The organism is Kitasatospora sp. NPDC101235 (genome assembly GCF_044767505.1).
In the GTDB taxonomy this organism is placed as follows: Bacteria; Actinomycetota; Actinomycetes; order Streptomycetales; family Streptomycetaceae; genus Kitasatospora.
In genome coordinates, this window is record NZ_JBIWNZ010000024.1 from 57,672 (window position 1) to 142,403 (window position 84,732).

The following is an 84,732-nucleotide window of genomic DNA, read 5'->3' on the forward strand; positions in this document are numbered from 1 at the left end:
CCCACAAGGCGGCCATCACCAAGGCCAAGGCCGCCGCCGACAAGGACGAGAAAGCCGCGAAAACCTCCCGCGGACGCGGGAAGAAACCCGCGGCAGGGGAAGCGAGCGACACCGCTGACACCGACGCTGACACCGAGGACGAACAGGCCGCGAGCGCCGTGTTCGCCACCCTCGCCGAACACGCCAAGGACGCGATCCCGCCTGCTGACGTCCGCACGATCCTCGCCACCCGCAATGCGAGCATCGCCGCGTTCGGCCGCATGCTCGCCAACGAACCCGGATCCGAAGTCCGCGGCGCCTCCCACACCGCCCACGCTCTCACCACCCACCAGGTCGAGCCCGAACTGGACTTCTACGACGCCATCGACGACGTCCAACACACCCACGGCGCAGCCCACCTGGGCGAACAGCACTACAGCAGCGGCGTCTACTACGCCTACAACTCCCTGAACATCCCCCTGCTGCTGACCAACCTCGACCAGGACTGGGACGACGTCGTCCAGGAGATCGTCCGCGCCTACCTGCGCGCCGCCGCCCTGGAACCGCAGCCGGCCAAGGCCACCAGCACCGCCCCCTTCACCCTCCCGCACCTGCTCTACATCGCGGTGCGCACCGACCGCCCCGTCAGCCTCGTCGGCGCCTTCGAGACCCCCGTGCCCGCGACCGAGGACGGCTACCTGCCCGAGTCGATCCACCGGCTCGACGCCCACGCCGCCGCCGTCCACGAGTTCCTCGGCACCTCCGGACTCGCTGCCCACGCCCACGCCGGACTGACCGACGCGAAACTCCCCGCACTCGGCGAACGCATCCACCCCGTCGACGACCTCGTCGACTGGACCCTCACCCAGATCGGCAAGGCCCTGGCATGAACGGCGGCCTGATCCTCCACCTGTCCGGCCCCCTGCAAGCCTGGGGCGGACCCCAGGGCCACGGCTCCTACCCCACCGGCACCCACCCCACCCGATCCGCCCTCATCGGCCTGCTCGCCGCAACCCTCGGACGCCCCCCGGACAGCGACAACCACGACCTCGCCCGGCTCCACTTCACCATCCGCGTCGACCGCCCCGGCCACCGCGAAAGCGACTTCCACACCATCGGCGGCGGCTACCCGCCCCAGCACACACCCCCCGACGCCACCGGCCGCCACCGCACCAAACCCGGCGAAGGCACCCTCGTCACCACCCGCTGGTACATCGCCGACGCCGCCTTCACCATCGCCGTCACCGGCCCCACCCGAACCCTGCACACCCTCGCCGACGCCCTCGACCACCCCCACTACCCGCCCTACCTCGGCCGCCGCAGCTGCGTCCCCGACACCCCCCTCACCGCCTGGACCACCCCCGGCAACCCCGTCACCGAACTACACCACTTCCCCCTGCACCGCCCCCACCGCCCCACCGGACCCGTCGAGTTCATCTCCGACACCCCACCCCGAAACGGCCGACCACCCGACGCGACACTGCGCAACAACCCCGGCCCCGGCCGCACCTTCGACGACTACGACCTGTGGCACCACCACGAACACCTCCCACCCGACACCCCCGCCGCCACCGGCACCGCCTACCTCAAAGCCCTCACCCACTACCAGGAGAACCGGCCATGACCACCACCACCGCCACCAGGACCGCCCCGCCCACCCACCGCGCAACGCGCCGCCAGGCCGGCCCCTACCTCACCCGCCTCACCCTCGGCACCCGCAACAGAGCCGCCTACCTCGACCTCTACGACCGCACCCACCTCCACCACCGCCTCCAGACCCTCACCCCCGACCCCCACACCACCCAGACCCGCCTCCTCTACCGCCTCGAAGCCCACCCCGACGCCCCCCTCCTGCTCGTCCAGACCCCCCAACCCCCCGACCCCGCCCGGCTCCCCGCCGGCTACGCCGCCTCCATCGAAACCCGCCCGCTCGGCGAACTCCTCGACTGGATCGCACCCGGCCGCGCCCTGCGCTACCGCATCGACGCCAACCCCAGCCACCACGAGAACCCGCCCGACCACCCCGCCGGCGCGCCCCGCCCGCACAACTACACCCCCCGCCACGCCTCCAACGCCGAGGAAGCCCTCGCCTGGTGGCACCGCCAGGCCGAACGCGCCGGCCTCACCCTCACCACCACCCTCGACACCCGCCAGGACGCCGTCTTCGCCAGCCGCAAAGGAGCCGCCGACCTACGCCTTCCGACCGTCCGATTCGAGGGCACCGCCACCGTCACCGACCCCGACGCCCTGCGCACCGCCATCACCCGCGGCATCGGCCAGGGCAAGGCCTTCGGCCTCGGCCTGCTCTCCATCGCCCCCCACCGCTGACCACCACCATGCGACCGCCAACCCGCCCCTGGGCCAAGAACGAAGGCCTCACCGCCCCCTACGGCGTCACCCTCCACGGACTGGACACCGCCGCCATGGCCGGCGCCCTGTGGAGCCAGTACCTCTCCCGCCACCAGCGCCGCCTCATCGCCCGCGGCTGGCACCTCACCCAGGACCAGACCCGGCTCCTGATCATGTTCCTCGCCGTCCTCCACGACATCGGCAAGATCCAACCCGCCTGGCAGGCCGCCGTCCCCGCCGCCGACCACCTCACCGGCCACCCCGGCTACACCCCTACACCAGCCGGCATCCCCCGCCTGCGGCACGAGCGCGCCACCCTCTACGTCTTGCCCGAACTCCTGCACCGCCTGCGCGGCCTGCCCCTGGACGGCAGCCCCAACGACCTCGTCGCCCACCAGCTCGCGCAGATCGCCGCCACCCACCACGGCACCTTCCCACCCGCGCTGACCCACCTGCGCGACGAACTCGCCCACCCCGCCGCCGCCCTGCCCGCTCTCGGCACCGACGGCTGGGACCGCGAACGCGAACACCTCCTCCGCACCGCCGACACCCTGCTCGACCAGCCCGCCCTACCCGCACGCCCCGCACCGGCGACCACCGCGATCCTCACCGCCGGCCTCATCTCCCTCGCCGACTGGCTCGCCTCCCAGCACACCTGGATCACCAAGCGCCAAACCGACTGGGCGACCGGCGCCGTCACCAGCACAGCCGCCCACCTACGCCGAGCCCTTCGCCTGGCCCCCGCCGCCCTGCGCGAGGCCCAACTGCGAACCCCGACCGTCATTTTGCCGACGACCATGCACGCGATGTTCCCCCACCTGGACGGGCACCGGCTCTACCCGCTGCAGCAGAGCATCGAGCGGGAGCTGCCCACCCTGGTCGACCGGCTCGGCCCGGGCCTGCTGCTGATCACCGCGCCCACCGGCGACGCCAAGACCGAATGCGGTCTGTTCGCCGTGTGCCTGCTCGGCGCCGCCGCCCACTGCATCGGCACCGCTCTGTTCCTGCCGAACCGCGCCACCTGCGAACCGATGTGGGAACGCCTCCGCGCGCACACCCTCGCCACCACCCGAGGCCCGGCCCCCACCGGCCTGGTCCACCACCTCGCCTGGCTCGACACCCACTTCAACCCCCTGCGCCGCACGCTCGCCAGCGACGCCGCCATCGTCGACGAGTGGCTGCGCGGACGCTACCGGCCCATGCTCGGCTACGCCTTCGCCGCGACCTGGGACCAGCTCACCACCGCCGTCCTGCCGGCCCGTTACAACACGGTGCGCTGGCTCGGCATCACCCGCAAAACCGTCGTCATCGACGAAGCCCACGCCTACGGCCCCTACGAACACCAGCTCACCAAGGAAGCCCTCCACTGGCTCGGTGCGTTCGGCGTCCCTGTCGTCCTGCTCTCCGCCACCCTCACCGGCGACACCGCCGCCGACCTCGTCCACGCCTACCGCAGCGGCGCCGGCCACACCGACACCCCCGCCCTCGCGCACCGCTATCCCGGCTGGACCTACACCGACCTGGCCACCGGCACCATCACCCCCAGCCCCACCATCCCGTCCGACCGGGCCCACACCCTCACCATCACCGTCACCCCCGCCACCCACACCCACGACCCCGCAGACCCCGACGGCCGTGCCCGTGCCCTCCTCGAAGCCCTCCGCCCGCTCCACGACGCCCGCCGCGGCGTCGCGCTGATCGTCTGCGACACCATCGACGACGCCCAGGCCACCCACGACCTTCTCGACGCCACGTGGGGGAGCAGCCCCGACACCCCCCGGCTCCTCCTTCTCCAGTCCGCCATACCGCACCACCGCCGCACCGCCGCTACCCGCAAGCTCCAGCGCTGGACCGGCAAGGGCCGTCCCAGGCCCGACCGGCCGCTCGTCACCGTGGCCACCCAACTCGTCGAGCAGAGCCTCGACATCGACACCGACCTCGTCATCACCGACCTCGCCCCCCTCGCGCTGATCATCCAGCGCGCCGGCCGCCAGTTCCGACACCCGCGCACCGACCGGCCCCCATGGGCCACCGGCCCGCACATCACCGTCCTCGTCCCACCCGGCGCCCTCCCGAAAGCCTGGCTCCAGGTCTACGACGAATCCCTCCTCCAGCACACCCGCACCGCACTCGGACCCGCCGGAGACCACCACCTCGCCATCCCGGAAGACCTCCCGGCCTTCCTCGACCCCGTCTACGAGCCGGACTTCACCAACCCCGCCGGCATCACCCGCCAAGGCCGAGAAGCCGCCGAACACGCACAGGGCACGCAAGCCGCGGTACCCCGCCCTGCCCGGATCACCGACCTGCACCTGCTGTCCGAAGGCGAAGACCCACACCCCGAAACCCGCCTCGGCGCCGACACCCTGCGCATCCTGCCCGTCTACACCACAGACGGCCGGACATGGCTCAACCGCCGAACCACCCAACCCCTGCCCGACCTGATCGACCCCGCAGCGATGCACCGCCTCATGCACCTCACCATTCCCGTCCGCGCAGCCCTCCTCGACACAGCCGACCCCGACACCGACCCACCACCCACCTGGAAGAACATCGCTGCCCTGCGCCACCTCCGGCTCCTGCCCCAACGGATGGACAACGCGACCCCCCAGCCGTACCGAGGCCGCCACCGCAATCTCATCGTCCACCCCACCCTCGGACTGGTTAGCCGGACAGACAGGCAAGGCCTCGATCCTTGACAAAGAAACAGCAAAGCCGCCGAAACCTTGCAGATCATCAAAAGTGCTCTTCCGGCGTACGGAGTTCGGCCATTCTGGGTCATGAGCAGGGAGTACGTGGTCTGGTGCTCTCCCGGCGTACGGAGCTCGGCCGATGTACAGGTCGGTCGCCGGGGTGGTCGGTCGGTGCTCTCCCGGCGGGCGGAGATCGGCCGTTCTTGGGGATGTCCAGCCCAGTCGTCAACGGCTGTTCTCCCGGCGGGCGCGGAGATCGGCCGGCCGTCTGGCCCTACCGGGTCGGGGTGATGGCGTTCTCTCAGCGCACGGAGATCAGCCGTTGTACGCCGCGTTGCCCTCGTCGCCGTGCTTGTGCTCTCCCGGTGGGCGGAGATTGGCCGCGGGTCCAGCTGAAGTGGACCACCCGGAGCAAGTGCTCTCGGCGTACGGAGCTCGGCCGGCGGAGGGCGAGGCCCAGACCATCCGCAACGAGTGCTCTCCCGGCGGGCGGAGATCGGCCGGTCCGCGACCCGGAGACCGGCCAGATTGTCGAGTGCTCTTCCGGCGTACGGAGATCGGCCGTAGGCGTACCCGTCCCCGGCACTGAGGCGGTGGCATTCTCCCAGTGGGCGGAGATCGGCCGGCCATGATGCAGCATCGTGCTGCCCAAATCCAGTGCTCTCTCCCGGCGGGCGGAGATCGGCCGTGCTCGACGTGCCACCCGGTGCCGCGGCCGGCGTGCTCTCCCAGCGGGCGGAGATCGGCCGATGATCCTCCCGGTCTCCGTCCTGGTGGTCATGTGCTCTCCCGGCGGGCGGAGCTCGGCCGGCTACCCGGCACATCGGGCGGACACAGGTCGTCTGCTCTCTCGGGCGTACGGAGTTCGGCCGACCACCATCATGGAGGTGGCCAGGCTGGCATAGCGCCCTCCTGGCGTACGGAGATCGGCCGAACCGGTCACCCTCGACCTGGGTTCCGCGCAGGTGCTCTCTCGGCGTACGGAGCTCGGCCATATGTCCAACTGCGGGGCGATCAGCAGATCGGGCGCTCTCCTGGCGTACGGAGCTCAGCCGTTCAACAACGGCCAGCCGTTCGCCGAACGGCTGTGATCTCTCGGCGTACGGAGATGGGCCGCCCGACCCGTGCGTGATCGTGGACCGGACGAGGTGCTCTCCCGGCGGGCGGAGATCGGCCGACAGAGGGCGTCGACTCCACGCTCGCGGACCTGTGCTCTCCCGGCGTACGGAGCTCGGCCGGTGACGGGGGATGGAGGCGAGGCCGAAGCGCTCTCCCGGTGTCCGGAGATCCGCCGTGCAGCAGCGCCGCGTTGAACGAGACGCTGGGGTGCTCTCCCGACGCATGGAGATCGGCCCTAGGCGGCGAGGAGGCCGCCGCGGTTGGGGAGGTGCTCTCCTGATGGGCGGAGATCGGCCGTGGGCGCCCAGACTGAGGCGGTTCCAGCCACGGTGCTCTCTCGGCAGACAGAGATCGACCGTACCGCGCGTGCGACGCCACCACCCCGATCGCGTGCTCTCCCAGCAGGCGGAGATCGGTCGCCCTCGTGCACCCAGCAGCCGCTCTGGCGGATGCGCGCTCCTGACGGGCGGAGCTGGGCCGTGGATGGCGCTGCTGTCGCTCGCCGCGGCACGGTTCTCTCCCGGTGTACGGAGATCGGCCGCAGGCCATTCTCAAGCAGGAGGACAGCAGCCTGTGCTCTCCCGGTGGCGGAGATCGGCCGATGGCGCTCGCCCAACAGCTCGCCAGTACCGTGTCTTCTTCCGGCAAGGGGAGATCGGCCGGCCACGGTTCAGCCGCCTGCCGTCGCAGAGGCGTGCTCTCCTGACACGCGGAGAACAGCTGGCGGGCCGAAGGGGCATGTTGTCGTCCCAGCCAGGTGTGCAGGAGTCGGCCATCGGCCAGGTGATGGTGAGGACGGACGGGAGTGCCCGAACACACTCCCGTCCGCGTGGGGTTCAGCCGCCCAGCGAGATGTCGAACTGGTTGAGCCAGTGGACGTCGCCCTTGCCCGCGGTGGCGACGACGCCGGCGGTGAGCCAGATGAACGTGGGGAGGAAGTCGTCGCCGAGCTGGTCGGCGGCTTCGTTGACGGTGGCGCCGGACGCGCTGGGGTGACCGATGATGCCGGCGATGTGCATGACCTTGCGGCCGTTGGCGGTGCCGAGCGATTCACGGACCCAGTCGACGGCCGCGGTGGCGTCGTTCGGGCTGAGTCCGGCTTCGCGGGCGCCCGAGAGCCAGCCCGCGAGGGCGCCGAAGAGGAGGGAGGCCATGAGGCCGGCGGCCTCCTCGCCTTCCGTCGCCGCCGCCCGGTCGATGCCGAGTACGACGCGCATGGCGATCCGCGGATCATGCCGGTCGATGATGGCGCTGATGACGTTCCGCAGGCTTTCCAGGGGAGCATCGGGCTCCGGATGTTCGGGCTGCGAGCGGTGACCGCGCTGGTGCGCCTTCACGGCGTCGGAGAACGCCTGGACCTCGGCGGCGCTGAACAGGTGCCGGGTGTCCTCGGTCACCACATACCCGAGGTCGCGCCAGGCGTGGACGAAGGCCGGATCGATCCCGGCCTGTTCGGCGAGCACCGCCATCTCGCCGAGCATCCCGGTGATGCGCTCCTCGGGCATCGGGCGGGGCTCGTCGGCGTCCGGGTCGAAGAACAGCGGGTCGTCGGGACCGGGCTCACGCCCGAACTTCTCCCGGAAGCGCTCCAACTGACGCTGAACGGCGTCCTGGAGGCCTTGTCCGGTCTGGCTGTCGGGATGCCAAGAGACTTCGTCGCCCTCGTCGGTGCGGCGGCGCTGAACGAAACGCGGGTCCAGGTGCCGCTCGGCGACGGTCCGGGCGTGTGCCTCGTTGAAACCTTCTTGCCGCCGCACCTCAGCGGCCCTGGCGCGGGCCGCGTCCCGCTGGCGCCGCGACTTCTTGTTCGACATGGCAGCTTCCTCTTCCCCGGACTCGGCTGCACGGAGCCTAGCGGCACAACGGGCAACTCCGTGCAGCCGAGCAGGGAGACCTCCGTGTGCGTTGACACGGAGGTCTCCCTGAACAGCCGGGGTGGGTTGGTGTCAGCTGGACAGGGCGAGTTGGCGGATCTGCTCGATCTCGACCTTGGGGCCGGGCAGGCCGCGGCTGGCGTTGATGTAGGCGGTGAGTTGGGCTCCGGCGCGCTGGACGGAACGGAGGTCGGGGTGTAGGTAGCGCTGGGTGGTGGTGAGTTGGCCGTGGCCGGCGATGCGCATGAGGACGTGGGGCGGGACGCCTGCGTCGGCGAACCACGTCAGGGCGGTGTGGCGGAGGTCGTGTCGGCGTAGGTACTCAAGGCCGAGTTGGAGGACGACGTCGTCCCAGTGGGTGGCGTCGCGCAGGATCGCGGTGGTGACCCGGCCGCCGAGCGGGCCGGTGAACAACCGGGCGTCAGGGCGGTTTCCGACGCGGGAGATGCGCCAGCCGATGTTCGGGCGGAGCTCGGGGATGATGGGGACGTCCCGGGCCCGCTTGCCCTTGGTGCCCTTGTCGAGGAGGCCACCGGGGCCCGGGGTGGTCTGCCGACAGACCCTCCAGATCCAGTTGTCGGTGTCGATGTCCCCTGCGCGGACACCGGAGACCTCGCCGATACGGGCGCCGGTGCCGCCGGCGAAGCGGACGATGTCGCCCCAGCCCTCGTACTTGCCGAAGGAGGCCTCGACCAGGGCTTCGGCGAGGCGGTCGAGCATGTCCCAGTCACGCAGGGCCAGGCCGCGCGGTTCGAACTCCTCGTCCTCGGCCTTCTTGATCAGCCTCTGCCAGCCGTGCAGGCGCGCGGGGTTGATCTCGATGATGCCGTCGCGGATCGCCTGCTCCATGACCCGCACCCACACCGCGATGGTGTTCTTGAGGGTGGAGACGCCCGCGCCGTCGGCGATCCAGGAGTTGAGGGCGCGGTCGGCGATGCCGGCCGAGATGCTGGCGATCTGCAGGTGGCCGACGGTGGGCTTCACCCTCAGGCGCCAGCCGGCCAGGTAGGGGTCGTGGGTCTTGAGTTCGAGGCCGCGCATGGCGAGGTCCATGACGGAGTCGCCGTAGTCACCGAGTTCGGTGGTGGCCAGTGCGACGCTGACGCCGCGGTTGTTCGCCTTGATGATGCGGTCGAGCCACTCCTGGGCCTCCGGCCCGGTGGAGAAGCCGCTGGAGCGCGAGGGGCGTCTGGTCGGGTCGACCGGGTCGGTCCAGCGCACGCGCGCACGGTAGGGCGAGAGGCGGTCCGGCCGGTGCTCGATGTCGGTGTAGAGCTTGACGCCGACCGGTGCGTCGATCCGCTCGGGCGCGTTCATCACGCTGCCACCCCCGGTATGACGCGGCGTTCGGTCAGGTAGTCGGCCAGGTCCTGGTGCCGGTAGGAGATCCGGGCGCCGATGCGTACGTAGGCGGGGCCCTGTGATGGCTGCTGGGTGCGCCAGCGGCGAAGTGTCGCCGGGCTGACCTTGAGGATCTTCGCGGCCTCCGCCTGGGTGTAGAGGAGGCTGGGTGAGCCTGCGTCCGTGCAGATACATACCGGTGCGGCGGAAGGAGTGCGCGGGGACCGGACCGAGTTCCTGGCGGTGCGGTTGGGCAGGGTTGGGGCGTGCGGCATTATGGTGTCGGCCTACTCCGGTCGAAGGCTGGGGAGGTCGGGTCTCCGAGGCGGGCGGAAGCTGGCAGGCGGATGCCGTCTCGGAGGCCGTGATGGCCGGGGCGGGCCCGGCGGGGAGTTGTCGGTCAGGTGCCCTCGCGGTCGATGTGGGAGAGCTCGGCGGGCAGCGGGGGCGGGAAGAAGTCCTGATCGCGCAGCGCCCGGCGAGCGGTGAGAAGATCACTCCGGTCCGTCTGCGCGACCTGCTCCAGTTGGGCGGCAGAAGTGTTGGCACGCTCGTACTCGTCCGGCGGTGCCAGCTGGGCGTCCCGGCGGCGTTCGGCGGCCATCCGGGTGGACAGCAGCGCGGTGCGGACGAGCCGGTCGTGGCGACGGAAGGCGTCAAGGACGGCCTGGGGCGAGCCGGCTTCCGGGGGTTCCGGGAGGGCCGTGCGGTCTTCGCCGGTGAACCAGGCGACCAACTGCCACGGAGTGGACTCCGTGTGTGGCGTCGGATGGGCCGTCGGCCCCTGGCCGAGCGGCAGGATCAGGCTGACGGGTGGCATCTCCAACGCGCGCGCCAAGATGAGGAGTTCTGCTGGAGTCGGCCCGTTTCGGGCGCCTTGCTCCAGCTTGGCGATCACTTGCCGGGTCATCGGATAGCCGAGGTCGGCGCATCGGGCCCCCAAGGCCTCGGCGGACAGCCCAAGCTGTGCTCGCCGGCGTTTGATCTCGCGAGCGATGGCCGCGTCCACGGCGGCCGACCATGTTTTCTGATCCATATAGGAACAATACCTCATTGACCTCGATCTGGATCAGATCATATGGCATGGTGTTCTCTAAAAGGGAACACTTTCTTGTCTGAGTGGGAGCGTCCTATGTCGCGCAACGTTGTCCAGGCCCGACCCGGCATGACCATCGCCCAACTGCTCGAACTGCCGACTGTGGTCGACCTTGATACCGCCAACCGCGCACTCGGTCTCGGTCGCACCCGTGGGTACGAACTGGCGCGGCAGGGCGACTATCCCGTGCCGCTTCGGCGCGACGGTCGCTCGTACCGGGTGCCCAGCGCGCTGCTTGCGTTGGAGCTTGGCGTCATTGTTCCCGGCGGCGGAAGGCGGTCGGCTGCTGCGTAAGGGCATTCGGCCAAGAACCCATCGAGCGCCTGGCGGCAGCCGCCCAGCTCGGTGAGGGCGAAGCCGGCGTGGCCGGAGAATGGCCTATCACCAGCTGCCGGACGCCACAGTGCCGGGTTCAGGCCCCACTGTGGTGAACTCCAGCAAGGGGTCGATGACCGCCTCGCGCCACCGCTGGCGATGGCCGTCGGCGAGCAGGCGGAAGTACACGGTCTCGCGCCGTTCGTCGCGGGTGGTGCCGAAGTGACCGCCGATGTTGTGGGCGAGCAGGTAGTGCGCGAGGACCAGGCTGCCGGCAGAGCCGGTCACCTGCAGTGGGGCAGGCAGATCCACGGGCGGATAGGGTGCAGCGCCGCGTAGCGCGTCGGCTCCGTGCTCGCGAAGCCAGGCGGCGGTTCCCAGGTGAGTGCCGGGCCAGACCCACAGATTGCCGCGGTCGCGCTCCCGCTGGTCGGTTAGCAGCAGGCCGACGAGAAGGGTAAACGTCCCTGGGCGGCCGTCATCCTCGGTGGGGGTGAGACCGTCGATGTGCGGGCCCCCGGGGTGGTGGGGGTGGGGAGGCAAGGTGAACGCCAGCTGAGCGACCTCGGGTGCCGGAAGGCCGAGCCCTACGCGTAGGAACGGCTGGACAGCATTGGTGATCCCGCTGATCTCGTAGAGGTCGCGCAGTTCGGTGTCTTGGGCCAGTGGCGGCCACAGGAAGTAGGGGCCGGTGCGGTCAGATGCGGGCGGGGTGAGGGCGATGTGCCTGCTGAGCAGTGAGCGCCAGCGCCGGATCAGCCCAGCGGACAGGACATCGGGCAGCACGCAGTAACCGTCGCGGCGAAATGCACTAATGGTGACGGGAGTTGGTGTCTCCATCACATCATGGAAGCGATCGACGGGCGATCGGCGCAACGCAATTCCCGATCGGTGATCACGGGATCCGGGCCGCAGTAGCGGAGCCGGCCACGCGGTAGCCTGCGTGAACGCACGCCTGATGCCCTGTTCGAGGAGCCGACGCTCTTGGCGCGTTGCTTCAGGCAGGACAGTATGAGGCTGGGGCCGGCTGGAGAGGAACAGGACCGACGTGCAACCGAACGCGTTGTTCGGGCAACTGGCCGCCGATGACGGCTTCGGCCAGTGCCGGGAGTGGGCGGAGTGCCTGACGGCCTGGGCGGAGCAGCGGATCGGTGGTCTCCAGGGCCGCGAGGAGACCGTGCTGCTGCTCGCGGAGGCCTTGCATCGCTTCCCGCGAACGCCGCTCGGGTTCGGCGCGCCGTTGGTGACGGCGTCACTGGAGGAGGTGGCGGCGTCCGTCGGAGACGGGAGTGTAGTGGCTCGGCAGGTAGGGCGCGTGCTTGCCTGCCACCGCGAGGCCGTGACCTCCGGGTCGTCGTCGGCGGTCGGCGCGCGTCGGCATGCGTTGGCGGAGATGCTGCGGGAACGCCCCGACCGCGGACTGGGGGCGGCGCTGGCGGGGAGCGCCGTGCTCGGCAACACGGCCGGGGCGCGGGCCAGGGCTGTGGTAGACGACCAGGGGCCTTCCGCGCCGCCGCGCGTCAGCCTGTCGCTGTACCGAGATCACGACGATCCGCCGTACACCCATGACGACAATGTCCTCAACACCGGTGTGTACGCGACCGGCCCTGGGGCCTGCGACTTCCTTCACGAAGGCACCGCACATGGCCTGCTCCTGGCCTCTCTGCCGGGGCTGGACGACGACGCGGTCGAGCTTGTCCTCGGGCGGCTCCTCCACGACAAGTTGATCGAGGACGTTGTCGGCATCGTCTCGCCGCGCCGGTGCGCGGTGCTGCTGGAACGTGGATCCCGCGGGCCCGACCGGTCCTGGTCACCGCTGCTGGTCGAACTGGACACCGAGGAGGACCATGCCGTCTGGGCGGGGATCGCCTTGCGGGAGTGGACAGTGTGGGCGGCGTTGCGCCGGTTCGACCTCACCGACCGCGATCCCGGCCAGGTGCGCGGGCGCCACAGGCCGGACGCGGTACTGCCGCACACCGGTGCCGTACAGGTGGTCGCGCCGGACGGCACGGGCAGCACGGCCAGGATTGCCTCCGCCAGGCTGATCGACTGGCAGGCTCCATGGTGGCGCCGCAATTCCTGGGACCTCGGGCCCGGGGAAGCGGGCGATCAGTAGTCGACTTCACCCGTCGATCCGGCGCGAAGCACCGTGATCAGGGCGCCGATGGCGAGTTCGGCATCCAGCAGAACCGGCGGGTTCTCCGGGATGGGGCCGGGTTCGAGGTCGTCGGCCGTCAGCCCGCGGGCCGGGCGCAGTGCGGCGCTGCAGCTGTTAAGCAGCTCGCCGAGCGGGCCGTTGACCATGGCTGCGTACTCGCCGAGGGCGTCGAGGCGGCGGTGGAGCGTGCGAAGCCGGTCGGCGCTGCTCGCCGCTTCCGTCTCCGTGTCGTCAGGGCGGAGCCTGGTGAGCAGGTCGTACGCGACGGCGCGCTCGTAGTCGTCGAACACCCACATCCGGCGATTGAGGGACCGCGAGGCCATGGTGAGCGGGGCGCGGACGGCGTCCTGGCGCGGTGTCGCCGCGCCGCTGTCGGGATCGGTGCAGGCTTCCTGATAGGTGAGCTCACCGGCTTCCAGGGCCTGCCGTACGATCTCGCGCAGCAGCGCCTGCGGGGACAGCAGCGGCAGGTGCGGGGTCCAGGAATGTCCACACGGGCAGGTCAGCTGCGCGGGCTCGCCCCAGCGCCCGACCACGGTGAGGTCGCCGTCGCCGCCGCAACTTGGGCAGTTCACGGCCGGGAAGCGCTCGGCCGTGTCCGGGGAAAACCGCGGGAGATCGAAGGATGTCCCTTGTGGCACGTGGTGGCGAATGACCACCTGCAGGTTCCCGGCGGCGTCATGCCCGAGCCGCCTGGTCAGGATTCTCCACGTCACCGGCTCACCCTAGCCGTACGGCCGCGTCGACGGCGTCGGCGCCGACCGGGGCGAGGTGCTCGGGCCTGGCGGGCGGCTGCGTGCGCGGAACCGGGTGCGCAAGGGCAGGACGATGCCCACTTCCGTGGGAACTGCCCCGGTGCCGGAGCACCGGTCGGTCAGTAGTCGACGTTGCCGGTGGCGCCGGCGGTGAGGACCACATGGACCGCGCCCAGGGCGCCGCGGGCGTCTTCCAGGACCGGCGACACACCGGACCACGTCACACCGGGCTCCAGGTCGTCCATGGTCATCACGCCGATCGGCCGCAACCGGCTCGCGGCCCGCGCCAGGAAGAGCCCCAGGCGCCCCCGCGTGGACCGGCTGCACGCGGCCAGCGCCCGGTAGTTGTCCACGACCCACGCGAGACGTTCCTCCTCCGTACGGCTCTGCCGGGACAGGGCGTCCAGGGCCTGGGGGCTCCAGTACTCCCGAAGGCCGGCCCGCGTCAGCAGGTCGGAGGCGATGCTGCTCTCGTCGTCGTCGAAGACCCACGTCCTGCGGTTGAGTTCACGCCCGGCCTCGTCGACCACGGGCCTGACGGCGTCCTGTAGCGGGTTCGGATGAGTGTCGGCCGCGTCGACCTTGATCAGGCGGTAGCGGATCGCGTCGATCGGCCCTCCGAGCGCCAGGCGGACCAGCTGCCGCAGCAGCTGCTCGGGCGGCAGCCCGGGCAGCAGGGGTGTCCAGGAGTGCCCACACAGGCAGGTCAGCTCGGCCGGGTCACCCCAGGCGCCGGAGACGGTCAGGCCGCGGTCCGCCATACACACGGGGCAGTGGACGTCCAGCGCGGTCGCGCCGTCGGGCAGCGCGCTGCTGGTCCAGAACACCTGGCCGCGCCTCCTGGCGACGGCGGTGTAGTCGCTGACGCGATGGCAGATCTCCAGCGCCACGGTGCCGGCGCCGTCGTGGCTGATGCGGCTCGTGGGGAACGTCCAGGTCACCTGCCCAGCCTAGGGCCGACGGAGTACGGCCGTCACGGAATTCGCCCGCGATCGGCGGCCGACGTCGCCTGACGGCCGACACGATGGCCAGGGCGCCGAGGGCGTGTTCAGCGTCCAGCACTGTGGTGCGCGTTCACGGGACCGGCAGGCGCGACACCGTCACCGCGTCGTTCGGGAGGCGGGACACCGTGCGGTACCGCAGGACGGCATCCGGGAGTCTCGGCCCACGCCGACGGCGAGCCCCGAGGGCAAGGCGAGCGCTAGCCTCCCCCTCATGACGCTCACCCAGGCCGAACGGATGCTGATCGGCTTCATACGGCAACGGGCCGAACTGAAACGGTCCTTCGACCGTATGGGCACCGTCGACTGGGCATACCGGTCGGTGTATGACGTCCTGCTCGCCCATGGCCAGTGGTGCACTCCGGCGGCACTTCCCTCCGGAGTCGGGCCTATGCCGGAACGGCACTGCTACGCCAACGCGCGGCGTACCGAACTGGCGTACCCGTCCCTGGTCTACGCGGAGGGCTGGGCGGTCTCCGTGCGCGCCGGTATCCCGTTCGCGCACGGCTGGTGCACGACCGCCGAGGGAGTGGTCGTAGACCCGACCTGGTCCTGGTCCGGCCCCGGAGGCAGCGCCTACGTTGGCGTCCAGTTCACCGACTCCGCGCTTCGCCCCGGTGTCGACGGCGGCGGAGTCCTGGAAGATCCCGCGACCGCCTACCCGCTGCTGCGCGACGGCTGGCCCCTGGAGCAGCCCCTGCCGTAAGTGGCCGCCCCCGGCCGGCTGGCGGACCGGGGGACGCGGGTGACGCGCTCGCCGATGCGCCGGTGAGGACCAGGCGGAAGACGGGCACGCGGTCGCCCTGCGAGCGCCTTGCCGCCGGCCTGCCGGGGCTACCCCTCCTCGCCGCGGCGCATCTGCCACAGCACCAGCTCAGGCAGCAAGCCGGGTGCGGGAGGCCACGTTGCGGTGGGCCTGCGGCCGGCGACGGCGCCCGCGTCGTACGCGGCACCGGGAACGCTCGCGGCGGACAGCAAGCCCGTGAACCATCCCATGAACGCGGCTTGCTGGACGAACGCGGCTTCGTCCGGCTGCGGAGGTGTCCCGCTCTCTGCCCGTTCCACCTCGTCGTAGTACTGGCTGGTGGCCTTCACCGCGTCGGTGAGGTTCAGGTGGTCGGCAAGGAGAAGGCTGGTCTTGGTGAGGTCCCGGACGCCGCAGTCCCGCTCGCCCGCGTCGTCGAGGAGGATCAGCTCACCACCGTCCTGACCGGCGGGCTGGTCGAGGTAGGCGAGGAACAGCCGGATCTGCGGGCCGTCCTCGTCCACCACACCGACCCCGGGGAGAGGCAGGCCGCGAAGCGCTCGCGCGGGCACCTGCTCGTCGGGCTCCTGGCAGTAGCCCGTGCCGCCGTGCACCAGGGCGTGTCGCCCGCCGCTGCGCCAGGCACCGATGGCCGCGATCCGCACCGCGTCCCAGAGCGCCTGTTCCGCGGGGACGCTCCACTGCTGGATGAGCCAGCGGGCGACCTCGCTGACGGGCATCCAGCACCACGGCTCCCAGAGCCCGTGGTCGCGCACCCGCAGCTCCTCCAGCTGCTCCAGGACCCCGGGGTATTGCTGGAAGATCTCCGTCTCCCGCCGGTTCCACCGCTCGGCGGCTTCGCGGTACAGCTGCGCGGTACGGCGAAGGGCCGGGGGAAGCTGGTGGTCGAGTTCGGCAGGGAACGGGCCATGGGAGGGCCCGGGCGGGGGTGTAGACGGGTCGATGCCGCCGATCTGTGCGCCGTGGGTGCCGAACAGCCGGGAGTGCCGGGCGGCGGCCCGGGCGAGGATTGCCTGCCGGGTGGCGTCGGCGGAGGCCGTGGTGGCTACGCGGACGCTGCGCTGCTTCGCCTTCTGCGCGGCCAGTGCGCGCCCGATGGCAGGCGACGGCCGCTGCTCGGAGATCTCGGTACCGCTGGCGGTGAGCGCGTACCAGGAGGCGACGACGGCCCGTAGCGGCCCGGCGGAGTACGTGAGGCCCTCCGGCAGGTCGGCCTGGATCAGACGGGAGTCCAGGACGGGAGGGAAGGGCAGGTGCAGATCGAAGTCCCGCATGAGGGGGACTTGTCGGTTGACGGTGCGAACGTCGGACCACCAGGTCAGGTGCACGCCTGGCCCGAATCCCTCCATGGCCGGGCCCCAGGAGGCGGCCACGATCGAGAACTCGCCGAGGTCGTGCAACGGCACCGTGGTGACGAGCAGGCCGGACGGCGCGGGCAGGACGTCCTCGGTGAACACCAGCGGCACCGTCCGGTCCGCGGCAAGCGTCCGGACGGCCTCGACCACGGGCGTGTCGAGGGCGAACGTCGTCCCGGCGGCGATGCGGCGCTCCTCGGCCGCGACGACCCGGTCGACCCGCTGCTGGCGAGGCAACGCCGTCCACGCGGCCGGGCACAGAAGCGGGTGGCCCTCGGACTCGATGTAGCTGTACAGCTCCCGGCTGTCCGGCGACCGCAGGAAGCGCAGATGGTCCGCTCGCAGGCCGGCGGCCAGATCGGGAAGCTGATGCTGGGACATGGTCGGACCGTAGTGTGTCAGCAGGCCCGTGGCCAAGCCGCCGGCCAGGGTCCCGCTCGCCGGACACGCACGCACCCGGGACGGCGGCCGGGCTCGTCAGCTCCACGGTGATGCCGGGGCCCTTCGCGGAGCTCGCGCACCGCGGTCACCCGGTGGGATTCTCTGCGCGCTCGATCCCGTCCCGCCGGGTAGCGCGATCGGTTGCCCGGAAGCGTGGCTGTGGCGCACGCGCAGCAGCCGTTCCTCCACGGTGGGCAGCACGACGCCGGCTGCCGTCCGCAGGCCGAAGCGCACTTCATCGGCGGGGGCGCCGCACCCCGCGCGCGGGAGGATCGCTACTGCTCCTCAGCGGGGGAGACTTGCGCCGGAGTGCGAAGGTCCAGTCCCGTGACGACGGGGCAGTGGTCGGAGGCGCCGAGCGACTGCTCGGTACGCACGATCCTGTGCGAGCGAAGAGCCGGAGAAAGGCGCCGGGTGACGCGCGTGTGGTCGATTCGGCGCTCTCCCCAGATGTCCGGGTTGCCGTTCTCGTCGGTCCAATGGCCGGCCGAGGGCTGCCACGGCGCGTCCAGGACGGCGGCAGCGTCCAGCAGGCCGCCGCGCCGAAGTACTTCGCCGGCGCGGCGGTCGGCGACGGGAGGGTCGTCGGGGTCTTCCCGCCACAGCACCTGGTACTCCAGCCACTCGTGGTCCTGCTCGGTGTACGGGTCGTCGTCGTAGTAGGTGCCGTCCGGGCGGCGGTCTGCGGAGATCGAGTTGGAGTCCGATCCGATCGCGCCCAGGATGCCGCTGCGGAACGCCGAGTGGACGCGCCGGGCTTCGTTGAACCGGAAGTCTCCTCGGAACGGGTCGCCGTGGTAGGAGGCGAACTTGACCGGCTCCGGGCCGCCGACGTCCAGCACGACGGTGGCCATCGAGTGCCAGAAGTCCACCCCGCCGTCGTAGCCTCGCCAGCCGCCCCGCACGGGTTCGATGCCCGGCCGCCACAGCACCGCCGTGTGGAAGTCGTGGGTGCTGGACGCCAGGGCGAGGGTGGGGGCGCTGTCGTCGTGGGGCCGGAGCGCCTGGCAGTTCAGGCCGGTGTCGTCCGCGAGTCGGCGCAGCACGGTTGCGGCGGCTTCGGGTGTCCGGCCGATGATCTCCTGAACGGCCAGGACGTCGGGGTCCATGTCGCGGATCACCTGGACGAGCAGGTCGTAGCGGTCCTGTTCTTGGCGGCTCTTTACCGATCCGAGGTTGAAGAGGTTGTACGTTGCGAAGTGCAGCATGTGGTCGGTCCTTCGTTGTTGGCCGGGCGCGTTCGGGCGGCGGTCGAGCCGGATGTTCGCGGGTCGGGGCCGGCGGGGTCAGTCGACGGTGCTGTCCACGGCGTCGAGCAGGGCCAGCAGCGGCTGCTCGTCGCCGACCGCTTTCGGTGCCTGCTCGGCCAGCAGACGGTGCAGGACGTGGGTGTGGAAGCGGATGGCGGAGGTGATGGCCGGTGGGCTGTAGGGCTGGGTTGCGGCGGCCAGCCGGTGGGCCCAGGAGTCCCAGGAGGTGCCGCCGTGGCGGTGGTGGTTGGTGCCGGTGTCGCGGTCACGCAGGATCATCGCTGCGACCCGGAGGTGCCGGGGTAGCTGGAGGGCCAGGTGGGAGCCGATCAGCACGTCGCCGCGGGCGGCCTTGACCGCCGCCAGGACGGCATCGAACCGGTAGGCGTTCACCAGCTCGGCCAGTACTTCCTGGGTCTCGCGCGGCGGAACCGCCGGGGCCGGCTCCCGCACGGTGGCCGAGCGAACGGTCAGATCGATGCGGCGTAGGTCGCGCAGGACCAGGCGGATCCCGACGCTGTGCTCATCGCTGTTGCGGCTGCTGGTGTAGATCGGGCCGAGCGAGCCGCCGGCCAGGCCGGCGAAGTCGTCGGCGAGCGCCTGCGGGTCGCTGCTGCTGGTCACGACGAGGTCGAGGTCGGACCAGCGGTCCAGCCCCTCGGCGCCCTCGGCCGCCGAGCCGTGTACCCGCAGGTCGCGAATGCGCGGCTCGGCGGCGGCCCACGCTCGAAGCAGCGGTAAGGCGTCATGCTGCCAGCCGACCGGCGGCAGCCCCTGCGCGGTGGGCGCCGTCACCGGGCCTCCGCGCGGAGCAGCCGGTCGGCCAGGAGGATCGCCGCCACGCTGCCGGCCTCGTGGATCGCGCTGGTGGCGACCAGGTCCACCGCGCCCGACAGCGGCTCCCAGTGCACGGTCATTCCGGCTTCGGTCCCGTCCCGGTGCAGCTGGCCGCGCTCCAGGGCGGTGCCGAGTAGCAGGTGGGTGGTGGCGCGGGTGGAGCTGGGCAGCGGAGTGATCGAACCGATCCTGCGTAGCCGGCCGGCGCGCCAGCCCGCTTCCTCTTCCAGCTCCCGCCGCGCAGCCGCCTCGATCTCCTCCCCGGTTTCCATCCCGCCACCGGGCAGGTGGACCACCCGGCGTTCCTGGAGATAGAAGTCGTCCTCGACCAGGGCGACTTCGCCCCGCGCGTTGAGTGCGACGATCCGCACCGCGTCCCGCACGTCGATGTAGTCGTAGATCCCCGGCCCGCCGTTGGGCTCGACGACCTGGTCACGGTGCAGCGTCAGACGCGGCCCTCGGTGCAGGACCTGGCTGCCGAGCGTCTGCCAGCCGGCGCTGGGCTCGGTACGGGCGGCCTCCTTCAGTGCCTCGTAGGCCCGGTGGAGCACCGGGAAGGTCACCTCGAACGCCTGCGCCAGGTCGGGGTGCAGCGGCCAGGCAAAGTCCGCTCCGCCGACCGCGTGCGTCGTTGGCCGCGTGGCTTGCCACTGCTCGAACTGCTTCGCCAGCGCGAGGGCGGGAGCCAATTGTTCGAGGGCACCGTTGATGGTGCGGGCCAGCAGCGCGGGCGGCCCGGCGGCGGCCACCGAGGTCAGCTGCCTGGTGAGCGTCAGCGTGTCGTGCGAGATCTGCCCCGGAGCCTCGGCGGTCGGCGTCCGGGGGGCGATCGGCGGGCGGGTCTCCATCTCCGCGCACGCTGACCACGCGGCCTGGCGAAGCGTGTCACTGGTCCAATTCATATGTTGCCCCTACTCGGTGGGGTGCGGAGTTCGGTGGGCCCGAGGCTAGCCGCCGCCCCACCGGCACAGGGGGGGGCAGCGACCGGCTTCGCGGTGGCGGTGCCGGACGGCCGGGCGAGGGGCGCCGCCTCGCCCGGCCGTCCGGCGGCGCGGGCCTCGCCGTGGTCATGGCTGTCCGAGGTGCAGCTCGTGGACGCGTTCGAAGGTGTAGCGGACCGGGTCGGTGTGCTGGTGTTCCCAGGCCAGCCAGACTGTCGAAACGGTGGCGCTGGTGCGGATGCCCGGCCGGATCGCCCGGCCCAGATCGGAGGCCAGGCGGTCGGAGCGGGCGGCCAGCTCGGGCGTGTCGGTGTCCTGGACGCCGTATCCGCAGCTCATGTGGCACCAGAAGTGCGTTTCTGCGGACGGGAGTTGCAGCCCCGCAGCGGTGAGGCCGGCGCGCACCTGGCGGTACAGCTCGGTCGGCTGCTGCTCGGGCCAGATCTCCACGATTCCCGCGGAGCCGGACGCGCGGGCCGGGCCGATCTCGATGGTGAACGGCTGCAGGTCGGCCAGCTCCCGCTGCACTGCGACAGCCGCTTCCTTGAGTACGTCGTCATCCACCCGCTGCCCGGCGGCGGTGTGCGGGTCGATCTTCTGGATCGTCATGTGCAGGTCGTCGGGGTTCACCGAGGAGATCACGTCCGGGTAGCGGGCGGTGATCTGCCGAAGGCGTTCGAAGTACCCGAGGACCTGGGGCTGGTCCTGTGGCAGCCACAGGACGTGCGGGCGCATCCAGCTCTCGTTGGGGCCGCCCTCGCGGCCCCAACGGCGCCCCGGTGTCATGAACCGCCTCACCGGTCGGCCTCTCCGCCGCTCGAAGCCGCCGTCTCCGTCAGGGCCGGCCCGTTGGGCTCCCGCAGCGGCCAGAAGACGAGGGCCTTGTCGTCCGAGACCTTGTAGCGGGGCCAGAGCTGCCCGGTGGGGTCTTCGTGCTCGGCGCGCGCGATGGCGTCGGCGACTGCCTGCGGCCCGTCCTGCCGGCACGCGCGGGCGAGTTCCCGCCACGAGTACAGCCCGTACTCCTCGACGCCGGCGGTGATGCCGTCGGTGGCGACCACGACCTCGGCCAGGTCGTCGGCCGGCCACGAGGCCGTGACCGCGTGGAGGCCCGCCTCGGGCACGGCCTCGGCGATCCAGTATCCGTCCTGGCGGTTGACCACGCCGCCCTGGAAGTCGCGCAGCTCCTGGAGGATCAGGCGGTGCCGGTCGCCGAAGCCGTGCCCGGCACGCTGGAGATCGCGGTACTCCCGTGCTTCGGGTCGGGCGTCGACCAGCCGGGCGAGGCGGTCGTCGCGCACCGCGTGCACCGTGCCGTCGCGGCCGATGGCGACGACGGGGCTGTCTCCCAGGACGGCCGCCTCGATCCGATCCGCCCTCCGCCGCACGACCGCTGCGGTGGACGCTGGCGAGGAACCCGCGACGAGGCCGTGGGCGTCGGCGACGCCCTGGATCGCGGAGGCGAGGATCTGGCGCAGGTCCGTATCCGCCTCGCGGGTGAGGAGTTCGGCGATGGCCGCGCCGAGGGTGTCGGCGTACCAGGCGCCTCGGGGCCGGTCGTCGGTGACGGTGGAGACGCCGTCCAGGACGATCAGGGCATCGGTCGTGGTGAACACCCGGTCCTCGCTGGGGCGGCCGTGGCCGGCGAGTTCGCCGATCCGGACGGTGGAGCCGCTCACCATGGCTGTGCGCGCGGTGCTGGCCGGTTCGGTCTGCACGGTGAACTCCGTTCTGGTCTGGGTAGGTTGGAGGGGGCTGGTTCTGCGGGGCGTGGTCAGGCAGTGGTGGGGGCATGGTTCGTCTGGTGGGGCAGGCGGTCGCCGAGGTCGTACTGGGCGGCCTGGAGGAGGTAGGACTCGCGGTAGCGGGTGGCGGGTTCCTGGGCCATCAGCTCGGTGTGGGTGCCCTGTTCGACGAGGGTTCCGTTGTCGAGGACGAAGATGTGGTCGGCCTTGGCGGTGGCGCCGAGGCGGTGGGTGATGAGGACGACGGTGACGCCGAGGGCGGTGAGCTGGCGGATCTGTTCGAACGTCTCGACTTCGGTTTCGGGGTCCATGGCGGAGGTCGGTTCGTCGACGACCACGAGGGCGGGAAGCCGGCCGTGGGCGTCGGGGGTGGTCAGGCGCAGGTAGGTTCGGCCGAGGGCGGCCTTCTGCCACTGGCCGCCCGACAGGCCCACTCCGCCTTCGAGCCCCTTGGCGATGAGGGTGTCCCAGCCGCGGGGCAGTTCCGCGATGATCGGGTTGAGGTCGGCGTATTCGGCGGCGGCCTCCAGCTGCTGCTGGCCGCAGGCGACTTCGGGACGGCCCAGGAGCAGGTTGGCGCGCAGGGTGAAGGACCAGCGCTGGAAGTTCTGGGCGAGCAGGGCGACGCTGCTGAAGAGCTGGTCGCGGTCGGCGGTCGCGGTGTCGATGCCGTCCCACCGGACGCGGCCCTGGTGGGGCTGGTAGACGCCGCACAAGATGTTGGCCAGGGTCGACTTGCCCGAACCGTTCGCACCCACCAGGGCGATGACCTTGCCCCGGGGGATGGTGAGGGTGACCTTGTCGAGGGCGGGAGTGTCGCGGCCGTCATAGGTGAAGGAGACGTCCTCGACGGTGATCGTCTCGGGGCGTTCGGGCAGCGGGGTGCCGCCGGTGGGAATCGCGCGGCGGTGGCCCTCACGGCGCAGCCGGTCGAGGTCGCGGACGAACAGCGACTCCTCGTACAGGCCGTTGATCTGGGAGACGAGGCCGCCGATGCTCGCCGAGCCGGTGCGGATGGCCACCACGGCGGTGCCGGCGGCGGCGAGCGGGATCGCACCGTTCATGACGAGCGAGCCCAGGAGGGTGAACGCGCCGACGGTGGCGGCGCCGGCCAGCGCCGCGGAGAGCAGGTCGGTGCGTGCCCGGGCCCCGGCGAGGCGGGCCTGTTCCTTCTCGGCCGCGCGGGCCATCTGCTCGTAGTGGTGGAGGATGAACGGCCCGGCGGCGTGCACCCGCAGCTCGGCCGCGGAGTACGGGCGGACCAGCATGTCCGCGAGCAGGGTGCTGGCCCGGTTGTGCTGGAGCCAGGCCCGGGTGGAGGCGTAGTGGCGGCGGGCGGTGCGCACCGCTCCCCAGCCCCGCGGGGCGGCGATCAGCAGCAGCATGGGCAGCAGGGCGGGGTGGAGGACGGACAGGACCCCGGCGGCGGAGGCGAGGCCGAAGACGGCGGTGAGGACGGAGGTGGCCTGGCCGATGATGTTCTGAAGGGACATGGCGCCCCAGCGGGCGCTGTCCACCTCGGCGAGGAAGGCCGGGTCCTCGATGGCCTCCAGTTCGGAGCGGCTGACGATGCCCAGGAAGTCGAGGGTGGCCTGGCGGAAGACCGCGGGCTTGAGTCGGTCGCCGGCCCACCCGGAGGCGGCGGACAGGCCGCAGGACAGGCCCGCGATCACCCCGACGGCCACGATCGCCGGCAGCGCCGTGCGCAGCACGGCGGCGACATCGCCGGGGGCGAGCAGCGCGGCCAGCGCGTGGTTGGTGGCGATCAGCGCCACGGCCGCGGCGAGGCCGCGCAGTACCTCGGCGCCGACCAGGGTCACCAGGGCGGCGCGGTCGGCGTGCCATGCCATCCGTCCGGCCAGGCGCAGGAAGTGCGGCATCTGCCGCGCCACCGCCCAGAACGTGACCTTGCCGCTGGCCAGCTCGTGCTTGGCCCAGCCGTAGTCGTAGCGCATCGGCCCGCCGAACAGCAGTTGCTCGCTGTTCGGGGCCGAGTCCGTGGGGGTCGTGGGTGCGCTGGTCACATACTCCCTTTCGTTGAGGCGGTGGGACGTGCTGCTCGGTGTCGGCGGGCCGGGAAGCACGTGGGATCGGCCGGTGCGGGTGCGGGCGGTCGGCGAGCGAAGGTTCCCGTGCCGGCCGGTGCCGGGTCACGTCCCGGCGAGGCGCCGCTGTCCGGAGCCGGGGCCGAATCCGTGGGTGGAGAACGCGGGTTCGCCGGCCAGGTACGCCTCCACCGCCGCCTTGGAGGTCGGGAACATCGGGCTGGGCAGGACGGCGGTGGTGGGGTGCCAGCGCACCTCCAGGTGCTTGTCCGGCTCGACGTTGACCAGCGTGCCCGTGAACTCGCTGGTGGCGAAGACGAACAGCAGGAACCCGCCGAGCCCGTCCCAGCCCTCCTTGGCCTGGATCGTGTGGACCAGGCGCAGATCGCACGGGCGGGCGATGAGGCCGACCTCCTCACGCAGTTCCCGGGCGGCGGCGTCAGGGATCTCCTCCCCGGGATCGACCTTCCCGCCGGGGACCGTCCATGCGGGGCCCGGGGTCCAACTGCGCCGGGCGTAGTGGACGGTGGCGATCCGGTCGGTGATCAGATCGTGGGCGATGACGCCGACCGACAGCCTGCTCGTCTCGTGCATCGGGACTCCGTAGTCGTCGAGGGAAAGGCGGGTGGAGCCGGGACTAATCGGCCCGGCCCGGGGAGGTGGGGAGCAAGGCCATGAAGCCGTCGACGGGCTTGAAACCGAGGCTTCGGTAGAGGGGGACGCCGGCTTCGGTGGCGCGCAGTTCGATGGAGCAGCCGTGCTGAGTGATCGCGGTGACCAGTGCGCTGGTGACTGCGCGGGCCAGGCCCTGGCGGCGGTGGGCGGGGTCGGTGACCACCGTGTGGATCCTGGCCCACCGGCCGGTCGGGTAGGCGGGGCCGCAGTAGCCGCGGTAGACGATGCCGATGGCGCAGGCGGCGAGGCCGCCGCCGGGTGCGTCGGCGACGTAGGCGAACAGGTCCGGGTCGGTGCCCAGTCGTCGGCGTACGTCGTCGCGGAAGGTCGCTCGCCACTGGTCGGTGACCGGTTCGCCGGTCAGGACCGCGACGCGCAGCCGCAGCAGCTCGTCGGCGTCGTGCGGCGTGGCGGCGCGGGCACGCGGATCGGGTGCGGGCACTCGGGTGCTCCTTGTCAGGGGGAGGCCGGCGGCGCGAACGCGGCGGCCGGGCGCTGGCCTCAGTCGTCCAGCGTGGGCAGACCCGTGAGACCGGTGTCGTGCATCATGCGGTCGACCGTGTCGTGGAGGGGGCTGTCGCTGCCGATGACGGTCTCGATGCCGCCGGGCAGGAGGTCGTGCTCGCGGTACCAGTCCCGCAGCTCCCGCTCGGTGACCCGCGTGAGGTACTCGGCATCGGTCTTCGAGGCATGCCGTGCGAGGGTCTCGTGGAACGGGACGTCGAGGTAGTAGCAGCGGGAGACACCGCGGTGGTCGCCCACCAGGCCCGTGAGCATTTCGCCGTAGTGGTCGGCGTACAGGATGCCTTCGATGATGACGTGGTAGCCGGCATCGAGCGCGTAGCGTGCCACGGTGTCGATCAGGCCGATGTTCGCGCCGCCGGGCCGGTCGCGTTCGCGCAGCACGGTCCGGCGGAGGTTGTCCTGCGCGACCAGGGCCAGGCCGCGACCGAACCGCTGCCGGATCCCGGCGGCCACCGACGACTTGCCGCTGGCGGAGTTTCCCCGGACGACAACGAGGCGGGTCTCCTTGCTTCCCGCCATCACGCGGCCGGCAGCAGGTGACGGGTGGCTCGGGGAGCTCATGTCGGCCGGCCGACCAAGTGGACTCTCACAACCAGCCTGTGAGCCATCGGATTTCTTCCTCTCGAAGCGGCGGGGAGCGGATATGAAGGGTCGCCCGGCCGGATCAGGGCGCGGCGAGGCCGCGATCGGGCATGTGATCGCTTGTCGTATGTGAGTGCGTCGGCAGATGTTCCACCGTAGGCGGCTGGGCGGGGCCGTGTCGGCGTGTCGCGTCGGATGACACACGATCCGGTGAACGACCTCAACTCGCAGGACTGATTGGGATGTTGTTGATCGCCTCGGACACTGCGCCGGGGCTGCGCCGAGCCCGGCGGGCCGCGGGGCCGGTGAGCGCTGGTCACTGGTGCAGCAGGGCGAGGAGCCGGTTGTGGAGGCGTTCCTCGTCGCGGGTGGCACCCAGGTTCCGGTACTGGTCCTGGCTGGCGGTGTACCAGTTGACGGCGGCTTTGGTCTGTCCGGCGCGTTCGGCGGCCTGCCCGAGGTACTCGATGGCGTGGGCCGACCAGTGGCGGTGGCCGAGGTGCGCGAACTCCTGCACGGCGATGCTGATGGTCCAGTTCGCGGGGTCGTGCTGACCGGCGAGGGACTGGGCTTCTCCCAGGAACACCCGCGCCCTGGCCACGTTCAGCGGGTCGGGCGGGGTGAGCGATTCGAGGTCGGTGAGGGCCTGCTGGAGCAGCGGGAGCGCGAGGTCCGTGTTGCCCTGACGGGCGGCGGCGGAGCCGAGGAGGATCTCGGCGAGGCCGGTGCCGCGCCGGTCGCCGAGGTCGGCGTAGAGCGTGATCGCACGGGTGAGTTCGGGTTCGGCGGCGGCGTACTGCTCGGCGTCGTAGAGGGTGGCGCCGATGCCGGCTGTGCACTGGGCGATGCGGCTGGTGTCCTGGTCCTCGGTGGCGAGGGTACGGCCCTCCTCGTAGAGCCGCAGCGCCTCTTCGTGGGCTCCGGTGCGCTTGTGCGAGATGGCCAGGGTGGTGGTCATCTCGTAGATGGCCAGGCGGTGGCCCCAGAGCCGGGCGAAGCCGAGCCCGAGCTTGTGGCAGGGGACGCTCAGGTCGGTGCGCCGCAGGCGGTGGAAGAGCGGCCACAGGTCGTGGACCAGGACCACGGCCGCCTGGTGCTCGCCGAGTTCGCGGGCGGCGGCGAGGGCGGGCATGACCGCGGGGGCGATGGCCTCCAGCCAGTCCTGCGCGGTGCGGTCGCCGGTGATCGGGACCGGCTCGGCGGGGTGGTGGCGGTGCTGGCGCGGCAGGACACGGTGGTGCGGGGTGAGGAGCTGGACGGTGTCCTGGGCGGTGGCGATCAGGTGGTCGAGGTAGCACTGCACGACGCGCCGGCGCGCGTCGGCCGGGTTGCGGATCATTTCCCGGACCTCGGGGCGGATGCGGTAGACGTCGCCGCGCGCGCTCTGCCGGCCGGTGTGCTCCAGCAGGTGGCGGGCCGCGAGTTCGTGCATCAGGTGAAGGGTCTGTCCGGCGGGGGTGGCGGTGGCGGCGGCCACGGCGAAGTGGTCGAGGTCGGGCGCGGGGATCAGCGTGGCGAGCCGGAGAAGGCGGGCTTCTGGCTCGGGCAGTGCGGCGAGGGCGACGGCGGTGGTCATCGGAACGCTCTCCAAGGTGGTGGTGGTGAGGGCGGGGTGTGAGACGAGAGGGCGCGAGGGGGTGAGGACGGCCTCGCCGGCGGCCAGGCCAAGGGCCAGAGGGTTGCCCTCGCAGGCGCGGACGAGGGCCTCGGCGGCCTCCGGCTCCGCGCGCACCCGGTCCTCGCCGACGATGCGAGCGAGCAGCCGGACGGCGTGGGCGGGCGTGAGCGGGGCCAGATGGTGGTGGTGCGCGCCGTGGGCGGCGAGCGCGGGCATCGGCGACCGGCTGGTGACGACGACCAGGCAGGCGGCGCTGGCGGGGACCAGCGGCAGGACCTGGTCGGCGCCAGCGGCGTCCTCCATCATCACGAACAGCCGCCGGGTGGCCGCGATGGAACGCCACAGTGCCTGCAAGTCGGCTTCCTGCCAGGGAAGATGCCCTCCGCCTTCCCCGAGAGCGCGCAGCAACGAGCGGGCGGTCTCGGCAGCCGGCGCCGGGCCGCCGACGCTTTCGGCGCGCAGATGGACGAGGAGCTGTCCGTCCGGGTACCGCTCGGCATGCCGGTGGCCCCAACGGGCGGCAAGAGTGCGCTTGCCGATCCCGCCGCCCCCGGTGATCACGATCACGGGAGCGGTGCCCTCCGGCAGGTCATCGAGCAGCCCGTCCAGGGTGGCCACATCGTGCTCGCGGTCGGTGAACACCCGGGGGACCGAGGCGAGTTGCCGCGGCACCGGCCGGGGCGGTGCGCCAGGGTGGAAATGGACGTCGCCGACCTGTCCGGCCTGGACGACGGCGCCTGTCCGGGCATCGGTGATGCGGTTGGACACGAACGGCACGGGGGCGGCCATCAGCAGCCCCTCTGCCGCACACCCGCGACCGTGAGCGTGCCCTGCTCCCGCTCGGGGGGCGCCCCGGCGGGAACGGCGCGCTGGGCCGGAAGACGGGCGCCGCCACCGCAGGCGGCCAGCCGCAGCGCGGTGTCGACCAGGGCGAGGTGGGAGAAGGCCTGGGGGAAGTTGCCGACCTGGCGCCCCAGCCGCGGGTCCCACTCCTCGGCGAGCAGGCCCAGGTCGTTGCGCAGCGCCAGCAGCCGGTCGAACAGCTCGCGGGCCTCCTGGAGGCGGCCGATCATGGCGAGGTCGTCGGCCAGCCAGAACGAGCAGGCCAGGAAGGCGCCCTCGTGGCCGGAGAGGCCGTCGACGTTGTTGCCGGACTCGTCGTGGGTCGGGTAGCGCAGCACGAAGCCGTCCTCGGTGGACAGTTCGCGCTGGATCGCCTCGATGGTGCCGATGACGCGCTTGTCGTCCGGGGGCAGGAAGCCGACCTGGGGGATCAGCAGCAGCGAGGCGTCCAGCTCCCGGCCGCCGTAGTACTGGGTGAAGGTGTTGCGCTCCGGGTCGTAGCCGCGTTCGCAGACGTCGGCGTGGATCCGGTTGCGCAGCTTTTCCCAGTGGGCGAGTTCGTCGGCGGTGGTGGTGGGCCGGCGGCGCAGGAGGGTGATGACGCGGTCGATCGCGGCCCAGGCCATGACCTTGGAGTGGACGAAGTGCCGGCGCGGGCCGCGGACTTCCCAGATGCCCTCGTCCGGCTCCTGCCAGTGGTCCTCGGTCCAGCGGGCGAGGGCGCGCAGCATCGCGTCGGCGTCGCGCGAGGGAAGAAGCCCGGCGTCCTCGGCGGCGAGGAGGGCGTCGGCGATCTCGCCGGCGACGTCGAGCTGGAGCTGGCCGGCAGCGCCGTTGCCGACCCGCACGGGCCGGGAGTTCTCGTAGCCGGGCAGGTGGCCCAACTCGCCTTCGGGCAGGTGGTGTTCGCCGTGGAGGCCGTAGAGGATCTGGAAGGTGGAGACGTCGGGGCCCAGGACGGCGAGCAGCCAGTCGCGCCAGGCTTCGGCTTCCTCGGTGTGGCCGAGGCGGGCGAGGGTGGTGATGGTCAGGGCGGAATCCCGCAGCCACACGTACCGGTAGTCCCAGTTGCGTTCGCCGCCGATCTGCTCGGGCAGGGAGGTGGTGGGGGCGGCGACGATCCCGCCGCCCGGGTGGCACAGGGAGTTGAGGACGAGGGCGGAGCGGACGACCGCCTCCCGGTAGGGGCCCTGGTACGCGCAGCGGGACGCCCACTCGTGCCAGGACACCTCGGTGCGAGTGCGCGCCGAGCGGGGGCTGCGCAGGTCAGGAACCGGGTGGGAGGAGGGGGACCAGGTGAGGGTGAAGGCGATGCGCTCGCCGGCGGTGACGGTGAAGTCGCAGCGCGCACCGGCGCGGGTGAGGACGTGGTGGGGGCCGTCGAGCCAGTAGGAGTCGGGGTGGACGGTGGCGCACAGGCGCGCGGTGGCGCCTCGCGAGGTGCGGGTGTACAGGGGGGCGTGGGCGCCGTAGCCGGGGCGGGCCCGGAACTTCGAGGTCATCGCCACGGTGCCGCTCAGGCCCTCGACGCTGCGGATGATCCGGGGCGTCCTGGTGCCCAGCGGCATGAAGTCGGTGACCCTCACGCTGCCGGTGGGGGTGTCCCATTCGTGTTCCAGCGACATGGTGTCGTCGCGGTAGCGGCGTCGGTCGGCCGCCGTGGGCTCGCCGTCGGTGGCGGGGCCGAGGCGCCAGAAGCCGTGCTCCTCTGTGCCGAGCAGGGCGGCGAAGACGGCCGGGGAGTCGAATCGGGGCAGGCACGCCCAGGTGATGGTGCCGTCGTTGCGGACGAGGGCGCCGGTGGCGGTGCTGCCGATCAGGCCGTGGTCCTCGATGAGGAACCGGGAACGGCGGGGCAGGGCGGCGGTGGGCATGGTGTTCCTGACGGGGTGGGTCGAAGGGGAGTTCAGGTCTGGGGGGCGGCCGGGGCGCTGAGATGGTCGAGCGCCGCCCGTACGGCGGCGCCGAGGTCGGCGGCGACGGCCAACCGCGGCATCGTGGCCTGGAGTTCGGCGTGGACGAACCGGTGCTCGCGCTGCGTGTGGTCGCAGCCGACGACCAGCGCGGTGCGTGAGAGGCGAAGGAGGCGCTGCCGGACGTCGCGTACCTGCTGCGCGCCGGTGGGGCACCACAGGAGGACGGCGCCGAAGCGCCGCAGGTTGTGCTCCTGCCAGCCGGACGGCGCTTGCGCGTGGGAGGCGGGCCGGGGGTTGAGGACGGTGCCGGTGAAGCCGGCCGCCTCCAGGAGGGCGATGGCCTCGCTCTGCCAGCCCGAACGGCCGGCTCCTGAAGGGTCCAGGTACAGCGTGGGGCTGCCGTCGGGGGTGTAGTGCTGTGGGTACTCGACCAGCCTCACTGGGCACCGCCGGAGACGGTGGCCGGGCCGGGGCTGTCGAGCAGGAGGACCATGATGACGGCCTGGGTGCGGGTCTTCGCCCCGATGGCGTTGGCGGCCCGGGTGATGATGCCGCCGATGGCGTCCGGGTTGATGCCGGTCATCCGCGCGACGGCGCGCACCTCGTGGGTGGCGAGCAGGGTGAGGACCGCGTGCTCCCGCGGAGGAATGCTCGGGAGCGTGTCGGGCAGTGCCGCGCGCAGTTCGGCGGTGTCGAGGAGGCCGGAGTTGATGAGGTCGACGATGGCGCGGGTGCGGTCGGTGAAGCCTCGGCGGCGCATCATCCGCGACATGACGTTGGCAGCGCCACTGGAGGAGCAGCCGAGCTGCTCGGCTACGCCGTCGTAGGTGTGCCCGAGGGCGAGCTGCACGGCGACGTTGCGCCCGAACTGGCTGAGCTTGTCGGTGCTCTTGGCGGCCGAACGCAGGGTTCCGGAGCCGCTGGTGAGGACGCGGCGTGCGCCGCTGACCTGGGCCTCGTACAGCGTCGGATCGGTGGCGATGATCAGGCATCTTTCGACCGGGAGCCCGAGGGCGCCGGCGGCCGCCCGGTAGGGGTTGGTTCCCTGATCACGGTGTTCTGCCGCGGACACGGAGGCGGACCACACGTTGGTGACGCGTTTGGCGGCGAGCATGGCGCTCACGTGGCGGCCGAGCCGCTCGGTGACCAGTGCACAGGGGACGTCCATGGAGCCCGCGCGCATCAGCAGCCGCAGCAGCGGGGCGGGAGTGGTGGCTGGCACAGGGGCGCCTGTGGCCAGGAGGAACGGGTCGGCGCCGGACAAGCGGTCGGCGGGCAGCTGGATGAGGGCGTTGGCGTCGACGATGACGCCCGCGCGGTTGATCAGGTGGCGGTCTAGATCGCGGGCCGCCAGTCCGTCGGCAGGTCGTAAGGTGCTCATCATGTCTGTCTGGGGTTGTCGGGGTGCGGCCCTGGCCCGAAACGGCCGCCATGGGGTGATGCGGTGAAGCGGGTGCTCAGCCAGCTGGCCGAGACGGGTCCTGCTGGGACGAGCCGGTCCGGCGCTTCGGCGTGGAACGAGTGGCGATCAGACGGTCGGTGACGGCCAGGGTGCCGAAGGCGGCGAGCGCGAAGATCGCCAGGTAGATCGGCTGGGTGAGCCGGGTTCGGTGCTGGACGAGGTAGAGGACGGCGGCGCCGACCTGGAGGCCGAGGAGGAAGCAGACGGCTCCGATCGCGGCCCGGCCGCCGGTGGGGCGGGAGTTCACGCGGCCTGGCCGCGGGGCGCGGCGCGGTGCAGCGGCTCGGCGGGCCACGTGGGGTCGATGTCGCTGAGCAGGACCAGGCCGGCGAGGACGGCGGCGATGCTCGCCTGGATCTGGGTGCGCACGCCCAGCCAGGCACGCAGGTCCTTGCCGTAGCCGCGCACGGTGGCGGCGGTGACGTCGAAGTCGGCCGCGATCTCCGGGGCGGTGCGCCCGCCGACCCAGCCCACCAGGACACGGTCGAGGCGCCGGGGCAGCCGGATGTCGGCGCAGAGGGCGGCGCAGGGCTGTGCGGTGGCGGTGATCAGGCGGTGCGCGGTGCCCCAGGCGACGAGCTGGGACGCGGTGCGGGTGCCGGTGGCCATCAGCAGGTTCTTGACGGCGGCGTCGACTTCGGCGGGCTTCCAGGGGAGTTCGGGGTCGGCCGCGATCGTGCGGACCGTGGATTCGACGGCGATGTGGCTGAGAAGACGGACCTGCTGCTCGGTCAGGGTGTGGGCGGGAAGAGCGATGGCCATGGTGGTGTCTCCGGTGGTCGGCGGGCGGTTCACGGGCAGTCGGGGCCCGGGGCACCGGTCTGGGCGAGGTGGTCCAGCAGCAGGGTTCCGAGCCGCTCGGCCTGGCCGGTTCCGACGACCAGGACGAGGTCGCCCTCGGCGGTCATCTCGAAGAGCCGCTGCTCGGGGCCGGATTCGCGCGGGCCGCAGCGGACGCGGTGAACCGCGTCCGGGCCGAGGACCCGGACGGCGGCCCGCTCGACGGCGTCCAGCGGGTCGGGCCCGTCGTATCCGGCCAGCGGCGTGCTGACCGGTAGGAGCAGTGCGTGGTCGGCGTCGCCGAGGGCGGCGCCGAGGCCGCCGGCATGGGCGCTGGTGCGGGCGATGCCGTCCGGTTCCAGGGCGACGATCACGTTCCCCTCGGTGAGCATCCGGGCGGCCGTCACGTCGTGGGCGACTTCGCGGGGGTGCCGGGCGCGGGAGTCCACCACGGTGATGCCGCACTGCGTGCCGAGCACGGTGAGCGAGCGTTCGACGCCCCGGAAGGCGGTGAGGCGCTCCGCCACGGTCCCCGGGCTCGCGCCGGCGACGAGGGCGGTGGCGATGGCGGCGCATGCTGCCAGGGCCTGGTGACGGCCTGCGACCGGGACGGTGAACTGGTACTGCACGCCCTGGTAGTGGAGGGCGAGGAGGTGTTCACCGCCAAGCCACCGGGGCGGGAGAACCCACACGTCGGCGCTCTCGTCGAGGCCGACGGTCACCACCACGGTGGGGCCGTTCGGGCCGGGCCGGTCGGTGAGTCTCTCGCGAAGGATCCTGGTGCTCTTGTCCCACAGCGGCAGGACCACGGTGCCGGAGCGGTGGGCGAGGCCGGTGAGCGAGTTCAGGGCGTCGACGGTGTCCTCGAAGTGCGGCACGTTTCCCGCGGCGGCGAGGATCAGCGTCACCTCCGGTCGAGGCCGCCGGTATGGGGACGCGGTGTTGGGGCGGTAGCTCCAGGACCCCTTGGGGGCGGGCTCGTGGGTGGCGGTGTCCGGGCAGAGGTCCACCACCAGGCGGCGGTCGCCGCTGTGCCCCGGCGGGCGGTTGAGGGTGGGGGCGTTGAGGATCCAGCCGGTGTGTCCGTCGTCCAGCGCGGCGGCGAGCACCGCCGCCGCCGTCGCGGTGCCGTGGCTACCACCGACGGCCACCAGCTGCTGGCCGAAGTCCGTAGTCAGCGAGGCGAGCGCGTGCGCCCGGGCGAGAACCGGCAGGTGCAGTTCCTGGGCGCGGTCGAGTTCGGGGTGCGGAGCGGCCAGCACCCCCGACCACACCACACAGGTCCGGTCCTCCTGGACGTTGCGGGCGTCGAAGCCGACCGCGACATTGACCCCGGCCTCGCGCAGCCGGGCGGCGGCGCTGTCCTGATCGGCGGGGCCGATGCTGCCGGTGACGTCCAGGCCGCGGGAGGCCAGCCACAATGCCAGACCCTCCATGCCGGGCGCGGTGACGTCGACCAGGTGCGCCTTGGCCAGCAGGTCGGGGGCGGGTTTCGTCCTACCCTTCGCGCGGGGTCGGACGGAAACGGCGTCCATGCTCTCCATGGAGTCCTCCAGCAGGGTGAGGGTGAGGGGGAGGGGTGGAACCGGGCCGGTCGCGGGTCCGGGGGTGTGGCGCCGCGACCGGCCCGGGGCTCATGCCTGGGTGAGACCGCGCTCCAGCTCCGCGTCGGTGACGCGGGCGGCGTGGTACTCCAGGTCCAGGTGGGCGACGCGGGCCAGGTGCGCGACCACCAGCTCGCCGAGCAGCTCACCGGCCGGCTCGCTGGCCTCGAAGACAGCAAGCGCCTCGGCCAGGGACTGCGGCACGGGCGACGCCTCACGGTTCAGGTAGGCGTCGCCGCGGGTGGCGGGCGGGGGTTTGAGGCCGGCCTCGACGCCGTGCCGGACACCGGCCAGGACGGCCGCCAGCGCGAGCATCGGGTTGGCGTCCGCACCGGGCAGCCGCACCTCCAGCCGCAGACTGGGGCCGTGCCCGACCACCCGCACCGCACACGACCTGTTGTCCCGGCCCCAGGCGAAGCGGGCCGGCGCGAAGGAGTGGTCGCCGAGTCGCTTGTAGCTGTTCACGTATGGTGCCCACAGCGGGCCGGTCTGCGGCAGCACCGTCAGCAGCCCGGCCACCGCCTGCTCGCCCAGCTCCGACAGTTCGGTCCCGTCCTGCGGGTCGGCGGCCAGGACCGGCCGACCGTCGACATCGTGCAGCGAGACGTGCAGGTGCAAGCCGCTGCCGACCCCAGTGGCCGGAGCCGCCATGAACGACGCCACCATGCCCTGCTCGTCCGCGACCGTCTTCGCGGCGTGCTTGAACAGCACGTGCCGCTCGCACACCTCGCGGACCGGGCCGTACGGGAAGGTCACCTCCAGCTGGCCACACGCGCCCTCGCCCTTGACCGCCTCCACCGGCAGACCGGCGGCGGCCAGGACCTGCCGGAGCCTGCGTCCGAACTCCCGCACCGCCGACGGCTGGTCGAGGGCATAGTCGCGGTTGTCCCAGGTGACGGGCCGAAGCCCGCGCCAGCCGGCCGCCGCCGCGTCCCGGGCGGTCCCCTCGTGGAGCACGAACTCCGTCTCGACCCCCACCATCGCCGTCAGGCCGACACCGGCCAGGCGCTCCTGCTGCTCGGCCAGCACGGTGACCGGGGCCAGCGGGTGCGACCACCCCTTGCTGACCGGATCGGCGAGCACCACCGCCGTGGACGGCAGCCACGGCAGCACGCGGGCACCCTTGGTGTCGGGCAGCAGCCCGACGTCGCCGAAGCCGGACTCCCACGAGAACGCCCCGGTGCGCGGGGCGGTCATCCCGAGGTCGGTGCCGATCACGTACCCGCACATCTCCGGAGCCAGGCGGCCCGACCGCAGCCGCTCCACCAGAGCGGCCGCGTCGTACTCCTTGCCCTTGAGACGGCCCTGCACATCGACAGCCGCAAGCAGCACCGTCTCGATCCCGAAGTCGGCCACCAGCCGGTGCAGCGGCCCGACCGGCGAAGCCGCCACCGGCGAGCTTCCGGTCCCGCGGTACCGGGCTGCCCGCATCGCCCCCTTCGGACGACCCGAGCGGCGGCTGGTCACACGACCTCCTCGGTCAGCTCCACCAGCTCGGCCGACCGCTGGACCGGCGGCGCGTACGAGCGCCCCGCCTTGAGCCACCACGCCCACGCCAGCACCATCACCGCCAGGAGCGCGACGGGAGCGTAGTTGAACGTGTCGACGGTCACCGGGTAGCTCTGCGGCAGGCACACCAGCACGCTCACCACCGCCACCCAGCCCACCGCGATCCACCCGATCAACGGCCCCCGGCTGCCCAGGTTCCACGGCCCGGGCCGGAACTTCCGGCCCCTGCGAAGCCGCAGGTAGATCGGCACCGCGTACGCTGGCGTCATCCCCACCACGTTGACGGCGGTCACCGCCCCGTACGCGGTCGTGCTGTACAGCGACGGCAGCGCCAGCACCGCGGCTGCCCCCACCGACAACCACACCCCGGCCACCGGCGTCCCGGTGCGCTCCGACACCCGGCTCCACAGGCCCGAGGCGGGGAGCGCGCCGTCCCGGGAGAAGGCGAAGACCATTCGCGCCGACGCGGCGGTCTCCGCGTTCCCGCAGAACAGCTGCGCCACGATCACCACGACCAGGAGCACCTTCCCCCCGGTTGTCCCGAGCGCGTCGATGAAGATCTGGGCGGGCGGCACACCGGTGGCGGTCGTGAGGACGGCGTCGTAGTCCTGGACGGCGAAGAGCATGCCGGCAAGGAGGACGGCGCCGGCGATCCAGCTCACCCAGATCGAACGGACGATCCCGCGCGGCGCGGACACCGCCGCCTTGGTGGTCTCCTCGGCCATGTGCGCGGAGGCGTCGTAGCCCGAGAAGGTGTACTGCGCCAGCAGCAGCCCGATCGCGCTCACGTAGATCGGGTTGCTCCAGCCGGTGTTGTTGACGAAGTGCCCGACGACCCAGCCAGCCTCCTGGTGGTGGCTGGGCACGATCGCGAGCGCGCCGACGATCAGCACGACGCCGCCGATGTGCCACCACACCGAGATCGAGTTGAGGAAGGCGACCCGGCGCACGTTCGGCAGGTTCAGCAGCGCGTGGAGCAGCAGGACGGCCGCGAAGATCCCGAACAGGCCGACGGGCGTGGGCTCGTAGCCGAACTGAAGGTTAAGGAAGGCTCCGATGAAGCTGGCGGCGCCGTAGTCGATGCCGCAGATGCCGCCGATCAGACCGAGCAGGTTGAGCCAGCCGACCAGCCAGCCCCACCGCGGGCCACCGAGCTGGTGCGCCATGAAGTACAGGCCCCCGCTCGTCGGGTAGGCCGAGGTCACCTCGGCGAGCGCCAGGCCGACGAAGAGGACCATCGCACCGACGCCGATCCAACCCCAGAACATCACCGCCGGACCGCCGGTGTTCAGGCCGAACGCGAACATCGTCATGCACCCGGACAGGATGCTGATGACGGAGAACGAGCTGGCGAAGTTGCCGAACTCGCCCATCCGCCTGCTCAGCTTGGGCTCGTAGCCGAGCTGACGCAGCCGATCCTCGTCGGACAGCTCAGCGGCGTGGACGGGGGACATCGAAGTCGACCTCCATGGGGAGAAGGTGGGCAGGGACGGGGTAGTCAGGCCAGGGCGGTCGCCCGGCCGGCGAAGGACTGCTGGCGCGCGGTCAGCAGCAGGTCCTCCGCCTTCCCCGGCGAGTCGGCGACCAGGCTCCACGGGGCCCTGGAAGCGAACTGTCCGAGCGCGGCGAAGACCTCAGCGGCGGCGTCCATCTGGGCCGACGCCCACAGCGCGTGGGCGAGGTAGCTGAGATCGGCGACCGGCCATGATCCGGGCGCCGACACGGACCAGCTCTCGTACGCGCGCTGAGCACGGGAGAAGTGCGGCTCCCGGAGCCACTGCCGGAGCACCACCGCGTTCCGCCTGGGCTCGTTGCGGTAGTGCTCGACCGACAAGTACAGCGGCAGGGCGGCGAGTGCCGAACCGGCCGGCACCCTCGGCACGACGACGTTCACGAAGTCCGCCGCCGCCGGCCGGGAGACCTGCTGCCAGTAGCGCACCATGCGGTGATGGGCCTCCCGGTTGCCCGGATCGCGCCTTTGCGCTTCGTCGAGCAGCCCCCACGGGCCGGGCGGCAGCATCGGGTCCGACGAGCGCTTCTGGTGCTCGGGCCGTGCCCTGGGCCGGTCCAACACGGCCAGGGCGAGGAGGCAGACCCACGGCACGGGGTCCGAGGGCACGGCGTCGGCGGCGGCCCAGCACGACTCGCGCGCTGCCTGTTCCAGGCGCCCGGCCTCCGGTGAACCGGCCTCGGCCGCGGTCAGGGCGTGCTCGACCGCGACCCGAGTCCGCAGGATGGCCAGCTCCGGGTTGACCGGGTCCTCACGTCCCCAGTCGGCGAGCACGGTCGACCTAGCGGCCACCAGCGCCAGCACCTGCGTCCGGGAGGTGCGACGCCCCCAGTCCTGCCCGGTCGCCGCCAGCAGCCGTTGCGTCGAAAGCCAGCGTCCGGCCCGCAGATCGTCCACTGCGGTCCGTAGCGCATCGTCGAACCCGGCGGGGTGGTACACCGGCCGAGCGGGCGGCACGGCGTTCATGGGACCGTCCTTCCAGACATGTCGTGAGCGGTGGACATGGCCGCCGTGGGCACCGACGCCGGGCCGCGCTCACTGCGGGCAGAGCGCGGTCGGCCTGGCGAGCTTTGGCCGTAGAACCCCGCTGGCGAGGTTCCTACTCGGTGGCGACGGGTTGCGTCTTCTGTTTCCCCTGCGTCAGATGGTGGCGGCGGTTCGCCGGACGACGCGACCCCACCGGGGGACGCGTGCGGGACGTCCTGGGACGCGGAGTGATCGAATTCCGCCATGGTCAACTGTTCGCGCAGTAAGGTGACCGAGAGTGTTCGACGGCGACCATTCGCGTAGTCACATTCGCGCTGAAATATGATCACGGGGCCGCCGGTGGAAAGCCAAGGCTCCTGCGGACGGGCGGGGCGGTATGGGGGTGCGGCGATGCGAGCGTTGTGGGTGCGCGCTCAGCTCGACCGAGGAGCAGCCCTGTTCCTGGAGCGCGTTGACCAGGGCCCGGGGGACGGCCTCCGCCAGACCTTGGCGGCGGTGGCGCGGGTCGGTGACGACGGTGTAGACCCGGCCCCACAGGCCGCCGGGGTAGGAGAGGCCGTCGTAGCCGCGGTAGACGACGCCGATTGCGCACGCTGCCAGTACGCCGTCGCCGCCGTCGGCTACGAACGCGATCAGCTGCGGGCCGGTGCCGAGCCGGGCCTGCATGTCGGCCAGGAAGGTGGTGCGCCAGGCGTCGGTGGCTGGCTGGCCGGTCAGGACGTCGACGCGAAGGCGCAGCAGTTCCTCGGCGTCCCCGGGGCGTGGCCGGGTGGATGGGGGTCGGTGGCATCGGGGGCCTCCCTCGCTCGGTGGGCAACAGGTCGGTTCGGGCGCGGCGGGCACCGGCACGCAGCGCGACTCGGTGGCGGTCACTCCAGCGGCAGATCCCAGCTCAGGTCCGGGCCGCCGATCACCCACTGCACACCGCCGGTGAGCTCCAGCCGGTACTCGGCCGGGCAGCCGGCCCCCGTCCAGCGGGCGTGGAGCTCCTCGGCCTCCCGCAACAGGTCGCGCGGCCCCCACTTGACGGCGCGCGAGCCGTTCCGGCCGACGGCGGCCCTTCCTGCCTACCGGTCGGGGTCGTCGTTCCACAGGAGGACGTGGGTGCGGAAGGACAGTCCGTAGCCGCGCTCCAGGGTGGCGTCGACGACCTTCTGGGCGGTGGCGACGTTCGTCTTGCTGTCGGAGCCCTCGGGCATGACCATCACCCGCTGGGGTGCCAGCGCCACGTCCGTGACCATCTGGTCCACCTCCGCCAGGTCCGGCTCCCAGTCCTCGGTGGCGACGAACTTGAACCAGGCCTTGCCGGTGTCCCGGAGGGCGGTGAGCACCTCCGGCTTGTACCGCGTGGCCAGCCGGTTGCCGCTGGTCCCGAGCTTGGGCGACACGTTGTACTGCGTGACGAGGGCGTCGAGCTCCGGGAGGGGAGCGATGGTGCCGGCCGTCTCGATGTGAACCTCATGCCCCCAAGCGCGCAGTTGCTCCAGCAGCGGGACGAGTTCGCGCTGCTGCATCATCGGCTCGCCGCCGGAGATGACGATGATCGTCGGGCGGTTCTCGATGTCCCACAGCGCCTTTAGCTCGTCGAGGACCTCGGTGGCGCTCATCGGCTTGAGGCCGTACGCGGGGTCGTCGCGGTCGTAGCGCTGGCCGCTGCGCGTCCGGGCGGCGGTCTCGTCCGTCACTGCCCAGGTGTAGGGGGTGTCGCACCAGAAGCACACCTGGTTGCAGCCGAAAAGGCGCACGAACAGGCAATGCCTCCCGGCGGCGCTTCCTTCCCCTTGGACGGTCGGCCCGAATATCTGGCTGATCTTCAACTTCGGGAACCGGCCACTCTGCCGGGAGAGGATTTGGAGCTGGTACACGGCGGCCAATGTCGACACGGAAGTGGATTCCTTCTGGGAGCGAGTGGGAGAGCAAGGCGGTTGCGGCACACCCTGGGGCCGGGCGGCGCCAGTGGCGGCTCTGCGTGCGGGAGTTCCCCGTCAGGTGGACCGGGCGGCGCGGCGGCCGTCCGGGGGTCACAGGTGGGCGGCTCCGGGCAGGCGGCCGAGGACGGGAAGGGCGGTGAACGCCTCGGCGTGGAGGGCGCCGCTGCGCCTGCCCCACAGGCGGGCGAGGTCTTCGGCCATGGGGCCGAAGTGGTCGTCGACGGGCTGGGACTTGTGGCAGCGCAGGGCCCTCATCTTGGTGTCGAAGGTGCCGGTGACGTCGACCATCACCGTGGGGACGAGCGGGCCGACGAGGGTGAGGGAGTTGTAGGTGTCGCAGCTGTAGAGGCGCCGGGGGCGGCCGGTCTCGATCTTGGCCTCGGGCAGGGCTTCGAGGACGGCCTCGGCGGCGTGCCGGTGGTCGGCGTGGGCATCGAGGACGGGGTGGGTGATGACGACGTGCGGCTTCAGCTCGACGAGCAGGGCCCGGATCGCGGCGGGGGTGAGCTCGGCGAGTTGGTGGAGCGTGGCGCCGAGGACGGCCGCTCCGGCCTTGGCCTCGGCGTCGCGGACGGGGTCGTGGAGGGGGACGGCGATGTGGACGGGCGCGTGCTGGGCGTGGAGGGCGAGGGTGCCGCCGGCCCACAGCTCGGCGTCGTCGGGGTGGGCGAACACGGCGAGCACGGACTGCGGCCCGGCCGGCTGGTCGTCAGGATTGCGCGGCACGGGAGGCTCCGGAGGGGTTGGGGGTGTGGGCCGGGACGAGCCGGCCGTCGCGGATGGTGAGGGTGCGCATGCCGGCCGCCAGCGCGGCGGTGATGCCGTCAGCGGCGTCGTCGACGGCCAGGCACTGGCTGGGGTCGGCGTCGAGGCGCCGGGCGGCTTCCAGGTAGGCGTCCGGCTCCGGCTTGCCCCGGGGCACGTCGTCGAGGGTGACGGCCACCGGCAGCAGTGCCTGCAGCCCGAGCTGGTGGATACCGTGGCGGACGAGCACTGCGGCGGCGCTGGAGGCGACGGCCAGCGGAAGGCCGCGTCGGTGAGCGGCGTGGAGGAGAGCGAGAGTGCAGGGGATCGGGTCCGGTGGCGGTCCGGCGAGCAGTGCCGCCCGGCTGCGCGCGATCACCTCATCGACCGGTGGAGAAGGAAGAGCGGCGTCGGCGGCGAGTTGGGCGATCAGCTCGCGCACGGGCAGGCCGGCCAGTTCCCGGTAGCGGTCGGCGGGAACGCTGAAGCCGTGCGGTGCCAGCGCGGCCTGAAGGGCGGCGTGGCGGGCGGCGGTGTTGTCCGCGACGGTGCCGTCCCAGTCCACGATCAGCGCCGCCGCGCCGCCGAGGAGTTCGACGGGGTTCACCGGGTCACCGTCCTGCGGTGAAGGACCTGTCCATCGGGGCCAAGGACGGCGATCTCGGTGGGCGGAGGCGGGGCGTCCTGGGGCCACAGCAGCGTGCCCAGCCCCGGCAGGCGGATCGGGCTGCACCCGGGCGGGATCGGGACCGGTGCGCAGAAGTCGCCGGGCACGAGCACGCCGACGGGGCGCGGGCCGGTGCCGCCGGTTGCGGCCGGGTCAAGGGCTGGGGTGTGCTCGTCGTGCCAGACGAAGGTGGCGGCGCGGCTGTCGTCGGGCGCAGGGTGCTCCAGGGCGCGGACGAGCACCGCGGCGCCGGTGAGCGGCCGGGCGTGGGGGCTGGTGCGTTGAGCAGGGACGGCCGGGGCGAGGCGAACGGTGCCGGCGCCTCCGTCGACTTCGACGGTGGTGCCGGTGGTGATGGCCCGGCGGGCGTCGGTGACGTTGGTGACACAGGGGATGCCGAGCTCGCGGGTGATGATCGCGGTGTGGGAGAGCTCGCCGCCGGTGGTGGCCACGACGGCGGCAGGTCCCGTGAGCAGCGCCGGGACGGCTTCGGGGCCGAGTGCGTCGCAGACCAGCACCTGGTCGGCGATGCCGGCGTCGCCGAAGGCGTGGACGGCGGGGCCGGTACCGGTGCCGGGCGCGGCCGCGATCCCGCTCAGCACCCGGTCATCGTCGGCCGTCGTCCTGGCGGTGGCGTGGTCGGTGAGCGGGGCGGTGAGCGGGCGTGCCTGCACGAGGTGGAGCTTGCCAGCGGCGTCGATCGCCCACTCTACGTCGACGCGTTCGAGGCCGAGGGCCGCGGCGGCTCGGGCGGCGGCGGCGAGGAGTTGGCCGCGTGCTTCGGCGGTGAGCACGGGCCGGTCGGCCAGGGCGGCCGGGGTGTACAGGTGCAGTACGCCCGCTGCGGATGTCTGGATCTTGGCGCGGATCCCGGTGCCCGTGTCGAGGTCCACCCACTCGCCCGGCGGAATCGCCGACTCGGCGACTGTGGCGGGCAGTTGGATGGCCTCCTGGCGGGCAGGCCGGACGGCGGCCTCTCGGCCAGGGCTGGCGGTGTGGATCTCGCCGGTCACGCGGCCGCAGACGAGTGGCTCGGCCAGGCCGCGGACAGCCTCGATCCGCCAGCGGGTGCACCGGGTGCTGGTGACTTCGGCGGCCAGGACGCCGGAGCAGGCCGGGCGCAGGGCGGCCTGGACGAGAACGGCCATGCACACCGCGCCGGTGACGCCCATGGCCTGGCCGTACGCGGCGACGGTCGGGTGGTGGGCGGAGGCGCGGACGGCGCGGACGGCGTCCAGCAGTGCGGCGGGCTCGGCCGGGGCGATGCGGGAGGTGAACAGGCCGGCGAAGGAGGCGTCCGGTCCGTCCTCGGCGGCGGCGGAGGAGCGGGCGATCAGCCCGTACGGGGCCGGGCAGCGGGTAAGGATCTCCTCGACGGCGGCGGCGAGCTGCTCGTCGGGGTGGCCTGCTGGGACGACGATGCCTGCGGGGACGGGCAGAGCGGCGGCGGCCAGTCGGGCGAGGGCGGCGGCCTTCGCGCCGGCGGTTTCGATGTCGAGGTCCTCGTCGAGCGAGGGCAGGGTGGCGGTCATCGGTCGGCTCCCGTGGCCAGCAGGTCGGCGGTGGTGACGGTGGCGGGGTCGGCGCCGTGGCTCTCGCACCAGCGGCGGGCGGCGGCGAGGTAGCGGTGCCGTTGGACCTTGCGGGTCTCCTCGCTGCCGGCCGCCCAGCGGCAGACGACGGCCATCGCCCCCACCCGCGCGGTGGCGCCCGGGTCGCCTGCGGCGGCGAGGTGGGCGGCGAGCACCCAGGCGTCGCGCAGCCGGACGGCGCGGCGCCGCGAGACGTCGATGACGTGGCGCTGGCCGGTGGTGTCGGTGGCGGCGGTGGCGGTGAGCAGGTGGGCGGCGCGGGCGTGGTCTTCGAGGGGCATCGCGGCGACGGCCGGGGAGCCGTCCCCGTACAGGGTTCCGGCCCGCGCGGCGAGGGCGCCGGCCGCGGCGGCGAGGTCGCTGCCGTCGGCGAGCGCGGCGGCGCCGTCCAGGAGCACCAGGTGGGCGTCCAGCAGGTGGCCGGTGTCGTCGGGGGTGTTCAGGGCGAGGCGGCAGGCCCGCCCGTTGGCGTCACCGCCGAGCAGGCCGGCGAGCAGGTGCTGCCAGTCGTCGTCGGGCAGGAGCCAGTTGACGACGTGTGCGCTCATCACGCCGAGGAACGCCGCAGTTGCCGCCGCGAGTTGTTGCTCGGCCGCCGCACCAGCCTCGAGCTGGTGCTCCAGCGCGAGCAGGGTGGTGTCGGCGAGGCGGTGGCGCTGCTCGGCAGCGGTGACCATCGCCCTTGCGTAGGCGGGATCGGCGAGGAGCTGGTGCCAGCGCCCGGTGAGGGCGAGGTGGTCGCTTTCGCCGATGTCGACGATCCCCGGCCGCCGCAGTCGCCCGTACGGGCGGGGGTCGTCCATGAACACGCCGGGCCACCGGGTGAGGGACGTGGTGTACAGGTCGAGCTCCAGCGGGGTGCTGCCGGGCCTGGTGTGCTCGTAGTCGCAGGTGAGCTGGCCGTTCCAGACGGGCTCCACAGGTTTCTCCCTTGGCGGGGCCGGCGGCGCGGTGGCCGGATCGGTGACGTTTCGTCATATGGGTGGTGCGTGGTGTGAAAGGCTCGGCCCCTGCCGCCCGGTGGGCCGGTGCGGCGCCGTAGGTGGCCGAGTGCCGAGGAGCAGCGAAGTGATCAAGGAATCGACGGCGAGTGCGTTCGTCTTCCGCGTCGGCGGGGACGGGGAGTGCAGGACGGCTCTGGTGTGGCACCCGCGGCTGGAGCTGTGGCTCCCGGCCGGCGGGCACGTCGAGGCGGACGAGGGAGCGGCCGAGGCCGCGTTGCGTGAGATCGAGGAGGAGACGGGGCTGCGGGCCGAGCTGCTGCCCGGTCCGTCGCTTCCGCTGCCCTCCGGCTTCCCGCACGGTGCGCCGGTCGCGCCGTGGTGGGTGGTGGAGATGGACGCCTGCGCCGACAACCACACCCGCGAGCCGCACCGACACATCGACCACGTGTACGTCGCCCGGGTGGGCGACGGCGCGGCACCCGGTCGTGCGGTGCACGAGGTGCGGTGGTTCACCGAGCAGGAGGCGGCCGAGGTCGAGGGCCTGTCTGAGGACTCGCGCCTTCAGGTAAAGCAGCTCTTCGCGATGATCGCCGATGGGTCGCTGCGCCTGGCGGCGTGAGATCGGACGGTCAGAACAGGGCGCTCTGCTCCGCGTCCGGGGCGGCCGGGGCCAGGCGCTTGGGTTGCAGCCCTGCGGCCATGTCCAGTTCCAGCAGGGTGCGCCACCGGCCGGTGGCGCACCCTTCGGCCAGCAGCAGCTGCAGGATGTGGGCGGTGACCTGGACGTCCGGCATCGCTCGGTGTCGGTCTGCGGGTCTGGGGATGCCGTAGTGGGCGAGCAGGTTGTCCAGCCGGTAGGAGCCGAGATGCGGCAGGACTGCCTTGGCCAGGCCGATTGTGTCGATCAGCGGGGTCGCGGCCAGGACGGGGCAGTGCTGCCCCTGGTGGGCGATCAGGCCGGCTTCGGTGTGCGCGTGGTGGGCTACCAGCCGGTACGGCGGTGCGCTCAAGTGGGCGTCCAGGCCGACCATCACCTCGGCGGCCGGGGGCGCGGTGGCGAGCAGGGCGGCGGTGAGGCCGGTCTGGGCGGTGTCCATCGTGGTGACGGGGACGTCGGCGGGCGGGCGGATCAGCGACTCGAACCGGCCGGCCTCCACCAGCCGGCCGCCGTCGGCGCGCAGCGCCAGGGCGGCGACCTCGATCGGCTCGGCGGGCCGCCCGGCGGGAGTGAGCCCCTCGAAGTCGATCACCACGAAGGTCGTGTCGGTGAAGCGCGGGTCGCGCATCAGCTCTTCCACGCGGCGGCCTCCTGTCGGATCGTCAACGCCCACTGCTCGATGGCCTGTTCGGTGTTGTGCTCGGTGAACGGGACGGCCAGCAGGGTGTCCACCGTAGCGCGGGCGCGGGGAAGGTCGCCGGTGGCGTAGCCGGAACAGGCCGGGTGCAGGTGGGCTGCGGTGAGGCGGTGGGTGCCGACGCTGTTGGGCACGCCGAGGCTGGCGAGGTGGGCGGCGAAAGCGCGCGGCTCGGGCAGCGTCAGGCGCCACAGGGCGCTGTAGCCGTTGGGGACCTCGCCGTCGGCCGGGGCGACCGGCTCCAGGCCGAGCGTGGGGTCGACAGCGTGGTGGAGGGCGGCGGCCTGGCGGCGGCGCAGGGCCAGCGCGTCGGGGAAGCGGGCGAGCTGGTGGCGGGTGAGGGCGGCGAGCGGCTCGGCGAGACGGTAGTTGACGCCGAGGCGGCTACCGGCCGGGGCCCCGGGAGCGGGGCTCTGCCAGTGGGTGCGGTAGGCGGCGGCCCGGTCGGCCAGCGCGTCGTCGTCGGTGAGAAGGTAGCCGCCCTCCCCGCAGGCGATGATCTTGCCGTCCTTGAGGGAGAAGCAGCCGATGTCGCCGACGGTGCCGGCCGCGCGGCCCCGGGTGGTGGTGCCCTGGGCCTGGCAGGCGTCCTCGATCAGCCGCAGGCCGGTGGTGCGGGTGTACGCGGCCACGTCGTGGATGCCGTCGATGCGCCCGGCCAGGTGGACGGCGATGACGGCCTTGGTGGCCGGACCGGTCTTCGCGGAGAGGTCGGTCAGGTCCAGGCCGCGGCCGTCGGCGCCTGCGTCGACGAACACCGGGCGGGCCCCGGCGGCGACGACGGCGGCGGCCGTCATGACGACGGTGACGGCCGGCACCAGGACCTCGTCGCCGACGCCGACGCCGCAGGCGGCCAGCGCGGTGACGATGGCCGCGGTGCCGGAGGAGACGGCGACGGCCCGGCGGACGCCGAACGCCGCCGCAAGCTCTTCCTCGAGCGCCGTCACCTCCTGGTAGCCGGACGGGTTGGGCATGCGGCCGACGGCGGCGGCCATCGCCCAGTGGTCCGCGGATTCAGGCATGGTGAACCTCCGGTCCGGTCGGTGCGAGTACGGGGAAGTCGGTGAGCGGCCACATGTTGACGCAGTCCACCGAGAACAGGGAGCAGTCGGTGCCGCAGCCGGTCGGGGCGGGGAACAGGTCCCGGGCGGCGGTGTCCTTGATGGTGCGGTGGCGCTCCGGCGGGGTGGCGGCGATCTTCAGCCCGGAGGGGCAGTCCCAGACCGTGCCGTCCGGCTGGACGAAGAAGAGGGTGTCGCCGCCGAAGCAGCCGGGGACCAGGTCGGTGGGCTTGCTGACGGCGGAGGCGACCTGGCCGGCGTAGGCGCGCCCGGGCAGCACAAGCGGCAGCTCAGCGGCGTATAGCTCGTCGAAGTGCCGGCGTAGCTCGGGCACCTGCTCGGGGGTGAGGGACAGCGTCTGGGCGAGCTTGTGGCCGGGGTCGAGGGCGATCGGCTGCGGGACGGCGTAGTCGCAGCCCAGCGCCGCCGCGAGTTCGGGCACGGCGAGGATGTCGGGCAGGTTTTGACGGGTGATGACGCTGTAGATGCCGACCTTGGGCCGGGGCGCGGGGCCGCGGGCCTCCAGCAGCGCGCTGATCCCGGAGACGACGGCCTCCCAGCCGTCGCCGTCGCGTCGCGGCGGCCTCCACCGGTCGTTGTGGACCGGGTCGGCGGAGTCCAGCGACACCGACACCGCGTCGACTCCGAGCTCGATCAGCGGATCGCGCAGGTCCGCCCGGTTCAGGGCGACACCGCTGGTGCACACCACCACCTCCAGGCCGCCCGCCTTGAGGATCTCGATCAGCTTGATGATCGGCCTCCACAGCAGCGGCTCCCCGCCGGCCAGGAACACTCGCCCGACCGGAGAGTCGGCCAGCGTGGCCGCGAAGGCCAGGACCCGGTCGGTGGTCAGGTCATTCGGCGACAGGTGGGAGAGCGCCCCGAGCTGGGCGGGCATCTGCACGCTGTGCTCGGCGATGGTCCCGAAGTAGCAGTAGAGGCAGCCGTGGGACGCGCAGAACGAGCGCAGGCCCCACAGCAGGCTGATCGTCTTCCCCGGCTTCACGTTGCCATCCCGCCCGGTGCCGCGGCGGCCGCGTCGCGGCACAGCCCGGTGATGAGGTTGACGGCGCTCTTCTCGTCGAGCAGCTGCCGGTCAAGCACCACGTAGTTGTCCGACACGGCGGCCAGCTGGTGGTAGAGCCGTCCGGCGCGGGACATCAGGGCCCACTCGTCCGGGCTCGCCGCCTGGCCGGTGCGCCGCTCGAACCGGGCCCGGCACGCTTCGGGGTCGTCCGTGATCAGCACGGTGGTCGCGGGAGCGGGCCGCCACATCCGGATCATCTGCTCGATGGCCCGGGCCCGCTCCAGCGCCCAGGCGTCGGTGGCGCCGGCCCTTTCGGCGAGAACGGCGGCCTGGTAGACGGCCACCGACGCCGGGCCGCGGTCCTCCAGCACCACCTGGCCGGGGCCGGCGGGGGCGAGCGCCTCGTGGCGGTGGACCTGGAGCGCGGCCAGCAGGAGCGTCTCGGTGCCCGGGTGGCCGGTGCGCAGGAACCGGTCGCCCCCGCTGTGCAGCGCGGCGATGACCTGGCCGGGCAGGCCGGTCGGCGCGGAGTCGGGCAGTTCGACCAGCGGCAGACACACCGGGCCCAGGGCGGCGGCGGCCAGGCGGCCGAGGTGGCTCTTGCCGACCCCGTTGACGCCTTCGAGGGTGACCACGGCGCTCATCGCACACCGCCGGCCAGCGCGGCGACGCGGCGCAGCCGCTCCACCGCGGCCGGGTCGTCGGCCAGCGGCTTGAGGAGATACTCGGTGGCGGTGCGGGTCCCGTGGGCGCGTACTCCGCGAGCCACCATGCACGAGTGGTCGCCGACCATCCACACCGCTACCTGCTTGCTGCCGGTCAGGCGGGCGACGTCCTCGGCGATCTCGGCGCCAAGCCGCTCCTGCAGCTGGAGTTTGTGGGCGTGCTGGTGGGCGATCCGCACCAGTTTCGACAGGCCCAGCACCCGGTCGGCGGGGGTGTAGGCGACGACTGCCTCGACGGTGAACGGCAGCAGGTGGTGCTCGCACAGGGATGCGGTGCGGATGCCGCCGACGGCGACGCACCCCTCGCCCTCGGCGTGGTACTCGAAGGTGGTGTCGGTGGTGCCCGCCTCGTGCCCGAGGAACTCGGTGAGGAACCGGGTGACGCGGGCCGGGGTGTCGGCGAGGCCGGGCCGGCTGGGGTCCTCGCCGAGTGCGACGAGCAGGTCGCGGACCAGGTTCTCGACGATCGCGCCGTCGATCGGGGCGCGGGCGTCGGCGGCCGGGCCGGTGTGTGGAGCGGCGGGGATGGTCAGGGTGGTGTTCACGAAGGTCTTCCTCCACTTGTCCGTGGGAAGGGTGACGGGGCCGCACGGGTCGCCCGTGCGACGAAGCGTCGTACGGCCGCGCTCAGAGCCCGAGGGCGTCCAGGAGCTGACGGGCGGACTTCTCGGGCGTGAAGCGGGCAACCCGTCCGGGCGCAGCGGCGCTGGCCCGCTCGTACTGCCCGGCGTTGTCCAGCAGTTCGGCCGCGGCCGACCACAGGGCCGTGGGTCCGGCTTCCAGCGGTGCGTAGCGTCCGGCCTCGCCAGCCAGCAGCGGCACGTTGCCCAGGTCGACGCCGACCACCGGGGTGCCCACCGAGAGGGCCTCGGCGGCGGTGAAGCAGAACGTCTCCGGCACCTGGGTGGCGATGACGGTGGCGGCGGCACCGGCGAAGAAGGCCGGGACGTCGGCCCAGCCGAGCGCCGGCAGGATGCTCACCAGGTCGGGGCGCCGGGCTTCGACCTCCCGGCAGGCGGCCAGCGTGCGGGCCTGCCCGCCGGCCTGGAGCTCGAACCCGGCCTCAGCCAGGACCAGCTCCACGGGCCGGTCCCAGTCCGGGGGCAGAGCCCGGAGCAGTTCGGCCAGGCCCTTGGCCGGGTCCGCGCGCGAGACGAGCCGCACCGGACCGCTCTCGCGCAGCTTGGCCCGCTCCTGGGCCGTGGGTGGTGTGATGAGGGTGTGCAGGGCGTTGAGGACCGGCCGCCAGCAGCTGGTGTCCAGCCCGGCCGCCGAGCCGCCGTCCGCGAGGTAGTCGCTGGCCGGGCAGACGACGTCGGCGGACGCCAGGGCGTCCTTCCAGCGCTGCTCCGCGCCGGGGCGGATCTTGTGGACCATCAGGGCGGTGGTGACCCTGGCCGGGGCGGGGCTCAGGTAGCCCAGGCCCCACAGGGTGTCCGCCCAGCAGACCGCGTCCGCGCCGTGCTCGGCCAAGACAGAGCGGACCTCCGCCACCACCGGCGCGGGGTCGCCGAGGGCGGCCAGCACGTCGGCGTTCGTCGCCGGGTGCGGCAGGGTGACGCTGGACAGCCGGACCAGGCCCGGCTCCAGGTGGTCCAGCGGACCGGCCGGGCCCGCCGCCAGCACCAGCGGGGTGTGCCCGAGCTCTCGCAGCCCCTTGGCCAAGGCGCCGACCGACCGGTCGATACCCGAGGGCTGATCGGGCCGGTAGGACAGCAGCGCCAGCGCGACCGTGCTCACGACGTTCCCTCCGCTCGCTCCGAAGCGGACGCCTCCCAGGGGAAGACGACCCACCCGCGGACGGTCTCCCCGATCCAGGTCACCGTCTCGCCCGGCAGCTTGCTCCCGGTCCAGTTCGCCTCGTTGACCACCAGCACGGCGCTGCGCACCCGGGCGGCGCCGGCCTGCTCCACGATCCGCACCGCGCTCGCCAGAGCCTGGCCCGTGCCGGCGACGTCGTCTACCACCAGGACGTCCAAGCCCTCGATTCCGCCCAGCGAGGCGGGGTTGCGGATGGTGGGTTCGCAGGTCTTGGCCGCGTTGGCGCTGTCGTCGACGGTGTGGGTCACCTCCAGCACCCGCACGTCGCGCACACCGAGCTGATGGGCGAGCAGCACGGCCGGGACCATGCCACCGCGAACGACGGCCACCACGGTCTGAGGCGCCCCGGCGACGCGGGCAGCGTCGGCGATCCGGGCGGCCTGCTCCTGGACGTGGCCCCAGTCCAGGTGCCTGATCCGGCCGGCCTGCGCTCCGCCTTCGCCCGCGGAGGCGGCCGCGGTGGCTCGGGTGCTCACGCCGCCTCCAGCGTGAACTGCGACCAGGTGCTCGCCGTCTCGGACAGGCGGACCGCGAAGGGACGCCCGCTCGGGGCCGTCAGCTCGTGCTCGGCGAGCCACGCGGTCAGCACCGCCGCCAGGTGCTCACTGGTCGGGTTGAGGTCGAAGACCCTGTTGAGAGCCTGCCCGTGGAAGCGCGAGAGCACGAACTCGCGCAGCTGCTCGGGCACGGGGAGGAGTTTGTCCGGCCGGTCCGGGTCCGGGAGGGTCAGCAGGTAGGCGTGGCCGTGGTGGCGCCCGCACTTGTGGCCGTCGGGCAGGTCACACAGCCAGTGCCGGGCCCGAAAGTGGACGGCCTGGTCATCGGCGGGGGCGGGGAGGCGACCGGTGAAGACCCTGACGTCGTCGAGTAGTTGACGCGCGTCGTCGGGCAGGTTCTCCTGCGCCCACGCCCGGACGTGGGCGGCGATGCCGGCGTCGGTGGAATCGGCCAGGACCGTGTTCAGGTCGTGGTGGTCCAGGACCGCGTCGACGTGCTGCTGGAGTCCGGAGAGGTCACCGAAGTCGCAGACGAAGCCGGGCTTGGTAAGCTCACGGGCCGTCAGAATGAGCTCCACGGTGATCAGGTCGCTGCCGTCCGTGCCGTCGATCGTGCGGGCGATGTCGCAGGTCGCCCGCTTGCCGATGGCGTAGATGCCGCCTACCGGAAGGTCCGGGAGCCGTCCGGGCAGCGGGGGGCCGGCCGCCGGGTCGGCTCCGAAGGGGGAGTTCATCGTGCACCTCTCGGGATCTGGGGTACGGGAGGGCGCCGGGCTGCGATGCCGGGGCCCGGCTCCGACCGGGTGGAAGTGGCGATCTGTGCTGAATCGAGCACACACCGCCAGCGCCCCGGGAACAATGGCGGACGCCGATCCATGAGCGATCCCAAATCCCGAGGAGCGTCACGATGTCCGAGCGCCTACGGAACGATCTGCGCCAGGCACGCTGGGAGTCCGGGATGTCCTGGGAGCAGTTCGCCCAGGCAACGAGCTTCACCCCGGCGTACCTGCGCAACGTGGAGAACGGGAACAGGTCGGTGACCATCGACGTGGCCGCGGCCTACGATCGGGCACTGCGAACGGACGGACGGTTCGCAAGGGAACTGGCCGATGGCGGGACTGTGCCGACCGCCGTTCCGTGGGGTCAGGACGGCGCGGCCCTGACGGTCCTCACTGACCTCGTGGACGGGAGAAGAGGACGAGTGGATCGCCGGGGGTTCGTCAAAGCCGGAGCCGCGCTGTCGGTGTCAGCGGGGAATTGGGCCAACGCCCTTCTCACCCGCCCCAGCGCTGCCGTCGAGGGCGCGAAGAGCGCCGGGGGCACGGCCTTGCTGGCCAACATGGCCGGCCGACTCGAGCTGCTGCGCCGGATGGACGACGAGCTCGGCAGCAAGGACGTCCGCGAGCAGGCCTTCGGGGAGCTGTCGCTCGCGGTGACTCTCCTCAAGGCCGGCCGCTACCAGGGAGCCGCCGCGAACCGTCTGCTCCGTCTTGCCGGCGAAGCGGCGCGCCAGGTCGCCTGGTGCACCTTCGACCAGGGCCACCGCCCCGGTGATGCCCAGCGGTACTTCGACGCGTCCCTGCGTGCCTCCGCCGAAGCAGGAGACACGACCGGGGGCGCCTACACGATCTCGTTCGCGGCCGTCCAGCTCTACTCCACAGGCCAGGCCAACCGCGCGGTGGCGCTTCTGGAAACAGCCCGCTCGCAGCTCGGGCGGCACAGCACCCCCCGCATGGAGGCCATGCTCGCCGCCCGCACCGCCCGCGCGCTGTCGAAGACCGGGGCCAAGGCGGCGACCGGCCGCCAGCTCCACCTGGCACACGCCATGCTGGACAAAGGCCCGCAGGACGACGAACCCGAATTCCTCTACTGGGTGACCACTTCGGAGGTGGAGATGATCGCCGGCTCCTCTGCGCTCGACCTCGGCGACCCGGCCGAGGCGCTGCGCCGCTTCGAGGCCGGCATGCGGGCACACCCCAGCGTCGACGAGGAGTTCCCCCGCAGCCACGCCATCTACCTGGCCCGCGCCGCTGAGGCCCACCTCGCCCTTACCGACCTCGATGCGGCCATCGCCACCGCCTGGCAGGCGGCCGCCTGCCTCGGCTCCGTCGACTCCGCCCGTTCCTCCTCGCAGCTGAAGGGGCTGCGGGCCAAACTCGCCCCACACACCGCCTACCGGCCCGTCGCAGACTTCCTACAGGCCGCCGCCGGGTAGGTGCAGCAGTTCGCGCAGGCGTCGGGCCACCACGTCCTCGTCCAGCCCCAGCAGCGGTGTGAAGCCGAGCTCGGCGGCGGCCTCCAGGTTCATCTCGCTGTCATCGACGAACAGGCACTCCTCCGCACTCACGCCGAGCCGGTCCACCACGATCCGGAAAATTGCTGGATCCGGCTTGCGGACACCGACGTCCGCGGAAAGCACCACCACATCGAACGCACCGGTGAGGTCGAACCCGGAGTACGGGTCGAACGGCTGGCGACCGAGTGAGTTCGACAGCACCGCCGTTTTGATCCCGGCGGCACGCGCCTGACGGGCGACGTTGAGCACCGGGTAGGCGGGGAAGGCGTCGTGGAGGTACCGCGCCATCAAGTCGGCAGGCTCGACCTTGATCAGGTCGCCGAAGCTCGAGTTCCATTCCTCCTGGGTGATCTGGCCAAGCTCCAGTCGGCGGAACAACTCCTGCCCCTTCGGGGAAGCCCATCCTCGAAGGAACGTACCGCGGACGATCTTCTCCCGGTCTTCGAATGCCTGGATCACCTCGACCATGTTGAAAGTCAAGACGCCGAAGAAGTCGAATACCACCGCGCCGAACCGAGTCGCCGGAGATGTCGTCATCCAGGAAGCCTAGGCCGCCCAGCACGTTTCGGGAACAAGCTCCCTCCGGATGGGGCTACGCCAGCACAGCCTGCTGGACTACCCGTCCTGCCTGGCCGCGCTCGCGGCGACGACACTGCTACGGGTGAGTCGGGGAGGTCCTTGCGCGGTTGCGTCGTGCGGACAGGGCGCTGCTGTACGCGCCCGCCGCGTCCTGGGCCGCCGGCCCGGCGAGCCTCCAGGCGCCGTCGGCCGCCGTGAACGGCCTGTCGCCTCCAGCACCACCACGGCCGACCAGCTCGCCGACGCCGGGGTGGACCGTGTCCTCGACCGCCTGCGTGACCCGCAGGCGGTTCTCCGCACCATTGCTGAACTCACGGCCCGCCGTCAGTAGTTCGGCAGCGGCGCCACCCGCACGGCCGCCCCTCGTCGGCCTGCTACCGTCACCACCATGACGCTCTCCGTAGCAGGTGGCCGCGCGCTGGACCTCCGGAAGGAGCCGGTCGACTGCATCCTCGAACTGGTCGAGCAACGCCTCGGCACCGCACTCGACCGGACCAGCATCGTCAGGAAGCGTCGGTCGGTCGGAGCGAGAACCGATCGGGACACCTGGGTCCGCATCGAGCGTCGCCCGTGGAAGAGGGCCAGAGAGCAGGGCTGGGCCGGCACCGAAACCGCTGCCGTGCTGACCGGCGTGGCGATGCCCCGCTGGGTGAGTTCAGTGGCGTGGCACGACACAGGTGACGGGGCGATCTGGCGAGCGGACGAGACGTCGCGCATTCCGGGCAGTCCGATCGGCACAGCCGTCCTGGCCACCGATCCCGAGCTTGCGGACGGCTGGTGGAATGCCCTGAACGCCTCCCTGGACGCGCTCGCGGCCCAGCCCACGCCCAGGGTGGCGACGCCGGACACCGAGCCGATCACCCAGCAGCTGGTCGATCAGGTGATCCGCACCGCCTTCCCCCTGGCGGTAGACACCCAGGTGCTCTCGTGGTCTGCGGCGCACGCCGACCTGAACTGGGCGAACGTGACCGGTCCCGAGTTCTGCCTGTTCGACTGGGAGGACTGGGGGATGGCGCCGCACGGCCTGGACTCCGCGTCGCTGCTGGCTGCCTCCCTCGCCGTCCCGGCGCTCGCGGACCGCGTACGCCGCGAGCGCCGGGCGGACCTTGAGAGTCGCGACGGCATGGTGATGCGCCTCTTCGTGCTGGCGAAGATCGCCGGCCCGCACGCCCACCCGGACGACCCGCGGGTAGTCCTGGCCCGGATCGAGGCCGAGCAGCTGATCCACGCGCTTCAACCACTCTGACGAGCGGCCCGCTCAGCCAGCAGACGCCGGTACCCGTCGATGAGTTCGGCGTTGACCGCCAGCCCGGTGGCATCGACCAGCTCGCGCAGATGATCCGGCCTGTCGGTGCCGACCGCGACCGCGCCCACCAGCGGCAGCTCGAAGGCAACCCGGAAGGCCGCCTGCACCGGAGTCGACTCACCCGCGGCACCGGCCAGGAAGAGACGCGGGTCGCTCCGACGCCAGGGCGGGCTGGCAAGGTTCCCGCCGAACGGGCTCATGCCCCATCGGCGTTCGGCTGGAATACCCCATCCCCGGGCGAGGACTTCACCAATAGCCAGGACCTCGTGGCCGACGAGCAGCCCGGATCGGACCATCAGGACGTCCGGCGCGACCGAAAGCGGGGCACCGAGCGTGGCGACGGCGCGCGGATTCCACGTCGCGATCCCCCACGCCCCACAAGACCCGGCCGTTACCGCTTCGGCCAGGACAGCGCAGGCGGCGGCCAACTGCTCCTCGCCTCGTTCACCGGCCGTGAGCGAGGCTTCCGGGTTGTGCAGGAGTACCACGTCCGGTGCACGTCCCAGGTCCCGAATCGTCTGCTCCAGCGCGGCGCGAAGCTCCACCGGATCGAGGCTGTGACGCGTCCGGCCGTCGGCGGCCGGGAAGTAGCCGACCTTGGTGGAGACCGTGAAGCCGGACAGCAGGTCCCTGCCCACGTTGGCGAGCGTGGCGTGCGAGGTGAAGCCCAGGTAGTTGAACGCGGTGTCGATTGCGGTCACTCCGTGATCCAGCGCCGCCGTCAGGAGGTGGCGTTCGTGACGAGACCGGTGTAGCCCGAGAACAACTCGTCGGTCAGCGGCGCGCACAACCCCTCCTTCGCCAGCAGGCCGGCCACCGCATGTACCTCGGTGCCAACAGCGGCCTCGGCCTCCGCCAGGACCACGGGGTGTCCGCTGAGTAGCAGTCGCAGCGCGGGCTCCGCCTTCGCGGCAAAGCTGAGACGTCGACCAGCCGCGGTCACCTCCACCACGCTGTCACCCGGGCGGATTTCCGGGCGGAAGTTCGTGGTGCAGACCGCCGCCGTGAGTGGGCCGAGTACGTCCAGGTGCGGCACCTGCCGAGCCGGCGCGGCGGTCCGCTGGTAGTCGCTGAGGAACGCGGCCGGAGGCCGCGACTCCACCAGCTCCCGCGCGGCGGCGATCAACTGGCTGGCGTCGGCCCCCGGAGCGCGGTCGAGATCGTGCCGGAAGACCTCCTGCTCGCGGCACCAGTCGCCGAGCCAGGCCATCCAACTGGCCCCGGTCCGCCTGGTGATGCCGAAGGTGACGTGCAGCGAGTGACCGGCGTCCCCGTGGCCGACACGAGTAGCCCGGTGCCAGTGGCCCCGCGGGATGTGCATCACCTCGCCGGCGCGAAGCAGTCCCGACCAGATCACCTCCTCGCTCGGCGTGGAGTTCGGGTCGGCGTCCCGGTACATCGGCGCGGTTCGCGAAGTACCACGGACCTCCCAGCCCTTCTCGCCCGCCAGTTGGACGACGATCACGTCGTGGTCATCCCAGTGCAGCGGGAACCCCTCTGCCTCGCCGGTAGTCCAGTAGACGTTCACCTGGACCCGCTCCTGGCTCCACCACTGCAACGCGCGGCAGGCTACCTCCAGCGTCGGATCGGCGACGTTCGCCTGGTCGAGGATCAGCGTCGCGCCCTCGCTGAGCAGCCGCCCCAGGGCGTTCATGTTGACCAAGGAGATGCTCTGGCCCCTGGGGCTGACGCTGTCCGTGAAGTAGACCGCCGGATGGACCTCCACACCTTCCTGGAACACCCGGAACTGTGGGCGGGCGAGACTGCGCCGCATCACCAGGTCGAGCAGCCGTTGCGGGGTGAGCAACCGCCTCGACAGGTCTTCGACCCCCGTGTGTCCCCTCGCGAACCGATCACCTACCCGTTCCGGTCCCGCCCAGCCCAGAGCCGACTCCACGGCCCTGATCAACTTGTGTTCCACGCGAACCTCCCCTGAACTCGATCACCAGGTCGTACCGGCTGGTGGGCGTCCGGATACCGGTACGCCCACCAGCCGGCTCACTCACTCGCTGTCGTGCAGATTGCCGTCGCCTCCGGGCCACGGGTCGTCGCCGCCGGAGCCGGCGTTGTCCGAGCGGAGACTGTCGTATCGGTCGTGCACCGCCCCCAGCTCATCGACCGCGAGCAACAGGTCCTCATCTGGTTTGTCTGCCAACTTTCACTCCTCTCGTGCCCCCGGCTAGCGGAGGCGGACAGCGTACAAGGCGCCGCCTATCGGCGGCCTTGTACTGGTTGCTCATCATCAAGCGGTCGTTGCCTGGGGTCATATTTCCCCGTGAATGCGGAATTTCGATCTCCAGGAGTAGCGTCATCGAGCCCTGCTGACGCAAAAACCGCTAGTCAGGCTGGGCAGCACGCATCTCCGCGCCAGGGTCCTTGATCCAGTCCCCTGCTGCTCGCAGCAGGGGACTGGCCCTTCGCTGCCACCCTCGGAGGATAGGTCAGGTGGGTGCGCCAGGGGCAACCCCGGCTGGATACGTCTCAGGACGTCCTCAGAGCGTCCCGGAACGTGGTTGGAAGGCACCTGCTGGGCCCTCCAGAATCGGGGGGATTCTCGGTTTTGACGGCGCGGACTTCACTTCCCTTGAAAGGTAGGTGCCCGTAGAAGACAAGAGATCAGGCAGACTTCCTTGAAGGTTATGGAAGGCCGGTACTAGCCCGGTATGCGGAAATGAAACCTCCGCTTCGGCATCACGTCCCGCTGCAACATCCGCTGCCAGTACTGCCTGCCGGTGGGGAAGCGGGGAATCATTGTTCAGCCGTCGCCGGAGGAGGCAATCGAGGTGCTGCAGGCCGGCTACGACATCGGTTTCCGCAGGGTCCACTACACCGGCGGGGAGCCGACTGTGTGCGGGGACTTCGTGGATCTGCTGCGCGCTGGCAAGGCGATCGGCCACGAGCGGCAGGCAAGGCCGCCTACGTACACACCCTCAACGGCTCCGGGCTGGCCACCAGCCGCCTGGTGCCGGAGGTGCTGCGGCACTGGCTCGGCCGCGAGTCCCTTGGCCCCGGCAACAGCCGGATAGCCGAACCGGACGCCAGCGCGTCAAGTCCTGTCCGGGCCCCGGCCGTGGCCCGGACAGCCCTTGAACACAGCGTATGGAGCGCCCGCCGGGCGGGAAGGCCGACAGCATGACGGAGACTTTGCCCCAGTGGGCGTGGCGGATCGCCGAAGAAGAACTGTCGGCCACCCTGCCGAGGCGGTGGGCGCACTCCCAGGGGGTGGCACGCCAGGCCGCGCAACTGGCCTCGGTCGCCGGGCCGGACGGCGGCCTGATGGTAGCCGCCGCCGTGCTCCATGACGTCGGCTACGCACCTCGGCTTGCCACGACCGGCTTCCACCCTCTGGACGGTGCGCGGTTCCTGCGAGATCGGCACGGTGCGGATACGCGGCTCGTGCGGCTGGTAGCCAACCACTCGCTCGCCCTGCTGGAGGCTGAGGAACGCGGGCTGCGCGAGACCCTGGAACGGGAGTTCCCGCTGCTCGACGACCAGGTGCTGGTGGACGCCCTGATCTTCTGCGACATGACCACCACTCCCGACGGCATGCCCACCAGCGCCAGCGAGCGGGTCGCGGAGATCCTCGCCCGCTACGGAGCCGACACGCTGGTGGGACGGTTCATCCACCGCGCGCAGCCGGAGATCGAGGCAGCGGTGGCCCGCACCGAACACCGGCTCGCCGCCGCGGCTCAGCCGAGGTAGGGGTACCTGCCGCTGAGGAAGTGGCCGATCTGCTGGCGCATGCTCGGGTGGATGTCGTACTCGTCCAGGTCGTCCGGCCTCACCCAGCGCACACCGTCGGCTTCGTCGTTGACCGTCGGGGTGCCGCCGATCGGGCGGCCGATGTATGCCACCTCGAACTGCTGGCGGGCTTCGCCGTTGCTGCTGTACACCACGATGTGCTCCGGGTTGGAGTAGACGCCGAGGAGTCCGGTGATCTCCGCCTTGATCCCGGTCTCCTCCTCGCACTCGCGCACCGCGCAGTCGGCGGCAGACTCGCCGATGTCCTGCTTCCCGCCGGGCAGTGCCCACTGCCCGGTGTCGCGCCGGCGTTGCAACAGGATCTCGCCGGCCTCGTTCTGCACGAGCAGGTTGCTCGCGGGCACCAGCGAGTTCGCGGCCGGTGCGTCCGGATCGCCGTAGTACTCAGTCCTACCGGCCACGAGGCTGGCCCCCCTGCGCGTCGTCGGTCCACGGCCGGGCCAAGTCCCAGACCGCGTCGAAGCTTGAAGCGTAGCCGCCGAACCAACCGAGGTCGCCGCCCTTCTGGAGGTGCAACAGTGGGTTGGCGGACGCTGGCTGGCCCCACACGTGCGGGTTGACCAGCAGGTCGTCGTCGTAACGGAACAGCGAGTTGTAGAGAGTGGTGTCGTGCAGACGGATCTCGCAACCGGGCGTGCCCAGCAGCGGCCGGTAGTAGGTCAGCGAGGCGCCGATCTTCGCCGCGAGCGCGTCGCCGATGCCCTCCTCCCGCCCGCGGATCGCCACCGCGTGGCCCTGCGGGTCGCCGAAGCACAGCCGGACCTTCACCCCGGCCGCTGCCCGCTGCGCCAGCATGGCGGCGATGCGCGGGTTCGACTGGGCGAAGAACGTCCCCGAGAACACCAGCACGTCGATACCCTGCTCTGCCTCCAGCAGCAGGGAGAGCCACATCTCCCGCGGGACGCTGGCACGATCGGGGTACGTAGCCACAAGGCCGGTGCCGGGACCGGCCGCCTGTCCGGCCTGTGGCCGGGTCTGGGGCCAGAGGAAGTCCTCGTCCACCTTCAGGTGGTGTGCAACATTCCACCGGTGACGTGCATGCGGCACGCGACCGCCTAACCAGCGGGTCACCGTCTTGGGGTCCACCTCGCAGGCCTCCGCGAGTCCCACCGGGGAGACACCGCGCTGGGCGAGTGCGGAGCGCAATCGCTCGTTCACAGTGGACATCCAACCGGACGGCGGCAGGCCCCGCAAGGACGTCCTGGGACGCGTAGCGGCCGACGCGGACCCGACATGCTGCCTACGCTGGCCCGATGGCGCTCATCGTCTTGTGGGACATCGACCACACGCTCATCGACAACGCGGGAGTGAGCAAGGAGATCTATGCGGCGGCTTTCGAAGCCGTGGCGCACCGTCGGCCATCTGGTCCTGCGGTGACAGAAGGGCGCACCGATCGACTGATCATGCGAGAGATGTTCAACCGAGACGGTCTGGCCCAGCCGGGCTGGAGCGTCGTCCAGGCCGCTCTCGAAGCCGCCGGCCGGGCGCGGTCCGAGGCGCTGCGGCTGCGCGGCCGCGCGCTGCCCGGCGTGCGGGAGGCCCTTACTGCTGTCGCGCAGGAACCTGGGGTCGTCTCGTCGGTGCTGACCGGGAACATCGCGGCGAACGCCCGGTTGAAGCTGGCAGCCTTCGGGCTCGACGACCTGGTGGACCTGGGGGTCGGTGCCTATGGTGCCGACCACCGAGATCGGGCGGCACTCGTCGCGGTGGCCCGAGACCGCGTCCACGTTGCCCATGCTGTTCCGGTGGATTCTCCTGTGGTGCTGGTCGGTGACACTCCCCGGGACGTCGAGGCCGCGCTGACCAGCGGGGTTCAAATCGTGGCTGTCGCCACGGGGGTCCATTCCGCCTCTGACCTTCGTGTGGCCGGCGCCGAGGTGGTGTTGCCAGACCTGACCGACACAGCTGCCTTGCTGGCGCACCTTGCGTGTGTTGCTGCCAAACAAGACTGAACTGGGGAGTTGGCCGCATCCACTTAGGTCATCCACGACCCGGTCCCCGAATTCGTGCTGAGTGGGCTGCTCGAACCGGTGCGGGCGCACCTGGACGGCAGGCTGTACAACGGGATGTCGTGACACGAGTATCAGGTTCGCCGCTGCAGCTACTGCCGCCTCACCGGCGGAACAGCCCAGCTCTGATGCCTGCGAAGAAGTCGGTGATCTCGGGCTGCGCGAAGATCAGGAGGCGCCTGTCCTGGCCGAGAGGGCTACAGAAGGCGGTCACGTCACGAGGCAGGAAGGCTACGCCGATGCTCTCGCTGCCCCCGAACCGCCATGTGGCCGAGTCGAGGTGAGTAGCCAGCCACTCGGCGGTGAGTTCGTTCTTGCCGGTCGCGGTGACGGGGTTCGAGTCGAGGCTGGGTGGCCTGCGGAACAGGTCGGCGTACCCGGCACTGGACGTGCTTCTCGCCTCGACCATCACCCGGCGCCACTGGGACGATGCCAGAGCGGTTCTCGCTGAACCGCTCCCCGACGAGCGACTCAGGACGGTGCGCGATGTCCTTTCAGCCGGATGACGAAACCCGGCACAGCCTCACCGCAGCACACCAGAAGGCCGCCGCGTTCCTCGGCCTCGTGTGCACCGGACCGCCGATCTTCGGTACCTCCGGTACCACCGTCGGCCGCCCGGCTGAGAACACCTGGCTCCGCGTCTCCAGAAGCAGCCGCCGCAGGGCGCCCCGGCCGAGCGGCCAGGGCGCCCTCGGCGCGGAACAGCTCATCCCCGCCTCCGTTCCCCGCCCCCGACTCCACGACACCGCGGACTGGACCGAAGCCGGCTGGTTCTACCAGGCTGACGTCTCCGAACTGGTAGGCCCTGCGGCCTCCACCACCCAGGATCTTCGCCACGACCCTGGCCTGGACGACGGCTGGTGGGCCGCGCTGAAGGACGCGCTGGTCGGCATCGCACAGGCGCCCGGCACGAAGACCACCCTGCGGCAGACCTGGGTCGAAGAGGTCTTCCCGAAGTACCTCGGCATCCCGGCCCCCGCGAGCGTCGAGCGGGTCACTGGCCACGGAGACCTGCAGTGGGCCAACTTGACCGCCAGGCCGCTCAAGATCCTCGACTGGGAACGCTGGGGCCTGGTCCCGGTCGGCTACGACCCCGCCGTCTTGTGGGTCAGCAGCCTCCTCGTCCCCGAGATCGCCAACCGGACCCGCGAGGAGTTCGCGGACATCTTCGACACCCCCGCCGGACGTGTCGGCCAGCTGATCGCCCTCGCGGAGATGCTCCAGGCCGCCGACCGCGGTTACTACCCCGGTCTGGCACCCCTGTTGGCCGACCAGGCAGAGGAGCTGACCGGGATCGTCCCGCCGCGGGGTGCCGGCCCCGGACCCGTCCGGTAGGCCGTGGACCTACGGCTCGACCTTGTCGAGTACGCACTGACCCAGGCCGAGTAGCGTCTCGACCCGAGGCTGGACCGAACCGTCACGGTGCGCAGGCGCCGGACGGTCGGAGCGTCCACCGACCGAGGTCGCTGGTTCCGGGCGGAACGGCGGCCGCGGGCGTGAGCCCTCGAACAGGGTTGGAGCGGAACAGAAACTGCCTCAGCACTGGTCGGCGTTGCGATGCCCTGCTGGTCGGGGTCCGCAACGTGGCAGGACCCCCGCGCGATCAGGCGGTCTGGCGGGCGAACGAGACCTCATTGCTGCCGGATCGCCCGGTCGGGGCCCGCGGTTGATACCCGGAGCTCGCTGTCCCACCGGCGGACCGAGCCCACGAGTTGATCGAGTTGATCGGTGTCACCCCGCCGAGAGGCGTACTCCCCGAACTGGTCAAATGGTGGCCGCGTCTGCCGATGCACACCTTCTCGCCCGGAAGACGAGGCCGTAGGCATGGGGCTCGCCGCCGACCCAGGTCTCAGCCCGTTCCATCGCGACCAGCGTTCCTGACCGTGCCGCACACGCAACCTGACGGCAACCAGCGTGGTCCGGAGTCAACTGCAACCGCCTTAGCTGCCTGACTGGTTGGATAACGCTCCGCCGCTGGCGCCGAGGCGCGTGCTCGGCGCCCTGACCTCTTAGTACTCCAGCCGGAGATGTGATCTTCATGGCTAACGGCTGCGGTGTGCGCGGGCTGGGCGAGTTCGGCGCCAGGCGGACCAGCGTCGTGAGCGCGGTCATGGCCAGGCCGAACGACCTGAATGTCGTGGGCCTGTTCTTCGGCAGGCCAAGGTCTTTTCGGTCACGTGCCGCAGCTCCACGCATCGACCGTCGCGGCGGCCCAAGCCTTGACGCGTTCCGTGAACGCCGAGGAGGGGAACGTCCCATCGACGGCGACGTCTTGGATCGTGACGGAGAAACGGGATCGCGACGCATCCCGGTGCGGCAGGGGCGCGTCCCGGACCACTCGTAGAGGCCCGCCCTTCACACGATGGGAGTTATCACGACGGGCCTGACCGACGAGCTGGTTCACTTCGTCGAGGCCGCCTTCGAGGTATGTATGCAGGAGCGCCCAAGCCATCGCGCCGTCGTCGGCGGGAAGCCGACTGGGGTGTTGGAGCAGGAAGCAAGAGACTGAGACACCATGCAGCGGCCCCCACGGTGCCTGACGTGAATGGTCCAACGCGAGCAAGGCATGGAACAACTCGTCGCAGGATCGCGGATCCATCGATGCACCGCACTCCGGGCAGGGTTCCATGGCCTCTCCTCGATCCTCGACGTACCGCGTCGCCAGTACTCCAGCCGCAGGGTGATTCTGCTGATGGAACCCGGTAGCCAGACAGCTGCGGCCACCGTGATCATCGTGAGGTGTGTGGACTGACGATGAAGCGGTGGCCGCGGGTCACAGCGTAGTACCTGCCCGCTGGCAGGCCATGTTCGACGGCCTCATGGGCCGGATCGCAGGCCGTTTTACGCGGCTGGAACCCCGGTTGCGGGTACGGCAGTTGGTGCTGGGACTGCTGGCGGACCTGCCGCGTAAAAACTGCTGGACGATCGCCGAGCACGCCGGGGACACCAGGCCGGACGGGCTGCAGCACCTGCTCGGCCGGGCGAAGTGGGACGCCGACCAGGTGCGCGACGACCTGCGGGGCGTTCGTGGTGGACCATCTGACCGACGACCAGGCCGTGCTGGTCGTCGATGAGACCGGCGACCTGAAGAAAGGCACCCACACCGTCGGTGTGCAGCGCCAGTACACCGGTACCGCCGGGCGGATCGAGAACGCCCAGGTCGCCGTCTTCCTCACCTACACCTCCAGGCACGGCCACGCGGGCATCGATCGCGCGCTCTACCTGCCGAAGTCCTGGACATCCGATCCCGCGCGGTGCCGCAGGGCCGGCGTGCCCGAGAGCGCCGGCTTCGCGACCAAGCCGCAGCTCGCCGCGCAGATGATCGAGCGGGCGCTGGACGCCGGGGTCCCGGCCGCATGGGCGGCCGGCGACGAGGTCTACGGCGACAACCCTCACCTGCGCGCTGTCCTGGAAAGGCGGCAGCTTGGCTACGTACTGGCCATATCCAGCACCCACCGTGTCCCCACCCCAGCCGGACCTCAACGCGCGGACCACCTCGTCAAGCGCATCCCACGGCGGGCCTGGCACAAGCTGTCCGCCGGAAAGGGCGCGAAAGGCCACCGCTGGTACGACTGGGCGCACATCGCTCTCACCACATCCGGCCTGGCGGGGCACCAGTACCTGCTGGCCCGCCGCAACCGCCGTACCGGTGAACTCGCCTATTACCGCTGCTACGCGCCCCGACCAGTGCCGCTGTCCACCCTGGTCAAGATCGCCGGAAGCCGCTGGACCGTGGAGGAGACGTTCCAGAGCTCAAAGACCCTGGCCGGACTGGACGAGCACCAGGTCCGCCGCTGGAACTCGTGGCACCGCTGGGTCACCCTGGCCCTGCTCGCCCACGCCTTCCTCGCCGTCGCCGCCGCCCTAGAGCGCCAGGGCCAGGCCTTGGCCGACGACGGAACCAGCCCCGACGGACTGATCCCGCTCACCTGCAACGAGATCCAACGCCTGTTCACCGCTCTACTCACACAGCCTGCGCGAGACCTCGCACACCGACTGCACTGGTCCCTCTGGCGACGACGCCACCAGGCCCGAGCCTGCCGCAGCCACTACCACCGCCAAGCCGCCCTACAGCCATGAAGATCACATCTCCGGCTGGAGTATTAGGGCCCTTGGTCGACCCAGCAGCGTTCGGCAACGGCCGAGCAGGTGGCTATCTGTGGAATTTCCCATTAGCGAGGCCGACGGCGAAGTCGTTGATTTCGGAGGCCGCGAAGATCAAGAAGTTCTTGCGCCGGTCACGGAAAGCAGTGATGGCGCGGGGCAGGAGGGCGGCCTCGATGCAGCCGGACTCGTTGGTGCTCGCCGATTCCCACTGTGCTCCTGCGAGTTGCTGGGCCAGCCAGCCGAGCGGAAGTTCGTTCTTGGTATCCGCCGTGATGGGGTCGGCGCACAGATGAGCAGGCATGCGGAGCCTGCCGTTGATGATGCTGCTGGCGAGATCCTCGAACTTCGGGTCGGAGAGAACGAGGGGCTCGTGGTGTGGGTTGAGCGAGTCGCGGATCGCCGTGATTGCCTGGGGCAGTCGGGCGACCTCAACGCAGTTGGAGCCGCCCGTGCTTGCAGATTGCCAGTGGGCCGATGCGAGTTGCTTGGCCAGCCAACCGGGGGTGAGGTCTGCCGGGACGGGGTTGGGGTGGTGGGGGGTCATGCGTATTCCTCGGCGAGTTGATCTAGGAAGGCGAGCGACTTCTCGGGCGACAGCGCGTCGTCTGTGAGGTGTTCGCCAACGCGCTGGTACTCGCTGACGACATCGCTGTCGTGGATATGCAGGGCGGCGCGCCTGCCCTCGATGGTGACGCTCGCTCGGCCGGTCGGAAACGTCATCAACATGAACGGGCCGTCTATCCCTGCGTGCGCGCCGGCAGAGAACGGGATCACCAGGATGGTGATTACCGGGCTGCTTCTGGCGAGCGTGGTGAGGTGCTTGATCTGTTGGTGCACCCCGGCGCGTCCTCCGATCTCCTGCCGGAGCTGGCCTTCGGTGAGCACTGACGTGATCACCAGCGGTGGCTGCCGGGAGAGAATCCGCTTGCGGAGGTCGGAACGCACGGCGACGAAGCGATCGACGTCGGACTCGTTGTCCCAGGCGCGGCCAGCCTCGATGACCGTGCGCTCGGTAAGCGCGTCTTGGAGCAGCCCGTGTGGTGCTGTGGGTGACCAGAGGAAGGCCGACGAGGCGAGTTCGATGTCGGTGTAGTAGTTCCCGAAAGGATCGTCGGCGTCGCCTGGGAACCGCTCCTTCCAGTCGCTGCTGTTCGCGCTGAGGACCAGCTCGTGCCAGAACGCCTGGGCAGGCGGGTCGGTGATCCCGAGTACGGCCAAGAGGTGAGGGAGCTTCTGGAGGGTGATCTGCTGGTCGCCGGACTCGATCTTGTGGACGGTGCTCGCTGATCTGTAGCCGAGCTGCGCGGCAGCCGTTTCCAGCGACCAGCCGAGTTCCTGCCGCCGGTGGCGCACCTCCGCGCCGAGCCGCCGGCGTCGGGGGTTGGGTTGGTCGGCCATCAGCACCTCCAGGGTCAGGTTGATCGTAGTGGGTAAGCCCTGCTGTTCTCATGCAGCCTGTCGAGTAGGAAAAATTTTCCAATTGCGAAGGCTTGCTAAGAACCTGACGCAGCGCCATCATCGTGATGCGGTCCGTGTCTGTCTGGCGCAGGCCGTCTTGGCCAGTGGTGCACCTCCACGTCGGCATGCCTCGGTCCTGGTCCTTGGAGTCAGCGGCCCACCTGAACAGCGCTCTGGTCCGCCGCGTGGCGAATCCGGGCAGCAGTCAGTCCTCCGCTTACCGCACATTCCCGACGAGGTGCACCGCTGGTCGCCCGAATTCCGCGCCGACTCCTGGCTGCGCCGGAGCAGTTGACCAGTTCCGGCCTTCGTGTGGAGCGGCTTACCTCGGCGCAGACTAGTCTGCGCAGGCTCACTGGAACTGAGGAGGTACTCATGGTCCAGACCGCTGATCCACCGCGTGACGACAGGATCAGCTCGGCAGGTGTCATGAGCCGGATCGCTTGGTGCGCATTCAATGACGTCACCACACATCCGCTGGAAGAACTCGGAGCATCGTTCCTGCGGTTGGACGGTGTGGTCGGTACGGACTCGCCGACCGGGCTCCTGCTGCACACCTGCCACCGCGTCGAGTGGTACGAGGCCGAGCCCATGAAATCGGCCACCGCGCCGCTCTCGATCCGGCTCAGCCGACTGATCATCGGCCATGAGGCCGCAGCTTCCCGGCTGGCCCGGATCGCCGCCGGGGCGATGTCCCTGATCCTCGGGGAACGGTTCGTCTTCCAGCAGGTCCACTCGGCCTTCGACCGGCTGCCCGCTGGCCACCCCCTCCGACCGGTGGGGGCAGAGGTGCTCCTGCTGGCCAGTCAGGCTCGGCGCCGGTTCGGACTCCAGGCCCGCCTCGACTACCGCGACCTCGCCCGAACGCTGCTGGACGCATCGGCCATCCGCCCACGCAACCTGGTCATCGTCGGCGGAGGCATGCTCGCCCAAGCCGTCGCACATGAACTCGGTGACGACCGTCGAGTCGTCGTCTTGACCCGCAGCCCCAAGAAGCTTCGCCGGCTCCTGCGGGCCGGCGCCGTCAAGGCGACCGTTCTGCGGATCACAGAACTACCCGACACCGTTCGGGACAGCGGTTTCGATCTGGTGCTCGCGACGTCCGGGCTCACGCCGCAGTACCGCGACCACATCGCGCGCCTCGCGGATTCCGCGGCCCGATCGCTGGTCGTCGACCTGTGCGCAACGCCCGTCCTGCATGACCGAACGAACTACCAGCACCTGCACCACCCGGCCGTGACAGACCTCATCGAGGACGCCAACCGGCCGGCTGTCGAGGCAGCGCGCGCTGCCTCCTCGTGGATCGAGAACCAGTACGGAGGCCACAGTTGACCACGATCGTCGACACGCTGGTGATCGGCGCCGGCCCCGCCGGGCTGATCGCCGCCGATCGCCTCGCCGAGAACGGGTCCCGCGTGCTGCTGGTCGATGCCGGCCGCACCCACCTGCGTCGCACCTGCCCGGTGGATCTCCTGCGCTCCTGCAACGGCTGCCAGGGCATCTGCAACGTGATCTCCGGCTTCGGCGGCTCCATCCACTACGGAGACGGGGTCAAGCTCTCCCGGTTCCCCAGCGGCCGGCGGCTGGCCGAACTCCTCGGCACCGACCGGGCCGAAGGACTCGCCGAACAGGCGCTGCGGAGGCTGTGCGGCGAGGACCGGCCCACGTTCCACGGAGCCCTCCCCGTCCTCGGGCCGTTCACGGTCAAGGACTACCCGGTGGCCTCGCTCAGCGCGGCGCAGGTGCGCACGCTGATCGAACGGCTCCACCACCGCATCACCACCGCCCCTGGCACCGAGTTACGGATGCAGGCACAGGTCACCTTCCTCCAGCCGCTCGGACAAGCGTGGCTGGCCGAAGTCGCCAGCCGATCCGGCAGCAGCGAGACCGTGCACGCGAGTTCGGTCGTGGTCGCGGTCGGACGGCGAGGCCAGCGCTGGTGGCAGCAGACCCTCCGCGGTCTCGGAGTCACGTACTCCACACCCGCTCCCTCCGTGGGAGTCCGCTTCGAGGCCCCGACCGCGCTCCTGCAGCGCGGGTCCGACATCCACGAGGACTTCAAGACCACCATCGTCACCAACGGCGTGAAGATCAAGACGTTCTGCTTCTGCGCCGGTCCCGGGGGCGGCCGGATCAAGTTCACGGACTACGGCGAGCACACTCTCCTCGATGGCCACGTCATCCCCGAGGCGAAGAGGGGCAGCACGGCGAACTTCGCCCTCCTCGCGCAGCTTCGGGCCCCTGACGGCAGCCCGCGCACAACCGCTTGGGTCGACGAGAACCTCCTCGTCCCGTACCGGGCGCTGAGGACCGACCGGCCGGGAAAGCCCGTCCTCCAGTGGTATCCCGACTTCCGAAGCCGGTCCCTCGCCTGCAAGGAACTTGAGCAGTTCGCCAGCCTCAGCGGCTTCCACCCCTCACTGCGCGACTACCAGGTCGCCGACCTCGCGGGCATCCTTCCCCAGGCCATCCACACCGCTCTGTGCGACGCCTTCGAAGACCTGATGGCCTACTTCACCGGCGACGCCCTGTCCGGCCGCATCGCCTCCCAGGTCGCGGTGATCGGCCTGGAACTGGAGAACCTCTGGGACGAGCTGAAGCTCACCGACAGCCTGGAGACCACGGCCCCCGGCCTGTACGCGGCCGGCGACTGCACCGGCCTTGCCCAGGGCATCCTCCAGGCCGCAGTCGGCGGGCTTGCCGCAGCCGAAGCGATCACGGGCCGTCCCAGCCGTTACACCGAGCTGGCCGCGTGAGCGCCCCCCGCACCGTCACGGAGGCCAGCCGAGCCGCCGTCGAGATCTTCGGCGACAACCTCCTGAGCTCCTTCATCGGTGGCTCCTACGCACGCGGCACCAACAAGCCGGCCAGCGACATCGACTGCTTCGTCGTCACCGGCCTCAGCGATCACGAGCAGGAACGGCTCTTCGCCGAACGCCTGCGCCACGTCCACCAGGCCGCCGGCCTCGACTTCGACCACTGCGGAGAGATCCTCACCCTCGACACCCTGAACACCCTGCTGGCCTTCACGGAAGACTGCATCGCGGCCGTGCCGGCCGTTCAGCGGTCTGCCTGCTACCTCGCCGACTGCCCCCTGTCGGTGTTCCGCAAGGGCGACGTGGTCTTCAAGTTCCTCGCCGACCCGAAGATCGCCGTCCACGACCCTGCGGGCCTGCTGCCGGCGCTCGAAGCCCGGGCCGCGGCCTACTTCTCCGCCTGGCCGATGCCCCGGATCCAGGAACACAAGGGCAGGCTCCGCCTGCCTCCCGGCAGCCCGCAGCAGCGGCTCGCAGACCTGTGGCAGTCCCGGGCCGACACCGCGGCCTGGACCGACACGCCTGTCGGCGTCGGCCTGGAACGCTGGTTCGGCACCGAGGTTCCCGCCCGGTTCGAAGCCCTGCACCAGGCCGGCCCCGTCACCTCCCCTCTTGACGGCGCCGACTGCCCGCTGCCCGCCGCCGACACCCTCGCGGCACCCCTTACCGCCCAGTGCCTCGCCTTCCTCCACTGCGAACCGGAAGGACACCGATGACCACCGTCTCCCTCGGCATGCCCACCACCCGCCTGCCGATCTACCGGCAGACCCGCGAGCGGTTCGTCTTCCTTTACCCCACCACCGCCTGCGGCCTACGGTGCAAGACCTGCTACGTGGGCAACGACCGCCTCAACGCCGCCAACACCATGAGCGTCGAGCAGGCCATCAAGGTCATGGACTACTTCCGGATCACCGGAGGCCACGACAAGCTCTACCTCCTCGGCGGCGAGCCCACTATGCACCCCGAGCTGCCCACGATCGTCGCTGCGGGCCGCGAACGCGGCTACCAGGTCACCATCAGCAGCAACGGCGACTTCGACGACGACCTGTTCGGCAAGATCCCCCCGAGCACCCTGAACAGCTTCAACTTCTCCCTGGAGTCCGCCGACCCGCTCATCCACCGCAAGATTCGAGGCAACCCCGCCAACTACGACAAGGTCGTCCGCCACATCGCCCAGGCCCGCGAACTCGGCTACCAGGTCCGCGTGATGTGCACCGTCTCGAAGACCAACCGCGAGGGCGCCCTCGACCTCATCCCCTTCCTCGCCGAACTCGGCGCCCACACGCTCAGCTTCCACAACCTCGGCAAGACCGGGAACGGAGGCCGCTTCCTCCAACCGCTCAGCCCCACCGAGTGGATGGACTTCTGCGCCGAGATCGAAGCCTTCCCGCCCGAGCCGCGCCTGGCGGTCTACTACCCGCCGACCTTCGTCAAGGCCGACGCCCAGGAGGCGTGGTTCGACCGCGGCTACCCGGGCTGCCCCGCCCGCACCCTCGACCGCCCGCACGTCTACCCGGACGGCACGGTCTTCGCCTGCCCCGTCTTCATGGACGACGGCCGGCACTACGCCACCTTCGACGGCGACCGGCTCATCCTGAACCCCGACCCGAACAACGAACTCAACGCCTACCTCACCGCCGACCCGGTGTGCACCGGCTGCCCCAACACGGAGACCTGCGGCGGCGGCTGCCCCGCGTACTCCCGGATCCCCGCCTACAAGGACGAGGGCTTCTACTCCTGCGACCGCGACACCACCCCGCTGTGCATCCTGTGGACGGTCTCCGCCTGGGGCGCCCGCGAAGCCGACTCACTGCACGCCCTGCGCTGACAAGGGAGACGAGACCGTGACCGAAAGCCTCGTGCACGCCGCCGCGCACGCCACCGCGGCCAAGGAACCATTCCTGTTCCTCTACATCACCGAGAAGTGCCAACTGCGCTGCCAGCACTGCTACATGGGTCACCGACTCGACGCCGAGCGACGCATGACCCCCGCCATGGTCGAGGACATCCTCTCCAGCCTGCGCGTCGCCTACGGCCAGTACAAGGTCTACCTCCTGGGCGGCGAACCGACCACCCACCCCCGGTTCGGCGACATCCTCGACATCTGCAAGGACCAGGGCTACAAGGCCGTCCTGACCTCCAACGGCCTCATCCCCCCGAAGACCTGGCCCATGCTGCAGGGCCGCCTCGACTCCTTCTCCTTCTCCATGGACGGCGCCCGCCAGGAGACCCACGAGCAGATGCGCGGCGAGAAGACCTGGCGCCCCCTGCTCACCAGTATGAAGCGCGCCGTCGCCGACGGCTTCCAGACCCGCGCCATCTTCACCGTCACCAGCGCGAACCGGGACGACGTGTTCGACGCCATCGACCTCGCCGACTCCATCGGCCTGGAAATGCTCTCCTTCCACTACTTCACCCCCACCGGCCTGGGCCTGGACAAGCCCCACTTCCAGATCCCCCCGGACGAGTGGGTGCAGCTGTGCGGCCAGATCCGCGAAGCCGCGGCAGGCCGTCGCGTGCGCGTCTTCTACCCGCCCGCTTTCGCCACCGCGGACCAACTCCCCGCCCTGCGTGCCGCCGGCTACGGCGGCTGCACCGCCCGCAACCTCGAACGCCTCGCGATCTTCCCCGACGGCAGGGTGTACATCTGCTCGGCGTTCTTCGACACCGACCTCCACTACGGCGAGTTCCGCAACGGCGCGATCCACCCCCGTCTCCAGGATGGGATCAGCGAACTCACCCTCGTGAACACCATCTCCGCCAACTGCCGCACCTGCTCACACAGCTCCACCTGCGGAGGCGGCTGCGCGGCCTACGACCACCTGCAGAAGACCCTGACCAGCAACGACTGCGACCGCACCACCATCCCGGTCTGCCCGCTGTGGTCCATGCCCACCGAACCGGAGGGAACCGAGCACCGACTCGTCGACCTGCGCTGAGCAACCAGAGACCGAGCAAGGCCCGCACACCCACCAGGGCGTGCGGGCCTTCGGTACTCAGACCAGCTCGGCCAGCGCCTTGTCCAGACGCACCAAGACCCGCTCGCGGCCGAGCACCTCCAGCGACTCGAACAGCGGCAGGCCCACCGTCCGCCCGGTCACCGCCACCCGCACCGGAGCCTGGGCCTTGCCCAGCTTCAAACCGAAGACGGCCGCCGTCTCCTCCATCACCGACTTGAGCGAGGCCGCGTCCCACTGAGCCTCGGCCAAGCGGCGCCGAGCCTCCCGAAGGAGATCCGCCGACCCCTCCTTCATCGCCTTCGCCCACGACGCCTCGTCGCGCACCGGCTCGTCCAGGAACAGGAAGTCGACGTACGCGGTAATCTCCGACAGCACCGAGATCCGCGTCTGCGCCAGCTCGGCCACGGCAGCGAACTGCGCCGGGTCGAACGCCTCCGCCGGCCACGGAGCCCGAGGCGCGGACAACCATGGTCCGCACGCCGCCACGAACCCGTCCACCGGCAGCGCCCGCAAATACTCCCCGTTGAACGAGGCGAGCTTCTTCACGTCGAAGAACGCCGAGGAGCCGTTCACATCCTCGACCCGGAACAGCTCTTCCAGCTCGGCGTACGGACGGATCTCCACGTCGTCCTTCGGTCCCCAGCCCAGCAGCATCAGGTAGTTGACCACCGCCTCCGGCAGGTAGCCCTCGGCCAGATAGTCCTCCAGCGCCACCTTGTCGCGCCGCTTGGAGAGCTTCTGCCGCTTCTCGTTCACGATGACCGGCAGGTGCGCCCAGACCGGCGGCTCGGCGCCCAGGGCTGCCCACAGCAGCTGTTGCTTGGGGGTGTTCGAGAGGTGCTCCTCGCCGCGGATCACCTGGGTGATCCCTTCGTCGAGGTCGTCGACCACGTTGGCCAGCAGGAACACCGGGCTGCCGTCGCCCCTGGCGATCACGAAGTCCTCGATGGCGGCGTTGGGGAACTCGGGGTTGCCGCGGATCAGGTCGACCACCACGGTGGCGCCCTCGTCCGGGGTGCGGAAGCGAAGGGCCCGGCCGGCTTCGAAGCCCAGGCCCCGCTCACGGCAGAACCCGTCGTAGCCGAGCTGCTGGGAACCGGTGCGTTCGGTCACCTGCTCGCGCGTGCAGTCGCAGTAGTACGCCCGGCCGGCCTCGTACAGCTCGGCGGCGGCCTCGCGGTGCCGGGTCTCGTTCTCCGACTGGAAGTAGGGGCCCTCGAACGCCGGGTCCGCCTTCGAGATGCCGATGGACGCGAGCGCGCTGATGATCCCGTCGGTCCACTCCTCGCGGTTGCGGGCCGCGTCGGTGTCCTCGATCCGCAGGACGAACGTACCGCCATGCTGTCGTGCCGTCGCCCAGTTGTACAGCGCCGAGCGCGCGCCACCGACGTGGAACATGCCGGTAGGGCTCGGAGCGAAGCGGACGCGGACGGGCGAAGAGGCAACAGTCATGCGAATACGGTAGCGGCGTAGGTGGGTTCGAGTTGCCGTTCACGGTGATCGATGCTGACCTGATAGTGGATGGGGCCGCGCCCCGGACGCCCAGGACATATCGCGAGGTCACCTGATCGAAGGACGAGCCGTGGATGTACGGCGAGCGACCGGCACAGATGCGCTGTCGATGGCCCGCCTTCGGGCGGAGATGATCAAGGCGCCTCCGGTAGGCCGGTGGTTCGAGGATCTCACCGCCTACCTGACGGACGGGCTCACCCGCGCTGAGGACATGGCCGGATTCGTCGTGGACGGGCCAGACGGCCACCTCGTCTCCGCCGCACTAGGCAGCATCTACCAAGCGCCTCCCGGGCCGACCTACAGCGGTCGGACCGGGTACGTGCATCTTGTCTTGACGACACAGGGTTACCGTCACAAGGGGAACGGTAGAGCTGTCACGGCCAGCCTCCTCACCTGGTTCTGGGACCAGGGCTGCGGGCTGGTCAGCCTGAACGCAAGCACGGACGGCGCACGGCTGTACCGTTCGATCGGCTTCGAGGCGAACACTCGCTCCATGAGGCTCTTCGGGCCAGGAGCTGGGCGAGGCCAAGATGGCTTCTGAGGTCGCGAACTATGTTACGCCGCAACGCCGTTGTCTGTGATCGACATCGCTCACGGCGATTCGCAGCGATCGGCGACATCCTGTGCTACGTTCCGTGCTCCAACCGAAAACAGGCGACCCCGGCGGTGCTACCAACACCCCGGGGTCCGGCAACAGGAGCGGTAACTCCCGATGCTCGTACATCGTAGCGCGCACGCGCGTAACTTCACCGTGCTACCCAATGCGGTCCTGCAGGACCGGCGGCTGAGCCTTGCCGCGCGCGGGCTCCTCGCCGATCTGCTGTCCCGGCCCGAACGGTGGCGCGAGGACGCGCGGCAGATCGCGGACTCCAGCACCGACAGCCGAGCGGCGGTGCGCAAGGCCCTGCGGGAGCTGATCGACGCCGGGTTTTACCGGGTCGAGAAGACCCGGATGCCCGATGGCACCATCCGCAGCGAGGCCCACGTCTACGACACGCCCCAGCTACCCGGTCTGCGGGAGGCCAAGGAGCTACTGGAGACGGTAAAAGCGCAGGTGGAGCCGAGTGTGCCCCGTCCGGCGTCCGGTTCGTCGGGCTCCGGTGATGCTGGCGTCCCTGTAGTAAAGAACCTGGTCAAAGAACCCTCCCTCCCCACCCCCGCTGCCGACTCGCCGGAGTCGCCGGCGGAGCGGCGGCCGAAGGCCGCGGGCGGGCGGGAGAGAACTTCGATCACGGACCTGGACGGCCCACTGCAAGCAGCGGCGCACACCCTGCAGCAGGTGCTGGACGGCCAGCAGCGCCTGAGCCTGGGCGAAGCCGAGGTGGCGGAGCTGGCACCGCTGGTCGAGCGGTGGCTCGCCGTGGGCAGTGGACCGGCGGAGCTCGCCGCAGCGCTGCTGCCAGGCCTGCCCGAGACGATCCACTCGCCGGTCGGCGTGGTGCGGGACCGGCTGCGCCGCAAGCTGCCGATGAAGCCGGCGCCCGAGCACAGCGTGCGAGTGCGCCGGATACACGAGTGCGACGAGTGCCGGGACCCGGTGGCCCGGCCCGGCCGGTGTGGGCGCTGCTCCGGACAGCCGGGCCGGGTGCCGACGATCGGCAGCGGTGCACGGGTCACGGCGGCGGGCGCGGCCCGCGCTCGGGAAGCTCTGAGCCAGAGGGACCGGTACCGGGCTCCCGCCGGAACTTGAGCGGGAGGACCCCGCGGTCGGTGGCCGCGACATGACCGTCGGCAGGGCCGCGCCTAGCCCCGTTCGGGGGACGAGGCGTGGCCGGGCCGGAGTGGTAAAGAGAAGGCGCTCGAAGTCGGTGACCGAAGCCTGCTGCCTGGCGGTGAAATTCCATCTGCGGTAGCCGGATGTGGCGAAAACCACATAAGAAATTCAGATGGAACTTGGTTTGACGGCGATTGATCAATTCATCTTGGAATGACGATCACTCAGTTGATCAAGAGGATTTTTTTCGAGGGTGACTGATCGTCAAGTATTCGAATGGGAGGATGATCTGGACCTGCCATCAGGATTGCGCTACAGGTCGGTAAAGTTACTCTCTGCTGTCAATGCGCGTAGCGCTGTGCCGGATACTCCGAATCCGGGACCGCAGGCGCTCCACGTCACACCCCGCTAGGGCTGGCATGGTGAGAGGGTCGAGCGGCAGACGGGCCGCGCGGCGGCCCGCAGTGTGAAGGAGTTGCCCCCCATACCTCGCTCGCAGATGCCTGCTGACGGCATGAGTCGCTAAGTCGAAGCCTTCGATCTGTTCGATGCGCTATGTCTCGACGGCCGACTAACGATCCCGAAGATTGCAGTGCAGCGAAGAACTCCTTAGAAATACCCCCTGGCTCCAAAAGCATCCAAGCTCGCACCCCATAGGTGAGCAATAGCATGGCGCTGAGCGGGACCTGACCACGTTCGAAACCCAGCGAACCCCTCGCCCCCACCCTCACGAGGACTTGGTGTCGACCTACGAAAGCCCGGCAGTGCGGCTGCCGGACGGCGCAGCGGCGCGATTGCCCGGATCGGGCACCAGTGACAGCGACCACCCTGCCGTGCGCCGAATGCGTGCCCCGCTTCGCGGCCTTGAAGGCCGACCCGGGAACTTCAAGGAGATCGCCGGCCGGCGCAGACCGGGCTTGGCGGCACGTGGGCGGCTGCTGGAGGTGCCCGGAGGCGGGCCGTGCTGAGGATGCGCCGTCTCCGCAAGGAGTGCGAGCGGCGATTGACTGATCTGCCGATCCCGGACCCCTTCACGATCGAGGGCCTGGTGGCCGCGATGGAGGAAGCGACCGGTCGCACCATCCAGCTGGTCCCGGTCGACGACCGCGGGAGCGACCTGCGGACTGCCTGCGGCCTGCGCGTGCGTGCGGGCGACCTGTCGCTGATCTTCTACCGGCCGAGGCCGACGCAGCACCAGACCGACCACGTGCGGCTCCATGAACTGGTACACGAGTGGTTCGATCACGGCACCAGCCTGAGCGCGAAACAGCTCGATTTGCTCCTGCCCAAGCACCTGCGCCAAGGCCTCATCGAGCGGATGAGTGAAGGGGCGGTCGTGCAGGCCCGCGCAGGGCGCTACGACACCAAGGAAGAGCAGGAAGCCGAGCTGAGTGCGTCGCTAATCAAGCGGCTCGTCCAGCGCCAGATGCCCGTCGGGGGCGACATGGTCAGCCTCCTGGAATCCACCCTCTCCCATCCCGTCGCCGCTCCCCGGCGCGGCAAGAAGCAATAAAGGAACAACACCGTGCTCGCTCTCGCTGCGTACATCGCCGCGACCACGATGACCGCAGTGGCGGTCTGGCGGCTGCCGGCGGTCCTCTACGGGGACGCGCACCGGCGCGCCCTGTGGGGCTGCTACCTGGGGTTCGCGTTGGCCCTGTGGCTCAAGAGCCCCGCAGTGATCGACTTGATGAACCGCCAGCCCGTCACTGACCTGTCGGTCCTGTTGAAGCACTACGTCTCGACGTTGGCGATTTTGGCAATCCTGACGTACGTGGTCGCCTCGTACGGCAAGACCGACGAGACGGTGGTGATCCCGCGACACGTCGCCGTCGCCCGCTGGATCGAGCGGGTCGCCTGGCGGGCGGCGATCGGCATGCTGGCGCTGATGACGGTCCTCTTCTTCACCGTCGTCGACCGCAGTCGGCCGAGCACCGACTTCGTGCCCGACCACGCCGGCCAGTGGGGCGCGATCCTCTACGAAACGATCTTCTACGTCTACTTGGGGACCGCCTCCGCGGTCACCTGCTACCAGTGGTCCAGTGCGCGCCGCCGGGCCGAGACCCGCCTTCTGCGGACCGGCCTGGGGCTGATGGCCATCGCCATGGCGATCGGCGTCGCGTACGTGGCGATCCGGACGACCTTCATGTGGGTCACCCTGGCCGCGCCCCTGGACGCCGACTTCAACCACGCGCTGGGCGTCTACACCGAATACATGCAGATCGCCCTCTTCATGATCTTCGCCGCCGGAGTGAGCATCCCGACCACCAACGCCGCCGCGACCAGGTGGCGGTCCTGGCGCGCCCTGTGGAACCTCTACCCACTGTGGCACGACCTGGTCACCGCCTTCCCCGCCGTGGCGTTCCAGAAGCCGGCCAGCCGCTGGCGCGAGGTCCTGCGGACCGACCCACCGATGGACGTGCGGCTGGACCGGTGGACCCAAGACATCGCGGACGCCGTCGAGCAGATGCGCCACCATGCATCGCCGGTCCTTCTGCCGGTGATCGAGGAAGCCGTGGACGGGGCCGCCGACCCGCAGGCCGCCAGCGAGGCGCTGTGGATCAAGGCCACGCTGGCGAACGCGAAGGCGGGCCGCCGCAACGATGTTCCGGCCCCTGCGCTGCCCAGCAAGCCAATCGCCTCCACCCAGGCGGAGGTGACCTGGCTCCTGAAGGTGCAGGAGGCGTACGCCGCCGCGACCGACCTCCAGGTCCAGGAGCTTCTGGCGACCGCCGAGGTGGAGGAACTGGCCCTGGAGATGGAGGAGATGGCGCTGTGAGCACCGTGGCCCGTACCGTGACCGACGTCCTCCAGCCGCGCAACGTGATGTTGGTCGGGCTGACCGGCGTGGGTGTTGCGGCGGCCGGCAGCTGGACCGGAATCGGCTGGGGGCTCCTGGCCGCGCTGTGCGCCGGCATCATCCCGGCCGCCTACATCGAGTGGGAGCGGAAGCGGGGGACCTGGGGCGACCGGCACGTCGTCGACCGCACCCAGCGCTTGCCGATCTTCCTCGTCATCCTCGGCTCGATCGGCGCCGGCTCCCTCGTGATGGTGCTCGGTCACGCTCCGCGCGACATCCTCGTCGCCATGATCGCCCTGTGGGTGATGACCGTGGGCCTGCTCAGCATCAACGTGGCCTGGAAGGTCAGCGTGGACAGCGCGGTCGCCGCCTCGGTGGTCACGCTGCTCACGGTGGTCCACTCACCGTGGTGGATCGCCGCGTGCCCTCTGGTTGTCGCGGTGTGCTGGTCGAGGGTGGCGTTGAAGTACCACACCGTCGCGCAGACCGTGGCGGGCGCCGCGCTCGGCGTCGCGACCGCCACCGCCTGGCTCGTCTGACGGCAGACGAAGCGGGCTCCCGCGTCAGCGGGGGCCCGCTTTCTGCTGCCTCGCCTCCGCCACGATCGCGCTGATCTTGGCAAGCATCGCCGGGTCGAGACCGTCCTGGCCTCCGCGGGCCGCCAGGGCGAAGTCCTCGCTGCCGGCGCGCACGGCCAGCAGGCCGATGGCGTCCACGACCTGGCGCTCCAGCTCCTCGTCGCTCTGAAAGTAGAGCGGAGTGACTCCGAAGAAGCCGGCCAGGCCCTCCAGGACGACGCCGGCCGCGAGACCGGCGAGCACCTCCGCGGGCGGGGGCGTTCCCGTGCGCAGGGCCTCCACGGCGGAGGCGGAGACCACCTCGACGCCGGCGAACCTGTTGACGGCTGCCGCGATCTGGTCATCCGTCGGCTGGCCGGCCGGGAAGGTCGTCTCCAGCAGGTAGGTGAGCTTCTCCGCGAGCGACCGGGGGACCGGTGGCGCCGCGGGCGAGACGCCGAAACTGCGGTCCTGCGCCGCCTCCAGCTGCTTCTCGGTCACCCCGTAGGCCTCGGCGAGGCGCGAGACGAACTCCGCCTTGAGTCGCCGTACGCCCCGTTCGGCGTTGCTGACGGGAATGGACGACTTGGTGCCGATCAGTGCCCCGGTGCTCCGCTGCGTGTAGCCGGCATCAGCCCTCAGGTCGGCCAGGTCCGGAAGGCCATCCCTCGGGAAGAGGGTGTCGAGCGGCTGGCCGAGCGCCCGCGCGATGGCGGGCAGCCGCTCAGGCTGGGGGAACCCTCCGCTCTCCCAGCCCGCGACGGCGGACTGGTCGACCTCCACGCCCTCCGAGCGTCCCAGCGCTTCCTGGGAGAGGTCGAGAGCTCTACGGGCGGTGCGGAGCACCTGTCCGTCGAACGTGCGAGCGGGCATCCGGGGCAACTCCAGGGGCGCGTGGTGGTGGGCACGGACTCACGGTGAACAGCTTACCGGACGCTTGATGTCGTGAAGCATGTTGTATGATCTGCGATATCGAGAGGCTGGACGCTCGTCATGGGTGGTGCCTCCCCTTCCGACATCCTCTGCCGGGTCCTGGGCCTGGCTTATGAACCGCCTGGCCTGCTGAGATGGGTCCGGCGTCACCTTTGGGGGGCGCAGGTGAATGCGACACCACTGACTGCCGACAGGCCGTTTCACTATGAATACCGATACCGCAGTGTCGCGCAGGACACGATGGCGCGAGGCATCCCAGCGGCGCGGACCGCCACGGTGGCCCGCTCGGCCGCTGTGACCTCCAGTCACGCCCGGGTCTTCGCCCTCCAGGAAGCCTTCACTCAGCTGCCCGGCGGGGATCAGGGCGTACTCGACCTCGCCGCCGCCACCGGGATGCCGGACTCCACCGTGCACCGCATCCTCCAGTCGGGCGTGCCGGGCGGAGCCGTCGACCAGATCCGGCGCGGCCGCTACCGGCCGGGGCCGACCATCATCAAGGCGGCCATCCACGCCATGGCGCACGTGCCGGGCGCCGCGACGACCCAGGAGATCCTGGCTGACCTGCACGAACGGACCGGCGGTGCGGCCTTGTTGTTCGCCCTTGCCCCTTTCGGCGGCCTGCGGCGGCTGTGCACTGACTACGCCTGGGGCCGGATGGACCCGGGCGAACTCGGTGTCTTCGCGCACCCCCTGGTCACGCACTCACGCTCCCTGCGCACCGGCGCGAGCGGGCGGGCGATCCTTGCCCACCTCCCGGCGCCGCTGCAGGAACTCGTTGTCGGGGAGGAACTGCCCGACGACGCCGCACCCGGGGTCATTCGGGACGTTCTGGCGCTCGTCGCGTCGCTCGGCGAGATTCGTCGCCGCGGATACGCCGTGGCGCGGGAGGAAGTCGTGTCCGGATGGCAGGCGATCGCGGCCCCGGTCATGTGGGGGGACGTGGCGGTCGGCTCCGTGGCGCTGGCGAAGCCGACGGGCGACATGCCGATCGACCTCGGCGAGCTGATCGGACAGACCTGCCGCACAGCCCGGCTGCTGAGCGAGCACACCGCGCTGCCGGCCCCGGCGGCCTGACGAGGCCGGGGCGAGGTGGAGCAGTCTGATCGCCCTCCATCGCCGCTGCGTCGGATTTCTCAAATTCCAGCGAACCGAAACTCCGGGACCCGTGCGCGGCTTCTTCTCGCGGCATTGGGGCGCGGAAGGGGTCGCCGATTGAGTGAATTGGTCATATTTCTTATTCCGGCAAGGAGCCCCGGCTCCTTGCCGGTTTGCGTTTCCGGAAACCGCCGGAGGGCCAGCCTTGCCTTCGCCCTTCGGGAGGCGGGTTGCTGTGGCCCTGGCCAGCAGGTCGCCGGGAGGGTGATGGCACCCTTGATCATGTCCGCGCCAGATTCCTCTACCCATTTCCCGCCAGGCGGGAAATGGGTCCGAGAGGGTTCATGATCATTTCCCGTGTGGCGGGAAATGGGATTTCTATTCGCGTAGATCGATCGAATTCGTTGACGCGTTCCCGGCGGTAAACATAGAGTCACTCCTGCGCCACGGAAAAGTGCGCGGCTGAAGATTGCCGCAACGGCTCGGTGGCCGCAAAAGCGACATGGCGCCCGGGAGCGGAAACTCCCAGGCGCCATGTGATGCCCGTGCTCTTCGCACGGCAAACCCAATGCACCAGCTTGCTGTAGGAGGCTCGGCCGGTGCGACTTGCGCAGGAGGAGTGTTACATGTCCGCGACCGCATGTATAGCGGGCGCCGAGAAGGATCTCGCCGCTCACGGCGCCCTGACCGGGCCCACCCGGATCTCCGAGGGCACCGCCCGGGCGATCGAGAGCAGCGTCCGAGCCGTCGCACCGGCCGCGAAGATCGTGCGCGTCACCGTCTCCGAACCCGACCACCTCTGGCTGGCCCGGGCCTACGACGCCGACGGCGCCACCGTCCCGCTGCCGCAGCAGCACGAGGAAGCCGTCGCCCGGTGGATCGCGGTCGCCCAGCCGCAGCGCGACTGGCGCCTCCAGCACGACCTCGACCTCGCCACCGGCGACCTCACCGTCGCCGGCCTCCTCGGACAGGTGGCGTGATGGCGGTCCAGGACGGGCGCATCCGCACCCACAAGCCGGAGATGAGCCGCGACGCGAAGCTCGCCGAGGTCTCCCTGACCGCCGAGCGCACCTTCATCTACATGCTCAACTACGTGGACGACCGAGGACGGGTCATCGACGACGCGGGGATCCTGCGCGGACTGATCTGGAAGCGGAAGAAGAGCTGGGACGGCGGCATCCACACGACCGAGCGCGTCGAAGACGACCTGCGACAGCTGGCCGACGTCGGCCTGGTGTGCCGGTACGTCAACCCGGCCGACGAGGGCGAAGAACTGCTGCACGTCGTGACGTTCAACAAGCACCAGAGGATCGACAAGCCCAGCGCGAGCCGCCTGGTGCCGTGCCCGCTGCACCAGACCCAGGAAGCCGACGCCGACAGCCAGGCCCCGGCCAGGCGGAGTCGCAAGAAGCCCCTGGAGCAGACCGAACCGCTCCCCACGGACATCTCCGAAACCACCGTCTTGAGCACCCCTGGGGAGCGCCAGGACCCCGGTGCCGCGGACTCCATGACACCCTCCACGACACCCTCCACGAACGGATCCAGGATCACGGATCCTGGATCTACCCCTCCGGGGGGCGGCTGTGCCGCGCCCGCCCAGTCCGGCACGGCGCAGGAGCCTGCGGCCGGGCAGGCCGTCGCGATGCACCCGCACACCACCGGGGCCGCCGCCCTGCTGGCCGAGTACGTCCGGTCCTGCCCGCAGCAGCCCAGCGAGAGGTTCCGCGGGCACCTCGGTCGGGAGATCAAGACGCTGCTCGGCGTCTACGGACAGGAACAGGTCCGTGCCGGCCTGCGGCTGTTCGCGGCGAACCCCAAGGGCCCCAGTGCCCTGGAGTCCTTCGTGCAGGAGGCGTTGACTTCCCGCGGTACCCGGTCGGGAACGTACCGGGCGTGGACCAACCCCGTGGCCGGGGCCGCAGCCTACGCAGGGGAACTGTGATGGCCGGCCGAGACCCACGCCGCGTCGGCGCTGGCCTACAGGGCCTGGTGGAACGGTTCAGCCGACTGGGCGTGGACCCGGCCGTGATCGGCCAGCCCGAGCAGCACCCGGTGCCGCAGCCGGTCCGGGACGCGCTGGAGCTGGCGGCCAGCCGCATCCCGCCGCTGTACCAGGACGCGGTGGCCGACGACCCGCAGGTCCTCGCCTGGGTCGAGCACGTGAAGCAGGCCGCCCGCCGAGGCCCGGAGGGGCAGCTCGGCATCGCCCGCGCCCGCTCCCTGCTCCTGCTCGGGGGAACCGGCACCGGCAAGACCCACCAGGCCTACGGCGCGATCCGGGCGCTGCTGGGCGCCGGCGTCCGGCTGCGCTGGCAGGCGATCACCTCGGTGGCCCTCTACGCGATGATGCGCCCGAGGCCCGGCTCCGACCCGGAGCGCGAGATGCGCGAACTGGAGCGCGTGCCCCTGCTGCTGCTGGACGACCTCGGTGCCGGCCGAGCGAGCGAGTTCACCGAGGAGACCGTCTACCGGTTGATCAACCACCGGTACGAGCAGCAGTTGCCGACCTTCATCACCAGCAACATCACCCCGGCCGAACTCGCCGGCCTCCTTGGTGACCGCACCGCCAGCCGCCTGCGCCAGATGTGCCACAAGGCCGTCCTCGACGGACCCGACCGGCGCCGCGCCCCCTCCTTCTAATCTCCCGCGATCCCGTGCGGGGCCGGCCGAGCCGCCCCCGGGAGACGCCCTGCCCACGCGCCTGCCATTACAGCGCGACGGAGACACCCCGAATGAACACCGTCACCGAACTCGAAGCCGCCCACGAGCAGCTCGACCGCGGCTGCCCCCGCTGGCGCCTCAAGGCCGCCTGCGCGGGGATCGAAGACCCCGACATCTTCTTCGCCGACCGCCGCAGCACCGCGCACCGCGACGCCCTCACGCTCTGCCTGCAGTGCCCGGTGCGCCGAGAGTGCCTGACCGACGCCATCGAGTGCGGCGTCCAGGACGGCGTTCGCGGAGGCCGGACCGAAGAACAGCTCCGCCAGATCGTGGCCTTCCGGGAAGGCCGGCAGATCGACCTCGACCGGGTACGCGCCACCCTGTTCGGCACCCACCGGCCGCGGCTGACCGAGGCCGAGAAGAAGGCCGTGGTCCGCGTCGCCCTCGGTGCCGGGGTTCCGCGTGACACCTGGGCCGCCCTGCTGGGCATCGGCTACAAGGCGGCCACCGCGCGTCGGCGCCAGGCCCGTACGCAGCTCGACGTCATCCCGGCGTCCATGCGACGCGAGGAGATCGCCCTCGCCGAAGAACTGCGGGGCACCACAGTTGTCACCCTGGCGGTGGCCGCGTGACCCCAGACCGCCCCACGGTCTCCCGATGGGACATGGCCGCCATCGCGGCGCTCGGCGCGACCGGCTTCGGACTCTCGTACGACGCCCTCCAGCAGATGGCTCAGGCGATCCACGTCCGAGGAAACCTGAGCTACGCCTGGCCGGTGGTCGTTGATGGGTTCATCGCCTACGGAGTACGCGCCCTTGTCCTCCTGCGCGAAGCGCCCTGGACCGCCCGCGCCTACGCCTGGTCCCTGTTCGCCGGCGCCACCGGTACCAGCGTCTGGGCCAACGCCCTGCACGCGATCCGCCTCAACGAGCAGACGGCCGGCACCCCCGACGGATTGCACCTCGGAGACCTCGCCGTCGGGTCTTTGAGCACGATCGCCCCAATCGCGCTTGCCGGTGCGGTCCACCTCGGCATCATCGTCACCCGCCACGAGACAGCCCAGGACAACCTGGGTGACGGCCTCCAAACCGCCGACCCGGCCCCGGGCACCGTCCTGCTGAGCCGAGACGCGCTGTCCGACCGCGCGCCCTCGCTCGACAAGCGGACGGTGGCTGACCGAGAAGCCCCCGAGATCACCGCCTCCCGTACAAGCAGGGCGGAACTCACGGTTGGCAACCGGCCGGAGGCCCGAAGGAGCGTTGACGAGAAGTTGGCCGCCCACCGTCGGGGATCACGATGGCGAGACCGGTTTGCCGCAGGGATTCTTCGCCGGAGCCAGGACAGTTCCGGTGGTGGTCCGTCGGTCAGTCCTGGTGGTCCGGCGGAGGGTGGTTCGTCCGTGCCGTCCGTGCCGTCCGCTTGGTCCGGTGGTCCGGCGGAGGGTGGTTCGTCCGTGCTGTCCGTGCCGTCCGCTTGGTCCGGTGGTCCGGGCGGTGGTGGTCCGTCTGCTCGGTCCGGTGGTCCGGGCGGTGGTGGTCCGTCGGGCAGTGCTGGTGGTCCGGCGGAGGGTGGTTCGTCCGTGCTGTCCGTGCCGTCCGCTTGGTCCGGTGGTCCGGTGGAGGGTGGTCCGTCTGCTCGGTCCGGTGGTCCGGGCGGTGGTGGTCCGTCTGCTCGGTCCGGTGGTCCGGGCGGTGGTGGTCCGTCGGGCAGTGCTGGTGGTCCGGCGGAGGGT

Annotated in this window: 84 protein-coding genes and 1 pseudogene (1 of these 85 cut by a window edge); 31 read left to right on the forward strand and 54 right to left on the reverse strand. The window is 71.1% G+C overall.

The genetic code is table 11. The features are described 5' to 3' along the window. The 4 genes in view from ACIRRH_RS31675 to cas3 are tightly spaced (at most 8 nt apart) and all read left to right on the forward strand, a layout consistent with a single transcriptional unit that may run on beyond the window. Positions 1 to 869: the 3' portion of a type I-E CRISPR-associated protein Cas7/Cse4/CasC gene (locus ACIRRH_RS31675; RefSeq protein ID WP_403074198.1), read on the forward strand. Its footprint begins 391 nt before the window's first position; only the last 869 of its 1,260 coding nucleotides appear in the window; its start codon lies off the left edge, out of view; the stop codon is at positions 867 to 869. Continuing rightward, complete coding sequence (gene cas5e / locus ACIRRH_RS31680; RefSeq protein WP_403074200.1) at positions 866 to 1,603, forward strand: type I-E CRISPR-associated protein Cas5/CasD; 738 nt, start codon at positions 866 to 868, stop codon at positions 1,601 to 1,603. Before ACIRRH_RS31675 ends, cas5e begins: the two co-directional genes overlap by 4 nt. Further along, on the forward strand, positions 1,600 to 2,307 hold the full coding sequence (cas6e, locus tag ACIRRH_RS31685) for a type I-E CRISPR-associated protein Cas6/Cse3/CasE (protein ID WP_403074202.1): 708 nt from the start codon (positions 1,600 to 1,602) through the stop codon (positions 2,305 to 2,307). Before cas5e ends, cas6e begins: the two co-directional genes overlap by 4 nt. A gap of 8 nt (positions 2,308 to 2,315) precedes the next feature. After that, on the forward strand, positions 2,316 to 5,027 hold the full coding sequence (cas3, locus tag ACIRRH_RS31690; RefSeq protein WP_403074204.1) for a CRISPR-associated helicase Cas3': 2,712 nt from the start codon (positions 2,316 to 2,318) through the stop codon (positions 5,025 to 5,027). A gap of 1,949 nt (positions 5,028 to 6,976) precedes the next feature. Here cas3 and ACIRRH_RS31695 read toward each other — a convergent pair. The 4 genes from ACIRRH_RS31695 to ACIRRH_RS31710 form a co-directional block, all read right to left on the reverse strand. Further along, complete coding sequence (locus ACIRRH_RS31695) at positions 6,977 to 7,954, reverse strand: hypothetical protein (RefSeq protein WP_403074205.1); 978 nt, start codon at positions 7,952 to 7,954, stop codon at positions 6,977 to 6,979. 132 nt (positions 7,955 to 8,086) lie between these two features. Then, complete coding sequence (locus ACIRRH_RS31700) at positions 8,087 to 9,331, reverse strand: tyrosine-type recombinase/integrase (RefSeq protein WP_403074207.1); 1,245 nt, start codon at positions 9,329 to 9,331, stop codon at positions 8,087 to 8,089. Continuing rightward, positions 9,331 to 9,630, reverse strand: coding sequence for a helix-turn-helix domain-containing protein (locus ACIRRH_RS31705; RefSeq protein WP_403074209.1), 300 nt, complete (start codon positions 9,628 to 9,630; stop codon positions 9,331 to 9,333). Before ACIRRH_RS31705 ends, ACIRRH_RS31700 begins: the two co-directional genes overlap by 1 nt. A gap of 125 nt (positions 9,631 to 9,755) precedes the next feature. Next, on the reverse strand, positions 9,756 to 10,364 hold the full coding sequence (locus ACIRRH_RS31710) for a helix-turn-helix transcriptional regulator (protein ID WP_403074211.1): 609 nt from the start codon (positions 10,362 to 10,364) through the stop codon (positions 9,756 to 9,758). A gap of 123 nt (positions 10,365 to 10,487) precedes the next feature. Here ACIRRH_RS31710 and ACIRRH_RS31715 point away from each other — a divergent pair, with 123 nt between their 5' ends. Beyond that, positions 10,488 to 10,745, forward strand: coding sequence for a hypothetical protein (locus ACIRRH_RS31715; RefSeq protein WP_403074213.1), 258 nt, complete (start codon positions 10,488 to 10,490; stop codon positions 10,743 to 10,745). A gap of 87 nt (positions 10,746 to 10,832) precedes the next feature. Here ACIRRH_RS31715 and ACIRRH_RS31720 read toward each other — a convergent pair whose 3' ends face one another. Further along, positions 10,833 to 11,606 (reverse strand): phytanoyl-CoA dioxygenase family protein, encoded by a 774-nt coding sequence (locus ACIRRH_RS31720; protein ID WP_403074215.1) that lies wholly within the window; start codon positions 11,604 to 11,606, stop codon positions 10,833 to 10,835. Between the two features lie 208 nt (positions 11,607 to 11,814). Here ACIRRH_RS31720 and ACIRRH_RS31725 point away from each other — a divergent pair, with 208 nt between their 5' ends. Beyond that, positions 11,815 to 12,882 carry a hypothetical protein gene (locus tag ACIRRH_RS31725; protein ID WP_403074217.1) on the forward strand — a complete coding sequence of 356 codons (1,068 nt, stop codon included), beginning with the start codon at positions 11,815 to 11,817 and terminating at the stop codon, positions 12,880 to 12,882. Here ACIRRH_RS31725 and ACIRRH_RS31730 read toward each other — a convergent pair. Together ACIRRH_RS31730 and ACIRRH_RS31735 are read right to left on the reverse strand one after the other, a co-directional pair. Continuing rightward, positions 12,876 to 13,499: a hypothetical protein gene (locus ACIRRH_RS31730; protein ID WP_403074219.1), complete on the reverse strand. Its 624-nt coding sequence runs from the start codon at positions 13,497 to 13,499 to the stop codon at positions 12,876 to 12,878. The two genes, ACIRRH_RS31725 and ACIRRH_RS31730, sit on opposite strands and share 7 nt — an antisense overlap. Before the next feature lie 299 nt (positions 13,500 to 13,798). Continuing rightward, positions 13,799 to 14,620, reverse strand: coding sequence for a hypothetical protein (locus ACIRRH_RS31735; protein WP_403074221.1), 822 nt, complete (start codon positions 14,618 to 14,620; stop codon positions 13,799 to 13,801). 274 nt (positions 14,621 to 14,894) lie between these two features. Here ACIRRH_RS31735 and ACIRRH_RS31740 point away from each other — a divergent pair, with 274 nt between their 5' ends. After that, a complete protein-coding gene (locus tag ACIRRH_RS31740) occupies positions 14,895 to 15,386 on the forward strand; it encodes a hypothetical protein (protein WP_403074223.1) in 492 nt (163 codons plus the stop codon). A 128-nt stretch (positions 15,387 to 15,514) separates the two neighbouring features. Here the strand turns inward: ACIRRH_RS31740 and ACIRRH_RS31745 are convergent, their stop codons facing one another. From ACIRRH_RS31745 to ACIRRH_RS31875, 27 genes are all read right to left on the reverse strand, one after another. Continuing rightward, complete coding sequence (locus tag ACIRRH_RS31745) at positions 15,515 to 17,182, reverse strand: hypothetical protein (protein WP_403074225.1); 1,668 nt, start codon at positions 17,180 to 17,182, stop codon at positions 15,515 to 15,517. A 335-nt stretch (positions 17,183 to 17,517) separates the two neighbouring features. Beyond that, positions 17,518 to 18,450 carry an endonuclease/exonuclease/phosphatase family protein gene (locus tag ACIRRH_RS31750; RefSeq protein WP_403074227.1) on the reverse strand — a complete coding sequence of 311 codons (933 nt, stop codon included), beginning with the start codon at positions 18,448 to 18,450 and terminating at the stop codon, positions 17,518 to 17,520. A gap of 78 nt (positions 18,451 to 18,528) precedes the next feature. Continuing rightward, positions 18,529 to 19,287 (reverse strand): hypothetical protein, encoded by a 759-nt coding sequence (locus ACIRRH_RS31755; RefSeq protein WP_403074229.1) that lies wholly within the window; start codon positions 19,285 to 19,287, stop codon positions 18,529 to 18,531. Continuing rightward, positions 19,284 to 20,177: an NUDIX domain-containing protein gene (locus tag ACIRRH_RS31760; RefSeq protein ID WP_403074230.1), complete on the reverse strand. Its 894-nt coding sequence runs from the start codon at positions 20,175 to 20,177 to the stop codon at positions 19,284 to 19,286. Before ACIRRH_RS31760 ends, ACIRRH_RS31755 begins: the two co-directional genes overlap by 4 nt. 219 nt (positions 20,178 to 20,396) lie before the next feature. After that, a complete protein-coding gene (locus tag ACIRRH_RS31765) occupies positions 20,397 to 21,056 on the reverse strand; it encodes a 2'-5' RNA ligase family protein (RefSeq protein ID WP_403074231.1) in 660 nt (219 codons plus the stop codon). A gap of 8 nt (positions 21,057 to 21,064) precedes the next feature. Next, the gene (locus tag ACIRRH_RS31770; RefSeq protein WP_403074233.1) at positions 21,065 to 21,988 is read right to left on the reverse strand and encodes a protein phosphatase 2C domain-containing protein; all 924 of its coding nucleotides are present in this window, start codon (positions 21,986 to 21,988) and stop codon (positions 21,065 to 21,067) included. A gap of 56 nt (positions 21,989 to 22,044) precedes the next feature. Then, entirely contained in the window at positions 22,045 to 24,039 is a 1,995-nt protein-coding gene (locus ACIRRH_RS31775) for an ABC transporter ATP-binding protein (RefSeq protein WP_403074235.1), read from the reverse strand. 126 nt (positions 24,040 to 24,165) lie between these two features. Continuing rightward, positions 24,166 to 24,654 (reverse strand): NUDIX domain-containing protein, encoded by a 489-nt coding sequence (locus ACIRRH_RS31780; RefSeq protein WP_403074237.1) that lies wholly within the window; start codon positions 24,652 to 24,654, stop codon positions 24,166 to 24,168. Between the two features lie 43 nt (positions 24,655 to 24,697). Continuing rightward, positions 24,698 to 25,177 (reverse strand): GNAT family N-acetyltransferase, encoded by a 480-nt coding sequence (locus ACIRRH_RS31785; protein ID WP_403074239.1) that lies wholly within the window; start codon positions 25,175 to 25,177, stop codon positions 24,698 to 24,700. 59 nt (positions 25,178 to 25,236) lie between these two features. Further along, entirely contained in the window at positions 25,237 to 25,779 is a 543-nt protein-coding gene (locus ACIRRH_RS31790; RefSeq protein ID WP_403074241.1) for an AAA family ATPase, read from the reverse strand. 379 nt (positions 25,780 to 26,158) lie between these two features. Further along, positions 26,159 to 28,249, reverse strand: coding sequence for an NB-ARC domain-containing protein (locus ACIRRH_RS31795; protein ID WP_403074243.1), 2,091 nt, complete (start codon positions 28,247 to 28,249; stop codon positions 26,159 to 26,161). Then, positions 28,249 to 30,177 carry a glycoside hydrolase family 15 protein gene (locus ACIRRH_RS31800; RefSeq protein ID WP_403074245.1) on the reverse strand — a complete coding sequence of 643 codons (1,929 nt, stop codon included), beginning with the start codon at positions 30,175 to 30,177 and terminating at the stop codon, positions 28,249 to 28,251. The genes ACIRRH_RS31795 and ACIRRH_RS31800 overlap by 1 nt, the downstream gene beginning before the upstream one ends. A 32-nt stretch (positions 30,178 to 30,209) precedes the next feature. After that, positions 30,210 to 30,659 (reverse strand): hypothetical protein, encoded by a 450-nt coding sequence (locus ACIRRH_RS31805; protein ID WP_403074247.1) that lies wholly within the window; start codon positions 30,657 to 30,659, stop codon positions 30,210 to 30,212. Continuing rightward, complete coding sequence (locus ACIRRH_RS31810) at positions 30,656 to 31,600, reverse strand: hypothetical protein (protein ID WP_403074249.1); 945 nt, start codon at positions 31,598 to 31,600, stop codon at positions 30,656 to 30,658. The genes ACIRRH_RS31805 and ACIRRH_RS31810 overlap by 4 nt, the downstream gene beginning before the upstream one ends. Before the next feature lie 76 nt (positions 31,601 to 31,676). Further along, positions 31,677 to 31,928 carry a hypothetical protein gene (locus ACIRRH_RS31815; RefSeq protein ID WP_403074250.1) on the reverse strand — a complete coding sequence of 84 codons (252 nt, stop codon included), beginning with the start codon at positions 31,926 to 31,928 and terminating at the stop codon, positions 31,677 to 31,679. Then, positions 31,925 to 32,443 carry a hypothetical protein gene (locus tag ACIRRH_RS31820; RefSeq protein WP_403074252.1) on the reverse strand — a complete coding sequence of 173 codons (519 nt, stop codon included), beginning with the start codon at positions 32,441 to 32,443 and terminating at the stop codon, positions 31,925 to 31,927. The genes ACIRRH_RS31815 and ACIRRH_RS31820 overlap by 4 nt, the downstream gene beginning before the upstream one ends. A gap of 29 nt (positions 32,444 to 32,472) precedes the next feature. Further along, positions 32,473 to 34,005, reverse strand: coding sequence for a Mur ligase domain-containing protein (locus tag ACIRRH_RS31825; protein WP_403074253.1), 1,533 nt, complete (start codon positions 34,003 to 34,005; stop codon positions 32,473 to 32,475). Positions 34,006 to 34,095: 90 nt separating this feature from the next. Beyond that, on the reverse strand, positions 34,096 to 35,457 hold the full coding sequence (locus tag ACIRRH_RS31830; RefSeq protein WP_403074255.1) for a glutamine synthetase family protein: 1,362 nt from the start codon (positions 35,455 to 35,457) through the stop codon (positions 34,096 to 34,098). Positions 35,458 to 35,528: 71 nt separating this feature from the next. Next, positions 35,529 to 37,028: an amino acid permease gene (locus ACIRRH_RS31835; RefSeq protein ID WP_403074257.1), complete on the reverse strand. Its 1,500-nt coding sequence runs from the start codon at positions 37,026 to 37,028 to the stop codon at positions 35,529 to 35,531. Positions 37,029 to 37,072: 44 nt separating this feature from the next. Further along, entirely contained in the window at positions 37,073 to 38,050 is a 978-nt protein-coding gene (locus tag ACIRRH_RS31840) for a hypothetical protein (RefSeq protein ID WP_403074259.1), read from the reverse strand. A 324-nt stretch (positions 38,051 to 38,374) separates the two neighbouring features. Then, positions 38,375 to 38,944, reverse strand: coding sequence for a GNAT family N-acetyltransferase (locus ACIRRH_RS31845; protein WP_403074261.1), 570 nt, complete (start codon positions 38,942 to 38,944; stop codon positions 38,375 to 38,377). Then, entirely contained in the window at positions 38,941 to 39,075 is a 135-nt protein-coding gene (locus ACIRRH_RS31850) for a hypothetical protein (RefSeq protein ID WP_403074263.1), read from the reverse strand. Before ACIRRH_RS31850 ends, ACIRRH_RS31845 begins: the two co-directional genes overlap by 4 nt. A 63-nt stretch (positions 39,076 to 39,138) precedes the next feature. After that, the gene (locus tag ACIRRH_RS31855; protein ID WP_403074265.1) at positions 39,139 to 39,954 is read right to left on the reverse strand and encodes a 7-carboxy-7-deazaguanine synthase QueE; all 816 of its coding nucleotides are present in this window, start codon (positions 39,952 to 39,954) and stop codon (positions 39,139 to 39,141) included. A 138-nt stretch (positions 39,955 to 40,092) separates the two neighbouring features. Further along, on the reverse strand, positions 40,093 to 40,728 hold the full coding sequence (locus ACIRRH_RS31860; protein WP_403074267.1) for a PIG-L deacetylase family protein: 636 nt from the start codon (positions 40,726 to 40,728) through the stop codon (positions 40,093 to 40,095). Beyond that, a complete protein-coding gene (locus ACIRRH_RS31865; RefSeq protein WP_403074269.1) occupies positions 40,712 to 41,353 on the reverse strand; it encodes an HAD family hydrolase in 642 nt (213 codons plus the stop codon). Before ACIRRH_RS31865 ends, ACIRRH_RS31860 begins: the two co-directional genes overlap by 17 nt. Then, positions 41,350 to 42,945, reverse strand: coding sequence for a PEP/pyruvate-binding domain-containing protein (locus tag ACIRRH_RS31870; protein WP_403074271.1), 1,596 nt, complete (start codon positions 42,943 to 42,945; stop codon positions 41,350 to 41,352). The genes ACIRRH_RS31865 and ACIRRH_RS31870 overlap by 4 nt, the downstream gene beginning before the upstream one ends. Continuing rightward, positions 42,942 to 43,925, reverse strand: coding sequence for a hypothetical protein (locus ACIRRH_RS31875; protein ID WP_403074272.1), 984 nt, complete (start codon positions 43,923 to 43,925; stop codon positions 42,942 to 42,944). The genes ACIRRH_RS31870 and ACIRRH_RS31875 overlap by 4 nt, the downstream gene beginning before the upstream one ends. A gap of 148 nt (positions 43,926 to 44,073) precedes the next feature. Between ACIRRH_RS31875 and ACIRRH_RS31880 the strand changes: the two genes are divergently transcribed. Then, complete coding sequence (locus ACIRRH_RS31880) at positions 44,074 to 44,568, forward strand: NUDIX domain-containing protein (protein WP_403074274.1); 495 nt, start codon at positions 44,074 to 44,076, stop codon at positions 44,566 to 44,568. A 10-nt stretch (positions 44,569 to 44,578) separates the two neighbouring features. Here the strand turns inward: ACIRRH_RS31880 and ACIRRH_RS31885 are convergent, their stop codons facing one another. The 8 genes from ACIRRH_RS31885 to ACIRRH_RS31920 all read right to left on the reverse strand — a co-directional run bounded on the left by ACIRRH_RS31885 (position 44,579) and on the right by ACIRRH_RS31920 (position 51,169). Continuing rightward, positions 44,579 to 45,247: a PolC-type DNA polymerase III gene (locus ACIRRH_RS31885; protein WP_403074276.1), complete on the reverse strand. Its 669-nt coding sequence runs from the start codon at positions 45,245 to 45,247 to the stop codon at positions 44,579 to 44,581. Continuing rightward, on the reverse strand, positions 45,235 to 46,326 hold the full coding sequence (locus tag ACIRRH_RS31890) for a DegT/DnrJ/EryC1/StrS family aminotransferase (protein WP_403074278.1): 1,092 nt from the start codon (positions 46,324 to 46,326) through the stop codon (positions 45,235 to 45,237). The genes ACIRRH_RS31885 and ACIRRH_RS31890 overlap by 13 nt, the downstream gene beginning before the upstream one ends. Beyond that, positions 46,319 to 47,371 (reverse strand): radical SAM protein, encoded by a 1,053-nt coding sequence (locus tag ACIRRH_RS31895; protein WP_403074280.1) that lies wholly within the window; start codon positions 47,369 to 47,371, stop codon positions 46,319 to 46,321. The genes ACIRRH_RS31890 and ACIRRH_RS31895 overlap by 8 nt, the downstream gene beginning before the upstream one ends. Then, entirely contained in the window at positions 47,368 to 48,036 is a 669-nt protein-coding gene (locus ACIRRH_RS31900; RefSeq protein ID WP_403074282.1) for a thymidylate kinase, read from the reverse strand. Before ACIRRH_RS31900 ends, ACIRRH_RS31895 begins: the two co-directional genes overlap by 4 nt. Continuing rightward, the gene (folE, locus tag ACIRRH_RS31905) at positions 48,033 to 48,662 is read right to left on the reverse strand and encodes a GTP cyclohydrolase I (RefSeq protein WP_403074284.1); all 630 of its coding nucleotides are present in this window, start codon (positions 48,660 to 48,662) and stop codon (positions 48,033 to 48,035) included. Before folE ends, ACIRRH_RS31900 begins: the two co-directional genes overlap by 4 nt. Positions 48,663 to 48,744: 82 nt before the next feature. Next, positions 48,745 to 49,857: a glycosyltransferase family 4 protein gene (locus tag ACIRRH_RS31910; protein WP_403074286.1), complete on the reverse strand. Its 1,113-nt coding sequence runs from the start codon at positions 49,855 to 49,857 to the stop codon at positions 48,745 to 48,747. Continuing rightward, the gene (locus ACIRRH_RS31915) at positions 49,854 to 50,414 is read right to left on the reverse strand and encodes a phosphoribosyltransferase (RefSeq protein WP_403074287.1); all 561 of its coding nucleotides are present in this window, start codon (positions 50,412 to 50,414) and stop codon (positions 49,854 to 49,856) included. Before ACIRRH_RS31915 ends, ACIRRH_RS31910 begins: the two co-directional genes overlap by 4 nt. After that, entirely contained in the window at positions 50,411 to 51,169 is a 759-nt protein-coding gene (locus ACIRRH_RS31920) for a 6-carboxytetrahydropterin synthase (RefSeq protein ID WP_403074288.1), read from the reverse strand. The genes ACIRRH_RS31915 and ACIRRH_RS31920 overlap by 4 nt, the downstream gene beginning before the upstream one ends. A 173-nt stretch (positions 51,170 to 51,342) precedes the next feature. Between ACIRRH_RS31920 and ACIRRH_RS31925 the strand changes: the two genes are divergently transcribed. After that, on the forward strand, positions 51,343 to 52,650 hold the full coding sequence (locus ACIRRH_RS31925) for a helix-turn-helix domain-containing protein (protein WP_403074290.1): 1,308 nt from the start codon (positions 51,343 to 51,345) through the stop codon (positions 52,648 to 52,650). On the opposite strand, the gene ACIRRH_RS31930 is transcribed toward ACIRRH_RS31925, so the two are convergent. Then, positions 52,630 to 53,268 (reverse strand): HAD family hydrolase, encoded by a 639-nt coding sequence (locus ACIRRH_RS31930; RefSeq protein ID WP_403074292.1) that lies wholly within the window; start codon positions 53,266 to 53,268, stop codon positions 52,630 to 52,632. The two genes, ACIRRH_RS31925 and ACIRRH_RS31930, sit on opposite strands and share 21 nt — an antisense overlap. Positions 53,269 to 53,698: 430 nt before the next feature. Between ACIRRH_RS31930 and ACIRRH_RS31935 the strand changes: the two genes are divergently transcribed. Then, complete coding sequence (locus ACIRRH_RS31935; protein WP_403074294.1) at positions 53,699 to 54,556, forward strand: hypothetical protein; 858 nt, start codon at positions 53,699 to 53,701, stop codon at positions 54,554 to 54,556. On the opposite strand, the gene ACIRRH_RS31940 is transcribed toward ACIRRH_RS31935, so the two are convergent. From ACIRRH_RS31940 to ACIRRH_RS31950, 3 genes are all read right to left on the reverse strand, one after another. After that, on the reverse strand, positions 54,544 to 55,317 hold the full coding sequence (locus ACIRRH_RS31940) for an aldo/keto reductase (protein WP_403074296.1): 774 nt from the start codon (positions 55,315 to 55,317) through the stop codon (positions 54,544 to 54,546). The genes ACIRRH_RS31935 and ACIRRH_RS31940 overlap by 13 nt on opposite strands. A gap of 20 nt (positions 55,318 to 55,337) precedes the next feature. Further along, positions 55,338 to 56,537: a JmjC domain-containing protein gene (locus ACIRRH_RS31945; protein ID WP_403074297.1), complete on the reverse strand. Its 1,200-nt coding sequence runs from the start codon at positions 56,535 to 56,537 to the stop codon at positions 55,338 to 55,340. Between the two features lie 81 nt (positions 56,538 to 56,618). Continuing rightward, on the reverse strand, positions 56,619 to 56,771 hold the full coding sequence (locus ACIRRH_RS31950; protein WP_403074299.1) for a hypothetical protein: 153 nt from the start codon (positions 56,769 to 56,771) through the stop codon (positions 56,619 to 56,621). 577 nt (positions 56,772 to 57,348) lie between these two features. On the opposite strand from ACIRRH_RS31950, the gene ACIRRH_RS31955 reads away from it, so the two are divergent. Both ACIRRH_RS31955 and ACIRRH_RS31960 read left to right on the forward strand, forming a co-directional pair. Beyond that, positions 57,349 to 57,642 carry a hypothetical protein gene (locus ACIRRH_RS31955; protein WP_403074301.1) on the forward strand — a complete coding sequence of 98 codons (294 nt, stop codon included), beginning with the start codon at positions 57,349 to 57,351 and terminating at the stop codon, positions 57,640 to 57,642. A 106-nt stretch (positions 57,643 to 57,748) separates the two neighbouring features. Further along, positions 57,749 to 58,318 (forward strand): HD domain-containing protein, encoded by a 570-nt coding sequence (locus tag ACIRRH_RS31960; protein ID WP_403074303.1) that lies wholly within the window; start codon positions 57,749 to 57,751, stop codon positions 58,316 to 58,318. Here the strand turns inward: ACIRRH_RS31960 and ACIRRH_RS31965 are convergent. Both ACIRRH_RS31965 and ACIRRH_RS31970 read right to left on the reverse strand, forming a co-directional pair. Then, positions 58,306 to 58,779, reverse strand: a complete 474-nt coding sequence (locus tag ACIRRH_RS31965; protein WP_403074305.1) for an NUDIX hydrolase — start codon at positions 58,777 to 58,779, stop codon at positions 58,306 to 58,308. The genes ACIRRH_RS31960 and ACIRRH_RS31965 overlap by 13 nt on opposite strands. Next, positions 58,769 to 59,536, reverse strand: a complete 768-nt coding sequence (locus tag ACIRRH_RS31970) for an XRE family transcriptional regulator (RefSeq protein WP_403074306.1) — start codon at positions 59,534 to 59,536, stop codon at positions 58,769 to 58,771. Before ACIRRH_RS31970 ends, ACIRRH_RS31965 begins: the two co-directional genes overlap by 11 nt. Positions 59,537 to 59,631: 95 nt before the next feature. On the opposite strand from ACIRRH_RS31970, the gene ACIRRH_RS31975 reads away from it, so the two are divergent. Continuing rightward, positions 59,632 to 60,330 carry an HAD family hydrolase gene (locus ACIRRH_RS31975; protein WP_403074308.1) on the forward strand — a complete coding sequence of 233 codons (699 nt, stop codon included), beginning with the start codon at positions 59,632 to 59,634 and terminating at the stop codon, positions 60,328 to 60,330. 160 nt (positions 60,331 to 60,490) lie between these two features. On the opposite strand, the gene ACIRRH_RS31980 is transcribed toward ACIRRH_RS31975, so the two are convergent. Next, the gene (locus ACIRRH_RS31980) at positions 60,491 to 60,796 is read right to left on the reverse strand and encodes a hypothetical protein (protein WP_403074310.1); all 306 of its coding nucleotides are present in this window, start codon (positions 60,794 to 60,796) and stop codon (positions 60,491 to 60,493) included. Between the two features lie 77 nt (positions 60,797 to 60,873). Between ACIRRH_RS31980 and ACIRRH_RS31985 the strand changes: the two genes are divergently transcribed. Continuing rightward, positions 60,874 to 61,722 (forward strand): hypothetical protein, encoded by an 849-nt coding sequence (locus ACIRRH_RS31985; protein WP_403074312.1) that lies wholly within the window; start codon positions 60,874 to 60,876, stop codon positions 61,720 to 61,722. 838 nt (positions 61,723 to 62,560) lie between these two features. On the opposite strand, the gene ACIRRH_RS31990 is transcribed toward ACIRRH_RS31985, so the two are convergent. Further along, the gene (locus ACIRRH_RS31990; RefSeq protein ID WP_403074314.1) at positions 62,561 to 63,016 is read right to left on the reverse strand and encodes a DUF5946 family protein; all 456 of its coding nucleotides are present in this window, start codon (positions 63,014 to 63,016) and stop codon (positions 62,561 to 62,563) included. 190 nt (positions 63,017 to 63,206) lie between these two features. Between ACIRRH_RS31990 and ACIRRH_RS31995 the strand changes: the two are divergent. Beyond that, positions 63,207 to 64,467, forward strand: a pseudogene (locus tag ACIRRH_RS31995) (IS701 family transposase). A 73-nt stretch (positions 64,468 to 64,540) separates the two neighbouring features. Here the strand turns inward: ACIRRH_RS31995 and ACIRRH_RS32000 are convergent. Beyond that, positions 64,541 to 65,038: a DUF397 domain-containing protein gene (locus ACIRRH_RS32000; RefSeq protein WP_403074316.1), complete on the reverse strand. Its 498-nt coding sequence runs from the start codon at positions 65,036 to 65,038 to the stop codon at positions 64,541 to 64,543. Next, positions 65,035 to 65,892: a helix-turn-helix domain-containing protein gene (locus ACIRRH_RS32005; protein WP_403074318.1), complete on the reverse strand. Its 858-nt coding sequence runs from the start codon at positions 65,890 to 65,892 to the stop codon at positions 65,035 to 65,037. The genes ACIRRH_RS32000 and ACIRRH_RS32005 overlap by 4 nt, the downstream gene beginning before the upstream one ends. A 435-nt stretch (positions 65,893 to 66,327) precedes the next feature. Between ACIRRH_RS32005 and ACIRRH_RS32010 the strand changes: the two genes are divergently transcribed. Genes ACIRRH_RS32010 through ACIRRH_RS32030 form a run of 5 tightly spaced genes read left to right on the forward strand, consistent with a single transcriptional unit; the run spans position 66,328 to position 71,707 of the window. Further along, a complete protein-coding gene (locus ACIRRH_RS32010) occupies positions 66,328 to 67,284 on the forward strand; it encodes a hypothetical protein (protein WP_403074320.1) in 957 nt (318 codons plus the stop codon). Further along, complete coding sequence (locus ACIRRH_RS32015; protein ID WP_403074322.1) at positions 67,281 to 68,708, forward strand: FAD-dependent oxidoreductase; 1,428 nt, start codon at positions 67,281 to 67,283, stop codon at positions 68,706 to 68,708. The genes ACIRRH_RS32010 and ACIRRH_RS32015 overlap by 4 nt, the downstream gene beginning before the upstream one ends. After that, a complete protein-coding gene (locus tag ACIRRH_RS32020; protein ID WP_403074324.1) occupies positions 68,705 to 69,484 on the forward strand; it encodes a nucleotidyltransferase domain-containing protein in 780 nt (259 codons plus the stop codon). Before ACIRRH_RS32015 ends, ACIRRH_RS32020 begins: the two co-directional genes overlap by 4 nt. Beyond that, positions 69,481 to 70,596, forward strand: a complete 1,116-nt coding sequence (locus tag ACIRRH_RS32025; protein WP_403074326.1) for a radical SAM protein — start codon at positions 69,481 to 69,483, stop codon at positions 70,594 to 70,596. The genes ACIRRH_RS32020 and ACIRRH_RS32025 overlap by 4 nt, the downstream gene beginning before the upstream one ends. Before the next feature lie 16 nt (positions 70,597 to 70,612). After that, the gene (locus ACIRRH_RS32030) at positions 70,613 to 71,707 is read left to right on the forward strand and encodes a radical SAM protein (protein ID WP_403074328.1); all 1,095 of its coding nucleotides are present in this window, start codon (positions 70,613 to 70,615) and stop codon (positions 71,705 to 71,707) included. Between the two features lie 57 nt (positions 71,708 to 71,764). Here the strand turns inward: ACIRRH_RS32030 and gltX are convergent, their stop codons facing one another. Then, the gene (gene gltX, locus ACIRRH_RS32035; RefSeq protein ID WP_403074366.1) at positions 71,765 to 73,126 is read right to left on the reverse strand and encodes a glutamate--tRNA ligase; all 1,362 of its coding nucleotides are present in this window, start codon (positions 73,124 to 73,126) and stop codon (positions 71,765 to 71,767) included. Positions 73,127 to 73,370: 244 nt separating this feature from the next. Between gltX and ACIRRH_RS32040 the strand changes: the two genes are divergently transcribed. From ACIRRH_RS32040 to ACIRRH_RS32060, 5 genes are all read left to right on the forward strand, one after another. Beyond that, positions 73,371 to 73,781 (forward strand): GNAT family N-acetyltransferase, encoded by a 411-nt coding sequence (locus ACIRRH_RS32040; RefSeq protein ID WP_403074368.1) that lies wholly within the window; start codon positions 73,371 to 73,373, stop codon positions 73,779 to 73,781. Positions 73,782 to 73,952: 171 nt separating this feature from the next. Beyond that, positions 73,953 to 74,930 (forward strand): hypothetical protein, encoded by a 978-nt coding sequence (locus ACIRRH_RS32045; protein WP_403074330.1) that lies wholly within the window; start codon positions 73,953 to 73,955, stop codon positions 74,928 to 74,930. 988 nt (positions 74,931 to 75,918) lie between these two features. Continuing rightward, on the forward strand, positions 75,919 to 76,467 hold the full coding sequence (locus ACIRRH_RS32050; protein ID WP_403074370.1) for a hypothetical protein: 549 nt from the start codon (positions 75,919 to 75,921) through the stop codon (positions 76,465 to 76,467). A 12-nt stretch (positions 76,468 to 76,479) separates the two neighbouring features. Continuing rightward, the gene (locus tag ACIRRH_RS32055) at positions 76,480 to 77,733 is read left to right on the forward strand and encodes an MAB_1171c family putative transporter (RefSeq protein ID WP_403074331.1); all 1,254 of its coding nucleotides are present in this window, start codon (positions 76,480 to 76,482) and stop codon (positions 77,731 to 77,733) included. Positions 77,734 to 77,780: 47 nt separating this feature from the next. Then, positions 77,781 to 78,293, forward strand: a complete 513-nt coding sequence (locus ACIRRH_RS32060) for a hypothetical protein (protein WP_403074372.1) — start codon at positions 77,781 to 77,783, stop codon at positions 78,291 to 78,293. 24 nt (positions 78,294 to 78,317) lie between these two features. On the opposite strand, the gene ACIRRH_RS32065 is transcribed toward ACIRRH_RS32060, so the two are convergent. Beyond that, complete coding sequence (locus ACIRRH_RS32065; protein WP_403074333.1) at positions 78,318 to 79,184, reverse strand: helix-turn-helix domain-containing protein; 867 nt, start codon at positions 79,182 to 79,184, stop codon at positions 78,318 to 78,320. A 225-nt stretch (positions 79,185 to 79,409) separates the two neighbouring features. Here ACIRRH_RS32065 and ACIRRH_RS32070 point away from each other — a divergent pair, with 225 nt between their 5' ends. The 6 genes from ACIRRH_RS32070 to ACIRRH_RS32095 form a co-directional block, all read left to right on the forward strand. Beyond that, positions 79,410 to 80,318, forward strand: coding sequence for an IclR family transcriptional regulator (locus tag ACIRRH_RS32070; protein WP_403074334.1), 909 nt, complete (start codon positions 79,410 to 79,412; stop codon positions 80,316 to 80,318). A 647-nt stretch (positions 80,319 to 80,965) separates the two neighbouring features. Then, entirely contained in the window at positions 80,966 to 81,319 is a 354-nt protein-coding gene (locus tag ACIRRH_RS32075; protein ID WP_403074336.1) for a hypothetical protein, read from the forward strand. Next, complete coding sequence (locus ACIRRH_RS32080; RefSeq protein WP_403074337.1) at positions 81,319 to 82,281, forward strand: hypothetical protein; 963 nt, start codon at positions 81,319 to 81,321, stop codon at positions 82,279 to 82,281. The genes ACIRRH_RS32075 and ACIRRH_RS32080 overlap by 1 nt, the downstream gene beginning before the upstream one ends. Continuing rightward, on the forward strand, positions 82,281 to 82,979 hold the full coding sequence (locus tag ACIRRH_RS32085) for an ATP-binding protein (RefSeq protein ID WP_403074339.1): 699 nt from the start codon (positions 82,281 to 82,283) through the stop codon (positions 82,977 to 82,979). The genes ACIRRH_RS32080 and ACIRRH_RS32085 overlap by 1 nt, the downstream gene beginning before the upstream one ends. Positions 82,980 to 83,071: 92 nt before the next feature. After that, positions 83,072 to 83,632 carry a WhiB family transcriptional regulator gene (locus tag ACIRRH_RS32090; RefSeq protein ID WP_403074341.1) on the forward strand — a complete coding sequence of 187 codons (561 nt, stop codon included), beginning with the start codon at positions 83,072 to 83,074 and terminating at the stop codon, positions 83,630 to 83,632. Positions 83,633 to 83,664: 32 nt separating this feature from the next. After that, the coding region (locus ACIRRH_RS32095) for a DUF2637 domain-containing protein (RefSeq protein ID WP_403074374.1) at positions 83,665 to 84,732 on the forward strand (1,068 nt) is incomplete at its 3' end.

Coding starts and splice junctions, on each gene's coding strand:
- ACIRRH_RS31900 (WP_403074282.1), bottom strand. CDS start 48,036: ATGAGCGCCGTGGTCACCCTCGAAGGCGTCAACGGGGTCGGCAAGAGC.
- ACIRRH_RS31740 (WP_403074223.1), top strand. CDS start 14,895: ATGACGCTCACCCAGGCCGAACGGATGCTGATCGGCTTCATACGGCAA.
- ACIRRH_RS31715 (WP_403074213.1), top strand. CDS start 10,488: ATGTCGCGCAACGTTGTCCAGGCCCGACCCGGCATGACCATCGCCCAA.
- ACIRRH_RS31835 (WP_403074257.1), bottom strand. CDS start 37,028: ATGTCCCCCGTCCACGCCGCTGAGCTGTCCGACGAGGATCGGCTGCGT.
- ACIRRH_RS31790 (WP_403074241.1), bottom strand. CDS start 25,779: ATGGCGGGAAGCAAGGAGACCCGCCTCGTTGTCGTCCGGGGAAACTCC.
- cas5e (WP_403074200.1), top strand. CDS start 866: ATGAACGGCGGCCTGATCCTCCACCTGTCCGGCCCCCTGCAAGCCTGG.
- ACIRRH_RS31920 (WP_403074288.1), bottom strand. CDS start 51,169: ATGAACTCCCCCTTCGGAGCCGACCCGGCGGCCGGCCCCCCGCTGCCC.
- ACIRRH_RS31985 (WP_403074312.1), top strand. CDS start 60,874: ATGTCCTTTCAGCCGGATGACGAAACCCGGCACAGCCTCACCGCAGCA.
- ACIRRH_RS32075 (WP_403074336.1), top strand. CDS start 80,966: ATGTCCGCGACCGCATGTATAGCGGGCGCCGAGAAGGATCTCGCCGCT.
- ACIRRH_RS31810 (WP_403074249.1), bottom strand. CDS start 31,600: ATGAGCACCTTACGACCTGCCGACGGACTGGCGGCCCGCGATCTAGAC.
- ACIRRH_RS32045 (WP_403074330.1), top strand. CDS start 73,953: ATGCTCGTACATCGTAGCGCGCACGCGCGTAACTTCACCGTGCTACCC.
- gltX (WP_403074366.1), bottom strand. CDS start 73,126: ATGTTCCACGTCGGTGGCGCGCGCTCGGCGCTGTACAACTGGGCGACG.
- ACIRRH_RS31820 (WP_403074252.1), bottom strand. CDS start 32,443: ATGGCCATCGCTCTTCCCGCCCACACCCTGACCGAGCAGCAGGTCCGT.
- ACIRRH_RS31935 (WP_403074294.1), top strand. CDS start 53,699: ATGACGCTCTCCGTAGCAGGTGGCCGCGCGCTGGACCTCCGGAAGGAG.
- ACIRRH_RS32085 (WP_403074339.1), top strand. CDS start 82,281: ATGGCCGGCCGAGACCCACGCCGCGTCGGCGCTGGCCTACAGGGCCTG.
- ACIRRH_RS32010 (WP_403074320.1), top strand. CDS start 66,328: ATGGTCCAGACCGCTGATCCACCGCGTGACGACAGGATCAGCTCGGCA.
- ACIRRH_RS32080 (WP_403074337.1), top strand. CDS start 81,319: ATGGCGGTCCAGGACGGGCGCATCCGCACCCACAAGCCGGAGATGAGC.
- ACIRRH_RS31780 (WP_403074237.1), bottom strand. CDS start 24,654: ATGCACGAGACGAGCAGGCTGTCGGTCGGCGTCATCGCCCACGATCTG.
- ACIRRH_RS31925 (WP_403074290.1), top strand. CDS start 51,343: ATGTCCGAGCGCCTACGGAACGATCTGCGCCAGGCACGCTGGGAGTCC.
- ACIRRH_RS32060 (WP_403074372.1), top strand. CDS start 77,781: ATGTTGGTCGGGCTGACCGGCGTGGGTGTTGCGGCGGCCGGCAGCTGG.
- cas3 (WP_403074204.1), top strand. CDS start 2,316: ATGCGACCGCCAACCCGCCCCTGGGCCAAGAACGAAGGCCTCACCGCC.
- ACIRRH_RS31890 (WP_403074278.1), bottom strand. CDS start 46,326: ATGCCTGAATCCGCGGACCACTGGGCGATGGCCGCCGCCGTCGGCCGC.
- ACIRRH_RS31750 (WP_403074227.1), bottom strand. CDS start 18,450: ATGCTGCACTTCGCAACGTACAACCTCTTCAACCTCGGATCGGTAAAG.
- ACIRRH_RS31695 (WP_403074205.1), bottom strand. CDS start 7,954: ATGTCGAACAAGAAGTCGCGGCGCCAGCGGGACGCGGCCCGCGCCAGG.
- cas6e (WP_403074202.1), top strand. CDS start 1,600: ATGACCACCACCACCGCCACCAGGACCGCCCCGCCCACCCACCGCGCA.
- ACIRRH_RS31825 (WP_403074253.1), bottom strand. CDS start 34,005: ATGGAGAGCATGGACGCCGTTTCCGTCCGACCCCGCGCGAAGGGTAGG.
- ACIRRH_RS31840 (WP_403074259.1), bottom strand. CDS start 38,050: ATGAACGCCGTGCCGCCCGCTCGGCCGGTGTACCACCCCGCCGGGTTC.
- ACIRRH_RS32040 (WP_403074368.1), top strand. CDS start 73,371: ATGATCAAGGCGCCTCCGGTAGGCCGGTGGTTCGAGGATCTCACCGCC.
- ACIRRH_RS31705 (WP_403074209.1), bottom strand. CDS start 9,630: ATGCCGCACGCCCCAACCCTGCCCAACCGCACCGCCAGGAACTCGGTC.
- ACIRRH_RS31800 (WP_403074245.1), bottom strand. CDS start 30,177: ATGCCCACCGCCGCCCTGCCCCGCCGTTCCCGGTTCCTCATCGAGGAC.
- ACIRRH_RS32005 (WP_403074318.1), bottom strand. CDS start 65,892: ATGGCCGACCAACCCAACCCCCGACGCCGGCGGCTCGGCGCGGAGGTG.
- ACIRRH_RS31930 (WP_403074292.1), bottom strand. CDS start 53,268: ATGACGACATCTCCGGCGACTCGGTTCGGCGCGGTGGTATTCGACTTC.
- ACIRRH_RS31765 (WP_403074231.1), bottom strand. CDS start 21,056: ATGACACCGGGGCGCCGTTGGGGCCGCGAGGGCGGCCCCAACGAGAGC.
- ACIRRH_RS32025 (WP_403074326.1), top strand. CDS start 69,481: ATGACCACCGTCTCCCTCGGCATGCCCACCACCCGCCTGCCGATCTAC.
- ACIRRH_RS31795 (WP_403074243.1), bottom strand. CDS start 28,249: ATGGCCGCCCCCGTGCCGTTCGTGTCCAACCGCATCACCGATGCCCGG.
- ACIRRH_RS32000 (WP_403074316.1), bottom strand. CDS start 65,038: ATGACCCCCCACCACCCCAACCCCGTCCCGGCAGACCTCACCCCCGGT.
- ACIRRH_RS31870 (WP_403074271.1), bottom strand. CDS start 42,945: ATGACCGCCACCCTGCCCTCGCTCGACGAGGACCTCGACATCGAAACC.
- ACIRRH_RS32065 (WP_403074333.1), bottom strand. CDS start 79,184: ATGCCCGCTCGCACGTTCGACGGACAGGTGCTCCGCACCGCCCGTAGA.
- ACIRRH_RS31720 (WP_403074215.1), bottom strand. CDS start 11,606: ATGGAGACACCAACTCCCGTCACCATTAGTGCATTTCGCCGCGACGGT.
- ACIRRH_RS31975 (WP_403074308.1), top strand. CDS start 59,632: ATGGCGCTCATCGTCTTGTGGGACATCGACCACACGCTCATCGACAAC.
- ACIRRH_RS31760 (WP_403074230.1), bottom strand. CDS start 20,177: ATGGAGACCCGCCCGCCGATCGCCCCCCGGACGCCGACCGCCGAGGCT.
- ACIRRH_RS31700 (WP_403074207.1), bottom strand. CDS start 9,331: ATGAACGCGCCCGAGCGGATCGACGCACCGGTCGGCGTCAAGCTCTAC.
- ACIRRH_RS32090 (WP_403074341.1), top strand. CDS start 83,072: ATGAACACCGTCACCGAACTCGAAGCCGCCCACGAGCAGCTCGACCGC.
- ACIRRH_RS31990 (WP_403074314.1), bottom strand. CDS start 63,016: ATGGAACCCTGCCCGGAGTGCGGTGCATCGATGGATCCGCGATCCTGC.
- ACIRRH_RS31745 (WP_403074225.1), bottom strand. CDS start 17,182: ATGTCCCAGCATCAGCTTCCCGATCTGGCCGCCGGCCTGCGAGCGGAC.
- ACIRRH_RS31960 (WP_403074303.1), top strand. CDS start 57,749: ATGACGGAGACTTTGCCCCAGTGGGCGTGGCGGATCGCCGAAGAAGAA.
- ACIRRH_RS31980 (WP_403074310.1), bottom strand. CDS start 60,796: ATGGTCGAGGCGAGAAGCACGTCCAGTGCCGGGTACGCCGACCTGTTC.